101 protein-coding genes, 2 tRNA genes and 1 rRNA gene (1 of these 104 running past the window's edge) are annotated in these 115,343 nt (G+C 50.4%); 40 read left to right on the top strand and 64 right to left on the bottom strand.

Going from position 1 to position 115,343, the window contains the following annotated elements; translation table 11 throughout:
• Positions 1 to 91: 91 nt before the first annotated feature.
• From DT73_RS06625 to gmhB, 4 genes are all read right to left on the bottom strand, one after another.
• Positions 92 to 167 (bottom strand) — tRNA-Ala (locus tag DT73_RS06625).
• A 109-nt stretch (positions 168 to 276) separates the two neighbouring features.
• Positions 277 to 353 (bottom strand) — tRNA-Ile (locus tag DT73_RS06630).
• A gap of 75 nt (positions 354 to 428) precedes the next feature.
• Positions 429 to 1,970, bottom strand: a 16S ribosomal RNA gene (locus DT73_RS06635).
• Between the two features lie 374 nt (positions 1,971 to 2,344).
• Positions 2,345 to 2,905: a D-glycero-beta-D-manno-heptose 1,7-bisphosphate 7-phosphatase gene (gene gmhB / locus DT73_RS06640; RefSeq protein ID WP_036105944.1), complete on the bottom strand. Its 561-nt coding sequence runs from the start codon at positions 2,903 to 2,905 to the stop codon at positions 2,345 to 2,347.
• Between the two features lie 185 nt (positions 2,906 to 3,090).
• Between gmhB and metN the strand changes: the two genes are divergently transcribed.
• From metN to proS, 6 genes are all read left to right on the top strand, one after another.
• A complete protein-coding gene (gene metN / locus DT73_RS06645; RefSeq protein ID WP_036105947.1) occupies positions 3,091 to 4,122 on the top strand; it encodes a methionine ABC transporter ATP-binding protein MetN in 1,032 nt (343 codons plus the stop codon).
• A complete protein-coding gene (locus DT73_RS06650; protein ID WP_036105950.1) occupies positions 4,115 to 4,768 on the top strand; it encodes a methionine ABC transporter permease MetI in 654 nt (217 codons plus the stop codon). Before metN ends, DT73_RS06650 begins: the two co-directional genes overlap by 8 nt.
• A gap of 40 nt (positions 4,769 to 4,808) precedes the next feature.
• A complete protein-coding gene (locus tag DT73_RS06655; RefSeq protein ID WP_036105953.1) occupies positions 4,809 to 5,624 on the top strand; it encodes a MetQ/NlpA family lipoprotein in 816 nt (271 codons plus the stop codon).
• Positions 5,625 to 5,750: 126 nt separating this feature from the next.
• The gene (gene rcsF / locus DT73_RS06660) at positions 5,751 to 6,161 is read left to right on the top strand and encodes an Rcs stress response system protein RcsF (protein ID WP_036105956.1); all 411 of its coding nucleotides are present in this window, start codon (positions 5,751 to 5,753) and stop codon (positions 6,159 to 6,161) included.
• Between the two features lie 6 nt (positions 6,162 to 6,167).
• Complete coding sequence (gene tsaA, locus DT73_RS06665) at positions 6,168 to 6,875, top strand: tRNA (N6-threonylcarbamoyladenosine(37)-N6)-methyltransferase TrmO (protein ID WP_036105959.1); 708 nt, start codon at positions 6,168 to 6,170, stop codon at positions 6,873 to 6,875.
• 105 nt (positions 6,876 to 6,980) lie between these two features.
• On the top strand, positions 6,981 to 8,699 hold the full coding sequence (gene proS / locus DT73_RS06670) for a proline--tRNA ligase (protein ID WP_036105962.1): 1,719 nt from the start codon (positions 6,981 to 6,983) through the stop codon (positions 8,697 to 8,699).
• Between the two features lie 83 nt (positions 8,700 to 8,782).
• Here the strand turns inward: proS and nlpE are convergent, their stop codons facing one another.
• The 3 genes from nlpE to DT73_RS06685 form a co-directional block, all read right to left on the bottom strand.
• Entirely contained in the window at positions 8,783 to 9,484 is a 702-nt protein-coding gene (nlpE, locus tag DT73_RS06675; protein ID WP_036105965.1) for an envelope stress response activation lipoprotein NlpE, read from the bottom strand.
• A gap of 154 nt (positions 9,485 to 9,638) precedes the next feature.
• On the bottom strand, positions 9,639 to 10,061 hold the full coding sequence (gene arfB / locus DT73_RS06680) for an alternative ribosome rescue aminoacyl-tRNA hydrolase ArfB (protein ID WP_036105968.1): 423 nt from the start codon (positions 10,059 to 10,061) through the stop codon (positions 9,639 to 9,641).
• 7 nt (positions 10,062 to 10,068) lie between these two features.
• Positions 10,069 to 10,602, bottom strand: coding sequence for a YaeQ family protein (locus DT73_RS06685; protein WP_036105972.1), 534 nt, complete (start codon positions 10,600 to 10,602; stop codon positions 10,069 to 10,071).
• Between the two features lie 212 nt (positions 10,603 to 10,814).
• On the opposite strand from DT73_RS06685, the gene DT73_RS06690 reads away from it, so the two are divergent.
• Positions 10,815 to 11,015: a YaeP family protein gene (locus DT73_RS06690; RefSeq protein ID WP_036105974.1), complete on the top strand. Its 201-nt coding sequence runs from the start codon at positions 10,815 to 10,817 to the stop codon at positions 11,013 to 11,015.
• Positions 11,002 to 11,262, top strand: a complete 261-nt coding sequence (gene rof / locus DT73_RS06695; protein ID WP_036105976.1) for a Rho-binding antiterminator — start codon at positions 11,002 to 11,004, stop codon at positions 11,260 to 11,262. The genes DT73_RS06690 and rof overlap by 14 nt, the downstream gene beginning before the upstream one ends.
• Positions 11,263 to 11,290: 28 nt before the next feature.
• On the opposite strand, the gene tilS is transcribed toward rof, so the two are convergent.
• From tilS to rpsB, 20 genes are all read right to left on the bottom strand, one after another.
• Positions 11,291 to 12,601 carry a tRNA lysidine(34) synthetase TilS gene (gene tilS / locus DT73_RS06700; protein WP_051691306.1) on the bottom strand — a complete coding sequence of 437 codons (1,311 nt, stop codon included), beginning with the start codon at positions 12,599 to 12,601 and terminating at the stop codon, positions 11,291 to 11,293.
• 29 nt (positions 12,602 to 12,630) lie between these two features.
• Positions 12,631 to 13,020, bottom strand: a complete 390-nt coding sequence (locus DT73_RS06705) for a VOC family protein (RefSeq protein ID WP_036105978.1) — start codon at positions 13,018 to 13,020, stop codon at positions 12,631 to 12,633.
• A gap of 38 nt (positions 13,021 to 13,058) precedes the next feature.
• Complete coding sequence (locus tag DT73_RS06710; RefSeq protein ID WP_036105981.1) at positions 13,059 to 15,194, bottom strand: lysine decarboxylase LdcC; 2,136 nt, start codon at positions 15,192 to 15,194, stop codon at positions 13,059 to 13,061.
• Between the two features lie 100 nt (positions 15,195 to 15,294).
• Entirely contained in the window at positions 15,295 to 16,254 is a 960-nt protein-coding gene (gene accA, locus DT73_RS06715; protein WP_036105984.1) for an acetyl-CoA carboxylase carboxyl transferase subunit alpha, read from the bottom strand.
• A gap of 12 nt (positions 16,255 to 16,266) precedes the next feature.
• Positions 16,267 to 19,749, bottom strand: coding sequence for a DNA polymerase III subunit alpha (gene dnaE, locus DT73_RS06720; RefSeq protein WP_036105986.1), 3,483 nt, complete (start codon positions 19,747 to 19,749; stop codon positions 16,267 to 16,269).
• Between the two features lie 40 nt (positions 19,750 to 19,789).
• Positions 19,790 to 20,383, bottom strand: a complete 594-nt coding sequence (gene rnhB / locus DT73_RS06725) for a ribonuclease HII (RefSeq protein WP_036105989.1) — start codon at positions 20,381 to 20,383, stop codon at positions 19,790 to 19,792.
• Positions 20,380 to 21,528, bottom strand: coding sequence for a lipid-A-disaccharide synthase (lpxB, locus tag DT73_RS06730; protein WP_036105992.1), 1,149 nt, complete (start codon positions 21,526 to 21,528; stop codon positions 20,380 to 20,382). The genes rnhB and lpxB overlap by 4 nt, the downstream gene beginning before the upstream one ends.
• Positions 21,529 to 22,317: an acyl-ACP--UDP-N-acetylglucosamine O-acyltransferase gene (gene lpxA, locus DT73_RS06735; protein ID WP_036105995.1), complete on the bottom strand. Its 789-nt coding sequence runs from the start codon at positions 22,315 to 22,317 to the stop codon at positions 21,529 to 21,531.
• A 3-nt stretch (positions 22,318 to 22,320) separates the two neighbouring features.
• Positions 22,321 to 22,776: a 3-hydroxyacyl-ACP dehydratase FabZ gene (gene fabZ, locus DT73_RS06740; protein ID WP_036105996.1), complete on the bottom strand. Its 456-nt coding sequence runs from the start codon at positions 22,774 to 22,776 to the stop codon at positions 22,321 to 22,323.
• 113 nt (positions 22,777 to 22,889) lie between these two features.
• Entirely contained in the window at positions 22,890 to 23,915 is a 1,026-nt protein-coding gene (lpxD, locus tag DT73_RS06745) for a UDP-3-O-(3-hydroxymyristoyl)glucosamine N-acyltransferase (RefSeq protein ID WP_036105998.1), read from the bottom strand.
• A 5-nt stretch (positions 23,916 to 23,920) separates the two neighbouring features.
• The gene (gene skp, locus DT73_RS06750) at positions 23,921 to 24,415 is read right to left on the bottom strand and encodes a molecular chaperone Skp (RefSeq protein WP_036106000.1); all 495 of its coding nucleotides are present in this window, start codon (positions 24,413 to 24,415) and stop codon (positions 23,921 to 23,923) included.
• Positions 24,416 to 24,534: 119 nt separating this feature from the next.
• On the bottom strand, positions 24,535 to 26,940 hold the full coding sequence (gene bamA, locus DT73_RS06755; protein WP_036106002.1) for an outer membrane protein assembly factor BamA: 2,406 nt from the start codon (positions 26,938 to 26,940) through the stop codon (positions 24,535 to 24,537).
• Positions 26,941 to 26,973: 33 nt separating this feature from the next.
• Positions 26,974 to 28,332, bottom strand: a complete 1,359-nt coding sequence (gene rseP, locus DT73_RS06760) for a sigma E protease regulator RseP (protein ID WP_036106005.1) — start codon at positions 28,330 to 28,332, stop codon at positions 26,974 to 26,976.
• A gap of 11 nt (positions 28,333 to 28,343) precedes the next feature.
• The gene (gene cdsA, locus DT73_RS06765; RefSeq protein WP_036106009.1) at positions 28,344 to 29,201 is read right to left on the bottom strand and encodes a phosphatidate cytidylyltransferase; all 858 of its coding nucleotides are present in this window, start codon (positions 29,199 to 29,201) and stop codon (positions 28,344 to 28,346) included.
• Between the two features lie 12 nt (positions 29,202 to 29,213).
• Positions 29,214 to 29,972 (bottom strand): (2E,6E)-farnesyl-diphosphate-specific ditrans,polycis-undecaprenyl-diphosphate synthase, encoded by a 759-nt coding sequence (gene ispU / locus DT73_RS06770; protein ID WP_036106013.1) that lies wholly within the window; start codon positions 29,970 to 29,972, stop codon positions 29,214 to 29,216.
• 183 nt (positions 29,973 to 30,155) lie between these two features.
• Entirely contained in the window at positions 30,156 to 31,361 is a 1,206-nt protein-coding gene (gene ispC, locus DT73_RS06775; RefSeq protein ID WP_036106856.1) for a 1-deoxy-D-xylulose-5-phosphate reductoisomerase, read from the bottom strand.
• Positions 31,362 to 31,614: 253 nt separating this feature from the next.
• Positions 31,615 to 32,172 carry a ribosome recycling factor gene (gene frr, locus DT73_RS06780; RefSeq protein WP_036106016.1) on the bottom strand — a complete coding sequence of 186 codons (558 nt, stop codon included), beginning with the start codon at positions 32,170 to 32,172 and terminating at the stop codon, positions 31,615 to 31,617.
• 171 nt (positions 32,173 to 32,343) lie between these two features.
• The gene (gene pyrH, locus DT73_RS06785; protein ID WP_036106019.1) at positions 32,344 to 33,069 is read right to left on the bottom strand and encodes a UMP kinase; all 726 of its coding nucleotides are present in this window, start codon (positions 33,067 to 33,069) and stop codon (positions 32,344 to 32,346) included.
• Between the two features lie 257 nt (positions 33,070 to 33,326).
• Positions 33,327 to 34,178 carry a translation elongation factor Ts gene (gene tsf / locus DT73_RS06790; protein ID WP_036106021.1) on the bottom strand — a complete coding sequence of 284 codons (852 nt, stop codon included), beginning with the start codon at positions 34,176 to 34,178 and terminating at the stop codon, positions 33,327 to 33,329.
• A 254-nt stretch (positions 34,179 to 34,432) separates the two neighbouring features.
• On the bottom strand, positions 34,433 to 35,158 hold the full coding sequence (gene rpsB / locus DT73_RS06795; protein WP_036106023.1) for a 30S ribosomal protein S2: 726 nt from the start codon (positions 35,156 to 35,158) through the stop codon (positions 34,433 to 34,435).
• A gap of 310 nt (positions 35,159 to 35,468) precedes the next feature.
• On the opposite strand from rpsB, the gene map reads away from it, so the two are divergent.
• The 4 genes from map (at position 35,469) to DT73_RS06815 (ending at position 40,385) form a co-directional block, all read left to right on the top strand.
• Entirely contained in the window at positions 35,469 to 36,263 is a 795-nt protein-coding gene (map, locus tag DT73_RS06800; protein ID WP_036106027.1) for a type I methionyl aminopeptidase, read from the top strand.
• Between the two features lie 75 nt (positions 36,264 to 36,338).
• Positions 36,339 to 39,014, top strand: a complete 2,676-nt coding sequence (glnD, locus tag DT73_RS06805) for a bifunctional uridylyltransferase/uridylyl-removing protein GlnD (protein ID WP_036106858.1) — start codon at positions 36,339 to 36,341, stop codon at positions 39,012 to 39,014.
• Between the two features lie 49 nt (positions 39,015 to 39,063).
• Positions 39,064 to 39,888, top strand: coding sequence for a 2,3,4,5-tetrahydropyridine-2,6-dicarboxylate N-succinyltransferase (gene dapD, locus DT73_RS06810; RefSeq protein WP_036106030.1), 825 nt, complete (start codon positions 39,064 to 39,066; stop codon positions 39,886 to 39,888).
• Between the two features lie 110 nt (positions 39,889 to 39,998).
• Entirely contained in the window at positions 39,999 to 40,385 is a 387-nt protein-coding gene (locus DT73_RS06815) for a DUF3461 family protein (protein ID WP_036106032.1), read from the top strand.
• A 28-nt stretch (positions 40,386 to 40,413) separates the two neighbouring features.
• On the opposite strand, the gene DT73_RS06820 is transcribed toward DT73_RS06815, so the two are convergent.
• From DT73_RS06820 to dgt, 3 genes are all read right to left on the bottom strand, one after another.
• Positions 40,414 to 41,574: a CdaR family transcriptional regulator gene (locus DT73_RS06820; RefSeq protein WP_036106035.1), complete on the bottom strand. Its 1,161-nt coding sequence runs from the start codon at positions 41,572 to 41,574 to the stop codon at positions 40,414 to 40,416.
• 163 nt (positions 41,575 to 41,737) lie between these two features.
• Positions 41,738 to 43,177, bottom strand: coding sequence for a serine endoprotease DegP (gene degP, locus DT73_RS06825; RefSeq protein ID WP_036106038.1), 1,440 nt, complete (start codon positions 43,175 to 43,177; stop codon positions 41,738 to 41,740).
• A 141-nt stretch (positions 43,178 to 43,318) separates the two neighbouring features.
• The gene (gene dgt / locus DT73_RS06830) at positions 43,319 to 44,830 is read right to left on the bottom strand and encodes a dGTPase (protein WP_036106040.1); all 1,512 of its coding nucleotides are present in this window, start codon (positions 44,828 to 44,830) and stop codon (positions 43,319 to 43,321) included.
• Between the two features lie 97 nt (positions 44,831 to 44,927).
• On the opposite strand from dgt, the gene mtnN reads away from it, so the two are divergent.
• The 3 genes from mtnN to DT73_RS06845 all read left to right on the top strand — a co-directional run bounded on the left by mtnN (position 44,928) and on the right by DT73_RS06845 (position 47,122).
• A complete protein-coding gene (mtnN, locus tag DT73_RS06835; protein WP_036106044.1) occupies positions 44,928 to 45,626 on the top strand; it encodes a 5'-methylthioadenosine/S-adenosylhomocysteine nucleosidase in 699 nt (232 codons plus the stop codon).
• Positions 45,613 to 46,437 (top strand): vitamin B12 ABC transporter substrate-binding protein BtuF, encoded by an 825-nt coding sequence (gene btuF / locus DT73_RS06840; RefSeq protein ID WP_036106046.1) that lies wholly within the window; start codon positions 45,613 to 45,615, stop codon positions 46,435 to 46,437. The genes mtnN and btuF overlap by 14 nt, the downstream gene beginning before the upstream one ends.
• Positions 46,438 to 46,498: 61 nt before the next feature.
• Positions 46,499 to 47,122 carry a TRIC cation channel family protein gene (locus DT73_RS06845; protein ID WP_036106049.1) on the top strand — a complete coding sequence of 208 codons (624 nt, stop codon included), beginning with the start codon at positions 46,499 to 46,501 and terminating at the stop codon, positions 47,120 to 47,122.
• Between the two features lie 81 nt (positions 47,123 to 47,203).
• On the opposite strand, the gene erpA is transcribed toward DT73_RS06845, so the two are convergent.
• Positions 47,204 to 47,548 (bottom strand): iron-sulfur cluster insertion protein ErpA, encoded by a 345-nt coding sequence (erpA, locus tag DT73_RS06850; RefSeq protein WP_036106861.1) that lies wholly within the window; start codon positions 47,546 to 47,548, stop codon positions 47,204 to 47,206.
• Between the two features lie 135 nt (positions 47,549 to 47,683).
• Positions 47,684 to 49,105 (bottom strand): H(+)/Cl(-) exchange transporter ClcA, encoded by a 1,422-nt coding sequence (clcA, locus tag DT73_RS06855; RefSeq protein ID WP_036106052.1) that lies wholly within the window; start codon positions 49,103 to 49,105, stop codon positions 47,684 to 47,686.
• Between the two features lie 177 nt (positions 49,106 to 49,282).
• Here clcA and hemL point away from each other — a divergent pair, with 177 nt between their 5' ends.
• The gene (hemL, locus tag DT73_RS06860; protein ID WP_036106054.1) at positions 49,283 to 50,566 is read left to right on the top strand and encodes a glutamate-1-semialdehyde 2,1-aminomutase; all 1,284 of its coding nucleotides are present in this window, start codon (positions 49,283 to 49,285) and stop codon (positions 50,564 to 50,566) included.
• 72 nt (positions 50,567 to 50,638) lie between these two features.
• On the opposite strand, the gene fhuB is transcribed toward hemL, so the two are convergent.
• From fhuB to hrpB, 5 genes are all read right to left on the bottom strand, one after another.
• Positions 50,639 to 52,618, bottom strand: a complete 1,980-nt coding sequence (gene fhuB, locus DT73_RS06865; RefSeq protein WP_051691292.1) for a Fe(3+)-hydroxamate ABC transporter permease FhuB — start codon at positions 52,616 to 52,618, stop codon at positions 50,639 to 50,641.
• Positions 52,618 to 53,511 (bottom strand): Fe(3+)-hydroxamate ABC transporter substrate-binding protein FhuD, encoded by an 894-nt coding sequence (fhuD, locus tag DT73_RS06870; RefSeq protein WP_036106057.1) that lies wholly within the window; start codon positions 53,509 to 53,511, stop codon positions 52,618 to 52,620. Before fhuD ends, fhuB begins: the two co-directional genes overlap by 1 nt.
• Positions 53,511 to 54,311 (bottom strand): Fe3+-hydroxamate ABC transporter ATP-binding protein FhuC, encoded by an 801-nt coding sequence (gene fhuC / locus DT73_RS06875; protein ID WP_036106866.1) that lies wholly within the window; start codon positions 54,309 to 54,311, stop codon positions 53,511 to 53,513. The genes fhuD and fhuC overlap by 1 nt, the downstream gene beginning before the upstream one ends.
• A gap of 319 nt (positions 54,312 to 54,630) precedes the next feature.
• Positions 54,631 to 57,183 carry a bifunctional glycosyl transferase/transpeptidase gene (gene mrcB, locus DT73_RS06880; protein ID WP_036106060.1) on the bottom strand — a complete coding sequence of 851 codons (2,553 nt, stop codon included), beginning with the start codon at positions 57,181 to 57,183 and terminating at the stop codon, positions 54,631 to 54,633.
• 100 nt (positions 57,184 to 57,283) lie between these two features.
• The gene (gene hrpB / locus DT73_RS06885) at positions 57,284 to 59,731 is read right to left on the bottom strand and encodes an ATP-dependent helicase HrpB (RefSeq protein WP_036106063.1); all 2,448 of its coding nucleotides are present in this window, start codon (positions 59,729 to 59,731) and stop codon (positions 57,284 to 57,286) included.
• A gap of 96 nt (positions 59,732 to 59,827) precedes the next feature.
• Here hrpB and thpR point away from each other — a divergent pair, with 96 nt between their 5' ends.
• The 9 genes from thpR to panD all read left to right on the top strand — a co-directional run bounded on the left by thpR (position 59,828) and on the right by panD (position 66,870).
• Positions 59,828 to 60,367 (top strand): RNA 2',3'-cyclic phosphodiesterase, encoded by a 540-nt coding sequence (gene thpR, locus DT73_RS06890; RefSeq protein ID WP_036106064.1) that lies wholly within the window; start codon positions 59,828 to 59,830, stop codon positions 60,365 to 60,367.
• Positions 60,367 to 61,071, top strand: coding sequence for a DNA/RNA nuclease SfsA (sfsA, locus tag DT73_RS06895; RefSeq protein ID WP_036106067.1), 705 nt, complete (start codon positions 60,367 to 60,369; stop codon positions 61,069 to 61,071). Before thpR ends, sfsA begins: the two co-directional genes overlap by 1 nt.
• A 178-nt stretch (positions 61,072 to 61,249) precedes the next feature.
• The gene (gene dksA / locus DT73_RS06900) at positions 61,250 to 61,705 is read left to right on the top strand and encodes an RNA polymerase-binding protein DksA (protein ID WP_036106071.1); all 456 of its coding nucleotides are present in this window, start codon (positions 61,250 to 61,252) and stop codon (positions 61,703 to 61,705) included.
• A gap of 67 nt (positions 61,706 to 61,772) precedes the next feature.
• Positions 61,773 to 62,669 carry a tRNA glutamyl-Q(34) synthetase GluQRS gene (gluQRS, locus tag DT73_RS06905; protein ID WP_036106074.1) on the top strand — a complete coding sequence of 299 codons (897 nt, stop codon included), beginning with the start codon at positions 61,773 to 61,775 and terminating at the stop codon, positions 62,667 to 62,669.
• Between the two features lie 50 nt (positions 62,670 to 62,719).
• Entirely contained in the window at positions 62,720 to 64,117 is a 1,398-nt protein-coding gene (gene pcnB, locus DT73_RS06910; protein WP_072006910.1) for a polynucleotide adenylyltransferase PcnB, read from the top strand.
• Positions 64,114 to 64,593, top strand: a complete 480-nt coding sequence (folK, locus tag DT73_RS06915; protein WP_036106079.1) for a 2-amino-4-hydroxy-6-hydroxymethyldihydropteridine diphosphokinase — start codon at positions 64,114 to 64,116, stop codon at positions 64,591 to 64,593. The genes pcnB and folK overlap by 4 nt, the downstream gene beginning before the upstream one ends.
• Positions 64,594 to 64,744: 151 nt before the next feature.
• On the top strand, positions 64,745 to 65,539 hold the full coding sequence (gene panB, locus DT73_RS06920) for a 3-methyl-2-oxobutanoate hydroxymethyltransferase (protein ID WP_036106081.1): 795 nt from the start codon (positions 64,745 to 64,747) through the stop codon (positions 65,537 to 65,539).
• 12 nt (positions 65,540 to 65,551) lie between these two features.
• Positions 65,552 to 66,406, top strand: a complete 855-nt coding sequence (panC, locus tag DT73_RS06925; protein ID WP_036106084.1) for a pantoate--beta-alanine ligase — start codon at positions 65,552 to 65,554, stop codon at positions 66,404 to 66,406.
• Positions 66,407 to 66,489: 83 nt separating this feature from the next.
• The gene (gene panD, locus DT73_RS06930) at positions 66,490 to 66,870 is read left to right on the top strand and encodes an aspartate 1-decarboxylase (RefSeq protein ID WP_036106088.1); all 381 of its coding nucleotides are present in this window, start codon (positions 66,490 to 66,492) and stop codon (positions 66,868 to 66,870) included.
• A gap of 59 nt (positions 66,871 to 66,929) precedes the next feature.
• Here the strand turns inward: panD and DT73_RS06935 are convergent, their stop codons facing one another.
• From DT73_RS06935 to DT73_RS06945, 3 genes are all read right to left on the bottom strand, one after another.
• Entirely contained in the window at positions 66,930 to 67,370 is a 441-nt protein-coding gene (locus tag DT73_RS06935; protein ID WP_036106868.1) for a PTS sugar transporter subunit IIA, read from the bottom strand.
• A 119-nt stretch (positions 67,371 to 67,489) separates the two neighbouring features.
• Positions 67,490 to 68,260, bottom strand: coding sequence for an ABC transporter permease (locus tag DT73_RS06940; RefSeq protein ID WP_036106091.1), 771 nt, complete (start codon positions 68,258 to 68,260; stop codon positions 67,490 to 67,492).
• Positions 68,257 to 69,183 carry an ABC transporter ATP-binding protein gene (locus tag DT73_RS06945; RefSeq protein WP_036106094.1) on the bottom strand — a complete coding sequence of 309 codons (927 nt, stop codon included), beginning with the start codon at positions 69,181 to 69,183 and terminating at the stop codon, positions 68,257 to 68,259. Before DT73_RS06945 ends, DT73_RS06940 begins: the two co-directional genes overlap by 4 nt.
• 106 nt (positions 69,184 to 69,289) lie before the next feature.
• Here DT73_RS06945 and can point away from each other — a divergent pair, with 106 nt between their 5' ends.
• Entirely contained in the window at positions 69,290 to 69,952 is a 663-nt protein-coding gene (can, locus tag DT73_RS06950) for a carbonate dehydratase (protein ID WP_036106097.1), read from the top strand.
• An 84-nt stretch (positions 69,953 to 70,036) separates the two neighbouring features.
• Here can and hpt read toward each other — a convergent pair whose 3' ends face one another.
• Complete coding sequence (gene hpt, locus DT73_RS06955) at positions 70,037 to 70,573, bottom strand: hypoxanthine phosphoribosyltransferase (RefSeq protein WP_036106100.1); 537 nt, start codon at positions 70,571 to 70,573, stop codon at positions 70,037 to 70,039.
• A gap of 215 nt (positions 70,574 to 70,788) precedes the next feature.
• On the opposite strand from hpt, the gene DT73_RS06960 reads away from it, so the two are divergent.
• Positions 70,789 to 73,152, top strand: coding sequence for a glucose/quinate/shikimate family membrane-bound PQQ-dependent dehydrogenase (locus DT73_RS06960; protein WP_036106871.1), 2,364 nt, complete (start codon positions 70,789 to 70,791; stop codon positions 73,150 to 73,152).
• A gap of 121 nt (positions 73,153 to 73,273) precedes the next feature.
• Here the strand turns inward: DT73_RS06960 and cueO are convergent, their stop codons facing one another.
• Complete coding sequence (gene cueO, locus DT73_RS06965) at positions 73,274 to 74,887, bottom strand: multicopper oxidase CueO (RefSeq protein ID WP_036106102.1); 1,614 nt, start codon at positions 74,885 to 74,887, stop codon at positions 73,274 to 73,276.
• Positions 74,888 to 75,035: 148 nt separating this feature from the next.
• On the opposite strand from cueO, the gene DT73_RS06970 reads away from it, so the two are divergent.
• The 3 genes from DT73_RS06970 to speD all read left to right on the top strand — a co-directional run bounded on the left by DT73_RS06970 (position 75,036) and on the right by speD (position 77,166).
• Entirely contained in the window at positions 75,036 to 75,383 is a 348-nt protein-coding gene (locus DT73_RS06970) for a YacC family pilotin-like protein (RefSeq protein WP_036106874.1), read from the top strand.
• 107 nt (positions 75,384 to 75,490) lie between these two features.
• The gene (gene speE, locus DT73_RS06975; protein ID WP_036106105.1) at positions 75,491 to 76,357 is read left to right on the top strand and encodes a polyamine aminopropyltransferase; all 867 of its coding nucleotides are present in this window, start codon (positions 75,491 to 75,493) and stop codon (positions 76,355 to 76,357) included.
• 14 nt (positions 76,358 to 76,371) lie between these two features.
• Positions 76,372 to 77,166, top strand: a complete 795-nt coding sequence (gene speD / locus DT73_RS06980; protein ID WP_036106107.1) for an adenosylmethionine decarboxylase — start codon at positions 76,372 to 76,374, stop codon at positions 77,164 to 77,166.
• A 63-nt stretch (positions 77,167 to 77,229) separates the two neighbouring features.
• On the opposite strand, the gene yacL is transcribed toward speD, so the two are convergent.
• The 6 genes from yacL to pdhR form a co-directional block, all read right to left on the bottom strand.
• Positions 77,230 to 77,592, bottom strand: coding sequence for a protein YacL (gene yacL, locus DT73_RS06985; RefSeq protein WP_036106110.1), 363 nt, complete (start codon positions 77,590 to 77,592; stop codon positions 77,230 to 77,232).
• 160 nt (positions 77,593 to 77,752) lie between these two features.
• Positions 77,753 to 80,350 (bottom strand): bifunctional aconitate hydratase 2/2-methylisocitrate dehydratase, encoded by a 2,598-nt coding sequence (gene acnB / locus DT73_RS06990; protein WP_152552496.1) that lies wholly within the window; start codon positions 80,348 to 80,350, stop codon positions 77,753 to 77,755.
• A gap of 268 nt (positions 80,351 to 80,618) precedes the next feature.
• Complete coding sequence (lpdA, locus tag DT73_RS06995; RefSeq protein WP_036106878.1) at positions 80,619 to 82,046, bottom strand: dihydrolipoyl dehydrogenase; 1,428 nt, start codon at positions 82,044 to 82,046, stop codon at positions 80,619 to 80,621.
• Positions 82,047 to 82,245: 199 nt separating this feature from the next.
• Entirely contained in the window at positions 82,246 to 84,132 is a 1,887-nt protein-coding gene (aceF, locus tag DT73_RS07000) for a pyruvate dehydrogenase complex dihydrolipoyllysine-residue acetyltransferase (protein WP_036106115.1), read from the bottom strand.
• Between the two features lie 14 nt (positions 84,133 to 84,146).
• Entirely contained in the window at positions 84,147 to 86,810 is a 2,664-nt protein-coding gene (gene aceE, locus DT73_RS07005; protein ID WP_036106119.1) for a pyruvate dehydrogenase (acetyl-transferring), homodimeric type, read from the bottom strand.
• A gap of 160 nt (positions 86,811 to 86,970) precedes the next feature.
• The gene (pdhR, locus tag DT73_RS07010) at positions 86,971 to 87,735 is read right to left on the bottom strand and encodes a pyruvate dehydrogenase complex transcriptional repressor PdhR (RefSeq protein ID WP_036106121.1); all 765 of its coding nucleotides are present in this window, start codon (positions 87,733 to 87,735) and stop codon (positions 86,971 to 86,973) included.
• A gap of 542 nt (positions 87,736 to 88,277) precedes the next feature.
• On the opposite strand from pdhR, the gene aroP reads away from it, so the two are divergent.
• From aroP to DT73_RS07025, 3 genes are all read left to right on the top strand, one after another.
• Positions 88,278 to 89,648, top strand: a complete 1,371-nt coding sequence (aroP, locus tag DT73_RS07015) for an aromatic amino acid transporter AroP (protein ID WP_036106124.1) — start codon at positions 88,278 to 88,280, stop codon at positions 89,646 to 89,648.
• A gap of 168 nt (positions 89,649 to 89,816) precedes the next feature.
• Positions 89,817 to 91,265, top strand: a complete 1,449-nt coding sequence (locus tag DT73_RS07020; RefSeq protein ID WP_051691293.1) for a glycoside-pentoside-hexuronide (GPH):cation symporter — start codon at positions 89,817 to 89,819, stop codon at positions 91,263 to 91,265.
• Positions 91,266 to 91,295: 30 nt separating this feature from the next.
• The gene (locus DT73_RS07025) at positions 91,296 to 92,243 is read left to right on the top strand and encodes a family 43 glycosylhydrolase (RefSeq protein ID WP_036106128.1); all 948 of its coding nucleotides are present in this window, start codon (positions 91,296 to 91,298) and stop codon (positions 92,241 to 92,243) included.
• Between the two features lie 33 nt (positions 92,244 to 92,276).
• On the opposite strand, the gene ampE is transcribed toward DT73_RS07025, so the two are convergent.
• Entirely contained in the window at positions 92,277 to 93,131 is an 855-nt protein-coding gene (gene ampE, locus DT73_RS07030; protein ID WP_036106130.1) for a beta-lactamase regulator AmpE, read from the bottom strand.
• Positions 93,128 to 93,688 carry a 1,6-anhydro-N-acetylmuramyl-L-alanine amidase AmpD gene (gene ampD / locus DT73_RS07035; protein WP_036106133.1) on the bottom strand — a complete coding sequence of 187 codons (561 nt, stop codon included), beginning with the start codon at positions 93,686 to 93,688 and terminating at the stop codon, positions 93,128 to 93,130. Before ampD ends, ampE begins: the two co-directional genes overlap by 4 nt.
• Positions 93,689 to 93,769: 81 nt before the next feature.
• Here ampD and nadC point away from each other — a divergent pair, with 81 nt between their 5' ends.
• The 4 genes from nadC (at position 93,770) to hofC (ending at position 97,887) form a co-directional block, all read left to right on the top strand.
• On the top strand, positions 93,770 to 94,660 hold the full coding sequence (nadC, locus tag DT73_RS07040) for a carboxylating nicotinate-nucleotide diphosphorylase (protein WP_036106135.1): 891 nt from the start codon (positions 93,770 to 93,772) through the stop codon (positions 94,658 to 94,660).
• 192 nt (positions 94,661 to 94,852) lie between these two features.
• Positions 94,853 to 95,290 (top strand): prepilin peptidase-dependent pilin, encoded by a 438-nt coding sequence (gene ppdD / locus DT73_RS07045; protein WP_036106138.1) that lies wholly within the window; start codon positions 94,853 to 94,855, stop codon positions 95,288 to 95,290.
• Positions 95,291 to 95,306: 16 nt separating this feature from the next.
• On the top strand, positions 95,307 to 96,692 hold the full coding sequence (gspE, locus tag DT73_RS07050; protein WP_036106142.1) for a type II secretion system protein GspE: 1,386 nt from the start codon (positions 95,307 to 95,309) through the stop codon (positions 96,690 to 96,692).
• Complete coding sequence (gene hofC, locus DT73_RS07055; RefSeq protein ID WP_036106144.1) at positions 96,682 to 97,887, top strand: protein transport protein HofC; 1,206 nt, start codon at positions 96,682 to 96,684, stop codon at positions 97,885 to 97,887. Before gspE ends, hofC begins: the two co-directional genes overlap by 11 nt.
• Before the next feature lie 66 nt (positions 97,888 to 97,953).
• Here hofC and DT73_RS07060 read toward each other — a convergent pair whose 3' ends face one another.
• The gene (locus DT73_RS07060) at positions 97,954 to 98,997 is read right to left on the bottom strand and encodes a GMP reductase (protein ID WP_036106146.1); all 1,044 of its coding nucleotides are present in this window, start codon (positions 98,995 to 98,997) and stop codon (positions 97,954 to 97,956) included.
• A gap of 399 nt (positions 98,998 to 99,396) precedes the next feature.
• Between DT73_RS07060 and coaE the strand changes: the two genes are divergently transcribed.
• From coaE to yacG, 3 genes are read left to right on the top strand one after another with little or no spacing between them, the layout of a single operon-like run.
• The gene (coaE, locus tag DT73_RS07065; protein WP_036106148.1) at positions 99,397 to 100,011 is read left to right on the top strand and encodes a dephospho-CoA kinase; all 615 of its coding nucleotides are present in this window, start codon (positions 99,397 to 99,399) and stop codon (positions 100,009 to 100,011) included.
• 6 nt (positions 100,012 to 100,017) lie between these two features.
• Positions 100,018 to 100,761 carry a cell division protein ZapD gene (gene zapD, locus DT73_RS07070; RefSeq protein ID WP_036106153.1) on the top strand — a complete coding sequence of 248 codons (744 nt, stop codon included), beginning with the start codon at positions 100,018 to 100,020 and terminating at the stop codon, positions 100,759 to 100,761.
• Positions 100,762 to 100,770: 9 nt separating this feature from the next.
• Positions 100,771 to 100,965: a DNA gyrase inhibitor YacG gene (gene yacG, locus DT73_RS07075; protein WP_036106156.1), complete on the top strand. Its 195-nt coding sequence runs from the start codon at positions 100,771 to 100,773 to the stop codon at positions 100,963 to 100,965.
• Here the strand turns inward: yacG and mutT are convergent.
• The 13 genes from mutT to mraY all read right to left on the bottom strand — a co-directional run.
• Entirely contained in the window at positions 100,962 to 101,354 is a 393-nt protein-coding gene (gene mutT / locus DT73_RS07080; RefSeq protein ID WP_036106159.1) for an 8-oxo-dGTP diphosphatase MutT, read from the bottom strand. The genes yacG and mutT overlap by 4 nt on opposite strands.
• 116 nt (positions 101,355 to 101,470) lie before the next feature.
• The gene (gene secA, locus DT73_RS07085; protein WP_036106162.1) at positions 101,471 to 104,176 is read right to left on the bottom strand and encodes a preprotein translocase subunit SecA; all 2,706 of its coding nucleotides are present in this window, start codon (positions 104,174 to 104,176) and stop codon (positions 101,471 to 101,473) included.
• Between the two features lie 60 nt (positions 104,177 to 104,236).
• Entirely contained in the window at positions 104,237 to 104,746 is a 510-nt protein-coding gene (gene secM, locus DT73_RS07090; RefSeq protein WP_036106164.1) for a secA translation cis-regulator SecM, read from the bottom strand.
• 275 nt (positions 104,747 to 105,021) lie between these two features.
• Positions 105,022 to 105,939: a UDP-3-O-acyl-N-acetylglucosamine deacetylase gene (gene lpxC, locus DT73_RS07095; RefSeq protein WP_036106166.1), complete on the bottom strand. Its 918-nt coding sequence runs from the start codon at positions 105,937 to 105,939 to the stop codon at positions 105,022 to 105,024.
• Positions 105,940 to 106,039: 100 nt separating this feature from the next.
• The gene (ftsZ, locus tag DT73_RS07100) at positions 106,040 to 107,185 is read right to left on the bottom strand and encodes a cell division protein FtsZ (protein WP_036106169.1); all 1,146 of its coding nucleotides are present in this window, start codon (positions 107,183 to 107,185) and stop codon (positions 106,040 to 106,042) included.
• A gap of 62 nt (positions 107,186 to 107,247) precedes the next feature.
• Entirely contained in the window at positions 107,248 to 108,504 is a 1,257-nt protein-coding gene (gene ftsA, locus DT73_RS07105) for a cell division protein FtsA (RefSeq protein WP_036106173.1), read from the bottom strand.
• Positions 108,501 to 109,337 carry a cell division protein FtsQ gene (ftsQ, locus tag DT73_RS07110; protein ID WP_036106177.1) on the bottom strand — a complete coding sequence of 279 codons (837 nt, stop codon included), beginning with the start codon at positions 109,335 to 109,337 and terminating at the stop codon, positions 108,501 to 108,503. The genes ftsA and ftsQ overlap by 4 nt, the downstream gene beginning before the upstream one ends.
• Positions 109,338 to 109,450: 113 nt before the next feature.
• Positions 109,451 to 110,926: a UDP-N-acetylmuramate--L-alanine ligase gene (gene murC / locus DT73_RS07115; protein WP_036106181.1), complete on the bottom strand. Its 1,476-nt coding sequence runs from the start codon at positions 110,924 to 110,926 to the stop codon at positions 109,451 to 109,453.
• Between the two features lie 66 nt (positions 110,927 to 110,992).
• Positions 110,993 to 112,060: an undecaprenyldiphospho-muramoylpentapeptide beta-N-acetylglucosaminyltransferase gene (gene murG, locus DT73_RS07120; protein ID WP_036106184.1), complete on the bottom strand. Its 1,068-nt coding sequence runs from the start codon at positions 112,058 to 112,060 to the stop codon at positions 110,993 to 110,995.
• Positions 112,057 to 113,250, bottom strand: a complete 1,194-nt coding sequence (ftsW, locus tag DT73_RS07125) for a cell division protein FtsW (RefSeq protein WP_369792587.1) — start codon at positions 113,248 to 113,250, stop codon at positions 112,057 to 112,059. Before ftsW ends, murG begins: the two co-directional genes overlap by 4 nt.
• Positions 113,168 to 113,377, bottom strand: coding sequence for a hypothetical protein (locus tag DT73_RS27050; RefSeq protein WP_369792579.1), 210 nt, complete (start codon positions 113,375 to 113,377; stop codon positions 113,168 to 113,170). Before DT73_RS27050 ends, ftsW begins: the two co-directional genes overlap by 83 nt.
• Positions 113,301 to 114,617, bottom strand: coding sequence for a UDP-N-acetylmuramoyl-L-alanine--D-glutamate ligase (gene murD / locus DT73_RS07130; protein WP_036106191.1), 1,317 nt, complete (start codon positions 114,615 to 114,617; stop codon positions 113,301 to 113,303). Before murD ends, DT73_RS27050 begins: the two co-directional genes overlap by 77 nt.
• Before the next feature lie 2 nt (positions 114,618 to 114,619).
• A protein-coding gene (mraY, locus tag DT73_RS07135; protein WP_036106193.1) for a phospho-N-acetylmuramoyl-pentapeptide-transferase crosses the window boundary here: on the bottom strand, positions 114,620 to 115,343 show its 3' portion. Its footprint extends 359 nt past the window's final position; only the last 724 of its 1,083 coding nucleotides appear in the window; its start codon lies beyond the right edge, outside the window; its stop codon occupies positions 114,620 to 114,622.

The following is a 115,343-nucleotide window of genomic DNA, read 5'->3' on the forward strand; positions in this document are numbered from 1 at the left end:
CAATTTTCAGCTTGTTCCGGATTTTTAAAGAGCATAATACTTCACAGCATACTGATTCAGTACACTCTGAACTATTGTTAACGGACAGGGATGGTGGAGCTATGCGGGATCGAACCGCAGACCTCCTGCGTGCAAAGCAGGCGCTCTCCCAGCTGAGCTATAGCCCCATCGTTTGGCAACTTTCTGATACCGATAATTCGCTTTCAGACAAGACGCGAAAAGGCGACGCATAGTAAACTATGCGAGCGTTTTTGCAACGCAGTATGAAAGGGAATTTGGTAGGCCTGAGTGGACTTGAACCACCGACCTCACCCTTATCAGGGGTGCGCTCTAACCACCTGAGCTACAAGCCTGCAGAAGTTTTACTGCCCGTTTTTCTTTTCATCAGACAATCTGTGTGAGCACTGCAAAAGACCGTATCTTTAAGGTAAGGAGGTGATCCAACCGCAGGTTCCCCTACGGTTACCTTGTTACGACTTCACCCCAGTCATGAATCACAAAGTGGTAAGCGCCCTCCCGAAGGTTAAGCTACCTACTTCTTTTGCAACCCACTCCCATGGTGTGACGGGCGGTGTGTACAAGGCCCGGGAACGTATTCACCGCGGCATTCTGATCCGCGATTACTAGCGATTCCGACTTCATGGAGTCGAGTTGCAGACTCCAATCCGGACTACGACGCACTTTATGAGGTCCGCTTACTCTCGCAAGTTCGCTTCTCTTTGTATGCGCCATTGTAGCACGTGTGTAGCCCTGGTCGTAAGGGCCATGATGACTTGACGTCATCCCCACCTTCCTCCAGTTTATCACTGGCAGTCTCCTTTGAGTTCCCGGCCTAACCGCTGGCAACAAAGGATAAGGGTTGCGCTCGTTGCGGGACTTAACCCAACATTTCACAACACGAGCTGACGACAGCCATGCAGCACCTGTCTCAGAGTTCCCGAAGGCACTCCCGCATCTCTGCAGGATTCTCTGGATGTCAAGACCAGGTAAGGTTCTTCGCGTTGCATCGAATTAAACCACATGCTCCACCGCTTGTGCGGGCCCCCGTCAATTCATTTGAGTTTTAACCTTGCGGCCGTACTCCCCAGGCGGTCGACTTAACGCGTTAGCTCCGGAAGCCACGCCTCAAGGGCACAGCCTCCAAGTCGACATCGTTTACGGCGTGGACTACCAGGGTATCTAATCCTGTTTGCTCCCCACGCTTTCGCACCTGAGCGTCAGTCTTCGTCCAGGAGGCCGCCTTCGCCACCGGTATTCCTCCAGATCTCTACGCATTTCACCGCTACACCTGGAATTCTACCTCCCTCTACGAGACTCTAGCCTGCCAGTTTCGAATGCAGTTCCCAGGTTGAGCCCGGGGATTTCACATCCGACTTGACAGACCGCCTGCGTGCGCTTTACGCCCAGTAATTCCGATTAACGCTTGCACCCTCCGTATTACCGCGGCTGCTGGCACGGAGTTAGCCGGTGCTTCTTCTGTCAGTAACGTCAATTGATGAACGTATTAAGTTCACCACCTTCCTCCTGACTGAAAGTACTTTACAACCCGAAGGCCTTCTTCATACACGCGGCATGGCTGCATCAGGCTTGCGCCCATTGTGCAATATTCCCCACTGCTGCCTCCCGTAGGAGTCTGGACCGTGTCTCAGTTCCAGTGTGGCTGGTCATCCTCTCAGACCAGCTAGGGATCGTCGCCTTGGTGAGCCGTTACCTCACCAACTAGCTAATCCCATCTGGGCACATCCGATGGCAAGAGGCCCGAAGGTCCCCCTCTTTGGTCTTGCGACGTTATGCGGTATTAGCTACCGTTTCCAGTAGTTATCCCCCTCCATCAGGCAGTTTCCCAGACATTACTCACCCGTCCGCCGCTCGTCAGCAAAGAAGCAAGCTTCTTCCTGTTACCGCTCGACTTGCATGTGTTAGGCCTGCCGCCAGCGTTCAATCTGAGCCATGATCAAACTCTTCAATTTAAAGTTTGATGCTCAAAGAATTAAACTGTTTATTCGTAATGAATTAACTGTTAGTCACTCTTTAAGACTTGATAATTTTTAGCGTCTTTCGACGTTAAGATATCAGTGCTTATGAGTGCCCACACAGATTGTCTGATAAATTGTTAAAGAGCAGTGCGACCCGGCATTCTGCCTGCTGTCGCGAGGTGGCGTATATTACGCTTTCCTCTTTCAGAGTCAACCCAATTTTTCAGGATTTTTTCTCTTTATCTTCCCGGCTTACTGCACTCAGTGAAGCGTGCCGCCGTGTCGATGGAGGCGCATTATAGGGCCATGTTTTGGGATGGCAAGCGGAAAACACAAAAAAAATTCCAACCGCTCACCTTTTAGTCATTTCAGCGTTTTTTAATCAGTTTTGGTAAGTCTGCAAGGCTGTCTGCCACCATATCAGCCATAGCCTGCGCCTCAGGCGTAACAGGCTTACCAGTACGCACCAGCACTTTTGTTCCAACACCAGCCGCCTGTGCAGCCTGCATATCTTCAGCTTTATCACCTACCATATAAGATGCAGCCATATCTATATGCAGATAATCACGAGCAGAAATCAGCATACCGGGTTGTGGTTTGCGGCAATCACATTGCTGGCGGTATTCATCTACAGTGCCTTCCGGGTGGTGCGGGCAATAATAGATGCCATCCAGGTCAACACCTCTGTCTGCCAGCGACCAGTCCATCCATTCAGTAAGTTGTTCAAACTGTGCTTCGCTGAATATGCCCCGGGCAATACCAGACTGGTTAGTTACCAAAACAAGGGCGAACCCCATTGCTTTTAACTCACGTAGTGCCTCAATCACACCATCAATGAATTCAAATTTATCGATTTCATGGACATAGCCGTGATCGACATTAATCGTGCCATCACGATCCAGAAAGATTGCGGGTACAGTTTGGGCCACCTGAAGACTCCTGACGAAATAAAGTGGCGCTATTATCGCACGTTTCCTTCGCGACAACATTTGCCTGATGACTTAGATTGATTTAGACGTCTGGATGCCTTAACATCCATATCCATCGATGCCCGAGGGTGTATCGGGCAGAATAAAATGCCACGGCTTACTTTTATAAGATAACAATTACACTAATGATTAAACTGTCTAACATCACCAAAGAGTTCCAGCAGGGGAACCGCACGATACAGGCACTGAAAGATGTGTCTCTGCACGTTCCTGCCGGGCAAATTTACGGCGTCATCGGCGCATCCGGTGCGGGTAAGAGTACCTTAATACGGTGCGTGAACCTGCTTGAGCGCCCAACACAAGGTAGCGTTCTGGTTGATGGCCAGGATTTGACTGCGCTGTCTGCCACACAACTGACCAAAGCCCGCCGCCAGATTGGCATGATCTTCCAGCACTTTAACCTGCTTTCCTCCCGTACTGTTTTCGGGAATATCGCGCTGCCACTTGAACTTGATGGCCTGTCTCGCGATGCGATTAACACTCGTGTGACAGAATTGCTGGAGCTTGTAGGGCTCAGCGAGAAGAAAGATGTCTACCCTGCCAATTTATCTGGTGGGCAAAAACAGCGTGTTGCTATTGCCAGGGCTCTGGCCAGTAACCCTAAAGTTCTGCTGTGCGATGAAGCAACCAGTGCGCTAGACCCGGCAACAACACGCGCTATTCTGGAACTGCTGAAAGATATCAACCGCCGCCTGGGCCTGACCATTTTACTCATCACCCACGAAATGGACGTGGTGAAGCGTATTTGTGATTGCGTAGCGGTTATTAGTAATGGTGAGCTGATTGAGCAAGACACCGTCAGTGAAGTGTTCTCTCACCCTAAAACACCGCTGGCACAACAATTTATCCAGTCTACGTTGCACCTGGATATTCCGGATGACTACGTGCAGCGCCTGTCGCCCACCAGCAATGGCGATACTGTCCCACTGCTGAGGCTTGAGTTTACTGGCCAGTCTGTAGATGCACCGCTTTTATCTGAAACAGCTCGTCGTTTTAATGTGAACAACAACATTATTAGTGCGCAAATGGATTATGCCGGTGGAGTTAAGTTCGGCATTATGCTGACCGAAATGCATGGAGAAAGTGCCGATACCGCTGCAGCCATCGCTTATTTACAACAACATCATGTGAAAATTGAGGTACTGGGTTATGTCTGAAGCAATGATGTGGTTGATGGTTCGCGGTGTCTGGGAAACCCTTGCGATGACATTCGTCTCAGGCTTTTTTGGCTTTGTGCTCGGGCTCCCTGTCGGCGTACTGCTTTATATTACACGCCCAGGACAAATCCTTGAGAACGGGAAACTCTATCGCTCGATCTCTGCACTGGTGAATATTTTCCGCTCCATTCCTTTTATTATTTTACTGGTGTGGATGATTCCATTTACGCGCCTGATTGTTGGCACATCAATTGGCCTTCAGGCTGCTATTGTTCCACTGACTGTTGGCGCCGCACCATTTATTGCCCGTATGGTTGAAAACGCCTTGTTGGAAATTCCGTCAGGGTTAATTGAAGCTTCACGAGCAATGGGTGCAACGCCGCTGCAAATTATTCGTAAAGTTTTACTCCCTGAAGCACTGGCAGGACTGGTTAATGCCGCTACTATCACTCTGATAACCCTGGTCGGTTATTCCGCAATGGGCGGCGCTGTAGGTGCTGGCGGTCTTGGGCAGATTGGTTATCAGTACGGCTATATCGGTTATGATGCTACTGTTATGAATACCGTACTGGTACTGCTGGTACTGCTGGTATACCTGATTCAATTCTGTGGCGATCGTATCGTCCGGGCTGTGACTCACAAGTAATTACATAATCAACACGACTGTATATAAGTAAGGAAAGGATATGTCTTTTAAATTCAGAACCTTTGCAGCAATTGGCGCATTAATCGGTTCTTTAGCTCTGGTGGGTTGTGGTCAGGAAGAAAAAGATCCTAATCACATTAAAGTCGGTGTTATCGTCGGGGCTGAACAACAAGTTGCCGAAGTTGCACAGAAAGTCGCTAAAGAAAAATATGGTCTGGATGTTGAGCTGGTTACCTTCAACGATTACGTGCTGCCTAATGAAGCATTGAGCAAAGGCGACATCGACGTCAATGCGTTCCAGCATAAACCGTATCTTGATCAGCAGATTAAAGACCGTGGTTATAAACTGGTTCCAGTCGGTAACACCTTTGTTTACCCGATTGCCGGTTACTCTAAAAAAATCAAATCCCTCAGTGAACTGCAGGATGGCGCTCAAGTCGCCGTACCGAACGACCCGACTAACCTGGGCCGCTCCTTGCTGTTACTGCAAAAAGTGGGTCTGATTAAACTCAAAGATGGTGTTGGCCTGTTGCCGACCGTACTGGATATCACCGAAAACCCGAAAAACCTGAAGATTGTCGAACTGGAAGCGCCGCAATTGCCACGTTCTTTGGATGATGCGCAAATCGCTCTTGCTGTTATCAATACCACTTATGCCAGCCAGATTGGTTTAACACCGGAAAAAGACGGTATCTTTGTTGAAGATAAAGATTCTCCGTACGTGAACCTGATTGTGGCTCGTGAAGATAATAAAGATGCTGAGAACGTGAAAAAATTCGTTAAAGCATATGAATCAGATGAAGTTGCTGAAGCTGCGAACAAGATTTTTAACGGCGGCGCGGTGAAAGGTTGGTAAGACTTTCTCAGGCAACAAACAAATAATTACAGGACGGGCGCAAGCCCGTCTTGTTATTTGTGCCATAGCTTGCTTCAATAACAGCCGTTTTAACTATTCCGTTTTCACTTTTACCGAGGAATTATTATGCGTGCTTTACCGGTCTGTTTAATTGCGCTTGCGAGTCTTCTCAGCGGCTGCTCATTGTTAAATAGATCCCCTGTAGAACCTGTTGAAAGCACCGTAACGCCGCCGAAAACAGAACATACTCAACCCAAAGTGAGCCACGCGGCACCTGTTCAGATTTACACAGACGCAACGGCACTGGTGGGTAAACCCTTCCGCGATTTAGGCGAAGTCTCTGGGGAATCCTGCCAGTCAAGTAGCCAGGATTCTCCGCCCAATATCCCAACAGCACGCAAGCGTATGCAAATTAATGCTTCGAAAATGAAAGCCAACGCGGTTTTGCTGCATAGCTGCGAAGTTACCAGCGGTACTCCCGGGTGTTACCGCCAGGCCGTATGCCAGGGTTCAGCGTTACAGGTTTCTGAGAAATAACGCCAGATGAGCGTTTTCGAGCTTAACCAGATAGGGGTTATTCACTCCCCATATAAGGAAAAATTTGCTGTTCCGCGGCAACCCGGTTTGGTAAATGCCATGGGAGGGGAATTACACCTTCTCCCCCCTTATAATCAGGCAGAGGCTGTTCGCGGCCTGGAAAACTTTAGCCATTTATGGGTGATATTCGTTTTTCACCAAACAATGGAAAACGGCTGGCGTCCCACAGTGCGTCCTCCCCGGCTGGGGGGGAATACGCGTATGGGCGTTTTCGCCACACGCTCAACTTTCAGGCCAAATCCGGTAGGGCAGTCTCTGGTGGCTCTTAAACGTGTGGAATGCCAGGGTCAGAAAGTGATTTTGCACCTCGGCGGGCTGGATCTGGTTGATGGAACCCCCGTTATTGATATCAAACCCTATCTGCCTTTTGCTGAATCCATACCGGATGCCCGTGCTGGTTATGCGCAGACGGAGCCAGCGGCTGCTCTTGCCATAACCTTTACCACCCAGGTCAGGGAGCAGTTGCACCACCTGGCATCACACTCCCCTGACTTAGAACGTTTTATTGTTGAGGTTCTGTCCCAGGATCCCCGCCCTGCTTACCGAAAATCGGAGGCGCCAGGCAAAACCTATGCAGTATTGCTGGCAGGCTTCAACGTTCGCTGGCGAATAACCGGGGCTGGCGCTGAAGTCTTCGCGCTGGAGCCGCGCTAATTTCACTGTTCACCCTTTTGACATCTGGCCCACACTGGTAAACTAAACCACTTTTTATATCAGGCATTGTGCCTGAAACCTTTGTTCAACTGGAACCGTAACAACATGCGTACTAGCCAATACTTGCTCTCCACTCTTAAGGAGACACCCGCCGACGCCGAAGTCATCAGCCATCAGTTGATGCTCCGTGCTGGTATGATTCGTAAGCTGGCCTCCGGTTTGTACACCTGGTTGCCCACCGGTTTACGCGTTCTGAAGAAAGTCGAAAACATCGTGCGCGAAGAGATGAATAATGCCGGTGCTATCGAGGTGTCTATGCCCGTTGTCCAGCCCGCTGACCTCTGGCTGGAAAGTGGCCGTTGGGAACAATATGGCCCGGAATTACTGCGTTTTGTTGACCGTGGTGAGCGCCCGTTTGTATTAGGCCCAACGCATGAAGAAGTGATTACCGACCTGGTTCGTAACGAGTTGAGCTCCTACAAACAATTACCGCTCAACTTCTTCCAGATCCAAACCAAATTCCGTGATGAAGTGCGCCCCCGTTTTGGTGTCATGCGTTCACGCGAATTTATCATGAAAGATGCTTATTCGTTCCACACCACTCAGGAATCATTGCAAGAAACTTACGACACCATGTACCAGGCGTACAGCAAGATTTTCTCCCGTATGGGGCTGGATTTCCGTGCTGTTCAGGCTGACACCGGCTCAATTGGCGGCAGTGCTTCTCATGAGTTTCAGGTCCTGGCACAAAGCGGTGAAGACGATATTGTTTTCTCTACCGAGTCTGATTTTGCCGCTAACATTGAGCTGGCAGAAGCCGTAGCTCCGGCCACAGAACGTGCTGCGCCTTCTCAGGCTATGAGCACCGTTGATACTCCGAATGCGAAAACTATTGCAGAGCTGGTAGAGCAGTTTAATTTACCTGTAGAAAAAACCGTCAAAACACTGCTGGTAAAAGCCACTGAAGACAGCGAACACCCACTGGTTGCTCTGCTGGTGCGTGGTGACCATGAGCTGAATGAAGTTAAAGCCGAGAAGTTACCGCTGGTTGCCAGCCCACTGACTTTTGCAACAGAAGAAGAAATTCGTGCAATTGTTAAAGCAGGCCCGGGTTCCCTTGGCCCGGTGAACATGCCAATACCGGTAGTTGTTGACCGTAGCGTGGCAGCAATGAGTGATTTTGCCGCTGGTGCGAACATTGATGGTAAACACTTCTTCGGTATCAACTGGGAGCGTGATGTCGCGCTGCCTGCTGTTGCCGATATCCGTAATGTCGTTGAAGGTGATCCAAGCCCGGATGGCCAGGGTACTTTGCTTATCAAACGTGGTATTGAAGTGGGGCATATCTTCCAGTTAGGTACCAAATATTCAGCTGCGCTGAAAGCCTCTGTCCAGGGTGAAGATGGCCGTAACCAGACGCTGACAATGGGTTGCTACGGTATTGGTGTAACACGTGTAGTGGCAGCTGCAATTGAACAGAATAACGATGAGCGCGGTATTGTCTGGCCTGAAGCCATTGCACCTTTCCAGGTTGCAATTCTGCCAATGAACATGCACAAATCTTTCCGGGTTCAGGAAGTTGCTGAACGCCTGTATAACGAATTGCGCGCTCAGGGTATTGAAGTGCTTCTGGATGACCGTAAAGAACGCCCGGGCGTTATGTTTGCCGATATGGAATTGATTGGGATTCCGCATACGGTTGTTATCGGCGACCGTAACCTGGACAGCGACGATATCGAATACAAATATCGCCGTGAAGGTGAGAAGAAAATGATTAAAGTTGGCGAAGTTCTCGATTACCTCGTCAGCCAGATCAAAGGCTAAAACCTGATTACTGACTAAAAAGCCCTGTTGAGAAATCGCAGGGCTTTTCTTTTATTACGTATATTACGTATTACATCTAACTGTCACTGTTGAGCTGTTGTACTACAGCCCGTATTGGGTTTAAAAATCCCCTCAGAATCTGCCACCAGCGCAATATGCATTACACCGGTATCGGGGTTAGGCTCCCGTGTAAAATGTGCATCCAACACCACTAAAACTGGCTCCATATCAGGCTTGCGATTTGCCCTGTAACCTCTTTCCAGCGCGATATTGCTGACGACAGAAAACCGCTTACCCGTCGCACAATCGGTAAACGTAGCGGTATCAGCCATATATTTATACAAACCCCGCATTGGCATCGGTTGCACGGGAAGCGCCTGCTGAGCCGGTTTTAATGTATAGTTCAACGAGGAATGAATGGAATCGCCTTGTTTATCCAGCATCACCAGTGAATCGCCCTGAGGATGGAAGTACCATTTTTCACCATCAGTAGCTGTTAATATCAGTTTATTCGCCGTTCTTGCCCAGGTTCCCCAGGAAGCCGTCACAGCCCCGTCGCCGCGCCCCTGATATTCTTGCTGCATAATCCATGAACCATCCTTTTCCAGAAACAGGCTGGTTTCAATCCCACCGCAATCCGCACATGGCAAAACACCCTTGTAGCTCTGTTGCATGGGTTTGAACTCTGCCGGTACGACAGCAACGCCCTCAGCACGGTTATTACAGCCTGACAGCGCCAGCATACTGCCCAGCACAACAGATACCGCTATAATAATTTTTCTCACTTTCTCATTCCTTATCCAGTAACTTTTCGGCTTGCGCCTGGCATTAAACTTGCCTCAAAAGCAGGATTTTTTGTTTTTTATTATCGTTATACCTGAACAACGATATGGTGACTGCCTGAAAATTCTCAATATTTTAGAAAAAACCGCCAGTTTCTCACTCAAAAAAGCGGCGCACCTTGCTGCGCAAGGTTTTCACAATACTGTGTTTATTCTTGTTATCCAGCCGGCGTTCAACACTTTTCCGTGTTGGTTTCGTACTTTTTCGGTTCTTTTCTTCCCGGGTCAACTCACGAATCAATGTGACAAGACGCGAGATTGCAGCATCTTTGTTCATCTGCTGGCTACGATATGATTGCGATTTAATAATGATTACGCCATCTTCCGTAATTAAGTGATGCGTGGCAGCCAGTAAACGCGCCTTGTAGTGCTCAGGTAGTGACGATTGCTGAATATTGAAGCGCAAATGAATTGCCGTGGATGTTTTATTAACATGCTGCCCGCCCGCTCCCTGAGCACGAATCGCTGTTATATCCAGCTCTTCATCTTGTAAAACAACACTATTTGATAGTCTAATCATCCGTGATTCACCATTGATGAGGCTGTATTTCCAGATTATTGTTGCCATCAGACAACCAGATAACACCTTCCTGAAGCGTTGCCTGGAGTGACATCGTACGGGATATCAACGCAGTAAGTTGCGCCAGTTGTTGATCGTCCAGATACCATACTGTTAAATCAGCATAACCACTGATTACGCCTTGCATCTGCTCATACCACACTTGTGCTGCCCGGGAATTATAAGCAAACAAAACCACTTTATCTGAAAGACTATTGGCTTTTTTGAGGCGCTTCTCTTCTGGGAGTCCTAAATCTACCCAAAGTTCAATTCCACCGAAGTCATTGCGTAACCAGAGTTCAGGCTCATCATCTGCACATAAACCACGGGTAAATTGCAAAGATTCGCTGGCATACATTATCCAGGCCAGCAGACGAAGCATCATCCTTTCCTGGGTTTCCGATGGGTGCTGAGCCAGAGTAAGGTTTTGTTCCAGATAGACGTGTCTGTCCAGGTCTGCCACATTCACTGTAGCCTTATAAACCGTTGCTTTTAATGCCATACATCCCCCACAAATACACTTGACGCGCATTGTAACGAAAAGCATTAATTTGCGCAGGTAAACGAATGAATTTATGCGTGACTTTACATAAGCCCGCGGTAATATCAATTAGATGAGTATGCTATAGTCACCTTGCGAAACAGCATTTATCTTCGTAGGCTTAACTGGCATCCCATGTATAAGTCTGTAGCCAAAAGCTGACTGGAGGGTATGTGGAAAAATATTGTGATTTGATTCGCAGACGTTACTCAGAAATTGCCAGTGGCGACCTGGGCTATGTGCCTGATGCGCTGGGTTGTGTATTGAAAACGTTGAACAACATTGCCTCAGACGAAACGCTTTCTGATTCTGTCAGGGAACCTGCAGCTTACGCTGCCGCTAACTTACTGGTGAGCGATTATGTCAATGAATGATGCGTACCAACCGATCAATTGCGATGACTACGACAACCTGGAGCTGGCCTGCCAGCATCACCTGACGCTGACCGTAGAATTAAAAACGGGTGATGTAATAAAAGCAAAGGCACAGGATCTGATTTCGCGTAAAAACGTTGAATACCTGGTGCTGGATGATGGAGGAAGCAGCCAGGAGCTGCGCCTTGATAAAATTGCCAGTTTCAGCCACCCGGAAATTGGCACTGTAGTGGTCAGTGACTCATAATTTCTCAGGGCAGCAACGCTGCCCTGATTTATTCAGGCAGCCAGCCAAAGTACCACTGGTCAGGCCCGGGCTCACCCTGCTGAGTAATAAAATACCCTGCCGCCGCAATAAGTTGCTCGTTATAAAACAATAACGGAACAGCCTTTCGCTCCCACGGAGCAACCCCCAGTTCCTGCCATATTTTCTTCAGTTCCCGCCCTTTATCCCGCCCGACAATATGCAATAACCCGGAAGCCGCAAAACGAATGGACACGGTTTCATCTGCTTTTGCTGGCCGCACCATCAGGCCATTACCCGGAGTCTCGCGGCAATATACTTGCCCTCCTCCGGCAGGTAGTTGCAAAGGCTCCTGCGGATTATCCCAGAGAATGCAGGCATCTCGTGGAATTCTGGCAGGCTTGACCAGGTATAACGCCCCCTGAAAACGCCGAACTTCCCATGGTGTTATATGAAGGCAAGGCATGGCATCCTCACGGCTCATAGCCACTTCATCCCACAACCGCTTTAATTGCTCCCGTGAAGGCATTTTTGCGCCAAGATACGCCAGCCAGCGCCGTAAAATTGCAGCACGCCGCACTTCGCTCATGGTGCTCAGAGGTGCAATTTGTAATGAACCTCCAGGCTGTACCAGTGCTTCAAGCTCTTCAGCAAGCAGTTCATCCAGCAGTTGTTCCTGTTCTGCACACAACTGTGCACTTCTGGCTACAGCCTGCGGGAAATGGGGCCAGCGCTGTTTCAGTTCAGGCAAGATAGCCAGGCGCAAAAAATTCCGGTCATACCTGGTATCGGTGTTACTGTCATCGTCAATCCAGTGGAGCTTCGCAGCCTGTGCATAATGCTCCAGCTCAGTACGTGAAAGTGATAATAACGGGCGCAGTAGTGTATGGCCGGAAAACTGCATTTCTCGCGGCATGGCAGAAAGACCGGCAGGCCCGCTACCTCGCTTCAATGCCAGTAAGAAAGTCTCGCTTTGGTCGTCAAGGTGCTGAGCAGTCAGTAATGCTTCGCCAGGAGTAAGAACTGTTTCAATCGCCTGATACCGCGCTTCCCGCGCCGCTGCTTCGACCCCTTTACCACCAGGGGATACAATCACATGGCAGGCAATGAACTCAACACCCCACACCTGGCATAATTGCCTGCAATGTGCCAGCCAGGCATCAGCGTGAGCGCTTAAGCCATGGTGCACATGTACCGCCCGAACAGATAACGCCGGGTTTTCAGCACGCAGTGCAACCAGTTGGTGGAGCAGCACTGTCGAATCCAGCCCGCCACTGAAACCGACCAGGAAGTGGCGGTGAGCGCCAAGGTCAGACAAGGAAAATAAAGGGCCAGGTAACATGGCCGTCATACTGTCATTCGCCACAGTAATTAACTCTGATAAAGTTCGAGGGGTAACCCATCCGGGTCACTGAAAAAAGTGAACCGTTTCCCGGTGAACTCATCTGTTCTCACTGGTTCGCAGGTTACCCCTTTGTTCTGCAGCACACTCACGGCCGCCTGAATATCATCTACAGCAAACGCCAGGTGGCGCAAACCACAGGCTTCAGGCCTTGAAGGCCGGGCAGGTGGAAAAGGGAATGAGAAAAGCTCAATAACATACTGCCCGTTCAAACCGAGGTCGGCCTTCCATGAGTCCCGCGCTTCACGGTAGACCTCCGCAAGCAGAGTAAAACCCAGAATGTCGCAATAAAATTGCTTACTTGCCGCATAGTCGGAAGCAATTATCGCAATATGATGAATGCGTTTAATAGCCAGCATAATGTCATTATCCCTTTCTTTCAGCGTGAAAATGCCTGTTACTCTTTTAACACCCGCACACGGTAGACGCCGTCTTCTCCAGTCCTCGTCCCATGAATATCCGTTTCAAAGCCCGGGTAATGTTTACCTATGGAACAAAGCATTAGCAGAAAGTCCAGCACTCCCCTGCTTTCGTCAGTAATACGTTCCCCAGGCATAACAACGGGAACGCCAGGAGGATAAGGTAAGATCATATTTGCCGAAACTCGACCGGCAAGTTTCTCAATTTCCACCGTTTCTACATTACCGCGTAACTGTTGCTGGTACATTTGATGGGGTGTCAGCGCCATCTCGGGCAGAACATCAAACGCACTTAACATCAGGCGTGGCAGCTCATGCTGTTGGATAAGTCCATGGATCCCTTGCGCCAGTGTCTGAATCCGCATATTACGATAAAAATCAGGCGCCTGGGCATACAAGTCTGGCAGCATGTTACGCACCCGCAGATTCAGGTCATAAGCACGCTTGAACTCCATCAGGCCACGCAACAAACTCATCGCCCGGGTTTTATCAATACCAATACTGAACAGAAACAACAGATTATACGGACCCGTTTTTTCCACCACCACACCGCGTTCATCAAGAAACTTGGCAACCAGTGCAGCAGGGATCCCTTCGCTCGCCATAGTCCCTTGTTGATCCATACCCGGCGTGAGGATCGTGACCTTCACGGGATCAAGGTACATATGAGCATGGCAGGCATCGCGAAAACCGTGCCAGCTATCCCCGGGCTCTATGGGCCAGCAGTCTGCTTCATCGATATCTTCTGGCTGCCAGATATCAAAAAACCACCCATCCGCTTCTTCTCGCAGGCGCTTAATCTCTTTGCGAAAATGCAGGGCCCGTTCAACAGAGCGATTGATCAACCGCCGACCGGGATTGCCCCGCAACATGGCCGCAGCGGTTTCAATGGAAGCCACCAGGGGGTAACTGGGCGATGTGGAAGTATGCATCATGTATGCTTCGTTAAAGGTTTCTTCATCATAGTCACCTTTAATATGAATCAGCGATGCCTGAGAAAGTGCGGCCAACATTTTGTGTGTGGACTGCGTTTCAAAAAAGACCTTGCCCGGAACCCGCTCCCCACTCATTCCACTTTTTCCACTATAAATTGGGTGGAACTGGGTATAGGGCACCCAGGCTGAATCAAAATGAATAGACGGAACATCCAGTGTTTGCTTGATCCAGTTGGTGTTGTACAACAAGCCATCATAAGTTGAGTTGGTTATCACAGCATGAACAGGCCAGCTCGCACCAGGCGTTAGCTCCACTTTGCCCTGAATACTCTCATGTGAAAATTGTGACTGCGGAATACCACCCAGGATTCCCAGAGCATTGCGTGTCGGCTTTAACCAGAGTGGCACGATATCGCTCATCATCAGCAAATGCGTCAGGGATTTATGGCAGTTACGGTCAACCAGCACTGTGCTGCCAGCAGGTGCTGCATACATGCCAACAATTTTGTTCGAAGTGGATGTCCCGTTTGTGACCATATAGCTCTGCTCGGCACCAAAGGTGCGGGCAATATACTCTTCCGCCTCTAAATGCGGCCCGGAATGGTCTAATAAAGAGCCCAGTTCAGTAACAGAGATGGAGACATCAGCCTTTAAGGTATTCTCACCAAAGAAATCGTAAAACAGGCACCCAACAGGGCTCTTTTGATAAGCTGTTCCCCCCATATGGCCCGGGGTACAAAATGTGTATTTCCCTTCTTTGACATAAGTAAACAGCGCTTTGGTAAAAGGGGGAGTAATGGCATCAAGATATTCATCAGTGTACTGAACAATACGCTGAGCAATATCATGTGCCACTCCAAGGGTGTATTCAAAAAAGCACAATGCCATGCGCATTTCATTGGTACTGACATCTAACGTGGAATGCGTATTGATGAACGCATACAGAGGCAAATGTTCGTTCAGTTGGTTGATTTCCGGGCACAACTCCAGGCCGTAGTCATCCCAGTCAAACACCACACCACAAATGCGTGGATTATGCTCAAGCAATTTCAGTAGGTCAGCACTGCTTCCTGGGAAGATAAGTTGAAAATTGTGCTGGCGCAGGGCATCGGCCAGTTCACGCAATGGGCCTTCTTTATAAAACACACCATGCGTTTCCATGATAGCGATAATATTCACAGTTACCTCTTTGCTTATTCCTTTGTGTAAGCATAACCAGGCTGCCTGATTCCTGAAACGAAAAAGGGCCGCTAAGCGGCCCTTTAAGACAAACGGTTAATTAAGCGTAACCGTAGGTCATCAAACGCTGATAACGACGGTCGAGTAACTCATCTTTGCTTAACACGTCTAAATCAGCAAGATCAGCAATCAGTTGCGCTTTCAGTGATTCCGCCATGGTTTCAGGGTTACGGTGAGCCCCGCCCAAAGGTTCGGCAACCACACTGTCTATCAGTTTCAGTTCTTTAAGACGTGGTGCGGTAATCCCCATCGCCTCTGCAGCCAGTGGGGCTTTATCCGCACTTTTCCACAGAATCGAGGCACAACCTTCCGGTGAAATCACAGAATAGGTGCTGTATTGCAACATGTTGACTTTATCGCCAACACCAATTGCCAGTGCGCCGCCTGAACCACCTTCACCAATGACTGTGCAGATAACAGGCACTTTCAGGCGAGACATTTCGCGCAGGTTACGGGCAATCGCTTCAGACTGCCCACGCTCTTCTGCCCCCACACCAGGATAAGCACCGGGTGTGTCAATGAAGGTAATAATGGGCATATTGAAGCGCTCAGCCATTTCCATCAGGCGCAATGCTTTGCGGTAACCTTCAGGTGCCGGCATACCAAAGTTACGGCGGATCTTCTCTTTGGTTTCACGGCCTTTCTGGTGACCAATAATCATCACCGGGCGGCCATCTAAACGCGCAATACCACCGACAATCGCTTTGTCGTCAGCATAAGCACGGTCACCGGCCAGCTCATCAAACTCATCGAACGCCAGGCGAACATAATCCAGAGTATAAGGACGCAGAGGATGACGGGCGAGCTGTGCAATTTGCCAGGCCCCCAAATCAGCGAAGATTTTACGCGTCAGTTCCACGCTTTTTTCGCGCAAACGGTGAACTTCTTCGTCGATATTTATATCCAGTTTTTCATCCTGACGGCCTACGCTGGTCAAGGAATCGATTTTCGCTTCCAGCTCTGCAATAGGCTGTTCAAAATCAAGGAAATTCAGACTCATAATATTCCTGTTTTAGTCAAACTCCAGTTCCACCTGCTCCGAGCCAATAAGGCCACGTAAATCGTTAAGTAAACGATCACTCGGAGATACACGCCACGTTGCCCCAAAGCGTAACCGCGCACGTGCGTCCGCCCTCTGATAATAGAGATGTACCGGAATGGTCCCCGAACGGTGGGGTTCCAGTGACTGGCGGAGACGGTTTAAAAGCTGGTCATCAATTTGCCTGTCCGTCAGCGAGATAGCAAGCCCACGTGCATATTTTTCCCGGGCTTCGTCAATATCTATGACTTCGCGGGCGGTCATTTTAAGCCCCCCGCTGAAGTCATCAAAGCTGACCTGTCCGCTGACGATCAAAATACGGTCTTTTTCCAGCAATTGCTGGTATTTGTCCAGAGCATCGGTAAATAACATCACTTCCAGGCGACCAGAACGGTCATCCAGAGTACAAATACCAATACGGTTGCCTCGCTTGGTGACCATAACCCGCGCAGCAAGCACCAAACCTGCAGCAGTGGTAACTTTACCACGCTCGGTCGGGTGCATATCTTTCAGGCGCATCCCTCCAACATACCGCTCAATTTCTTTCAGATACTGATTAATTGGGTGCCCGGTAAGGTATAGCCCAAGGGTTTCACGCTCGCCATCCAGAACAACCTGTTCAGGCCAGGGTGTTACACTGGCATAAGACTGCTCCACCTGCTCAGGCTCTTCCGCCAGTACACCAAACATATCTGCCTGGCCAATGGCTTCAGCTTTGGCATGCTGGTCTGCAGCTTTAAGAGCATCGGCGAGAGAGTTCATCAGCGCAGCCCGGTGTGGGCCCAGCCGGTCGAACGCCCCCGACATAATCAGTTTCTCCAGCACTCGCCGGTTTAACTTCTTAGTATCGGTACGGGCGCACAAGTCGAACAACTCGCGGAAATAGCCCCCTTCATTGCGCGCTTCAATAATGGCTTCAATCGGGCCTTCACCCACACCCTTGATAGCGCCAATGCCATACACAATTTCCCCGTCATTATTCACATGGAAGTGATAAAGACCAGAGTTTATATCTGGTGGCAGAATTTTGAGCCCCATCCGCCAGCATTCATCCACCAGCCCGACAATTTTATCGGTATTGTCCATATCAGCTGTCATCACTGCCGCCATAAACTCAGCGGGATAATGAGCCTTGAGCCAGAGCGTCTGATACGACACCAGTGCATAAGCCGCGGAGTGTGACTTGTTAAACCCATAACCGGCGAATTTCTCCACCAGGTCAAAGATTTTCATTGCCAGTTCGCCGTCAACGCCATTCTTTTTTGCACCGTCTTCGAAGGTACCGCGTTGTTTGGCCATTTCTTCTGGTTTTTTCTTACCCATGGCACGCCGCAGCATATCTGCGCCGCCCAGGGTATACCCAGAGAGAACCTGCGCTATCTGCATCACCTGTTCCTGATACAGGATGATGCCATAAGTCGGTTCAAGAACTGGCTTCAGGCTTTCATGTTGCCACTGAACATCAGGATAGGATATTTCTTCCCTGCCGTGTTTACGGTCAATGAAGTTATCCACCATGCCGGACTGCAGCGGCCCGGGCCGGAACAGTGCCACCAGGGCTATCATGTCTTCGAAGCAGTCAGGCTGCAGGCGCTTAATCAGATCTTTCATACCACGGGATTCCAACTGGAATACCGCAGTTGTTTCTGAGCGCTGCAGCATATCGAAACTTTTTTTATCATCAAGCGGAATCGCCGCAATATCTAATGGCGGCAGGCCTTCACGCTCCCGGCGGGCGTTGATCATTTCCATCGCCCAGTTGATGATGGTCAGTGTGCGTAAGCCCAGGAAGTCGAACTTCACCAGGCCGGCATATTCAACATCGCTTTTATCAAACTGCGTAACCGGGTGACCACCCAGTTCATCACAATATAATGGTGCAAAATCGGTAATTTTGGTGGGTGAAATGACCACGCCACCCGCATGTTTCCCGGCATTACGTGTGACACCTTCCAGCTTACGTGCCATATCAATCAGCGCACGAACTTCTTCATCCGCTTCATAAATTTCTGGTAGCTGGGGTTCTGCCTCGAATGCTTTGGCGAGGGTCATCCCCGGGTCTGGTGGAACCAGTTTCGAAATACGGTCCACGAAGCCATACGGGTGCCCAAGCACACGGCCAACATCGCGAATAACCGCTTTGGCTGCCATGGTACCGAATGTGATTATCTGCGAAACCGCATCACGCCCGTACATGTCCGCAACGTGGTCAATGACCCGGTCACGCTTTTCCATACAAAAATCGACGTCGAAGTCAGGCATGGAAACACGTTCTGGGTTGAGAAAACGTTCAAACAGCAAATCCAGCGCCAGAGGGTCGAGGTCGGTAATCTTCAGTGAATATGCCACCAGTGAGCCCGCACCTGAACCACGGCCAGGGCCAACGGGAACGCCGTTATCTTTCGACCACTGGATAAACTCCATTACTATCAGGAAGTAACCCGGGAACCCCATTTGGTTGATAACCTTGAGTTCTGTTTCCAGGCGTTCATCATAAGGAGGCCGGAGTTTCTGGCGCTCTTCTTCATCCGGGAACAAGAAAGCAAGGCGCTCTTCAAGACCTTCGTGAGATTTTTTAACCAGGAAGTCCTCAGTGGACATATCACCGGTTGGGAACTGAGGCAGGAAATATTCGCCAAGGCGCACCGTGACATTGCAGCGCTTCGCAATTTCTACGCTGTTTTCCAGCGCTTCCGGAATATCGGCGAACAACTCGCACATTTCGTCTTCACTACGCATGTACTGCTGCGAAGAATAGAGGCGCGGGCGTTTGGGGTCATCGAGTGTAAAACCATCATGAATGGCGACACGAATCTCATGGGCATCAAAGTCTGATGCTTCCAGGAAACGGACATCATTGGTTGCGACAACAGGCAAACCATGCTGCTCTGCAAGCTTCACAGCTGCATGCAAATAGCTTTCTTCATCGGGGCGACCAGTGCGAATCAATTCAAGGTAGAACCGGTCCGGAAAATGCTGTTTCCAGAAAGCCAGGCTCTGCTCAACCTGAACATCATTACCGCGCAGTATCGCTTTGCCCACCTCTCCCATGCGCCCACCGGAAAGGATAATCAGCCCTTCACTCAACTCAACCAGCCACTCGCGGTCAATCCACGGGCCTGCATCACCATAACCACGCTGGTAAGCATGAGAAATAAGCAATGTCAGGTTTTGATAACCGGTATTGTTGACAGCCAGCACTGTCAGTTGCGTCATTTCATCGCCACTGATCTCACTGGTCATTTGCAGGTCAGCGCCAACAATAGGCTTCATGCCAACGCCATGCGCGCCACCATAAAATTTCACCAGACCACACAGGTTGGTGAAATCCGTAATGGCCATTGCAGGCATGTTGAGTGACGCAGCTTTTTTGACCAACGGCCCGACTTTCGCCAGGCCATCAATCATCGAGTAATCACTGTGTATCCGTAAGTGGACAAAACGTGGTTCAGCCATCTCTTTATCCGGTTAATGGTCTCAATGGGCAGGCCGTGTTTCAGGCCAGACCCAGAGCCCTTTTGACTGGGGCAAAACTGCGGCGATGATGCTCTGTCGCACCCAGGGCCGCCAATTTTTCAAGGTGATAAGCTGTCGGGTAGCCTTTATGTTGAGCAAACCCATATTCTGGATATTGTAAGTCCAGTTCGACCATTTCTTTATCGCGGGTTACTTTTGCCAGAATGGAAGCGGCACTGATTTCCGCCACCAGGCTGTCACCTTTGACGACTGCCATTGAAGGCACAGGCAATACCGGGCAACGGTTACCGTCTATCAATACATACTCAGGTGAAATGCTCAAACCGGCTACAGCACGCTGCATCGCAAGCATGGTGGCATGAAGAATATTTAGCGAGTCTATTTCTGCTGGTTCAGCACGACCGAGGCTCCAGGCAAGAGCCTTATCAACAATCTCGTCGTACAGTGACAAGCGGCGCTTTTCAGATAATTTTTTCGAATCCGCCAGTCCTGATATTGGGCGGGCGGGATCGAGGATAACAGCGGCGGTCACCACTGCCCCAACGAGTGGGCCCCGACCCACTTCATCAACCCCCGCCACTCTGTGTGTATGCGGGTAGATAAATTCACTCATTGAACTAACTCCAGTACAGCCTGTGCTGCCTGCTCATCCGCATTGCACCGGATTTGCTCATGTAATGCCCGGAAGGTGTCATGCAAATGCTTACTCTCATCGCCACCTTCCAGCATGGGAATTAATGCCTGCGCCAGTTTTTCTGGCTGGCATTCATCCTGCAGTAATTCCGGCACCAGCTCGCGCCCGGCCAGCAAATTAGGCAGCGAGACATACTGTGTTTTCACCAGGCGTTTGGCCAGCCAGAAAGTGAACGGTTTCATGCGATACCCGACAACCATTGGGCATTTTGCCAGCATGCATTCCAGTGCAGCAGTACCTGAGGCCAGTAATGCGGCATCACTGGCGACCATGGCTTCGCGTGCCTGCCCGTCCAGTAAATGGAGCGGAAAATCAGGAGCAACGCGCTGTTTAATCTCTTCAAACTCAGCGCGGCGTTTAGCATTAACCAGCGGCACGACAACTTCAAGATTAGGCCAACGCTTACGAAGTAACTGCGCTGTAGCAATAAAATCAGCACTCAGCATTGATACTTCGGCATGACGGCTTCCTGGCAATAACGCCAGGCACCGCGCTTGCGGATCCAGACCCAATGTTTTACGCGCAGCCAGCTTATCCGGGTCTAACGGCATCGCATCCGCCATTGTGTGCCCAATAAACCGGCATGGCACCGAGTAACGGTCATAAAAGGCTTTTTCAAATGGCAGAAACGCCAGAACGATATCTGTTGCCCGCCCTATTTTGAATACACGCTTTTGCCGCCATGCCCACACTGAAGGGCTGACATAATGAACGGTGCGTATTCCACGCTGTTTGAGGCGCTCTTCCAGTGTGAGATTGAAATCTGGTGCATCGATACCCACAAACACATCTGGCCTGAGTTCACTGAAACGCCGGGTCAGGTCGGCACGGACATGAAGCAGGCGCGGTAAACGCCCTAATACTTCAACGATGCCCATAACGGCCAGCTCTTCCATTTCATACCAAACTTCACAGCCTTCGGCCTGCATGCGTGGCCCTGCGACCCCAACAAAGCGGGCATCAGGGTGCCGGGCTTTTAAAGCTTTTATCAGACCTGCACCAAGAATATCGCCGGAGGTTTCCCCGGCGACCATGGCAATAGTGAGGGGACGAGCGGGTTTCATTTAACGAATTAAACCACGTGTCGAGCGTTCAAAGAACTCGGTGAATAATGCAACTTCAGGAATTTTAGCTGCCAGTTCAGTAATTTCTGGCTTCACTTCTTCCAGAGTTTTACCACTACGATACAGTAGCTTGTACGCATTGCGAATTGCCGTAATTGCTTCACGGCTGAAGCCGCGGCGTTTCAGGCCTTCAATATTCACACCAAATGGAGTTGCATGGTTCCCCTGCGCTATCACATACGGTGGTACGTCCTGAGCAACACCAGAACAACCACCGACCATGACGTGAGCGCCAATAATGCAGAATTGGTGCACAGCCGTCATCCCGCCAATAATCGCGAAATCATCAACGGAAACATGCCCGGCAAGTGTTGCATTATTTGCAAGGATACAGCGATTTCCCACAGTGCAATCATGCGCAATATGCGCATTGATCATCAACAGGTTATCGCTGCCCACCTTAGTTAATCCCCCACCCTGTGCTGTTCCACGGTGAATAGTGACACTTTCACGAATGCGATTGCGATCACCAATTTCCACACGCGTTGGTTCACCTGCGTATTTAAGGTCCTGATTCACTTCGCCAATTGAAGCAAACTGGTAAATCTCATTGTCACAGCCAATCTTCGTATGACCGTTAACAACAACATGGGATTTCAGAACCGTACCAGAACCAATTTCCACATGGGGGCCGACAATACAAAAGGGACCAATGTGAGCACCGGCACCAATAACAGCACCGTCTTCAACAATGGCAGTAGGATGAATAAAGGCGGTTTTATCAATCACGTATTATGCCTCCCGGCTCCGTGCACACATCATTGTGGCTTCGCAAACCACTTTGCCGTCAACCAGAGCCACGCCTTTAAAGCGGGTCAGTCCACGACGTGTTTTCTCGAAAGTCACTTCCATGACCATCTGGTCTCCAGGTACGACTGGGCGTTTGAAACGTGCTTCATCAATACCTGCAAAATAGTAAAGCTCACCGGGCTCCAGTTTACCAACGCTTTTAAATGCCAAAATACCCGTTGCCTGCGCCATCGCTTCCAGGATCAGCACACCTGGAAAAATCGGTTTACCGGGGAAATGTCCCTGGAAAAACGGCTCATTGACGGAAACGTTTTTCACGGCACGGAGAAAATGGCCTTCTTCAAAATCCAGCACACGGTCTACCAGCAAAAAAGGAAAACGATGCGGCAGTAACTCTAAAATCTCTTCAATGTGCAGAGTATGAGTGTCAGTAGTCAAAATACTCTTCCTGTTCAATATACTAAAAAGCAATAATAACACGGCCTGCGGCAACCTAAATAGATCGCTTGCAGGCCGATAATCGGGCAACATCCGTGTCAGCGCGGGTGACGTCAGTCTTGTTGATTAACTTTGCGCTCGATGGCTTTAAGACGTTTTGTCAGGTCATCGATATTCATCACCAACGCAGCTGTTTTGCGCCAGACTTTATTGGGTTGCAAAGGAATACCAGACGAATACACGCCAGGCTCAGTAATAGGACGCATAACCATCCCCATACCTGTTACTGTGACCTTATCGCAAATTTCCATGTGGCCGTTGATAACACTGGCACCACCAATCATACAGTAGCGACCAATTTTCAGGCTACCAGCCATTATCACACCACCCGCAACTGCGGTATTGTCGCCAATCACAACGTTATGTGCAATCTGGCACTGGTTATCAATAATGACACCCTGGCCAATCACTGTATCGTCAAGAGCGCCACGGTCTATGGTGGTACATGCACCAATCTCAACGTTATCGCCGATAATTACGCGGCCAAGCTGAGGAATTTTGATCCAGTTGCCGCGTTCATTCGCGTAACCGAAACCGTCAGAACCAATCACAGTGCCGGACTGGATAAGGCAGGACTGGCCAATCTGAATTTCATGGTAAACCGTAACATTGGCCCACAAACGTGTGCCAGCGCCAATATGGGTGTTCTTGCCCACAAAACAGCCAGCACCAATGACTACGTTATCACCCAGTTCAACGCCTGACTCAATAACCGCGTTTGCGCCAATTGCCACATTTTCGCCTAATTTCGCGGTGGCATCGACAACAGCACTTGGGGCAATATTTTTTGCAGGTTGCGGCGTTGTATCCAGAATTTGAGCCATACGCGCATAAGTCACATAAGGGTTTTTCACCACCAATGCGGCACTTTTTGCGTAAGGTAAATCATCCGGTGTCATCACAACAGCAGAAGCCAGGCATTGGGCCAGGTGCTCGCGATAACGTGGATTAACCATAAAGGTTATTTGGCCTTCCCCGGCAGATTGCATCGATGCCACACCGGTGATGACGATGTCGCCATCACCGTGTAACTCGGCATCCAATTGCTGGGCTAAATCAGCCAGTCGAATTGAAGGCATGAGACTTATTTAACCTGTTTCAGAACATCTGCAGTGATATCTTTAACGTCACTGCTGGTATAAGCAACAGTGTTGGCGTCCAGCACTACATCGTAACCTTCATCAGCAGCCACTTTTTTCACTGCGGATTCAATACGAGTAACCAGTTTGCCACGTTCTTCATTTGAACGACGGGCACGATCCTGTTCAAAAGACTGAGCTTTGCTCTGGAAGTCTTCACGTTTTGCCATAAGATCTTTTTCCAGCTTGCTACGGTCGCTGGCTTTCATGGTTGAACCATCACGTTGCAGACGTTGCATTTGGGATTGCAGGCTGTTTTCCATGCTTTGCAATTCACTGGCGCGGCCTTTGAACTCATTTTCAAGAGATTTAGAAACACCTGAGCTCTGCGCAACTTGCTGGAACAAGTTCCCCATGTTGACTACAGCGATTTTATCTGCTGCCTGAGCAGATGCAGCCATGACCAGACCCAAACCTGCTGCAACTAACCACTTTTTCACAATAAAACTCCTTACCGTCCCAAATATACCCGAAGGTACGCTTTTGCCAGCCAGTAGTCACCAAAAATGAACTGACTGGCTGAGCTTTGCACTACGAGGCCATCCCGGGCCCGAAACAATTACCAGGTTTTACCAATGTTAAACTGGAACTGCTCCGCTTTGTCTCCATCATATTTCTTAAATGGCTGCGCATAAGAAAAGACCAGTGGGCCTAATGGAGACATCCATTGTAAGGACACACCCGCAGACATACGGATATTAGTTGGATCACTATAGTCAGGGATACCTAACGCACGCATCTCTGCGGTATCTTTCCAGTGCGTATCCCAGACACTACCTGCATCAACAAACAGCGACGTACGCAGTGAGTTAGCATATTTCTCACTAACAAATGGAGTTGGCGTGATCAGCTCAAGGCTTGCCACACCCATAGCGTTACCACCCACTGCATCATTTGAGCTACAAACTGCAGCGGAGCTACAGTTATCCTGGCTCGGGCCATAATAAACTGCTTTAGGACCGATGTTGTTAGACTGGAAGCCACGCACAGTGCTTGAACCACCCGCGTAGAAGTTTTCATAGAATGGCATCTCTTTGCCACCCAACCCGTCACCATAACCCCAACGAGTACGGCCTAACAGTACCCAGGTGTGGTCATCGTTAATCGGCAGATAACTTTGTGTATCCAGCGTAACTTTGTAGAACTCGTTGTCAGAACCAGGAATAGTTACTTTACCATTCAGGTTAACGCGCGTACCTGAAGTTGGGAAGAAACCACGGTCAAGGCGGTTATATGTCCAGCCATAGTTAAAGGTGAAATCGTCCGCACTGTAGTCGTTATCAGTGGAGGTCATGTCAGCTTTCTGGCCAACAGAATCCAGATAACGCCACATCGCCACCTGAGGCTGCATATTTGACAAGTCGTTGTGCACATAGCCTAAACCCGCACGCAACGTATTGTATTCGTTGATGGGGAAGCCCAGCGTGCCGTCCAGACCATAACTTTTGTTGGTATAGTCAGACAGGTCTGCGTCATCAGCTTTGAAGTCGTTATAGAAAATACGACCACCGAGGCTGACACCGTCGACCGTGAAATACGGGTTAGTGACAGAAAGTTCAGAGTAGGTCTGGTAATCGTTCTTGGTACCGTTGATACCCACTGAATAGCCAGTACCTAACCAGTTATCCTGTTGCACACCGACCTGGAAGCTGACGCCGCTTTCTGTACCGTAACCGACACCAAAGTTGAAGCTACCGGTATTACGCTCTTTAACTTTGTACACTACGTCAACTTCGTCCGGGTTACCCGGTACACGTTGTGTATCCGTATCTACCGTTTCGAAATAGCCAAGGCGGTTCAGGCGCTCTTTACCTTGTTCAACTAAATCACTGCCCAGCCACGCACCTTCCATCTGACGCATTTCACGGCGTAACACAGAATCTTTGGTGATATCGTTGCCTTCAAAACGAACACGGCGAACATAGAAACGGTTGCCCGCATCCACATTGATATTCAGCTTAACGGTTTTATTCGCATCATCAATTTCGGGTACTGTCTGTACGCGCGGATACGCATAGCCGTATTTACCCAAGAGTTTTTTGATGTCGTCTTCCATCTTCGTCACTTTCGTGCCGTTATAGAGTTCGCCTGGCTCAATCTTAGTCAGCGCTTCGATTTCAGCGGAGTGACCTGCCAGGTTACCGCGAACGGTTACGCCCGAAAGCTTGTACTGATCGCCTTCAGTGATATTGATGGTGATATAAATGCCTTTCTTGTCTGGCGTGAGGCTGACCTGAGTTGAATCAATATTGAAACGCGCATAACCATGATCAAGGTAGAAACTGCGCAAGGTTTCCAGGTCACCAGACAGTTTTTGTTTCTGGTATTTTTGGTCAGCAACAACGTTCCACCACGGCACTTCATCGCGTAACTGGAACCGGGATACAAGGCTGTCCGTACTGTAAGCATGGTTGCCAACAATATTGATCTGCTGAATTTTGGCAGATACCCCTTCCTGGAAAACCAGTTTCAGGTCAACACGGTTACGTGGAAGTGGCGTGACTACAGCTTTCACGCTGGCACTGTATTTACCAACGCTATAGTAGAAATCTTCCAGCCCCTTTTCGATATCAGACAGTGTTGTCCGGTCCAGCGCTTCGCCGACACGCACACCTGAAGCTTCAAGGTTCTGCTTGAGCATGTCGTCTTTCACTGACTTATTACCGGCAAACGTGATGCTGGCAATCGTCGGGCGCTCTTTGACCTGAACTAACAAAGAATCGCCGTCACGCAGAACACGAACATCTTCAAAGTTACCGGTGGCGAACAGTGAACGGATTGTATTACTGATATCCTCGTCAGTGACGGTGTCCCCTGGACGCACCGGCATACTGAGAAGGGCCGCACCAACGGCGACTCGCTGCAGGCCTTCGAAATGAATATCCTTCACTACGAAACCGTCTGCGCCGTATACGGTAGCGCTGCTAAACAGCAGCGACGCTATGAGCAACTTTTTTATCGCCATCGTTATTATGCGTTCTTCCTAACCTGAGTCTCTCTATAACCGAGAGAAATCATTAAAAAGTGCAAGCCCCATTAACAGCATCAGTAGAACAGAACCAACCCGATAACTGAGGTCTTGAACTCGCTCGGAAACCGGTGCGCCTTTAAGCTTTTCAATAGCCAGAAACAGCAAGTGTCCCCCATCCAGCACAGGAAGAGGAAACAGGTTGATTATCCCAAGATTCACACTGATGAGAGCAAGAAACATCAGGTAATAGATCAACCCAAACTCTGCTGACATTCCGGCACCCTGAGCAATAGAAATGGGTCCACTCAGGTTGTTCAGCTTAACGTCACCGATTACTAATTTGCCCAACATGTCGACCGTGAGCTTCATCAATTGCCATGTTTTCCCCGTGGCTTCAATGACTGCGGCAAACGGCCCATACTGGCGCACTGTCTTATACTCATCAGGCAAAGGAATAACGTGCGGCACTACACCCGCGAAACCCTCAGCCTGTTTAGTTCTACTGTTCTCTTTCACCGCTGGTATCAGTGTAAGAGAAAGCAAATTTCCTTTGCGTTCTACATCCAGCCGCAGTGGTTTACCAGGGTTATCCCGCACCTGATTGACAAAATCTGACCACTGTTCCAATGGCTGACCATCGACTTTAACGATCCTGTCCCTTGCTTGCAAACCTGCATTGCTCGCGGCTGAATGAGGTTGGACCTCAGCAAGTACTGGTTCAACTTGTGGTGATACCGGTAAAAAACCAAGAGAAAGAACAGGATCCTGTTTGTCTGGTTCAAAGTGCCACTGGCGTAAATCCAGTGTGACATCACGCTGTTTATCTGTACCGAAAGGTGCCACACGCAGCGTCGTGCTGCTATCACCAATCTTACTGATAAGCGCGAGACGAACGGCATCCCAGTCAGGCGTTTCGATACCATCTACCGCTTTTAGTTCCGTACCGGGTGAAATTTGTGCCTGCGCTGCAATTGAATCTGGCGTAACGCCACTCACAACCGGATAGACACTGGGGATACCAATAATGAAGACCATCCAGTAGGCAAAGATGGCAAAAATGAAGTTAGCAACCGGGCCTGCCGCAATTATTGCGGCACGCTGAGCGATGGTTTTGTTATTGAAAGCCTGGTGACGCTGTTCAGGCGCAACAGGTTCAATGCGCTCATCCAGCATTTTGACATATCCCCCCAGGGGGATAAGTGCGATGACAAACTCAGTACCCTGTTTATCTGTCCGTTTCCACAATGCCTTGCCGAAACCAATAGAAAAACGGTCAACACGGACTCCACAACGCCGCGCAACCCAAAAATGGCCGAACTCGTGCACCGTAATTAAAACCCCGAGTGCAACGATAAAAGCAGCCAGATTCCAGAGTATGCTGAGCATAAAACCTTCCGTTAAATCGTCCTGAAGACTAACAACAAGAGACAGGCAAAAACAGGAACTGCGGCTGTCAAACTGTCGATACGGTCGAGAATACCGCCATGCCCGGGAATCAACGAACCACTGTCTTTGATACCCGCTTCACGTTTAAACATACTTTCTGTTAAATCACCCAACACTGATGCCAGTGCGGCGATAACAGAACAAGTTAACAGAGTAACCGGCGCAACGTCTAAATGGGCCAGTGCGCCAAATACCCACGCAATAACAGCGGATGTCAGCAAACCACCAATAAACCCTTGCCATGTTTTCCCCGGAGACACTTTCGGTGCCAGCTTATGCTTGCCAAACAGTTTGCCAAACATGTAAGCCCCTGAATCTGCACCCCACACCAGGAACATGACATACAACAACCATACAGACCCGGCATAATGGTTGTCATCATAATGCCAGGAACGCAGAACTACCATGCCCCAAAAAAACGGCACAATGGTGGCAACGCCAAAGCACAGGCGTAAGATGTGTGAACGCTGCCAGAAAGTGGCAGAAGCCGGGTAAGTTAATACCAGCAGCAGTGCGACACACCACCAGCCCAGGGCAAGCCACAGCCAACCCTCAATCAAAGGAATACGCGCATTATGGCGATATTCGGGCAACAGAAACAACATCAGGGCTAAAAGCAAGCCACATAATACCGCCAGCCAGACACGTTGAGAGCGGCTCTTAAAGCCACTCAATTGCCCCCACTCCCAGGCGGCAAGCATGCACACGACCAGCGTCACAATGGCAAACCCTGCGGGCGGCAGCCAGAATAACGCAGCAATGACGACCGGTATTAAAATAAATGCGGAAATCAGGCGATACTTCAGCAAAAGCAACCCCCATCAGGCTTTTTCGCCATCCGGTGCTGTACCGCCATAACGACGTTCCCTGCTCGCAAAGGCATTGAGTGCACCTTCAAAATCTTGTTCATCGAAATCAGGCCAAAGCACTTCGGTAAAGTAAAGTTCAGCATAGGCTATCTGCCAGAGCAAAAAATTACTGATCCGGTGTTCTCCACCTGTCCTAATCACTAAATCCACGGGTGACAACTCATTCATACAAACCTGTTGCCCCAGCATGTCTTCATCAATTTGCTCAGGGAGAACTTCGCCTGACTGAACGCGCGCAGCAAGCGCTTTCACTCCCTGAATGATATCCCAGCGCCCGCCATAGTTGGCGGCGATATTCAGCGTCAGCCCAGTATTCTGAGCAGTTAACGCCTCCGCTTTTCTGATCCGTTCCTGTAACCGCGCATTAAAACGGCTGGTATCACCAATAACCCGCAAACGGACATTGTTGCGGTGCAGGTTTTTCACCTCACTGTCCAGCGCCCAGATGAACAGTTCCATTAAAGCACTGACTTCTTGTGCCGGACGGTTCCAGTTTTCGCTACTGAACGCATACAGTGTTAATGCATCCAGGCCGTTATTCGCGGCAAACGTTACAGCCCTGCGAACCGATTTGGCACCGGCTTTATGGCCAAAGGCCCTCATTTTACCCTGACGTTTCGCCCAGCGCCCGTTACCATCCATAATGATGGCGACATGACGGGCACCATGTTCAGGCAAACTTTCGCTTAATGGTTGGTTAGCAGACAACATAACGCGTTTTATTCCCTAATCGGATTAAGCGGTTCTCAGGAATACTGATGCCTTTACGTAAAAAAGCCGTGCTCAATCACGGCTTACCCGATAAAAAAACAAACTCAGACATTTATCGGGTGGCGCAGACTATATCACCTCAGCCTGATGCTCACAAATGGCACGGAATTTAGCGCGTGAATATTACCCACGCCAGCCCCCAATATGGCTAACCTGTTTACTTGCCAGTTCACGAGCACCTGCATCGACATCCAGCACTTCATCAACTGATAATGGCTCCCTGGCATTCAGCTTATCCAGCACTGCGCTGTTAACCTGGGCAATATCCGTAAAACGAATACGATTCGCCAGAAATGCCGCTACTGCAACCTCATTGGCTGCATTCAGTGCAGTTGTCGCAGCCTGGCCTTGCTGAGAGGCATCAATTGCCAGGCGCAGACAAGGATAGCGTGAATAATCTGGCTGGCTGAAAGTCAGTTGGCTCAGACGGCAAAAATCGAGTGGTTTCACGCCAGCGTTAACACGGCCAGGCCACCCCATTGTATGGGCAATGGGTGTACGCATATCAGGTTCGCCCAGTTGTGCCAGCACGCTACCATCACGGTAACGCACCATTGAATGAATCACCGACTGAGGGTGAATCAGAACTTCCATTTGCTGTGCTGAGGCATTAAAAAGCCAGCGGGCTTCAATATACTCGAGTCCCTTGTTCATCATTGTGGCCGAATCGACTGAAATCTTACGCCCCATTGACCAGTTAGGATGATGGCAAGCCTGTTCAGGCGTCATCATTTCAAGGTCGCTCAGCGCTGTTTCACGAAAAGGCCCACCAGATCCAGTGAGAAGAATGGATGACACTCCATACTCTTCCAGTTCAGCGTATCCCAGATTTTGTTGGATTGGTTCCGGTAAACTCTGAAAAATAGCATTATGTTCGCTGTCCACAGGTAACAATTGCGCGCCATATTGCTTCACCGCATTCATGAAAAGACGCCCACAGGTGACCAGCGACTCTTTGTTGGCAAGCAAAATTTGCTTACCTGCTTTTATTGCGGCAAGGGTTGGCAGCAGGCCTGCAGCCCCAACAATAGCGGCCATCACCTGGTCAACGCCATCCAGTGCCGCCATTTCGCATGCAGCCTGCGGGCCGGACAGCACCTCTGTTTTGATGCCTGCATCCCGCAATTGCTGGCGCAAAGCACGGGCACTCTCCTCATCATTCATCACAGCGAAACGCGGGTTAAATTCCAGACATTGCTCAACCATGCGCGTGACATTTTTGCCAGCGACAAGCGCGGTAACAGAAAATTGCTGAGGATTATGGCGGATGACATCGAGGGTGCTACTACCCACTGACCCGGTGGACCCGAGAATAGTCAATTGCTTCATGCGTTGCCTGTTGTAGAACTGAGTGACCAGGCACATCGTTACCTGATTCGCTCCTGACTGCAGCACACCTGCAGTACCCTCTCTTTCAGCACACAGGCTGAACAGAGAAAATCACTGAATTGCCCTAAAACGATGCTGGCTGATACGCCAGATTGCCTGGTGGCAAAGGCAGTCAGTGCCCAGAAACTAAGCACTACTGACAAAAAAGCCGTGAGTCAGACACGGCTTTTTCTTGCAGCGCTAAGTCATTCAATCAGAACTGCATCAGTTCTGCTTCTTTATCTGCCAGCGCTGCGTCAACTTTCTTGATTGCTGCATCAGTCAGTTTCTGAACATCATCCTGAGAACGACGATCGTCATCTTCACTGATTTCTTTTTCTTTCAGCAAAGCCTTAACTTTATCGTTAGCGTCACGACGTACGTTACGCACCGCAACACGCGCCTGTTCAGCTTCGCCACGCACGACTTTGATCAAGTCTTTACGGCGTTCTTCAGTCAGTGGCGGCAGTGGCACACGAATAACACTCCCGGCGGAGTTCGGGTTCAGACCCAGGTCTGAAGCCATGATCGCTTTTTCTACTGCCGGACCCATGGTGCGGTCAAATACAGTCAGCGCCAGGGTACGGGAATCTTCTGCAACCACGTTTGCCAGTTGGCGCAATGGGGTTGGCGTACCATAGTATTCCACCATGATACCGTCCAGCAGGCTGGGAGATGCACGGCCTGTGCGGACTTTGCTGATTTGATTTTTAAATGCTTCAACGCATTTTTCCATACGCACTTCAGCATCTTTTCTGATGTCGTTAATCACGTTACGAATCCTTGAAAACTGGTTGTCAGGCAGACCACACTTCTGTTTCCTCCCACACTTACTGTGGTTGACCTAAGTATAGTCTCGTGAAATTCATGGCACCCGTATGGCTGCCTGTCGTCAAACTAACTTTTCTGGACTGAATGGTACCCTATTCCGGCCCTGGGAACATTAGTCTGTAATCAAAGTGCCTTCTTTTTCACCCATAACCACCCGACGCAGTGCGCCCGGCTTGTTCATATTGAAAACACGGATGGGTAATTTGTGATCGCGCGCAAGTGTAAATGCGGCCAGGTCCATCACTTTCAGTTCTCTGTCGAGAACGTCGTGATAAGACAATTGTTCATAAAGCGTTGCGGAAGGGTCTTTAACCGGGTCAGCAGAAAACACACCATCAACTTTCGTTGCTTTCAGTACTACATCGGCTTCAATTTCAATGCCACGCAGACATGCTGCTGAGTCAGTAGTAAAGAAAGGATTACCAGTACCCGCGGAAAAAATAACGACACGGTTATTACGCAACAAGCTGATTGCTTCTGCCCAGCTATAGTTATCACACACGCCATTAAGCGGAATAGCTGACATCAAACGTGCATTCACATAAGCACGATGCAAAGCGTCACGCATAGCCAGGCCATTCATTACTGTCGCCAGCATGCCCATATGGTCACCGACCACACGGTTCATCCCAGCCTGAGCAAGGCCGGCACCGCGGAATAAATTACCGCCGCCGATGACTACCCCGACCTGGATCCCCAGTTCAACCAATTCTTTGATCTCCTGAGCCATACGATCCAGTATGCTCGCGTCAATACCGAAGCCTTCCGCTCCTTGCAGTGCTTCCCCACTCAATTTGAGCAGAATGCGCTTGTAGACAGGTTTTGCGTTGGTAGCCATGTTTCTTTCCTGGGACAGTAAACAAATGGAATGGATAATCTGGTGACAATATTTGTCATATTTCAGGACGGCGGACATCAGAGCAGGCCGATTTTTGCAGGCCACCTCAATGTTCTGGTATTTCGCCGGACAAGTGCCATCCTGTTGTCATGCTTTCCCCTGCCGGTTGCAGGCATTATCACATTTTTTTAGGGTGGCTTAGTTCTGAAAATGACAGATACAAAAAAGGAGCCGCCCTAAGACGGCTCCTTCCGGCATTACGAGTTTTTGGACATTGCTGCAACTTCAGCAGCGAAGTCAACTTCCGCTTTTTCAATGCCTTCACCCACTTCAAAGCGGATGAAACCTGTTACGTCAGCATTGTGCTCTTTCAGCAACTGACCAACAGTTTTGCTCGGATCCATTACGAAGTTCTGACCAGTCAGAGAGATCTCACCGGTGAACTTACGCATACGGCCTTCAACCATTTTTTCAGCGATTTCACGCGGTTTGCCAGACTGCATGGCAATATCCAGCTGGATTTGGTGTTCGTGGCTTACTACGTCAGCCGGTACATCTTCCGGTTTAACGTATTCTGGTTTGCTGGCAGCGACGTGCATGGCTATGTGTTTAACCAGTTCGTCATCCGCACCAGTCGCAGCAACCATAACACCGATACGCGCACCGTGCAGGTAAGAACCCAGAACATCACCTTCGATAACAGAAACACGACGGATGTTGATGTTTTCACCAATTTTAGCAACCAGTGCAGTACGCTGTTCTTCGAACTGCGCTTTCAGAACTTCAACATCGGAAACACGGCCAGCCAGAGCTGCTGCCAGAACTTCTTCGCCGAATGCTTTAAAGCCAGCATCTTTAGCAACGAAGTCAGTTTCGCAGTTCAGTTCCAGAACGAGACCAAATTTGCCATCGATAGCAGTCAGGATAACGCCTTCAGCAGCAACACGGCCTGCTTTTTTAGCGGCTTTTGCCTGACCAGATTTACGCATGTTATCGATTGCCAGTTCGATGTCGCCATTAGCTTCGACCAGCGCTTTTTTACATTCCATCATGCCTGCGCCAGTACGTTCGCGCAGCTCTTTTACCAGAGAAGCGGTAATTTCTGCCATTTTCTAATCCTCGGTTATCTCGTGCGGGGAGATATACCCTGCATGTTGAAGCCACACCCGGCACCTGTAACAAGTGCTTTCAGATGTGTTTTACCACACCACTGTGACACCAATGCAAAAGGGTATAGCGTTCAGCTTATCTGGCTTTATAAAGCCGGACAGGCCGGACTCAAACAAAAAAGGGAGCCTGAGACAGGCCCCCTAACCAAACTATTCATACCTGGTTAATAAGGGCTCTTAAAGAGCGAACCTTATTATTCAGCTTCTACGAAGCTTTCTTCCGCCTGAGTAGCCAGATCCTGAGAACGGCCTTCACGTACGGTTGCTGCTACGGCGCCCAGGTACAGGCTGACAGCACGGATTGCATCGTCGTTACCCGGGATAACGAAATCAACACCATCCGGATCAGAGTTGGTATCAACGATAGCAAATACCGGGATACCCAGGTTGTTTGCTTCTTTGATAGCGATGTGTTCGTGATCAGCGTCGATAACAAACAGTGCGTCCGGCAGGCCGCCCATATCTTTGATACCGCCCAGGCTGTTTTCCAGCTTGTCCAGTTCACGGGTACGCATCAGCGCTTCTTTTTTGGTCAGCTTGTCGAAGGTACCGTCCTGAGACTGAGTTTCCAGGTCTTTCAGACGTTTGATGGACTGACGAACAGTTTTCCAGTTAGTCAGCATACCGCCCAACCAGCGATGGTTCACGAAGAACTGGTCGCAGCTCAGAGCAGCGTCTTTTACCGCTTCGCTTGCAGCGCGTTTTGTACCAACGAACAGAATTTTACCTTTACGGGAAGAAATTTTGTTCAGCTCAGCCAGAGCGTCGTTGAACATCGGTACAGTTTTCTCAAGGTTGATGATGTGAACTTTGTTACGCGCACCGAAGATGAACGGTTTCATTTTCGGGTTCCAGTAACGGGTTTGGTGACCGAAGTGAACACCAGCCTTGAGCATGTCGCGCATGGAAACAGTTGCCATGTTTTAAAACCTCTATATAAAGTTGGGGTTATGCCTCCACGTATCCCATATTACCGACCCCGAAGAGCACCCCGGAATATGTGCCGATACGTGTGTGTTATACACAAAGTGAGATTGAAATCTTCCGTAGTCCGTTTTTGACACGGAAGTCCGGCGCGCTTTATACCACAAATGACGCAAGGACTCCAATAGTTGTTGCCGGGTTCTTTACTTCATCATTCCCGATTTGGCACTCCTTCGCCTGCCCTGATAACATTAGCGTTACTTTCTTTAATTATTGCCGAAATCCCGGCATCTGCGGACCTGATTAATGGCTATTTCAATTAAGACCCCTGAAGATATCGAAAAAATGCGCGTTGCTGGCCGCCTGGCTGCCGACGTTCTTGAAATGATCGAATCCCATGTAAAACCTGGGGTAACCACTGGCGAGCTGGATCGTATTTGTGATGATTACATCGTAAATCATCAAAAAGCTGTCTCTGCCTGCCTGGGCTACCACGGCTACCCAAAATCTGTCTGCATTTCTGTCAATGAAGTGGTATGCCATGGCATTCCCAGTGAAGACAAGGTGTTGAAAGATGGTGATATTGTTAATATCGATGTCACCGTGATTAAAGACGAATTCCACGGCGACACATCTAAAATGTTTATCGTCGGTAAACCCACTATTCTGGGCGAGCGTCTGTGCCGTATCACCCAGGAAAGTCTGTACCTGGGCCTGCGTATGGTGAAGCCTGGTATTCGCCTGCGTACCATCGGCGCTGCAATCCAGAAGTTTGTTGAAGCCGAAGGCTACTCTGTTGTGCGTGAATACTGTGGCCACGGTATCGGGCGTGTTTTCCACGAAGAACCCCAGGTGCTGCACTATGATGCAGATGATGGCGGCGTGGTACTGAAAACCGGCATGACCTTTACTATTGAACCCATGGTAAATGCGGGTGATTACCGCATCCGGACCATGAAAGATGGCTGGACGGTAAAAACCAAAGACAGAAGCTTGTCTGCCCAATACGAGCATACTATTGTGGTTACAGATAACGGCTGCGAAATTCTTACGTTGCGTAAAGATGACACCATCCCCAACATTATTTCGCACGATGAATAAATGAAAAACCGGCTCAGGCCGATTTATCATTACTCTCAGGCCGGCATTTGCCGGCCTTTTTTATGGGCACCACATATGACCAATAGTTTTCCCGAGCAGTATATCGAGCCAAACCTCCCTCTACTCCCAGGTCAACCTGATTACCCATCTTCCTGGCCTGGTTGCCAACTAGAATGCCAGCCCATAAAAAGCGCCCTGGATACTTTTCAACAATGGTTGGGCAGTGCGTTTGATGAAGGTGTGTCTGTCGAGAAGCTGGTTGCTGCCCGTACTGAATTCATTGATCAACTTCTGGATCGCCTGTGGTCCCACTTTGGGTTCGACACTATCGCCGATACTGCCCTGGTAGCTGTTGGCGGTTACGGGCGTGGCGAACTGCACCCGTTGTCGGATATCGACTTGTTGGTACTAAGCCGTGAACGCCTGCCTGAAGACCAGTCACAAAAAATCGGTGAGCTACTGACACTGCTCTGGGATATCAAGCTGGAAGTGGGCCACAGTGTGCGCAGCCTTGAAGAGTGCCTGCTCGAAGGGCTGTCCGACCTGACTATTGCCACAAACCTGATTGAATCACGGCTGCTGACAGGCGATGTGGCGCTGTTTCTCGAACTTCAAAAACAAGTCTTTAGTGATGGATTCTGGCCCTCTGAGAAATTTTTCGCGGCTAAAATTGATGAGCAAAATGAACGCCATCAACGCTACCACGGTACCAGCTATAACCTGGAGCCCGATATCAAAAGCAGCCCGGGAGGCCTGCGAGATATCCAGACACTGCAATGGGTGGCCCGCCGCCATTTTGGCGCAACCTCCATGAATGAAATGCTCGGTTTTGGATTTCTGACCGAGGCCGAACGCGATGAACTGAATGAATGCCAGCATATCTTGTGGCGTATCCGTTTTGCACTGCATCTGGAACTGAACCGCTACGATAACCGCCTGCTGTTCGACCGCCAGCTCAGTGTTGCCCAACGCCTGAAATACCAGGGCGAAGGCAATGAGCCAGTCGAACATATGATGAAAGATTTCTACCGTGCAACCCGGCATGTCAGCGAACTCAATCAGATGCTGCTACAACTGTTTGACGAAGCAATTCTTGCGCTTGATGCGAACGAGAAGCCACGCCCACTGGATGATGATTTCCAACTGCGGGGCACGCTAATTGATTTGCGCGATGACACGCTTTTTCTGCAAGACCCCTGCGCTATTTTGCGTATGTTTTACACCATGGTGCGTAACCGGGAAATTAGCGGCATCTACTCAACGACCTTGCGCCATTTGCGCCATGCACGGCGGCATCTGAATGAGCCGTTGTGCTACAAAGCCGAGGCACGTGAACTGTTCCTGGTCATGCTGCGCCACCCCGGCGCAGTCAGCCGTGGGCTGGTGCCAATGCATCGCTACAGTGTTTTGTCCGCTTATATGCCCCAATGGTCGCATATTGTTGGGCAAATGCAGTTCGACTTATTCCATGCCTACACCGTAGATGAACACACCCTGCGAGTGTTGCAAAAACTGGAGAGTTTTTCCCACGAAGAAACCCGCCAGCGCCACCCACTGTGTGTAGAGTTATGGCCGAGACTTTCCCATCCTGAACTCATTTTGATTGCCGCACTGTTCCATGATATCGCCAAAGGCCGGGGCGGAGACCACTCTGTTCTGGGAGCGCAGGATGTCATTAAATTTGCAGAACTCCATGGCCTTAACTCCCGGGAAAGCCAGTTAATCGCCTGGCTGGTGCGCCAGCACCTGTTGATGTCAGTTACCGCGCAACGCCGTGATATTCAGGATCCTGAAGTCATTGTGCAGTTTGCTGAAGAAGTTCAGACAGAAAACCGCTTACGTTACCTGGTTTGCCTGACTGTTGCCGATATCTGTGCCACCAACGAGACGTTATGGAACAGCTGGAAACAAAGCCTGATCCGCGAACTCTACTTCGCCACTGAAAAACAACTGCGTCGGGGCATGCAAAATACCCCGGATATGCGGGAGCGCGTGCGTAATCACCAGGCCCAGGCCCTGGCGTTACTGCGCATGGAAAATATCGATGAAGAAGCATTGCATAAGATTTGGGCACGCTGCCGGGCCAGCTATTTTGTCCGTCACACCCCAAATCAACTGGCATGGCACGCCCGCCACTTGTTACAACACGATTTAAAGCAACCCATGATTTTGCTCAGCCCACAGGCGACACGTGGCGGTACCGAAATATTCATTTGGAGCCCGGACCGACCTTATCTGTTTGCCGCAGTATGTGCTGAACTTGACCGGCGCAACCTCAGTGTTCACGACGCCCAGATCTTCACAACTCGCGACGGTATGGCAATGGACAGCTTTATTGTACTGGAGCCCGATGGCAGCCCGCTGTCACCTGACAGGCACGAAGCAATTCGCCTGGGCCTGGAGCAAACCGTTAACCAGCGGACCTGGCAGCCACCACAGCCACGGCGCCAACCCGCCCGCCTGCGCCACTTTACGGTAGACACTGAAGTCAACTTTTTGCCAACGCATACCGACCGGCGCACATTCATTGAACTTATCGCGTTAGACCAGCCCGGCCTGCTGGCCATTGTCGGCCAGGTCTTCGCTGACCTCGGTATTTCATTACACGGTGCACGTATCACCACCATTGGTGAACGTGTTGAAGATTTATTTATTGTCGCCACCAGCGAGCGGCGCGCTCTGGATGCCACTCTGCAACAAGAAGTACAACAACGGTTGACAGAAGGCCTCAATCCAAACGATAAAGTGTAGTGAAGTTTTTTTCATGTCATTCACATAAAACATCAGGAAATGATTAACAATGCAGCAGCTACAGAACATTATTGAGTCCGCGTTTGAGCGCCGTGCAGATATTACGCCGGTAAATGTAGATACCGTCACCCGTGAAGCAATTAACCAGGTGATTTCACTGCTCGACAGCGGCGCGCTGCGCGTTGCGGAAAAGATTGACGGCCAGTGGGTAACGCACCAATGGCTCAAGAAAGCTGTGCTGCTTTCTTTCCGTATTAACGACAACCAGGTCATCGAGGGTGCGGAAACGCGCTTCTATGACAAAGTGCCGATGAAATTCGCCGATTACGACGAAGCGCGCTTCCAGAAAGAAGGTTTCCGTGTTGTGCCGCCGGCAGCCGTTCGCCAGGGTGCATTTATCGCCCGCAACACTGTACTGATGCCTTCTTATGTCAATATCGGTGCTTACGTTGATGAAGGTACAATGGTCGATACCTGGGCCACTGTTGGTTCTTGTGCGCAAATTGGTAAAAACGTGCATCTGTCTGGCGGTGTGGGTATCGGTGGGGTTCTGGAACCGCTGCAGGCAAACCCGACCATCATTGAAGATAACTGCTTTATTGGTGCCCGTTCTGAAGTTGTTGAAGGGGTTATCGTTGAAGAAGGCTCAGTGATTTCTATGGGCGTCTTTATTGGCCAAAGCACACGTATTTATGACCGTGAAACTGGCGAAATTCACTATGGCCGCGTACCTGCTGGCTCCGTCGTGGTTTCTGGCAACCTGCCGTCTAAAGATGGTAAATACAGCCTGTACTGTGCGGTTATCGTGAAGAAAGTCGACGCGAAAACCCGTGGTAAAGTGGGTATCAACGAATTGCTGCGTACTATCGACTAATTGCGGTGATAAAAAGGCAGGGAGAACCTGCCTTTTTTGTGTCTGGCACTGGCGAAAATACTTTTTTTCGTTAATTATCTAATAGTTATTTATTCGCTGAGGGTACCGCTATGTACGATAATCTGAAAAGCCTGGGTATTACCAATCCTGATGAAATTGATCGTTACAGCCTCCGGCAGGAAGCGAATAATGATATTTTGAAGATCTATTTTCATAAGGATAAAGGCGAATTTTTCGCGAAAAGCGTTAAATTCAAATACCCACGCCAGCGTAAAACAGTTGTGTCAGACAGTGTGTGCCAGGGTTACAAAGAGATTCAGGAAATCAGCCCAAATCTCCGTTACGTGATTGATGAGTTGGATCAAATTTGCCAGCGCGATCGCAGTGAAGTCGATCTGAAAAGAAAGATTCTTGACGACCTGCGCCACCTTGAAAGTGTGGTTGCCAACAAGATCAGCGAAATCGAAGCCGATCTGGAAAAACTCACCCGCAAATAACCTTCAGGCTGGCGTTATGCCAGCCTTTTCAGCCATGCTGTTCATCCAGCTGTAATGCAATATACAACAGCAAACGGTCGTCAAAACTACTTAAATCAAGCCCGGTCAGTTCCGCGATCCTGTTCAACCGGTACTCTAAGGTATTACGGTGAATAAACAGAGACTTGGATGTTGCCAGCGGCTGTACGTTATGGCGAAACCAGGCAGTTAACGTGCGGCGTAACAACCCGTTATTATCCATTGCTCTGAGTTTCTCCAGCGGACGGGCAAGCTCGTTCGCCTGCCAGCCACCACGCAGGCTGTCGAGTAAAACAGGCAGCATCAGATCCTGGTAAAAATAACTACGGCTGTCAGGCATACGTTGTTTACCCACCATCATGGTGGTGCGCGCCGTTCGGTAAGAGCGGGCAATGCTGCCTTCTCCGGTAAAGTAGTTTCCCAGTGCGACGCGAAAACGTAGTTGGCCGTTTTCTTTCATTCGTGACAGCAGAACGTCTACCCGGCGCCGGTGATCATCGGCATCCCAGCGCCCGTACTGATTCAGTGCAGGTTTCAGTACCACCATTTCACTCAGGGAGACAATTGCCACCAGGTTATTTCGCTCAGGTGTGGTTAATGCTGTTTGCAGTTGCTGGAGTTCATCCATGGCAGAATCCACCCCTAACTGCCCACTGTCTACTTCAACCACTGCCACCACTCGGGGCATCGCCAGGTCAATTCCCAGCCGCTGAGCCCACTCACTTAATGCCGGTGTAATGGTTTCTGCCTGAACCAGATTCATCACCAGTTCTTCACGCAAACGGCTGTCTTGCGCCAGTAAGTGCATCAGGCGAGACTGCTCCAGCATCATTTCTGCCGTCATGCATACCAGCTCACCGTATTTACGCAAGTTCTCTGGTTCGCCTGTGAGCCCAATAACCCCGACTATTTCGCCTTCAAGGCGCAGGGGCAAGTTGATCCCTTCCCGGACACCATGCAAATGGCGGGCGACAGCATTGTCAATATCGACAACGCGTCCCTGAGACAGTACCAGTAACGCCCCTTCGTGCAATTCCCCAATACGCTCCTGGTCGCCACTGCCGATTATCCGCCCGCGCGCATCCATTACATTGATATTGGTATCAATTATCTTCATGGTGCGAGCGACTATCTCTTGCGCCATTCTCGTATCAAAGTGCCAGCCTGCCATGTTTGCCGCCTCCTGTACGTCATCAGCACAGCATAATGAAGAGACTGATGCCTTGCATTGGGCAAATGACCAATTCACCAGATAATAATGCAGAGTTGTGTAAAAGCTCACAAAAAAGGCCGCATACGCGGCCTTTAACTCAGAAAAATTGCTCAGCAATGCATTACTGGAGGAGCAGATAAATGGAACTGTCACCACGTTGAATATTCAACGCCAGTACGCTCGGTTTGCTATCCAAAATTTTGCGCAGTTCAGCAATGTTGTTCACAGGTTGCTGATTTGCCCCCACAATAATGTCGCCTTTTTTCAGCCCGATACGCGCCGCCTGTGAACCTGCTTTCACGCTGTTCACCACAACGCCTTTATCTTTACCAGCTCGGTTACTCATCTCTGCACCTTCAATACCACTGAAGATACTGGAGGAATCAACCTGGTTTTGGCTGCTCTGCTGCAGTTCAACATTCACGTCAATGCGCTTGCCTTCACGCAGCAAGCCCAGTTTCATTTTGCTGCCGACAGGCATAGAACCGATTTCAGCACGCAACGCTGCAAAACTGTTAATCGGTTTATCGTTCATAGAGACAATTACGTCCCCGGCTTTAATACCTGCTTTGGCTGCAGAAGAGTTCGGCAGAACCTGGCTTACGAAAGCGCCACGCTGGGCGTCAACTTTCATCGCTTTTGCCAGTTCAGAGTTCAGTTCTGTCCCCATTATGCCCAGTTCACCGCGGCGAACCTGACCGTACTGAATCATCTGAGCTGTCAGGTTTTTCACCATATTACTCGGGATAGCAAAACCAATACCGATGTTGCCACCATCTGGTGCCAGAATAGCGGTGTTAATACCGATTAACTCACCTTTGAGGTTAACCAGCGCACCACCAGAGTTACCCCGGTTAATGGCGGCGTCGGTCTGAATAAAGTTTTCATAATTTTCAACATTCAGCCCGCTACGCCCCAGCGCAGAAACAATACCTGATGTTACTGTCTCGCCCAAACCATAAGGGTTACCGATCGCCACGGTATAATCACCAACCCGCAAATTATCGGAATCAGCAATTTTTATCGCAGTCAGGTTTTTGGGATCTTTCAGTTGGATCAGCGCAATATCAGAACGCGGGTCTTTGCCAACCACTTTTGCATCAAACCGGCGGCCATCACTCAGTTGCACTTTAATTGACGTTGCGTTTTCAACAACGTGGTTATTGGTTACCACATAGCCTTTATCCGCATCAATAATGACACCGGAACCCAGCGCCATAAATTTTTGCTGCTGGCTGCCATCATTACCGCCGCCATCACCGCTACCACCGCCCTGGCAGAAGGGTGAGTTCTGGAATGGTGAACCATCCTGGCAGAATGGTGAATTATCACCAAAGAATTGCTGGAAGTTACGCGACATACGTGGCGTATTCACTGTCGTGCTGCCTTCAACATTAATACTGACGACAGAAGGCATAATTTTTTCCAGCATAGGTGCCAGGCTGGGCATTTCTTGCGAAGTTGAAGCTGAAGAGGTTTCCGCCGCCAGCGCTGCCACCGGGTTTAATGCCAGGCCCAGGCTCAGTGCCAGGGCGCTCAATGCTAGTGTCGTTTTTTTCATATGGCTCATTCTCAAATTAAGCAGGTAATACAACGTTGCTGTGTTCGTGGTTATCAGAGTCATATTTATAGCGTTAAGTTCCACGACAGCGTTTTCACAAAAGTAAAAAAGTATTGTGCGTCTTTACAAAACTCACCGATATTATTCCACGGCCATCAGGCGACGGTATTCATCCCATGCATACAAATCTGTCATGCCACTGATATAGTCCTGAATAAGCCGACAACGGTAATAGAACTCCCAAACAGGATATTCAGGCTTTGTGTTATCCAGCTTCTCAATTGCTTCCTGATACGCCATGCAATGCTTGCTGGAAAGCTTATGATACAGCCTGCTTTCTATGGGCAACCGACGAACATTTTCCCCAGAAACTAATAAATGGAAATCAGCAAGTGGCAGCAGGAGAAGAGGCCGGTAAATATCAAGCAACCCACTGATTACTCGGTAACCTTGTAATTCGAGTTGTTCAACATCCGGGTGCGAAAAAACATGCCGCATAGCAACATGTTTGAACATACCAAGTAAACGGCTGTACTGGCTGTCATCTTCCAATAACGCATGATTAAAATGCCCGGGGTATATTTCAGGCAGATTATCAATAAATCGCCGGGCAGCATGAGGAACCAGTTTACTGAGAGTATTAACGCGCAAATACATGAAGAACACATCTTCAGCACCACTGCGTACTTTTCCCGCTCGTGATTTTTCCCATGCATCTTCCACAACCAGTGAGAAAAGATCTCCCGTTTGGTGGGTTCCCCAGGCAGTAGAAAGGTGCTGGTAAAGTTGCTCAAGGCTAAAAATCCGCTTTTCTACTGCATCTTCTAAATCGGCAACACAATAAGAAATATCATCTGCAGCTTCCATTATCCAGGTAAGAGGGAAACGACAATTTTCCTCAAGTGAAAGTTCTTTACGTAACCGTACAATATAATTCGCTTCTGAAAGATAAAAACCCGGTTTCTTCATTAAATAGTGGAAACCCTCTGGTGCCGGGCCGCTTTCCCAGGCTGGCCGGGTGTATTTTAAAATACACCCCATTTGTGCCCAGGTGAGGTTCATACGCATCAAGGTATTGACCAGACGAATACCCTGAGCATTTCCTTCAAAGTGGCACAAATCTGTTATTACATGCTGGCGCAGAGTATTCAGTGCAGTCTCCCCTTCACGCAAACACAAAACCTCTGCTGCGCGGGCTTCTTTACCCGGCGCGTCTGTATCAGCACCAGGAAGCAGGCGTTGCCGGAACCAGTCGTTAATAGCCGCTTCACCAAAGTGCCCGAATGGCGGGTTACCGACGTCATGCATCAGGCAGGCCATTTCAACAATACTTTCGAAGGGCCCGGTCAGTTCACTTAACCCGTATTGCTCCAGCAACCGGGCCTCTTTCAGGCGGCTGATAACCTCTTTAGCGATATAACGCCCTACCTGCTGTACTTCCATTGAATGGGTAAGGCGTGTGCGTACTGCAGCATTACGCTCCAGTGGAAACACCTGCGTTTTTTGCTGTAACCGGCGAATGGCCGCTGAATTAATAATTCGCCCGCGATCACTTTCAAAAATCCGCTGGATTTCATGCTCATTTTTTGTCCCCTCTGGCGAACGGAATTGACGATGCCAGTTTATTTTCTTTTGGAAATTGAACTCACTCATATCACCGCCTTAAAAGGGAAAAAATAATCCGATTAAATCCTGTTTGTCTGCCATGATAGACTATGTCTCTGAATACATCATTTAAACAGGTATGGCTATGAAAGCAGGCATCATTGGTGCAATGGAAGAAGAAGTTACGCTCCTGCGTGACAAAATCGAAAACCGCCAGACGATTGAACTGGCTGGTTGCGAAATCTATACCGGTACGTTGAACGGCACTGAAGTCGCGCTGTTAAAATCCGGGATAGGCAAAGTGTCTGCAGCCGTTGGCGCGACATTGTTACTGGAGCACTGCAAACCCGATGTCATTATTAACACCGGCTCAGCTGGTGGCCTGGCGCCGACGTTGAAAGTGGGTGATATCGTGGTTTCCGATGAGGTTCGCTACCACGATGCCGATGTGACCGCATTTGGTTATGAATATGGCCAGCTTCCAGGGTGCCCTGCCGGCTTTAAAGCCGATGAAAAACTGGTGGAAGCTGCGGAACAATGCATTACAGAGCTGTCACTTCACGCCGTACGCGGCCTGGTTGTTAGCGGTGATGCATTTATTAATGGCTCCGTTGGCCTGGCAAAAATTCGCCACAACTTCCCGAAAGCCATTGCAGTAGAAATGGAAGCAACGGCAATTGGCCATGTCTGCCATAAATTTTCCGTGCCTTTTGTTGTGGTCCGTGCCATTTCCGATGTAGCAGACCAACAGTCACACCTGAGTTTTGACGAGTTTCTGACTGTTGCGGCGAAACAGTCAACTTTACTGGTTGAGCGCCTGGTACAAAAACTTGCTCAGAGCTAATTACCTGCTGTTACCTGTATTCGCTTTATTGCTCTTCCCGGCGTGGCTTATGGCCGCGCCGCGTGTTATTACACTCTCGCCTGGCAATACCGAACTGGCTTTTGCTGCCGGGATCACCCCTGTTGCTGTCAGCGCCTGGTCTGATTACCCGCCAGCGGCAAAGTCAATTGAGCAGGTGGCCAACTGGCAGGGAATCAATCTCGAACGTATCGTTGCATTGAAGCCTGACCTGGTGGTGGCCTGGCAGGGAGCCAATGCTCAAAGGCAGGTCGACCAGTTGTCTGCGTTGAGGATTCATGTATTGTGGCTTGACCCGCAAAGTGTCTCTCAGGTTGCAGATGCCATTCGCCAACTGGCTGCGTGGAGCCCCCACCCGGAGCAGGCATCAAAGGCCGCAGACACGTTGATGTCACAGTTTGTGGCGCTTGAAAAACGCTATGCCGCCACCCCACGCAAGCGGGTGTTTTTACAATTTGGTGGCCAGCCACTGTTCACAACCGGCCAGGATTCCATTCAAAACCAGGTCCTGCAGGTATGTGGGGGCGACAATGTTTTTGCCGGCAGCGCGGTTCCCTGGCCACAGGTTAGCCGCGAGCAGGTTCTGGCCAGGAAACCTCAGGTGATTCTGGTTACCGGCAATGAGGCACAAATCCCAAAAATTGAACAATTTTGGCACAATCAACTTTCAGCGTCGGTTATTGCGGTAAATAACGACTGGTTTGAACGTGCAGGCCCACGTATTATCCTCGCCGCACAACAGATATGTGCAGGGCTGGCTGGTTTGCCCAATGTAAACAAGCCGGCACATTAACTCACCTGGCGGTACCAATCCGCCGGGAAATGTTTTTGGAAAGGCATTCAAGAGGAAGACCATGTTGGTGTACTGGCTGGATATCATCGGCACCGCTGTTTTTGCTATTTCAGGTGTTTTGTTAGCGGGCAAGCTGCGTATGGACCCTTTTGGTGTGCTGGTGCTTGGGGTGGTAACCGCTATTGGCGGTGGCACGATACGGGATATGGCCCTGAATAACGGACCCGTTTTTTGGGTAAAGGACCCAACTGACCTGGTCGTTGCGATGGTGACCTGTATGCTGACTATTTTGTTAGTTCGCCAGCCCCGCCGCTTACCTAAGTGGATCCTGCCGGTGCTCGACGCCGTTGGCCTGGCTGTTTTTGTCGGAATTGGGGTGAATAAGGCTTTTGCTGCCGATACCGGCCCGCTGGTTGCCATTTGTATGGGGGTGGTAACAGGTGTCGGTGGTGGGATTATTCGTGATGTTCTGGCCCGGGAAGTTCCGATGATCCTCAGAACGGAAATCTATGCAACAGCCTGTATTGTTGGCGGGATTGTCCATGCGACCGCCTACTACGCTTTTGGCGTACCACTTGAAATCGCCAGTATGGCAGGCATGGTAATCACGCTGGTTATTCGCCTGGCCGCAATTCGCTGGCACCTGAAGCTACCCACCTTTGCACTGGATGACAGAACGCACTGACAAACGGCCCATAGCACCGCCCGGCCAAAATGACGACGCCGTGCATTTGCACGGCGCCAGGCGAAACATCACAAAGGCTGGTCAGATACTGAAAGAAGAACCACAGCCACAGGTGCTTTTCGCATTGGGGTTATTCACCACAAAACGGGAACCTTCAAGCCCTTCGGTATAGTCTACCGCTCCACCTACCAGATACTGCAGGCTCATTGGGTCAACAACCAGTGCCACACCCTGTTTTTCGATGGTCATATCACCTTCGTTAATTTGATCATCAAAGGTGAAGCCATACTGGAATCCACTACAACCACCGCCAGTAATATATACACGCAACTTCAGATTCGGGTTCTCTTCATCCGCGATCAGACTTTTTACTTTATTAGCGGCTGCATCAGTAAACTGCAACGGCAACGCGACATCATCACTCATTTTCTGCTCCCAACGAAGAAACAACTCACGCAAGGCATGCCCACAAACAGGCCTGCCAGACAGCACAATACCCGGTGGATACACCTGCCCTGCGCCAGTACTTATTGGTGATTATCTAATACCCTGGTGAATCGTTCAAGTATTCTCCAGCGAAGCGGCCTGGGGTTGAGCGGTTTTCTGCTGCGCATCCTGTTTAGCTAATGTACGCGCCAGAATAGAAGAATACAGCGGTTTTCCGCCTAAGAATTGTGCTAATAGCGTAGCGCCGAGACAGGTGATAATCATTGGCAAAATGAGCTGATAATTATCGGTCATTTCCAGTACCAGAACGATACCAGTCAACGGCGCACGCACAGAAGCAGCAAACAGCGCCCCCATTCCTGCAATAGCAAATGTACCTGCTTCCAGATGATACCCGGGGAACCAGGCAGTACAGGCCATACCGTATGCGGTGCCAAAAAGTGTGCCCAACGCAAGCATTGGTGCAAAAATCCCGCCAGGTGCACCAGAACTAAAACACAGCAAGGTAGTAATAATGCGCGCAATAAAGATAAATAACAGTGTCCCTACCGCATAGTTCCCGGCTGCAGCAATAGGGATTAAATTAAAGCCACCACCAGCAGCTTCCGGTTCAATAAACCCTAAAACCCCGCATATACCACCCAAAATCCCACCGATCAGTACCCATTTTTTGGTCTCGCCGCCGTGCAGGCGTTGGAACATATCCTGGGTACGAAAAATAAGTGAGTTAAAAATCGGGCCGACAATCCCAAAAATCATACCGAGGATCAGATACAGCCATAACGTATTGACTGGCGCCACGCTGAGCTTGCCCACTTCTATCACCGATACTTCACCATTGAAGTAACGGAAAACAATCGTGGACATAATCACACCAATAAACACGGCCTTAATAGAAATCAGGCTGTAGCGAAATTGTGGGCGCATCTCTTCAATAATGAATAATATGCCTGCCAGTGGCGCATTAAACGCCGCAGACAGCCCGGCAGCCGCCCCGGTTGCCAGCAATGTATGGCGGGATTCCGCGCCACGAATACGAAATATATCGAGCACCATACGCCCGATATTCCCCCCCAGTTGCACGGTTGGCCCTTCACGCCCAAGCACCATACCGGCCCCAAGGGTGCCCATCCCACCAATAAACTTCACTGGAATAACTCGCCACCAGCGGACCGGGCGTAACTCCTCCAGCGCACCTTCAATTTCCGGAATGCCTGAACCACCCGCTTCCTGGGCAAAACGGCGAACCAGCCAATACCCCACCATTGCCAGTAGTGCAGAGGCAATAAATGCCAGCGGCCACACCAAAAAATGGGAATCAGCAAAGTTGAGTAGCATGCTCATTCGGTAATGTAATACCCAATTAACAGCTTTCTCAAAACCTACTCCGGCAAGACCTGCCAGGGTTCCTACAACAGCGGCCATAATAAGAACTGCCAGTGGCGTTTTGTCTCGCCTTACCAGCCGGCGAACCATGTCGCCACGCCGTAACCGAATAATCTGCTGTGCTTCAAAAGAAGGTGTTTCAGGTTTCATGAGTTATCAGTGCGATTAGTAATACAAATGAGGCAGCATTCTACCTGCCCCGCTCGGGTTAGTCCTGTCCGAAATCAATACATAATGTGTTGTTTCAATCGGGCAAAACTTTCATAACGTTTACCGAATCACTTAGAATGACCCGCACGCTTACATATACCCCTCAGGAGTCCATTGATGAGTAAGTCAGAAAACTTGTATGCCACCGCCAGAGAATTGATCCCTGGTGGCGTCAATTCCCCCGTCCGCGCATTTACAGGCGTCGGCGGCGTACCGCTATTTATCGAACGTGCTGACGGGGCCAGACTCTACGACGCCGATGGCAAAGCCTATATTGACTACGTGGGTTCCTGGGGGCCAATGGTGCTTGGCCATAATCACCCGGCTATCCGTAATGCGGTGATCGAAGCCGCTCAACGTGGATTGAGCTTTGGTGCACCAACTGAAATGGAAGTTAAGATGGCGCAACTGGTGACTGAGTTAGTGCCAACCATGGATATGGTTCGTATGGTCAACTCAGGTACGGAAGCAACTATGAGTGCTATCCGCCTTGCACGAGGGTACACCGGACGCGACAAGCTAATCAAGTTTGAAGGTTGTTATCATGGCCACGCAGACTGCCTGCTGGTGAAAGCAGGCTCAGGCGCACTCACCCTCGGGCAGCCTAATTCCCCTGGTGTGCCGGCTGATTTTGCCCGCCATACACTGACCTGCACCTATAACTCGCTGGATTCAGTACGTGCGACATTCGAACAATACCCGGAAGAGATCGCCTGCATTATTGTTGAGCCTGTCGCTGGCAATATGAACTGTGTTCCGCCTCTGCCTGAGTTTTTACCAGGCCTGCGCGCACTGTGCGATGAGTTTGGTGCATTGCTGATAATTGATGAGGTGATGACAGGTTTCCGTGTCGCACTGGCGGGCGCTCAGTCTTACTACAATGTTGAACCAGACTTAACCTGCCTGGGTAAAATCATTGGCGGCGGTATGCCGGTAGGTGCATTTGGTGGGCGGCGAGAAATCATGGAAGCACTGGCGCCAACTGGCCCGGTGTACCAGGCCGGTACCCTTTCCGGTAACCCAATTGCAATGGCGGCGGGTTATGCCTGCCTGACCGAAGTAGCGCAACCTGGTGTACATGCCACGCTGGACGCCTTAACCACACAACTGGCTGAAGGCCTCAAAGAGGCCGCAGACCAGGCTGGAATTCCTTTCGTGGTAAACCATGTGGGAGGCATGTTTGGCCTGTTCTTCACCGATGCGCCCGCTGTCACCTGCTACCAGGATGTTATGGCCTGTGATGTTGAGCGGTTTAAACGCTTCTTCCACCTGATGCTTGAAGGCGGGGTTTACCTGGCGCCGTCTGCATTTGAGGCTGGTTTTATGTCTGTGGCTCACACACCGGAAGACATTAACGCCACGATTGATGTTGCCCGTAATGTATTTGCGCAACTCGCCTGATACCAGGCTCAGGTAAACAATAAAGTAAGCGTGTAAAGGCGGCCAGGTTCACTGACCTGGCCGTCTCACAAGTCAGTGCGTTTGCTTACGCAACAAGTAAACAAAATAGGGTGCGCCGATAAAAGTGGCGAGCAACCCGGCAGGTACCTGGTATGGGAACAATAACATCCGGCCCAGCCAGTCAGCAGACATCATCAACAACCCACCTAACAGCGCTGCAATGACCAGTTGCGGGAATGTTCTGCGAAACCCCATCATACGGGTGATATGTGGGGCCATCAGCCCAACAAAACTTAGTGGCCCGATGGTCAGCGTTGCGGCGGCAGTCAGCGCGGCGGCTAACAACAGTAAACCAATGCGCACTGGTGTCAGAGCCAGCCCTACCGAACGCGACATTTCACTTCCCAGCGGGAGTACAGTCAACCAGCGCCTGCACAGTGGCGTAACAGCCAGAAGCACAACCATGATGACAGTTGCCCGGATGGCCTGCTCTGCAGAAACATTATAAGTTGAACCAGAAAGCCAGGTCAGAACCTGTGCCATACGCGGATCACCACTGGCCTGTAGCATCATCAGTAGCATAGTAAATGCGGTACTGAGCGCCATCCCGGCCAGTAGCATGCGTTGCGGAGAAAACCCGCCTTTGCCGGCCACCAACAAAATCACCACCAGTGTAGCCGCAGCCCCCAGGCACCCGGCGGGCAGCAACCAGGCAAACGCATCACCGGGAACAAAGAACAGCATTAACACTACGCCGAATGCAGCCCCGGAGCTGATACCCAGAACCTCCGGGCTTGCCATGCCATTCCCAGTGAGGCGCTGTATAATGCACCCGGCGACCGCCAGCATACACCCAGCACTCAGGGCAGATAGCACTCGCGGCCAGCGCCAGAACAGCAGCGAGTCCAGCTCATGCCCGGTGGCAAAGAACCAACCATGGCTGTCGCGCCCCAGTGATAACGCCACCCCCGCCAGTAATAACAAGATGCCTGCGCCAACCAGAGCGAACCACACCACATGCTGGCGCTCCGGGGTCACACTGTCGCCCTGAGCCAAAGACGGTGCGTTCAGTGAACGCAGGCGCGGCAGCAACCATAATAACAATGGCGCACCAATTAACGACGTAATGGTACCGGTTGAGATTTCACGCCACTCCCGGGTCAATAACACAACGACCTGGTCAGATAGCCACAGAATCAGCGCGCCAATGACCGGGGCAAGCAACAAACGGCTGGTCAGCCTGCGGGCACCCAACAGTTTTGCCAGGAGCGGAGCAAACAGCCCAATAAAGCCAATAATCCCTACCGCGTTGACCAGCATTGCACTGATGCCTATCGCCAGGATAAGCGTGGCAAAACGAGCCAGTGACAACATCAGCCCCAAATTACGGGCAACGCCATCATCCAGCCCCAACAAAGTTAATGGGCGTAGCAAGAGCACGGTCATCAGTACACCGAAAACCAGTACCGGCCATAACCGGGTAACCCCCAGCCAGTCCGTCTGATTCAGTGCGCCCGTGCTCCACAAAAACATGCTTTGTAACTGGTCATGGTGAAAAATCACCAGGAGCTGGTTCACCGCACCGCAATACAGGCTGACCACCAACCCGGCAAGAATGAGCGTAACAGGTGACAGGCGTTTGCCCCAGGCAACGCCAAAGACCAGCCCGCCCACCACGCAGGCACCAAACAGTGCGGAAAATTGCTGAGCCAGCACCCCACCAGGTAAAACCCACAAGGTGGACACCGTAATGCCCAATTGCGCCCCGGTCGCCACCCCTAATGTGGTGGGTTCAGCCAGTGGGTTGCGCAGCACCTGCTGGAATAACACCCCAACCAGCCCCAACCCGGCACCGACCATCAGCGACATCACCAGGCGAGGTAATGCGCTGTAGTGGAATAACATCTGGTTGACTGCATCAAATGAGGGCGACCAGAATGCGGCAGACCAGTCAGTAAAAGGCAATAAAGACTGTAAATTAAACACAGTCAGCCCTGTGCCACACAGCAGAATGGCAGCAAACACGCCAAGTGAAATATGCACAGTACGCATCACTTTTTCTCCCCCAGCGTTTGGCTCAGAACACGGCCAAAATGCATGGCTGAGAGTGTGGCGCCATAAAACCAGACAGCCGGAACACGATGAAAGCGGTTCTGGCGCACAAAGGGCATCGACTGCCATAAAGGCGTATTGATAATGGCCTGCTCTGTGGCATCGTCACCATGTCCGAAACACAATACGTCCGCATCGCGGATATCAGCCAGGCGTTCAATACCAACAATCGCACTGCCCCAGAAAGTCATCTCGCCATGCCAGGCATTTTCAATACCCAGTGGGTCCATCACTTGTTGGAATAAGCTGTTATTACCCAGCACTAAAGCGTGGTGGGACTCAAGCAAACTCATCAGTAATATTGGGCGTTTCCCCCGGTGCGCAAAGCCCGGTTTCAGGCCATTGATAAACTGATCGTATTCCTTGAGGTGGGTTTGCGCCGCCTGTTGCATATCGAGCAACTCAGCCATTTGCACTAAAGAGTGGCGAGCCATATCCAGAGGGCGTTTACCATCGGTGAAGGTGAAACCCTGCCCGGGAGCAATACGGGCCAGCTTCGTCGCTGCCGGGCCATAACCAGCAGACCAGACAATCAGTGACGGTTTTATACTTGCCAGTAATTCAAGGTTCGGCTCAGTACGTAACCCTAAATCAATCACCGAGTCTGGCAATGACGGCTCATTGACCCAACGGCGATAATTGGGAATATCCGCCACACCGTAAGGGGTAACACCCAGTGCAATCAACAACTCAACCGGTAGCCACTCCAGTGCGGCAACACGGTGCGGATTGATTCGTGCCGCCAGTGCATTCTGCGATTTCAACCATAACGGCGATGAAGCCATTAGCGTGAGTAACTGACGGCGGGATAAAGAAGGCGATAAAGATTTCATCAGCAAACAAAACTCACTGGCGCACCACCCGCCGGGTGAGACAAGGTTCCCATAGGAATACCGTAGATCATGGACAGCGTTTCAGGTTGCATGATGTGTTCAGGTTCCCCCTGAGCAATCATCTGCCCACCGCGCAGTGCGACTAAATAGTCGCAATACCTGGCCGCCATATTGATGTCATGCAGCACCGCAATCACGGTTAAACCACGTTGTTCACTGAGCCGGTGAATCAGTGCCAGCACTTCAACCTGGTGAGCAATATCCAGCGCAGAGGTGGGTTCATCAAGCAGCAAACACTGGCTGTTTTGCGCCACCATCATCGCTATCCATGCCCGCTGGCGTTCACCACCAGACAAGCTGTCTACCAGGCGTTGAGCAAAGGGTTTCAAGCCAACCAGGGCAATTGCGTCTTCAACATGTTGCCGGTCTTCGGCACTAAAGCGCCCTAATGCGCCATGCCAGGGGTAACGCCCAATAGCAACCAGTTCCCGAACGGTCATCCCTTCCGCTGCTGGCAGTTGTTGTGGCAAATATGCAACACGCCGCGCACAGGCTTTACTGTTCCATGTTTCCAGTGGCGCATTACCCAGTGTTATTTGCCCTTCACTCGGTGTTTGGTGGCGCCCTAACATTTTCAACAATGTTGATTTTCCAGAGCCATTGTGGCCTATCAGGCCAGTAACTTTGCCTTCAGGAAAAGCCAGACTCAGAGGGTGAAGTAATGTACGCCCGGGTACCCGAAACGTAACATTATCAAGGCGGAAAGTGATAGGAGTTGTAGTGTTCTGTGTATCCTGCATGGTGCCAACGTCGCCCTGGCGGTGTGTGAATTGAAAAAACCGGTGCAGCAGCACCCGGTAACATAATGAATTCCCGTTGAATATTACGATCCCGGCAGGTGGAAACAGGAACGTAAACGAGAATAATTATTATAATCGATGAATGATATGCGAACTGGGCGGCATGAAGCAAGCCTGAATGGCAGGTTTACGTATTGTCAGATATTTCCATCTGACCGTATTGCTTTCTTAATGTTTGGGAAGATATTGCCCCTGTTTGGCGACGGCTTCCCTCTGGTTAAGATGGGGAAACAGTACGCCATTCACAGGGGCTGTACGGTTAATTACTGCCGAACATATCTTTTATCCAGCCCGCCACACCATCACTCTTCTCTTGTTGTTGAGGCTGTTGCTGCTGCTGTTGCGGTTGTTGAGACGGCTGCCCTTGCTGCTGGCCATCTGCCGCAGGTGGTTGCTGAGACATTGGCTGAGACTGCTGGCACAACACAGACGGGTCGGTGGTCCACACCGGCAATGTACGCACACCACCACCGTTGCACTGGAACTGCCCCATATCGTCCACACTCATGTCGACAACGTCTTCCGGAGGTACCAAATCCAGTGGCATTGGCGATTCATTAGTAAGATAGCGCTGATACAGAGTCATTGCCCCACTCGAACCATAGAAACGTGTTGGCTGATTATTATCGCGGCCAAGCCAGGTAATCACGACCTCACGGCCATCAATCCCCGCAAACCAGCTATCTACCAGATTGTTCGTAGTCCCGGTTTTACCGGCCAAATGCAGTTTCGGGAACTTCACACTCAGCGCATGGCCGGTACCACGGCTAACCACCTGTTGCATGGTGTAGAGCGTCAGATAGGCAGCCTGAGCCGGCACAGCCCGTTCCGCCTGCGGGAAGCTTTGGTACAGCACGGTACCATCTTCACCAATCACTGAACGCAATACGGATAATGTCGCCCGGTTTCCGCCACTGGCAATCGTCTGGAAAGCCTGTGCAACTTCAATCGGGGTAAGGTTCAATGCACCCAGCAACATCGCGGGCACTGGCGTCAGTTGGTCTTTGGAGACACCCAGTTTTTGCCAGGTATCAACAATAGAAGACAGGCCCAGCGTCATACCCAGGTTAACCGTCGGCACGTTCATTGAACGAGTAAGCGCATCCACCAGCATCACCTGCCCACTGAAGCGCTTATCGTCGTTTTGCGGCGACCAGGTTTGGCCATTGGATAAACGCAAAGTAATAGGCGCATCAGCAATCCAGGTATTCAGGCGATACTGATTAGGCTGGCTCAGTGCTGTCAGGTATGTTGCTGGTTTTGCCAAAGAACCAATAGAGCGGCGTGCCTGCAGTGCACGGTTATACCCGGCAAACTGAGGATTAGACCCACCGACAATCGCCCGAACTTCCCCGGTAAAACGGTCAACGACAACCATCGCCGTTTCCAGATCGCTCAATTTACGTTGCTTACGCAACTGCGGGATCCCTTCGGTAACCGCTTTTTCTGCGGCGTCCTGGGAAACCGGGTCAAACGTTGTGAAGATTTTCACCCCGGAAAGGTCTTTGATTTTATCGCCAAGTTTCTGCTGCAATTCCTGTTTAACCAGTTGCATAAACGCAGGCTGTGGCGAAATCACGCCACCACGCGGCTGCACACCGAGCGGGCGCGCACTTAGCGTGTCGTAGAGATCCTGGTCAATAACTTTCTGTTCCTGCAACAAGCGCAATACGATATTACGCCGTTCCAGGGCCAGTTTTGGCCGGCTCCATGGGTTATACAATGACGCCCCTTTCACCATACCAACCAGCAACGCCTGTTGATCCAGGCTCAGTTCTTCTACCGGGCGGCCAAAGTAATACAGGCTGGCCAGCGGGAAACCGCGAATCTCATTATTGCCACTCTGCCCCAGGTAAACTTCATTCAGGTAGAGTTCGAGAATACGGTCTTTGCTGTAGCGGGCATCCATAATCAGCGCCATATAGGCTTCATTGGCCTTACGCCACAAAGAACGCTCATTGGATAAAAACAGGTTTTTGACCAACTGCTGAGTCAGAGTACTCCCACCCTGAACGGCACGACCGGCGGTGATATTCGCGATAAACGCACGGCCAATGGAGTACAGGCTTATCCCGTCGTGTTCATAGAAATGCCGGTCTTCTGTAGCAATCAGCGTGTCCACCAGCAAGTCAGGGAAACCTGAGCGTTTCACAAACAAACGTTCTTCACCATTAGGCGAAGAAAGCATGGTTATCAAACGTGGGTCGAGGCGCAACAGGCCAAAGCTGCGGCCATTGTCCATATTCTGGATGGAATCAAGGTGGTCACCATCAAACACCAGGCGCGCCCGCACCTGACCTTCTTTGCCATCCGGGAAATCAAATGGACGGCGGATCATCTCAATACTATTCGCCTGGACGGTAAACTCACCAGGACGCGTCATCCGCGTCACCTGGCGGTATTGGGTTGCTTCCAGCAAATTGATCATCTCTTTTTTGCTGGTCGGCATATCCGGTTCCAGGCTTACCATGCGGCCGTAAACGGCTGCCGGTAATTGCCAGACCTGCCCGTCAATACGGCTGCGGATTTTCTGGTCGAGGTAAACCCCATATGCAGCGACAATCACTGCAAAAATAATGAACAGTTTTACCAGTAGCCACAGCAACCAGCGCTTTTTGCCGGGTGGGCTCTTTTTCTTACCTTTCCGTTTACTCGGCATGGGCTCCTCGTCTTCGTCCTCATACTCATCGTCGTAATCGTCGTAGTCGTCATCGTAATCATCATCACGATGCCCGCGACGGCTTGCTTTCGGTTTTGAAGGACGGCCAGATTTGGGTTTACGTCCGATTGGTTCGCGGTCATTCCCCGCCATGCTTTTTCTCCAAAAAACGCCAGGCGCAGGCGTTTGATTCTCATTGCTTGCGCCAATTCTGAAACAAGAAATCTCTCAAAAAAACAGATAACCGCCTGATTCAGACTGGCGGCTGGTACTTTTTCGTCCTGCGGGTCGGTGCGGTTGTCGCGGGTGAGTCCGGCCAGAGATGTTTGGGATAACGCCCTTTCATCTCTTTTTGAACCTCCCGATACGCCCCTTGCCAGAACCCGCCCAGATCACTGGTTACCTGTAACGGGCGCATTGCCGGTGAAAGCAGCTCCAGCGTTAGCGGAACACGGTTCTGTGCAATACACGGGGTCACGGCCTCGCCATACATTTCCTGCATTCTTACCGAGAGTATGGGGGGTTTATCGCTAAAATAACGAATGGCAACCCGACTCCCGGTGGGCACAGTGTAATGAGTTGGTAGCTCACTATCCAGACGTTGGCGTAATGACCAGTCCAGTAAATTGCAAAGAGCTTTAACTAAATCCACATTCTGCAAAGCCTGCCGAGAACTAACCTGTTGAATTTCAGGCGCCAGCCAGGTGTCGATAGTTGCCAATAATGCACTATCAGCCACACAAGGCCAGTTGTACTCAGGTAACCAGTTCGCCGCACAGGCAATTCGCACCCGCATTTGTTGTGATGCTTCTGTCCAGTTCAGGGCAGACAAGCCTTTATCACGTATGCCATTCAAAATCGCCTGAGTCATATCCGCCTGAGACGGTTTGGCAAGTGGCTGGCTCTTCACCACCAGCTCACCAATTTGCCAACGGCGAATTGCACGCAATGTTCCCTGATCTTCATGCCATTCAACGCTGTCGCGCACAGCAACCAGGTGCCCCATTTCTGCCTGCACAGCGTCAATATCCAGCGGCAGTGCCAGCAGGATACGGGCATCGGGTGACTGGTTGCCCTGTAACAAGCTCACAGCGACCAGCCAGTCATAGCGGTGCAGCGCATTATCCTGGCTCAGCATGGCACCCATACCATTCGCCAGTTGATAGCGCCCACTCTGCCCCCGGCGCCGGGCAATACGGTCAGCATAAGCTAAAGCCAACAACCGGGTTGCACAGTGGCTGTTCACTTCACCCGTTGGTGCTTTTTTGTGGATACGCTGTAACAATTGCCGGGCGCGTTGGTTCCACTGAGGCATATTGCGGTACAGCAAAGCATGCAAATCACCGTCACTGTTTCTTGGCGGCTCTTCTATAATTGCGACCATTTTTGCCGCAGTCGCGCGCTCATCAGCATCCCGAGCGTTAGCCAGCATTACACCGGCACGCGGCTCAATACCAAAGGCGGCAACCTGGCGCCCCAGCTCAGTGAGGCGCCACTGCGCATCCATAACACCTAGCTGTTGTAGTAAGGCTTGCGCTGCGGCTACTGCTGCCTGTGGAGGCGTATCCAGCCAGGTAAGTGCTGTAACATCATGGCAGCCCCATTGTGCAAGCTCCAGCAACAGCCCACTCATATCGCTGTGCAGGATATCAGGTTCACTTTGTAGTGGTGCTCTGTCTGCCTGTTCTTTACTGGTCAAATGGACACAGATACCCGGCTCAAGCCGCCCGGCGCGGCCAGCGCGTTGTGTCATGGAAGCCTGACTAATACGCAGCGTTTCCAGGCGGGTTAACCCGGTACGGATATCAAACCTGGCTGCGCGCTCCTGAGCGCTGTCCACCACCAGCCGGATACCTTCAATCGTCAGGCTGGTTTCAGCAATATTGGTTGCCAGCACCACCTTTCTAAACCCATCACCAGCGGGAAGAATCGCTTTGCGCTGTTCCGCCAGCGGTAATGCGCCATACAGAGGGCACAGCACCACATCATCACTGACCAGGGATGCCAACGCCTCCTGCACACGCTGAATTTCTCCAACACCGGGTAAAAACAATAACAAAGAACCTGTTTCTTCCCGTAATAACTGGTTCACCGCACGGGCAACAGCCACATCAAAAGGAATATGGCTTGCCAAAGACTGGTAGCGGCGTTCGACGGGGAAAGCACGCCCACACGAAACCACCACCGGCGCATCAGGTAAACAGGCACTCAGGCGTTCGTCGTCCAAAGTTGCCGACATAATCAGTACCCGCAGGTCGTCACGCAAACCCGTTTGAACATCCAGCAACAATGCCAGAGCCATATCGGCCTGGAGGCTGCGCTCGTGAAACTCGTCCAGAATGACCAGCGCCACGCCACTAAGCTCAGGATCCCGCTGAATCATGCGAGTGAGGATCCCTTCGGTTACGACTTCCAGCACGGTTCGCGGGCCTACGCAGGTTTGTGCCCGCATGCGGTAACCAACAGTCTCTCCCGGCTCTTCACCCAACAACTCAGCAAGACGCTGCGCGACATTGCGCGCGGCCAGCCTGCGAGGCTCCAGCAAAATAATCCGCCCTTTAGCACGAAAATGCGCCAATAGTTGCAGCGGTAGCCACGTCGATTTACCTGCACCGGTAGGTGCATTCAGCAAAACCTGTGGTGCCGAGTTCAGCGCACAAACCAGCTCATCCACAACTTCTGCAACAGGTAATAACGACACAGAGCACTCCAGGGGTTAACATAAAAAGAGCAGCATTGTAGGCTGTAAGCTGTGATTATGCACGGCCCGTAACTTTTACTACACCAGCAGACGACTATGCCTGAAACCAAACGGCTCTTTTTTGCCATTGCCCTGCCAGCCCCCCTGCAACAGGAAATTATTGACTGGCGCGCAACGCACTTCCCGGAAACAACCGGGCGGCCAGTTGCAGCAGCAAACCTTCATCTGACGCTGGCCTTTTTAGGTGATGTTACCTCTGAGAAACAACAAGTATTGATGCAACTGGCCCGCAGAATTCGCCAGGGTGCTTTTGCTCTGACACTGGATGACGCAGGGCTGTGGGTGCGCTCACAGGTGATTTGGCTGGGGACACGCAGCCCGGCGCGCGGGTTACTGTCACTGGCTGATATGCTGCGAGCACAAGCCGCGCGTAATGGCTGCTACCAAAGCCCGCAGCCATTCCATCCGCATATCACACTGTGGCGCAACGCAGCTCGCGATGCCCGGCTTCCTGCACCTGGTTTTCGCTGGTCTTTCACTGTCAGCAGTTTTGCACTCTACGAGTCGCAATTCGCCCGGGGCCGCACACGCTATACCCCACTGGCTGAATTTCCTCTTGAGCAACCGGAGAGTTAATGGATTTTTCCCCTGTATTACATTCCGCCACCCTGGTGCGCCGTTACAAACGTTTTCTGGCTGATGTTATTACTGAGCAGGGAGAAGCCCTGACACTGCATTGCCCCAATACCGGCGCAATGACCGGGTGCGGCAGCCCGGGCGACAAAGTCTGGTATTCCACCTCGGATAACCCGAAAAGGAAGTATGCCTGCACCTGGGAACTGACAGAAACCCGCAGTGGCGCTGTTATTTGTGTTAACACACAGCGTGCCAATCAACTCACAGAAGAAGCCTTGCGGGCTGGGTGTATTCCGGCCTTAACTGGCTATGAAAATATTAAGCGTGAAGTAAAATATGGGCACGAAAACAGCCGGTGCGACTTTATGTTACAGGCATGTAAACAGGTTAACTGCTATATTGAAGTTAAGTCTGTCACGCTCTCGGACGAGGGTCAGGGCTATTTTCCTGATGCAGTGACAACCCGTGGTCAAAAGCATTTGCGTGAACTGATAGCAATTGCGGAACAGGGGGAACGCGCGGTATTACTGTTTGCGGCGTTACACACTGCCATTACGTGTGTTTCTCCCGCCAGCCACATTGATGCGCCCTATGCGCAGTTGCTCAAAAAAGCACTGCACAGCGGCGTAGAAGTTTATGCCTGGGGGGCCTCAATCAGCCCTGAAAAAATGGTACTGAACCGCCCGCTCAATGTTGTGGTCTAACAGATTGTTTCGTGTCAGTATGTTGTTGGATAAATGCTGCGCGCGTGAATACGCTTTTCCTCACAGGGTTGTCAAGAGGTGTGTTTATATAATTGCTATCCGGAAAAGCTTCTGTTATTTATAGCGACCTGATTTTCCCCCGACAGGGGATCGATAGTGCGTGTTAAGGAGAAGCAACATGCAAGAAGGGCAAAACCGTAAAACATCGTCCCTGAGTATTCTCGCCATCGCTGGGGTGGAACCATATCAAGAAAAACCGGGCGAAGAGTATATGAACGACGCCCAATTAGCGCACTTCAGGCGCATTCTTGAAGCATGGCGTAATCAGCTCAGGGATGAAGTAGACCGTACCGTAACACACATGCAGGATGAGGCAGCAAACTTCCCGGATCCGGTTGACCGTGCAGCCCAGGAAGAAGAGTTCAGCCTTGAACTGCGTAACCGTGACCGTGAACGTAAGCTGATCAAAAAAATCGAAAAAACGCTTAAGAAAGTGGAAGACGAAGATTTCGGCTACTGCGAATCCTGTGGTGTTGAAATTGGCATTCGCCGTCTGGAAGCTCGTCCTACCGCTGACTTATGCATTGACTGCAAAACACTGGCAGAAATCCGCGAAAAACAAATGGCTGGTTAATCCGCCCGCGGTAATTCTCCTTTTCTTCGGCGGGTCTTCCCGCCGAAGCAACTTCCCACGCTGAATCATGTCTGCAAACAGTTATATTGGGCGTTTCGCCCCCTCACCTTCTGGCGAGTTACATTTCGGTTCCCTGGTTGCTGCGTTAGGCAGTTATCTCCAGGCTCGTTCCTGCCAGGGTGTCTGGCTGGTTCGCATTGAAGATATCGACCCGCCTCGTGAAGTACCGGGCGCTGCCACCACTATTTTGCGCCAGCTTGAACATTATGGGTTATTCTGGGATGGCGAAGTATTGTGGCAATCGCACCGTCACCAGGCATATCAGGATGCCCTGCACTGGCTGGCAAGCCAGAACATGAGCTACTTTTGTACTTGTACCCGCGCCCAAATTCAGGCCAGTGGTGGTTTTTACCCGGGCTGGTGCCGGGATAAACACCATAGCGGCGAGCATGCTGCAATTCGGCTACGGCAAACCCATCCGGTTACTCATTTTCACGATAAATTGCGTGGTAATATTGACGCCAGCGATGCAATGGCCCGGGAAGATTTTATCATTCACCGGCGCGATGGGCTGTTCGCCTACAACCTGGCGGTTGTGGTGGATGACCATTTCCAGGGGGTAACAGAAATTGTGCGTGGTGCCGACCTGATTGAACCAACAGTGCGCCAAATAGCGTTATACCGGTCTTTTGGCTGGGCTGAGCCCGGCTATATTCATTTACCCCTTGCCTGTAACGCGCATGGCGATAAATTATCCAAGCAAAACCATGCGCCAGCACTGCCACAAGGCGACCCAAGGCCCGTTCTTACCCAGGCTCTGGCATTTCTTAACCAACCAGTTCCTGGCGGCTGGCAAGACCTGAATACTGGTGAGTTGCTGGCTTTTGCAGTAAAAAACTGGCAATTAAGTGATGTTCCGGCTACGGTCAGCGCGAATCCGGCATTCTCAAATGGTGAACACTGAGCTATGATTAGCCGCTGTTTTATCCCGACCACGATACACAGAGGTGCAACATTTTTACCCGAGTCGCTAATTTTTGCCGTAAGGTGCTAAACCGCGAGGAGTCTGAAGCTCCTGAGGTGCTTATGCAACCGAAGATGACCGTTATCCCGCGAGAACAGCATACGATCTCCCGCAAAGATATCAGTGAAAATGCCCTCAAGGTACTTTACCGGCTGAATAAAGCAGGCTATGAAGCGCTGCTGGTAGGCGGTGGTGTCCGGGATTTACTCCTCGGCGCGCGCCCAAAAGATTTCGATGTCACAACAAGTGCCACTCCGGAGCAGGTGCGCAAACTGTTCCGTAATTGTCGCCTGGTCGGGCGCCGGTTTCGCCTGGCTCATGTCATGTTCGGCCCGGAAATTATCGAAGTTGCCACCTTCCGTGGTCATCACGAACTGCATGACAGCGACAGAACCACATCTCAGCTCGGCCAGAATGGTATGTTGCTGCGCGATAACATCTTCGGGTCCATTGAAGAAGATGCCCAACGGCGTGACTTTACGATTAACAGCCTCTATTACAATGTTGCTGACTTTACTATTCGTGATTATGTCGGCGGCCTGCAAGACCTGCAGGAAGGCATTATTCGCCTGATTGGCGACCCGGAAACACGTTACCGGGAAGACCCGGTTCGCATGCTGCGTGCGGTTCGTTTTGCCGCCAAGCTGAATATGACAATCAGCCCGGAAACAGCCGAGCCGATTCCACGTCTCGCTTCTCTGCTTAATGATGTTCCCCCTGCCCGCCTGTTTGAAGAATCGCTGAAAATGCTGCAGGCAGGTTATGGCTACCGGACTTATCAGTTACTGTGCCAGTACCAACTTTTTCAACCACTGTTTCCGGGGATTGCACGCTATTTCACCGAGCAAGGTGACAGCCCGATGGAGCGGATCATCACCCGGGTACTCAAGAACACCGACTCACGTTTGCAAAATGATCTGCGCGTGAACCCGGCGTTTTTGTTTGCGGCGATATACTGGTATCCCCAACTGGAAATGTCGCAAAAAATTGCCCATGAAGGTGGTTTGACCTGGTTTGACGCTTTTTCACTGGCCATGAATGACCTGCTGGACGAAGCGTGCCGCTCACTGGCCATTCCGAAACGCATTACCACCATTATCCGTGATATCTGGCAATTACAATTACGCCTTTCACGCCGCCAGGGTAAACGTGCATGGAAATTGATGGAACATCCAAAATTCCGTGCAGCATACGATTTACTGGAAATGCGGGCTGAAGCAGAGCGTAACCCAGAATTACAGCGCCTTGCTCAATGGTGGGGGGAATTCCAGGCCGCAACGCCTCCGGCTCAAAAAGAGATGCTGAACCAGTTAGGTGATGATAGCCCTGCTCGTCGCAAGCGCCATCGCCCGCGCCGGAGAATCCCGAAACGTGAAGGCAATTCATGACACGGGTTTATATTGCTATTGGCAGTAACCTGGCATCACCACTGAACCAGGTAGAGGCAGCCATTGATGCACTGAAACAACTGCCTGAAAGCCAGGTGGTTGCTGTCTCACCTTTTTTTCGCACCCCGCCCCTTGGCCCACAGGATCAACCTGATTACCTGAATGCCGCCGTTGCGCTGGATACAACGCTCTCACCACTGGCTTTGCTGGATAACACGCAGGAAATTGAACGCCAGCAAGGCCGGGTACGTAAAGCAGAGCGCTGGGGGCCACGGACGCTGGATCTGGATATCATGCTGTATGGCAATGGCACCATTGAGAATGAGCGCCTGACCATCCCGCATTACGATATGAAGCATCGTATGTTCATGCTCTGGCCTTTGTTCCAGCTGGCTCCTGATTTATTTTTCCCCGACGGGCAAAGTTTGCGTGGCTGCCTGTCCTGCCTGAAAGATACCCCGCCAGAGCGCTGGTAGGCTTTTTTTCGAGCTGGATCATTTCAGTCAGTCAACTGCTGCTTTTCCAGTCATCCGTCAACCGAATTCAGCGCAAAATAACTAACACCCACCCCCACATTCTTCTAGAATGCCCTGTCCTATATTTTTCCTATGATGCGACGGGGTAACCATGAAACCAACCACCATGACTCACCTGCGCCAGCTAAAAGACCAGAACAAGAAATTTGCGACTATAACCGCCTACGATTTTAGTTTTGCAAAACTCTTTTTCGATGAAGGGATTCGGGTAATGCTGGTCGGTGATTCTCTGGGGATGACCGTACAAGGGCACGATTCCACTTTGCCTGTAACAGTTGCAGATATTGCCTATCACACAACCGCAGTACGCCGTGGTGCGCCAGAATGCCTGCTGCTGGCTGATTTGCCTTTTATGGCGTATGCCACGCCGGAACAAGCCTTTGAGAACGCGGCAACCGTGATGCGTGCCGGGGCCAATATGGTAAAAATCGAAGGGGGGAGCTGGCTTGCAGATACCGTGCGTATGCTCACCGAGCGCGCTGTGCCGGTTTGCGGCCACCTGGGGCTGACGCCACAGTCAGTGAATATCTTCGGTGGTTATAAAGTTCAGGGCCGTGATACCGCTGCCGCAGAAACCCTGTTTGATGACGCCAAAGCACTTGAAGCGGCAGGGGCACAAATGCTGGTGCTGGAGTGTGTTCCGGTAGCTTTAGCTGAACGGGTAACACAAGCGTTATCGATTCCGGTGATTGGCATTGGTGCAGGTAATGTCACCGATGGGCAGATTCTTGTGATGCATGATGCGTTCGGGATCACCGGGGGTCATATTCCTAAATTCGCTAAAGATTTTCTTCGTGAAGCCGGTGACATACGCGCAGCCGTTCGGGCTTACGTTCACGAAGTCGAAACGGGTATTTATCCGGGTGAAGAACATAGTTTCCAGTAACGGGAGTACGTTGTGTTAATTGTTGAATCGCTCAGCGACCTGCGCCAGCACATTCGTGAATGGCGGCAGGCAGGTAAGCGCATTGCGCTGGTTCCCACAATGGGTAATCTGCACGATGGCCATATGACACTGGTTGATGAAGCCCGTCGCCATGCCGATATTGTTGTTGTTTCTGTTTTTGTGAACCCAATGCAATTTGACCGGGTGGATGATCTGGCGCGTTACCCGCGCACGCTGCAGGAAGATTGTGAAAAACTCAATCGCCGCCGAGTGGATCTGGTCTTTGCACCCGCACCATCTGAAATCTACCCCCAGGGGATGGATACACAAACCTATGTAGAGGTTCCCGGGCTCTCCACCATGCTGGAAGGTGCCAGCCGCCCCGGTCATTTCCGCGGTGTTGCGACCATTGTCAGCAAGTTACTCAACCTGGTTCAACCTGATGTTGCCTGTTTTGGCGAGAAAGACTACCAGCAACTGGCCCTGATTCGCAAAATGGTGGCGGATATGGGCTATGGCACAGAGATTGTTGGCGTACCAATTGTACGGGCGAAAGATGGCCTGGCCCTCAGTTCTCGCAATGGTTACCTGACCAGTGAACAGCGCAAACTCGCGCCAGGGTTATACCAGGTCATGAACACTGTCGCTGAGAAACTGCGGCAGGGAGAGCGGAGCCTGGATGAAATACTGGCTCTGGCAGCCAACGAATTAAATGAAAAAGGTTTGCGTAGCGATGATTTGCAAATTCGTGATGCAGGCTCGCTTGAAGCACTGAGTGAACAAAGCAAAGCCGCCGTTATTCTGATGGCGGCCTGGCTTGGGCAGGCACGCCTGATTGATAACATGGTCGTCACACTGGCACGCTAGACAGTGTACAGAAAACGGGCAATACTGCCTTGGTTCCGGTGTGTTGAGGCACACCGTCAGTCAATGCCACAAAGGTTTAAACTATGATTCGCAAAATGCTGCAAGGCAAACTCCATCGTGTCAAAGTGACTCTGGCAGACTTACATTACGAAGGGTCCTGCGCCATCGACAAAGATTTCCTTGAGGCGGCCGGGATTCTTGAGTATGAAGCCATTGATATCTATAACGTCACCAACGGGAAACGTTTTTCAACCTACGCTATTGCTGGCGAACGCGGTTCGAAAATCATCTCAGTAAACGGTGCGGCAGCACACTGTGCAGATGTTGGCGACATACTGATTATCGCCAGCTATGTAGACGTGCCTGATGAACAGGCCCGCGACTGGCACCCGAAAGTCGCTTATTTCGATGGTGAAAATGAAATGAAGCGCCAGGCAAAAGCTGTACCGGTACAGGTCGCCTGATTGCGTATTACCAGGGTTGGTCCAGCCAGCCCTGGTTCATAAAAAAGCGCCCGCCTGCACTAACTGTGGGAACCGGGTTTGATAAGAACAAACGGTGGGTTTTTCTGCTGTTGGTGCCATAAGCTGGTTACGCTGTCGCCCCCGGCCGCCACAATTTGCTGGCGAAATTGCTCGCTGGTAAGGGTTTCTCTGGCTGGCAACATAGACTGCAACAACGCCAGAGAGATACCGCAAATAACCTCACACCCCGGGTGTTTATGGCTTAACAATGCGGCTGCACGGTAAGGTGGTGCTGCTGGCAGGTCGGTCAGAAAAATCACGCCATCGCCGCTGTCGGTATTATGCAACGCGTCACACATAGCACGGCTGAGCATATTATTACTCATTTCGGGCCAAAAATTCACCGTACAACATTGTGGCAACACACCTGCCTGCGCTTCCAGCGCATCCCGAATTTCCAGTGCCATATTATTATGGCAGGCAATTACCCAACCCAGCATCATCCATCCTCCTGAAGTACCATACCAGTGTGCCAGACGGGAATAATGATGTTGTGACGTTTATCAATAATGGCAGGTTTCCCCGGCAAAATATCACCGGGGACGAAAGAAATGAAAAACTAACTGCGCAGACCGCGCCCACGCTGAATTAAAAACCAGCATAACGCGTAAAATAACGCAATAAAGCCGACTAATACCGCTACGGTGAAGCTCAACGAAACATCAGCAATACCCAGAAAACCAAAGCGGAAACCACTTATCATGTAAACGATAGGGTTCAGATGAGATAATCCGCGCCAAAACGGCGGCAATAAAGTCAGGGAATAAAATACCCCACCCAAATACGTCAGTGGTGTCAGCACGAATGTAGGAATCAGGCTGATATCATCAAATGTTTTGGCAAAAATAGCATTCAGCAAACCAGCCAGTGAAAACAGGATAGTGGTCAGTAGCAGTGTCAGGGCAACAAATAACCATGAATGCACCTGGAAAGGGACAAAGAATAACGAAACCGCCGTTACCAACACCCCAACACACAAACCACGCGCCACACCTCCACCAATAAACCCGGCAATTACAACATGAGTCGGTACCGGTGCAACCAGTAATTCCTCAATATTACGCTGAAATTTGGCGCTAAAAAATGATGAGGCCACATTCGCGTAGGAGTTGGTGATAACCGACATCATGATCAACCCGGGCACAATAAACTGCATGTAAGTAAACCCATGCATTTCACCAATACGCGAACCAATCAGGTTACCGAAAATAATAAAATAGAGTGTCATGGTGATAACAGGTGGCACCAGTGTCTGAACCCAAATACGCATAAAGCGATGGATCTCTTTGGTCCAGATACTTTTTAACGCAACCCAGTACAGCTGCATCATTCCTGGCCTCCTTTTTTCTCATGCACCAGCGTAACGAACAGCTCTTCCAGGCGGTTTGCCTTGTTGCGCATACTTAATACCTGAACACCCTGTTTACTTAACTGGCTGAACACACTGTTTATCCCTTGTTCCCGCAAGATTTCTACTTCAAGCGTTGCAGTATCAACCAGACGATAATTGTAACCATCCAGTACAGGCAGTGGGCTTTTCGGTGCCAGATCCAGCAGGAAAGTCTCAGACTTCAGTTTAGAAAGCAGCGCCTTCATTGAGGTATTTTCAACTAACTCACCACTTTGAATAATCCCAATATTGCGGCACAACATTTCCGCTTCTTCAAGATAATGGGTTGTGAGGATAATGGTCGTCCCCTGATCGTTCAGATCCTTCAGAAAGCCCCACATAGAACGGCGCAGTTCAATATCGACCCCCGCAGTCGGTTCATCGAGGATCAGCAAACGCGGCTCATGCATCAGTGCACGGGCAATCATCAGGCGACGCTTCATCCCACCCGATAACATTCGGGCGCGCTCGTTGCGTTTTTCCCACAGATCCAATTGGTTGAGGTATTTTTCACTGCGCCTGACGGCTTCGTGGCGTTCAACCCCATAATATCCCGCCTGGTTAACCACAATTTGCTGAACAGTTTCAAAGGGATTGAAGTTAAATTCCTGCGGCACCAGGCCCAACTGACGTTTGGCATTCACAACGTCCCGGTCCAGGTCATAACCAAACACCCGCACCTGGCCTGAGGTTTTATTTACCAGGGAGCTGATAATGCCAATAGTTGTTGATTTGCCCGCACCATTAGGTCCGAGCAGCGCATAAAAGTCACCGGCTTCAACGGTTAAATCAATGCCGCGCAGCGCCTGAACACCACCCGGGTAGATTTTTTTGAGTTGTTCTAACTCAAGTGCATACGTCATAGGTTACCAATTACCTTGATTATTACACTGTCTGTGTGGTTTAACATAAAATCGAATTGCTTATTGTAGTCCAATGCGTCTATCTGTTGACAGGTCAGAAACCTCCATGAAAGATATTGAAACACTCATCAGCAATAACCGTGTCTGGTCCAGGTTATTAAAAGAAGAAGAACCTGGATTCTTTGAACAACTGGCACTGTCTCAAAAGCCACGCTTTCTATGGATAGGTTGCTCCGACAGCCGCGTTCCTGCTGAACGCCTGACCGGGTTGGAGCCCGGTGAAATCTTTGTGCATCGCAATGTGGCAAATCTGGTCATTCATACTGATTTGAACTGCCTCTCTGTTGTCCAGTATGCAGTCGATGTGCTGGAAGTCGAACACATTATTATTTGTGGCCACTATGGCTGTGGGGGTGTTCAGGCTGCTGTTGAAAACCCGGAATTGGGGTTAATAGATAACTGGTTACTGCATATTCGTGATATCTGGTTCAAACACAGCACATTACTGGGAGAACTCCCACAAGAACGCCGCATGGACACATTGTGTGAGCTGAATGTGATGGAACAGGTCTATAACCTGGGCCACTCTACCATTATGCAGTCAGCCTGGAAACGCGGCCAAAAAGTCGCCCTTCATGGCTGGGTTTACGGCATCCATGACGGTTTACTACGCGACCTGGATGTCTCTGCCACCAGCCGTTCTGTCCTTGAGCAACAATACCGTAATGGTATTTCCAACCTTAAGCTCACTCACCAGAGCCACAAATAATAGCAAAAGGGGCATGATTCGCCCCTTTTCTATTTGTGCTAAATTCTGGTAACGCCAGGTCTGAGTTATGCAACTCCGTGAAAATTACGCATCCAGCAAAGTGACTTTACCAATGTATGGCAGATGGCGGTAATTTTGCGCGTAGTCAATTCCGTAGCCCACCACGAACTCATCCGGAATAGAAAAACCGACATATTCCACATTCACGTTCACTTCGCGGCGTGACGGTTTGTCCAGCAAAGTACAGATAGCCAGTGATTTTGGCTCACGCAGGCTCAAAATTTCACGCACTTTACTGAGAGTATTACCAGAATCGATAATGTCTTCGACAATCAAAATATCTTTACCGCGGATATCTTCATCCAGGTCTTTGAGAATTTTGACATCGCGCGTACTGGACATGCCGCTGCCATAACTGGAGGCAGTCATGAAGTCGACCTCGTGCGGAACATGAACCTCACGGCACAGGTCAGCCATAAACATAAATGACCCACGCAACAACCCAACCAGCACCATTTCATTACCCCGACCACGGTAATGCTCAGTGATCTGACGCCCCAACGCTTCAACTCGCGCCTTGATTTCCGCCGCCGGAATCATCACTTCAACAGTATGTTTCATTTCTATAACCATATGATTTAAATATAAATCATTAAATGCCAGTCACTTCTCAGCCAGCATCATGAATTTGCCGGGGAAGTATAACAGCAAACAGAGTTTAACGCTCAGCCGGATCAAAAAAGCAAATTTTGTGATGCATGTCACATTTGTTAATGACTATAATTAAATGCGACTTAATTATTAAAAGAGTGGTTATATCTGTGAATAAAAAAGCTATGCAGTCACGCTGGCTTGTCATCATTACAGCCTTATTTGCATTATTAACAGGGTTGTATTTATTGATTGGCGGGATTTGGCTCGTCGCCATTGGCGGCTCCTGGTACTACCCCATCGCGGGTATCGTAATGTTACTCACGGCAACACTGGTATGGCGTGGCAAGCGCTCCGCTCTTGTGTTGTACGGAGCATTCTTACTTTGCACCATGATATGGTCTGTCTGGGAAGTTGGTTTCGATTTCTGGGCACTGACGCCGCGTTGCGATATTCTGGTGTTCTTTGGCATCTGGTTAATTTTGCCCTTTATCTGGCGTCGCCTTGCCACACCTTCGTCGCTGGCTATTCCTACCCTGGGTGTCAGCCTGGTGGTAAGCGGCATTATTCTTGGATGGGCAATTTTCAACGACCCGCAAGAAATCAATGGTACGCTGAGCAATGACACCACTTCCGCCACACAGCAAACCAGCACCGTGGCAGATGGAGACTGGCCTGCTTATGGCCGTACTCAGGAAGGGCAGCGTTACTCTCCGCTGAACCAAATTAACGACACCAACGTTCATCAGTTAAAAGAAGCCTGGAGCTTTCGAACTGGCGATCTGAAGACAGCCAGTGACCCGGTAGAAATCACTGATGAAGTCACCCCGATTAAGATTCGCGACACGCTTTATCTTTGTACTCCGCATCAACGCCTGTTTGCACTGGATGCCGCAACCGGGAAAGAAAAATGGTCGTTTGACCCACACCTGAAAACCGACCCGTCATTCCAGCATGTAACCTGTCGTGGTGTGTCTTACCATGAAGCGACCCCGGAAAACGCGCCTGCAGACGTGGTTGCTGACTGCCCCCACCGGATCCTTCTGCCGGTGAATGACGGGCGGTTGTTTGCCCTGAATGCAGACACCGGTAAGTTGTGCGAAACCTTCGCCAACAAAGGTGTGCTGAACCTGCAAACTAACATGCCGGTTACCACGCCGGGTATGTACGAACCCACTTCGCCTCCAGTTGTTACTGACAAAGTGATTGTGATTGCGGGTGCGGTAACCGACAACTTCTCAACCCGTGAGCCATCTGGCGTCATCCGTGGTTTTGACGTAAATACCGGGAAACTAGTCTGGGCATTTGACCCAGGTGCCAAAGACCCGAATGCTATTCCGGCAGATGAACATCACTTTACGCTGAATTCACCTAACTCCTGGGCGCCGGCGTCTTATGATGCCAAACTGGACCTGGTCTATTTGCCGATGGGTGTCACCACACCTGATATTTGGGGTGGTAACCGTACGCCTGAGCAGGAGCGTTATGCCAGCAGCATTGTTGCTCTGAATGCTTCTACCGGTAAGCTTGCCTGGTCATATCAAACTGTTCACCACGACCTGTGGGATATGGACATGCCTGCCCAGCCGACACTGGCTGATATCAAAGATAAAAATGGAAATACCATTCCGGCAATTTATGCCCCGGCGAAAACCGGTAATATCTTTGTGCTGGACCGCCGCACCGGTAAACCTATTGTGCCGGCACCGGAAAAACCGGTTCCTCAGGGTGCCGCTAAAGGTGACCATGTTTCCCCCACTCAGCCGTTCTCTGACCTGACTTTCCGCCCGGCCAAAAAACTGACCGGTGCGGATATGTGGGGCGCGACAATGTATGACCAGTTAGTTTGCCGCGTGATGTTCCACCGCCTGCGCTATGATGGCATTTTCACTCCGCCATCAGAGCAAGGTACGCTGGTCTTCCCGGGTAACCTTGGCATGTTTGAATGGGGTGGTATCTCCATTGATCCACAACGCCAGGTGGCAATTGCTAACCCAATGGCGCTGCCTTTCGTCTCCCGCCTGGTTCCACGTGGCCCGGGTAACCCAATGGAGCCGCCGAAAGATGCCAAAGGTTCAGGTACTGAATCCGGTATTCAGCCCCAGTACGGTGTACCTTATGGTGTAACACTGAATGCTTTCTTGTCGCCGTTTGGTCTGCCCTGTAAACAACCGGCCTGGGGTTATATTTCCGCTCTGGATCTGAAAACCAACCAGGTGGTATGGAAAAAACGTATTGGTACCGTGCGTGACAGCTCACCAGTGCCGTTACCTTTCAGGATGGGTATGCCAATGCTGGGGGCGCCAATTTCAACAGCCGGTAATGTTCTGTTTATTGGTGCAACCGCAGATAACTACCTGCGTGCTTACAACATGAGTAACGGGAAAAAACTCTGGGAGGCACGTTTGCCAGCAGGCGGCCAGGCAACACCGATGACATATGAAGTCAACGGTAAGCAGTATGTACTGATAGCCGCGGGCGGGCATGGTTCATTTGGCACCAAACTGGGTGATTATATTATTGCCTGGGCACTGCCAGACCAGAAATAACCTGCCGCATGACAGATAGCATGCAGAAATAAGCCCAATACTATTCTGCAACCAATAAAAGGGCCGGCCACTATTTAGAGGTGACCGGCCCTTTTCAATAACAACCAGTTACTCTGTTTGCTTAAGCCTCGCCAACAGTAAAGCCCAGCATCATGCCTGTATCTTCGTGTTCTAACAGGTGGCAATGTGCCATGTAAGCATGTTCAGCACTGGCGGCATAATCAAAACGCACCAGCACTTCACTGCGCCCACCTTCGACCCGCACAGTGTCCTTCCATCCCCGGCGATGCGCAGCGGGCGGCTGGCCATTTTCAGTTAATATACGGAATTGCATGCCATGAATATGGAAAGGATGCAGCATCATGTCGCCTTCCCCGGAGATAACCCAGCGTTCATAACGGCCAAGAGGTACATGAAACGCAGGGTGGTTCATATCGAAGGCTTTACCATTAATACGGTTGGCGGTATAGAGATCAAATGCCCCCTGCTCCATTGCTGAATTACTCATATGATGGGTTTCCGGCATCCCTTTCATTCCAGACATCCCCGGCATGCTGTTCATATCACTGGCATCATGCATGTTCATGCCTGCCATGCTCCCACTGCCCATTGCCTGCTGACCATATTTGTCCTTCAAAGCCTGCATCCCCTGGCTGTCCAACCGTGGGTCCATACTTAGTGTCAAAACACGCTGAGTCAGGCCTTCCAGAGCTGGTAGTGCAGGTAACGCCACCAGTGTATCGGGTAAATCCCCCGATGCCGGAATACGCAGTGGGCGAATACCAACGACCGGGCAAGGTTTATCAAAAGGAGGCAATGCCATGCCCATTTGGCTGACAGGGAGAGTCACCAAATCAAATGGGGTGCCATCACTGGTATCGACCATTATCTCAAAGCGTTCCCCCATCAATAGCGGCAATGAAGTGACTTTGACAGGTTCAGGTAATAGCCCGCCATCGCTGGCTATCACATAGAAAGGGCGATTATCGCTGGCGGCAATCGTCAACGAACGCGCATTACAGCCATTCAGCAAACGCAGCCGTAACCAGCCGCGTGGTGGCGCATGTTGCGGATATTCAGCACCGTTACACAATAATGTATCGCCAAACCAGCCAACCGCCGCAGTCATCACATCCAGTTGATAATCAATTTCCCCGGCAGGGGTAAAACGCTTGTCCTGAATGATCAGTGGTACATCATCGATCCCCCACTGTTTCGGTAGCCGCAACGCGCCCTGTGCAGCATCATCAATCAATACCAGCCCGGCCAGCCCCATCGCGACCTGTTGGCCGGTATGTTTATGGTAATGGGGATGAAACCAACAAGTAGACGCTGCCTGGTCTGGTGTAAAAGTGACTGTTCGGGTTGCACCTGGTGCGATAATGCCTTGCGGGCCGCCATCCACACTGCCGGGAATAGCCAGACCATGCCAGTGCACAGTGGTAGGTTGTGAAAGCGCATTGTGCATTTCCACAGTCACCGCAGTCCCTTTTTTCAGTGCCAGCGCCGGGCCCAAAAGATTGCCGTTATATCCCCAGGTTGTGGCCTGTTTCCCATTAAAAAGTGTTTTCCCTGCCTGAATCCGTAAGCGAATTTTACCGTGGATATCTGCCTGGAGAAGGTCTGGTACTGGTAATGCAGGGCGTTCAGAAAAGACTGGCGTTCTGGCCCAGACGGGTATTGCACTCAGTGCGCCCAAAGCAGCTGAATACTTAATAAACTCACGACGTCGCATTCTTTTCTCCATTGCAGGTGATGACATAATGACCACAGTCTAAACCCTGACCTAACAGGAAGGTCAATCCACGTTAAAAACAAGAAATCACTTCCCGAAAACTGTAAATATGCTAACGTTTTATTTCCGCAATCACGTGGTCAGCGCAATGAAGACGTTTGTTAAAATAACCCTCCTGGGAAGCTTGTTAGGTTTCTCCACCGCCAGCCAGGCGTTAAATGAAGCAGAAGCCGAAGATATGGCTGATTTGACAGCCGTTTTTGTGTATTTAAAGAATGATTGCGGTTATCAGGATTTACCCAATGACCAAATTCGCCATGCTTTGATTTTCTTTGCACAGCAAAATCAGTGGGACCTGAGTAATTACGACAGTTTTAATATGAAAAAAATGGGGGAAGAGAGTTACCGCGATTTAAGCGGTATTGCGATTCCCACCGCTAAAAAATGCAAATCGCTGGCCCGCGATTCACTGAGTTTGCTGGCCTACGTAAAATAGCCCACCTCTGGCCCCTTCGCTGAAATAATGACCGTGCATGCGCGGTCATTGTTCGTTATGATGTTGCGCCCATTTTATCCGGGTGTTAATGAAGGAGGTGCCAACCTATGGCTGATAATCGCCAGTGGCATGAAACGCTACACGATCAATTTGGTCAGTACTTTGCTGTTGATAATGTGCTGTACCATGAAAAGACAGATCACCAGGATCTGGTAATCTTCGAAAATAGCGCATTTGGGCGCGTAATGGCGCTGGATGGCGTGGTACAAACAACTGAACGCGACGAGTTCATTTACCATGAAATGATGACCCACGTACCTTTGCTGGCTCACGGCCAGGCAAAGCATGTGCTGATTATCGGTGGTGGTGATGGTGCAATGTTACGTGAAGTCTGCCGCCATAAAAATGTTGAAACCATTACGATGGTGGAAATTGATGCAGGCGTTGTGTCCTTCTGCCGCCAGTACCTGCCACACCACAATGCCGGTGCCTATGACGACCCACGCTTTAAGCTGGTTATTGACGATGGCGTGAATTTTGTTAACCAAACCACGCAAACGTTTGACGTCATCATTTCTGACTGCACTGACCCGATTGGCCCCGGTGAAAGCCTGTTTACTTCCGCATTTTACGAAGGGTGTAAACGTTGCCTCACGCCTGGCGGTGTTTTTGTTGCCCAAAATGGTGTGTGCTTCCTGCAACAGGATGAAGCTATCGGCAGCCACCGCAAACTGAGCAATTATTTTGGTGATGTCAGCTTTTACCAGGCCGCTATCCCCACCTATTACGGTGGCGTAATGACATTTGCCTGGGCGACTGATAATACGGCACTGCGCCATCTGCGTACCGAAATCATTCAGGCGCGTTTCCGCCAGGCCAGCCTGACTTGCCGTTATTACAACCCGGCAATTCACACTGCGGCGTTTGCCCTGCCCCAGTATTTACTTAATGCCCTTTCCGGCCCCGATTCCTGAGGAGGTGAGCGAAATTGAAAAAGCTGAAACTACATGGCTTTAATAATCTGACTAAAAGCCTGAGTTTTTGTATCTACGATATCTGTTATGCCAAGACACCCGCTGAGCGTGATGGCTATATTGCTTATATTGATGAGTTGTATAACGCTAACCGTTTGACGGAGATTCTGAGCGAAACCTGTTCAATTATTGGCGCTAATATTCTGAATGTTGCCCGCCAGGATTATGAACCGCAGGGTGCCAGCGTGACAATTCTGGTCAGTGAAGAACCCATTGACCCACTACACATAGATAAATCTGAACATCCAGGGCCACTACCTGAAGCCGTCGTTGCTCACCTGGATAAAAGCCACATTTGTGTGCACACTTATCCGGAAAGCCATCCTGAAGGGGATTTATGTACTTTCCGTGCAGATATTGAAGTCTCCACTTGTGGTGTTATTTCCCCCCTGAAGGCACTGAATTACCTTATCCACCAGTTAGAATCCGATATCGTCACCATTGACTACCGCGTCAGGGGCTTTACCCGGGATATTAACGGCATGAAACACTTCATCGACCATGAAATAAATTCTATTCAGAATTTTATGTCTGAAGATATGAAGTCGCTGTACGACATGGTGGATGTGAATGTTTACCAGGAGAATATCTTTCACACCAAGATGCTGTTGAAAGAATTCGATCTGAAACACTATATGTTCCATACCCGGCCAGAAGATTTAACCGCCGCAGAACGTAAAGTGATAACGGATCTGTTATGGAAAGAGATGCGCGAAATTTATTACGGGCGCAATATTCCGGCAATGTAACACTAACAGATTCAGGCCCTGCGAAATGCAGGGCTTTTAATTTCCGGGAGCGTAGTTATCTGCTTATTTTCCCGCTAAAAAGCGCTTATACGCAGCGACCACCTGTAAGAAGTCTTCTACGCCACACATCGCCAGGCTTTCTTCGTCGTAGTAACTCATCCCTTCTTCGATTTCATCGCCCGAAAAATCCAGTTGGTTGGCCCGCACCATCACTTCTTCACCATCCAGCCACAGCGTGTATTCATGCCCGGTCCGTTGCCAGTGGCGCTCACTCCCTTTTACTGTGCGCGCAGCCTGCTCGACTTCATCCAGCAGCTCCAGGTTCTCTTTCACTTCTTCGTTAAACCAGTGGCCGATTGCCTCATGCCCCATCGACATACGCACTTTTACCACGCCAGTAACATCCCGCATAAACTCATAGTCCATAATGTGTTCCTCTCTATGCGTGCCCCAACCTGCAGGCGGGCTTTGACAACGCTATTATCTCAGTCAAACACCAGAAAAAAAGCGGGGACGGTGACAACTTAAAAAAAAGAATCCCTCCCCCCGAAGGGAAAGGGATTCTACATTATGGCAGGGTTGAAAGTCAGACGGTGGTCTGGAAAATCACGCCATCTGCTTTTTCCGTATACTGAGACAGGCGGTCAAAGTTCAGGTAACGGTAGGTATCTGTCGCTGTCTTATCGACTTGCTCCATAAAGGCCTGGTATTCCTGAGGTGTCGGTAATTTACCGAGCAGAGATGCAACCGCGGCCAGTTCTGCAGAAGCCAGGTAAACATTCGCCCCGGTACCTAAACGGTTCGGGAAGTTACGGGTGGAAGTCGACACAACTGTCGCCCCGTCCGCAACACGAGCCTGGTTACCCATACACAGTGAACAGCCTGGGATTTCAATACGAGCGCCACTCTTACCGAATACGCTGTAATAACCTTCTTCCGTTAGCTGTGCGGCATCCATACGTGTTGGCGGAGCAACCCACAAACGCGTTGGCAACTGGCCTTTATGGCTGTCGAGCAACTTACCGGCAGCACGGAAGTGGCCGATGTTGGTCATACAGGAACCAATAAAGACTTCATCAATTTTGCTGCCCGCAACATCAGACAACAAACGCGCATCATCAGGATCGTTCGGCGCGCACAGAATCGGCTCTTTGATCTCATCCAGATTAATGTCGATCACAGCGGCATATTCCGCATCGACATCACCTTCCAGCAACTGCGGGTCGGCCAGCCATTTTTCCATACCCTGAATACGGCGTTCCAGAGTACGGCGGTCACCGTAACCTTCCGCGATCATCCATTTCAGCAGAACGATGTTGGAATTGAGGTATTCAGTGATCGGGTCTTTATCCAGCTTGATAGTACAGCCCGCGGCAGAACGTTCTGCCGAGGCATCCGCCAGTTCAAATGCCTGTTCAACTTTGAGTGTGGGCAGGCCTTCGATTTCCAGAATACGGCCAGAGAAGATGTTTTTCTTACCTTTCTTCTCAACCGTTAACAGACCCTGGCGAATGGCGTACAGCGGAATGGCATGAACCAGATCACGCAGAGTGATACCCGGCTGCATTTCTCCGGAGAAACGCACCAGCACCGATTCCGGCATATCCAGCGGCATAACACCTGTTGCCGCAGCGAAAGCCACCAGCCCGGAGCCTGCCGGGAACGAGATCCCAATCGGGAAACGGGTATGGGAATCCCCACCGGTACCAACGGTATCCGGCAGCAGCATGCGGTTCAGCCAGGAGTGAATAATACCGTCGCCCGGACGCAGGGACACACCGCCACGGTTCATAATAAAATCTGGCAGAGTGTGGTGGGTTTGTACGTCAACCGGTTTTGGATAAGCAGCAGTGTGGCAGAATGACTGCATCACCAGGTCAGCAGAGAAGCCCAGGCATGCCAGGTCTTTCAGCTCATCACGGGTCATCGGCCCGGTGGTATCTTGTGAACCAACAGACGTCATTTTCGGTTCGCAATACTGGCCCGGACGAATACCGGCAACCCCACAAGCACGGCCAACCATTTTTTGCGCCAGGGAGAAGCCACGGTTACTGTCGGCAACATCTTTCGCTTTGCGGAACACATCGCTGTGCTCAAGGCCAAGGGACTCACGCGCTTTAGTGGTCAGCCCACGGCCGATGATCAGCGGAATACGCCCACCAGCACGCACTTCATCCAGCAGAACGTCTGTTTTCAGCTCAAAGGTTGCCAGTACTTCACTTGAATCGTGGCGGCAAACCTCACCTTTATACGGGTAGATATCAATGACATCGCCCATATTCAGGTTTGATACGTCAACCTCAACAGGCAGTGCACCGGCATCTTCCATAGTGTTGAAGAAGATTGGCGCAATTTTGCCACCCAGCACAACCCCACCACCACGTTTGTTAGGCACACCAGGGATGTCATCACCCATAAACCACAAAACGGAGTTAGTTGCAGATTTACGCGATGAACCTGTACCTACGACATCCCCGACGTACGCCAGCGGGAAGCCTTTTTGTTGCAGCGCTTCAATCTGTTTAATCGGGCCGACGCTGCCGGGCTGGTCTGGCTCAATACCATCACGGGCGTTCTTGAGCATAGCCAGTGCATGCAACGGGATATCCGGGCGGGACCAGGCATCAGGTGCCGGAGACAGGTCATCGGTGTTGGTTTCACCTGTCACTTTAAATACAGTAACGGTGATTTTATCAGCCAGTTTCGGGCGGGACAGGAACCACTCGGCATCGGCCCAGGACTGTACAACCTGTTTGGCGAAGACGTTGCCATTTTTCGCTTTTTCTTCAACGTCGTAAAAATTATCAAACATTAACAGGGTGTGAGACAGCGCTTTAGCAGCAACGGGCGCCAGTTTGTTATCGTCCAGCGCTTCCACCAACGGATGGATGTTATACCCCCCCTGCATTGTGCCAAGGAGCTCGACGGCTTTTTCAGGAGTAATCAGTGGAGAGGTCGTTTCGCCTTTAGTAACAGCAGCAAGGAAACCTGCTTTAACGTAGGCGGCTTCATCAACACCCGGAGGGACTCGGTTGGTCAGTAAATCTAACAGAAATTCTTCTTCACCCGCAGGCGGGGTCTTCAGCAGCTCTACCAGTGCGGCCATCTGGGTTGCATCCAGCGGTTTCGGTACAACACCTTCTGCAGCACGCTCAGCTACGTGCTTACGGTATTCTTCTAGCACGACGGTTCTCCTCGCTCTCATTGTCATATCGGCACCGGACGCTCCTCTTCACTTTCCGATGAGACCTCAGAATGTAGGGTAAAGAGCCCAGTCCCGCACTGGGAGCATATCAGGATTTCGGTGGGCTGTTAATCTGTTTACAAAAAAGCAACATTAAATATTTGCTGAATCGTTAAGTACGGTAGATTGCTGTCTTGTTTACGATTTTTGGCGCAAAAAAAACGGCCACAGAGGGCCGTTTTGTCTTTGCTTTACGTCTTCACACGACTTATTTCTTTTTCTTCGCTTTCGCGTTCGGCAAGTCGGTGATGCTGCCTTCGAATACTTCAGCCGCAAGGCCAACAGATTCGTGCAGTGTTGGGTGCGCATGAATGGTCAGAGCGATATCTTCCGCATCACAACCCATTTCGATTGCCAGGCCAATTTCACCCAGTAACTCACCGCCGTTGGTGCCAACAATAGCGCCACCGATAACACGATGCGTTTCTTTATCGAAAATCAGTTTAGTCATACCGTCAGCGCAATCAGAAGCGATTGCACGGCCAGATGCCGCCCACGGGAAGGTTGCTGTTTCATAGCTAACACCCTTCTCTTTCGCTTCTTTTTCTGTCATCCCAACCCATGCAACTTCAGGTTCAGTGTAAGCAATAGACGGGATCACTTTCGGGTCGAAGTAGTGTTTCATGCCAGCGATAACTTCAGCCGCCACATGGCCTTCGTGCACGCCTTTGTGTGCCAGCATTGGTTGACCAACGATGTCACCGATAGCGTAGATGTGCGGCACATTGGTACGCATTTGTTTATCAACATGGATGAAGCCACGTTCATCAACTTCAACACCCGCCATACCGGCGTCAATCAGTTTGCCGTTTGGTACACGGCCAATCGCGACCAGAACGGCGTCATAACGCTGTGCTTCAGCAGGCGCTTTTTTGCCTTCCATAGAAACGTAGATGCCGTCTTCTTTCGCTTCGACAGCAGTCACTTTCGTTTCCAGCATCAGGTTGAATTTCTGGCTGATACGTTTGGTGAAGACTTTAACCACGTCTTTATCTGCGGCAGGAATAACCTGATCGAACATTTCGACCACGTCAATCTGTGAACCCAGCGCATGGTAAACAGTACCCATTTCCAGACCGATGATACCACCGCCCATCAGCAGCATACGTTTCGGTACAGATTTCAGCTCCAGTGCATCGGTGGAGTCCCAAATACGTGGGTCTTCATGAGGAATGAACGGCAGTTGAACTGGGCGAGAACCAGCAGCAATAATCGCGTTATCAAAATTGATAACCGTTTTGCCATTCTCACCATCCACTTCCAGCGTGTTTGCGCCAGTAAATTTACCCAGGCCAGTAACCACTTTCACTTTACGGCCTTTTGCCATACCTGCCAGGCCACCCGTCAACTGAGTGATGACTTTTTCTTTCCAGGTACGGATTTTATCGATATCAGTCTGCGGCTCGCCGAATACAATACCGTGTTCAGCCAGTGCTTTTGCTTCTTCGATAACTTTAGCAACGTGCAGGAGAGCTTTTGAAGGGATACAACCGACGTTAAGGCAAACACCACCCAGGGTGCTGTAGCGCTCAACCAGAACGGTTTCCAGACCTAAATCAGCGCAACGAAAGGCCGCAGAGTAACCTGCCGGGCCCGCCCCAAGTACCACGACCTGAGTTTTAATTTCAGTACTCATCATGACCTCTTAATTTATTTCCGGCGGTCCCTGGTCTTTACGCCCATCATCCACCGGGACGTTCTATCCGTCCGCATTCTACAAAATTGTTAACAATTTTGAAACAACAAACGGGTAACGAATCAATTTGGCTCGCATAACCTCACAACAGGTATGAGGTTACCAGAAAAAAGCCGACCGTCAGGCCGGCTTTCTCTAATTACATCACCAGGCGGCGAATGTCGCTCAGGGTGTTGTTAATGATGGTAATGAAACGCGCACCATCAGCACCGTCAATCACACGATGGTCGAAAGACAAGGAGATAGGCATCATCAGGCGCGGAACAAACTCTTTACCATTCCACACTGGCTCCATCGCTGATTTAGACACACCAAGGATAGCCACTTCCGGCGCGTTAACAATCGGAGCAAAGTGGGTAGTACCCAGGCCACCGATGCTGGAGATAGTAAAGCAGCCGCCCTGCATTTCGCCGGCAGTCAGTTTACCATCACGCGCTTTCTTGGAGATGGTGGTCAGTTCACGAGACAGCTCAGTGATGCTCTTCTTGTTCACGTCTTTGAAGACCGGAACAACCAGACCATTCGGCGTATCAACCGCTACACCAATATTGATGTATTTTTTCAGAGTCAGGCGCTGTGCATCTTCAGACAGAGAGCTGTTGAAACGCGGCATTTGCTCAAGCGCTGCAGCAACAGCTTTCATGATGAAGACCACTGGAGTAAATTTCACGTCCAGTTTACGTTTCTCTGCTTCAGCATTCTGCTGTTTACGGAATGCTTCCAGATCGGTGATATCTGTTTTGTCGAAGTGCGTAACATGCGGGATCATTACCCAGTTACGGCTCAGGTTAGCACCAGAAATTTTCTGGATACGGCCCAGTTCCACTTCTTCAACTTCACCAAACTTGCTGAAGTCCACTTTCGGCCATGGCAGCATGCCTGGCAGACCACCACCGGTAGCCGCAGCAGGAGCAGCTTCTGCACGTTTAACGGCATCTTTCACGTAAGCCTGAACGTCTTCGCGCAGGATACGGCCTTTACGGCCAGACCCTTTCACTTTCGCCAGGTTAACGCCAAATTCACGTGCCAGGCGGCGAATCAGCGGGGTTGCGTGAACGTAAGCATCGTTTTCAGCAAACTCAGATTTACCTTCCGCTTTCGCTGCAGGTGCTGCCGCTTTTTGCGCCGGAGCCGGTGCTGCCGCGGCAGGTGCCGGAGCTGCAGCCGGGGCAGCTGCTGGTGCAGCGCCTTCTACTTCGAAGACCATGATCAGTGAACCGGTAGACACTTTGTCGCCAGTGCTGATTTTGATTTCTTTGACAGTACCAGCAAACGGTGCAGGTACTTCCATTGAAGCCTTGTCACCTTCTACGGTGATCAGTGACTGTTCAGCGGCAACTTTATCGCCAACTTTCACCATCACTTCAGTGACTTCAACTTCGTCACCACCGATATCCGGAACCTGTACGTCTTTCGCACCACCAGCAACAGCTGGTGCGGCAGCAGCCGGAGCAGCCGCCTGTGCAGGAGCAGCAGCGCCAGCGGCACCTGCAACTTCGAAGACCATGATCAGTGAGCCGGTAGAAACTTTATCACCGGTGTTAACTTTGATCTCTTTAACGGTACCCGCAAATGGTGCAGGCACTTCCATTGAAGCTTTGTCACCTTCAACAGTAATCAGAGATTGCTCAGCTTCAACGGTATCACCCACTTTAACCAGCAGTTCAGTGACTTCTACTTCATCACTGCCGATATCAGGTACGTGTACTTCTTTAGCGGCAGCGGCAGCAGGCGCGGCTGCCGGAGCGGCTGCTTTTTTCTCTTCCTGCGCGGGTGCAGCTGCTGCTGCACCGTCGGCGGAATCGAAAATCATAATCAGTTTGCCGGTTTCGGTTTTATCACCCACCGCAACTTTGATTTCTTTCACCACGCCAGCCTGCGGCGAGGGAACTTCCATAGAAGCCTTATCGCCTTCTACGGTGATAAGCGACTGTTCTGCTTCTACTTTGTCGCCCACTTTGACCAGAATCTCGGTGATTTCAACTTCATCAGCCCCGATGTCCGGTACATTGATTTCGATAGCCATTATTCTTTTACCTCTTACGCCAGACGTGGGTTAACTTTTTCTGCGTCGATGTTGAATTTAGCAATTGCATCAGCAACCACTTTCTTATCGATTTCGCCACGTTTAGCCAGTTCGCCAAGTGCCGCTACAACCACATAGGAAGCATCAACTTCGAAGTGGTGGCGCAGGTTTTCACGGCTGTCAGAGCGACCAAAGCCGTCTGTACCCAGTACACGGTAGTCATCAGCCGGTACATAAGTACGAACCTGTTCAGCAAACAGTTTCATATAGTCAGTAGATGCCACTGCCGGTGCATCGTTCATTACCTGAGCAATGTACGGTACGCGCGGGGTTTCCAGCGGGTGCAGCATGTTCCAGCGTTCACAATCCTGGCCATCACGAGCCAGTTCAGTGAAGGAGGTTACGCTGTACACATCAGAACCCACACCGTAGTCGTTAGCCAGAATTTGTGCGGCTTCACGAACATGACGCAGGATAGAACCAGAGCCCAGCAACTGAACTTTACCTTTGCTACCCGCTACGGTTTCGAGTTTATAGATACCTTTACGGATACCTTCCTCGGAACCTGCCGGCATAGCTGGCATGTGGTAGTTTTCGTTCAGAGTGGTGATGTAGTAGTAAACGTTCTCTTGTTTCTCACCGTACATACGTTCCAGGCCATCATGCATGATAACCGCAACTTCGTATGCGTAAGACGGGTCGTAAGAGATACAGTTAGGAATAGTCAGAGACTGAATATGGCTGTGGCCATCTTCGTGCTGCAGACCTTCACCGTTAAGGGTGGTACGGCCTGAAGTCCCGCCAATCAGGAAGCCACGAGCCTGCTGATCGCCAGCAGCCCAGCACAGGTCGCCAATACGCTGGAACCCGAACATGGAGTAGTAGATGTAGAACGGAATCATCGGCAGGTTGTTGGTGCTGTAAGAGGTCGCAGCAGCCAGCCAGGATGCGCCGGCACCCAGTTCGTTGATCCCTTCCTGCAGAATCTGGCCTTTTTCGTCTTCTTTGTAGTATGCAACCTGCTCACGGTCCTGCGGGGTGTACTGCTGGCCGTTCGGGCTGTAAATACCAATCTGACGGAACAAACCTTCCATACCAAAGGTACGCGCTTCATCGGCGATAATCGGCACCAGGCGATCTTTGATAGATTTGTTTTTCAGCATCACGTTCAGTGCACGCACAAACGCGATAGTGGTGGAGATTTCTTTGTTCTGCTCTTCCAGCAGTGGGCCAAAATCTTCCAGCGTCGGCAGTTCCAGTTTTTCAGTGAACTTAGGCTGACGAGTCGGCAGGTAGCCGTTCAGTTTTTCACGCTGCGCATGCAGGTATTTCGCTTCTTCGGAATCCGGAGCAAAAGTCACATACGGCAGTTTTTCGATATCTTCATCAGCAACAGGCACATTGAAACGGTCACGCACATAGCGTACGCCGTCCATGTTCATTTTCTTAACCTGGTGGGCGATGTTTTTACCTTCGGCAGCGTCACCCATACCATAACCTTTAATGGTGTGAGCAAGAATAACAGTCGGCTGGCCTTTGGTTTCCTGCGCTTTTTTCAGTGCAGCATAGACTTTCTTCGGATCGTGACCACCACGGTTCAGTGCCCAAATCTGGTCATCAGTCCAGTCAGCAACCAGAGCAGCAGTTTCCGGGTATTTACCGAAGAAGTGTTCGCGAACGTAAGCACCATCTTTAGATTTAAAGGTCTGGTAGTCACCATCAACGGTTTCATTCATCAGTTGGATCAGTTTACCGCTGGTGTCTTTACGCAGCAGTTCATCCCAACGACCACCCCAAATCACTTTAACCACGTTCCAGCCAGCACCACCAAAGATGCCTTCCAGTTCGTTAATGATTTTGCCGTTACCCGTTACCGGGCCGTCAAGACGCTGCAGGTTACAGTTGATGACGAAAACCAGGTTATCCAGTTTTTCACGAGTCGCAATAGTGATGGCGCCTTTGGATTCAGGTTCATCCATTTCGCCATCGCCAAGGAATGCGTACACAGTCTGTGCAGCGGTATCTTTCAGGCCACGGTGTTCCAGGTATTTCAGGAACTTAGCCTGATAAATGGCACCGATTGGGCCCAGACCCATAGAAACAGTCGGGAACTGCCAGAATTCTGGCATCAGTTTCGGGTGTGGGTAAGAAGACAGACCATTACCATGAACTTCCTGACGGAAGTTATTCATCTGGTCTTCAGTCAGGCGGCCTTCAAGGAAAGCACGGGCATAAACGCCTGGGGAGATGTGGCCCTGGAAGTACACCAGATCACCGCCATCTTTTTCATTGCGCGCACGGAAGAAGTGGTTAAAGCACACTTCATAAAACGTGGCAGAAGACTGGTAAGACGCCATGTGACCGCCCAGCTCCAGGTCTTTTTTAGACGCATGCAGCACAGTCATGATGGCGTTCCAGCGAATCGCAGAACGAATACGACGTTCCAGGTCCAGATTACCCGGGTATTCAGGTTCATCTTCAACGGCAATAGTATTGACGTAGCTGCCAGCACCAGCGCCAGCGGCAACTTTAACACCGCCTTTACGGGCTTCGCTCAGTAACTGATCAACCAGGAACTGCGCACGTTCAACACCTTCTTCACGGATGACCGATTCGATCGCCTGTAGCCAGTCGCGAGTTTCGATCGGATCCACGTCATTTTGCAAACGTTCTGACATGGGGTATTCCTTATCTTTTAATCGTTGATTGTCTGGAACCTGTCCCATTGCATTCTCAGCCTGGGGTAAAAACACAATAAGACAGGTTCTGCGTTTAGTTGCCGCGCTCTATGATTGGGCGCTTTTGCGTTTTATTCCGGCAAAAAGACCTGAAAAAACGCTAGTCCTTTCGTTGCTGTAAGCGGCGCAATGAACGTTCTCTTCTACTTTGCTCACGGCTGCGGTCCAGCAATATTTCCTCAATAAACGCCAGATGCCGGTGCGATGCTTCACGGGCCTGTTCCGGCTTACGTGCCATGATCGCTTCGAAAATACTGGCGCGATGACTACTCACGAGGGGATGCATATCTCTTCGTGTGTAGAGCAATTCAAAATTCTGTCGAACATTCTGGGCAAGCATAGGCTCCATACAGCGCAGCAAGTGGAGCAGTACCACATTATGTGCTGCTTCTGTGACCGCAATCTGATACTGAAGCACGGCTTCCGATTCAGCATCCAGGTCACCCGCCTGTTTGGCGCTTTCAATGCTCTCGTGGCATTCACGAATACGCGCGAGATCTTCATCCGTGCCTCGCAGCGCAGCGTAATAAGCGGCGACACCTTCCAGTGCATGGCGCGTTTCGAGAAGATCAAACTGAGATTCGGGATGGTCTGACAGCAAAGCAGCAAGAGGGTCACTAAAGCTTTTCCAGAGGTTATTCTGGATAAAAGTGCCGCCACCCTGACGACGTAACAACAGCCCTTTCGCTTCAAGGCGCTGGATAGCTTCACGTAATGAAGGGCGTGAAACATCAAATTGACGCGCTAATTCACGCTCCGGCGGCAATTTTTCCCCCGGGCGCAGTGTCCCTTCAAGGATGAGGTACTCCAGTTGCTGCTCGATTACATCGGATAGCTTAGGTTGGCGGATTTTGCTGTAGGCCATTCGTTATTTTCTCTGCCTTTCGCCCGGAGTCAATTGGTAAGACCAATTTCATATTCGTGACGCTAAAGTAACAAAGTATTCACCTTATGTCCATATTGGTTTTGATTGAAATCATTAAACACCACACATTTTAACAACATTACAGAAATAGCGTTTCAGACATGTAACTTTGCACAAATCATAATGTTACCTGGCTCGATGCACATTTAACCAATTTGAAACCAATTATTTCTCAAATTGAACCGATTCAACACAGGATTTAATGAATAAAAATCCATTAATTTTGAATACAAAATCAAAATGAGAATTATCCATGGAAAAATACAGCTAACAGAAATGGTGAGATTTTGCTCAGTCCGGGAAGAGGAATGAAGAAACCAGGTGCAACTCGCTGCTCTTAACACTATTCTTTGCGCTTCGGTAGTAGACGAATAAAAAAACGCGCTTTGTTACCGTAAAAAAAACACTACAGCATATGGAATGTATCAATTACATACGGTGCTATTTAAACCAACAATATCACCACACACGAGGTTTGTAAGATGGAAGGTCAACAACAAGGCGACTCGCTAAAGCGCGGCCTTAAAAACCGCCATATACAGCTAATCGCGCTGGGCGGCGCTATCGGTACCGGTTTGTTTCTGGGGAGCGCATCGGTTATACAGTCTGCCGGCCCGGGGATAATTTTGGGCTATGCTATTGCCGGCTTCATTGCTTTTCTGATCATGCGCCAGTTAGGTGAAATGGTTGTTGAAGAGCCTGTTGCGGGCTCATTCAGCCACTTTGCCTACAAATACTGGGGCAGTTTCGCGGGCTTTGCTTCTGGCTGGAACTACTGGGTGCTGTACGTGCTGGTTGCCATGGCTGAGCTGACAGCTGTCGGTAAGTATATTCAGTTCTGGTACCCAGAAATTCCAACCTGGGTTTCTGCTGCAGCCTTCTTTGTCATTATCAACGCCATTAACCTGACCAACGTAAAAGTGTTTGGTGAACTGGAGTTCTGGTTTGCCATCATCAAAGTGTTCGCGGTTGTGGCAATGATAATTTTTGGCGGCTGGTTGCTGTTCAGTGGTAAAGGCGGCCCTCAGGCCACAATACATAACCTGTGGGATCAAGGTGGTTTCCTGCCCCATGGCATGACTGGCCTGGTCATGATGATGGCGATTATTATGTTCTCCTTCGGTGGGCTGGAATTAGTGGGTATTACCGCAGCAGAAGCGGATAACCCGGAGCAGAGCATCCCGAAAGCAACCAACCAGGTTATCTGGCGTATTCTGATTTTCTATATTGGCTCACTGGCAGTTCTGCTCTCTCTGTTGCCCTGGACGCGCGTTACAGCAGATACCAGCCCGTTTGTGCTCATTTTCCACGAACTGGGTGATACTTTCGTAGCCAATGCCTTAAATATCGTGGTGCTGACCGCCGCGCTGTCTGTATATAACAGTTGTGTGTACTGTAACAGCCGTATGTTGTTCGGCCTGGCTCAGCAAGGTAACGCACCGAAAGCACTCCTTACCGTGGATAAACGTGGCGTGCCAGTAAACACCATCATCGTTTCTGCAGTGGTAACAGCACTCTGTGTACTGATTAACTACCTGGCTCCTGAGTCAGCTTTCGGTATGCTTATGGCTCTGGTGGTTTCTGCTCTGGTTATCAACTGGGCAATGATTAGCCTGGCGCACATGAAATTCCGCCGTACCAAACAACAGCAGGGTGTCACCACACGCTTCCCGGCGCTGCTCTACCCATTGGGCAACTGGGTCTGCCTGCTGTTCATGGCCGCCGTGCTGGTTATCATGTTGATCACCCCGGGTATGGCAATTTCTGTTTACCTTATCCCTGTCTGGGTTGCTGTCCTTGGTGTGGGCTATATGTGTAAGCAGAAAAGCCGCAACACCGTGAAAACCAATTAATTGTACCTTCCCTCTGCACCCGTATTTTGCGGGTGCAGAGTATTGTTATCTCCTTCACACTTCCCACCCAATGACATGATTGTCCATTTCTGCGGCTGATTCCTGCTGCGAAAAATTTCACTTTAGCACCAATAATTCTGTCCATATCTTCTGAATGGAGTGAGGCAGATGCAAAGCAACAAGCTAACAGTTAAGGAAAAGATAGGCTACGGGATGGGGGATGCCGGTTGTAATATCATCGGCGGTGCCATCATGCTGTTTTTAAACTTTTTTTATACCGACATTTTCGGCCTTGCTCCCGCTTTGGTGGGCACACTACTCCTTTCTGTGCGTGTAGTTGATGCAGTAACTGACCCTATCATGGGCGCTATTGCTGACCGTACAAAAAGCCGCTGGGGGCGTTTTCGTCCATGGTTGCTATGGATTTCACTGCCTTACGTACTCTTCAGCGTACTCATGTTCACCACGCCAGAGTGGAGCTATAACAGCAAGGTTATCTATGCGTTTATCACCTATTTCCTGATGTCGCTGACCTATACCGCTATTAATATCCCTTATTGCTCGCTGGGTGGTGTCATCACTAATGATCCCCATGAGCGGGTTTCCTGCCAGTCTTACCGCTTTGTTATGGTCGGAATAGCCACGTTGATTTTATCCCTGTCACTTCTGCCTTTGGCAGAATGGTACGGTGGTGCAGATAAAGCGAAAGGCTACCAGATGGCGATGGGCACCCTGGCTATCATCGCGCTGTTTATGTTCCTGTATTGTTTCTCAACTGTGCGTGAACGTATTCGCCCAGCCGTCCCCACAAACGACGACCTGAAATCTGACTTGCGTGATGTGTGGAAGAACGACCAGTGGGTGCGTATTTTGTTGCTGACTTTGTGCAATGTCTGCCCCGGTTTTATTCGCATGGCAGCCACCATGTATTACGTCACCTGGGTCATGCAACAAAGCACCGGTTTTGCCACCATGTTTATCAGCCTTGGTGTTATCGGCATGATGATTGGCAGCACACTCGCCAAGGTATTGACTGATAAATGGTGTAAGCTGAAAGTCTTCTTCTGGACAAACATTGTACTGGCAATCTTCTCCAGCGGGTTCTATTTCCTCGATCCCCATGCCACCGTGCTTATCATCGTCATGTACTTCCTGCTTAATATCCTGCACCAAATCCCATCACCGCTGCACTGGTCACTGATGGCAGACGTCGACGATTATGGCGAGTGGAAAACAGGTAAACGCATTACCGGGATTAGCTTCTCTGGCAACCTGTTCTTCCTGAAGTTAGGCCTGGCAATCGCTGGTTCCATGTGTGGTTTCTTGCTGTCCTGGTATGGCTATGACGCATCCCTGAAGCAGCAGTCCGCCAGTGCCATCAACGGCATAATTTTACTGTTCACTGTGATTCCTGGTGTGGGTTATTTAATTACTGCCGGGGTGGTGCGTCTGCTCAAAGTTGACCGTGAAACCATGAAACAGATTCAGATTGACCTGGAAAAACGCCGTAAAAACTACCAGGAACTGGTTGACTACCAGGAAGGTAAGCAAGGCAGCGAAGCTCCTGCGCAACCCGTTGGCAAAACCGCCGACCAACATATTGAAAAGCCAGTTTGAGTGCCAAACGAAACGATAAGGAAAGACGTTATGTTGCAATGGCCTAACCCATTAATTGAACAACGTGCAGACCCTTTTATTTTGCATGAAGGTTCAGAGTACTATTTTATTGCTTCCGTTCCTGAATATGACAGGCTGGAGATTCGCCGGGCTTCGTCTATTGCAGAACTGGCCCAGGCCGAGGGCGTGGTTGTCTGGCGGAAACCCGATACCGGCCCGATGAGTGAGCTGATTTGGGCACCTGAACTCCACCGCATAGAGGGTAAGTGGTATATCTATTATGCTGCAGCACATACCAAGGCACTGCGTGACAACATGTTCCAGCACCGCATGTATGTGCTCGAATGCGCAGATAGTTGCCCGTTAACCGGTAACTGGGTTGAAAAAGGCCAGTTAACCACGCAGTTCGATACCTTCTGCCTTGATGCCACAACCTTTTCACACCAGGGCAAGCAGTGGTACCTGTGGGCGCAAAAAGCACCAGATATCCCAGGTAATTCCAATTTATATTTAAGTGAAATGGCAAACCCGTGGACTCTGAAAGGGGAAGCCGTCATGTTAAGCAAGCCTGAGTTTGACTGGGAGTGCCGGGGTTTTCTGGTGAATGAAGGGCCGGCGGTCATTTTCCATGGCGAACGTATTTTTATTACCTATTCAGCCAGCGCCACCGATGAAAACTACTGCATGGGTTTGTTGTGGGCCAATAAAGATGCCAATATTCTGGACCCGAAAAACTGGCATAAATCCCCTCGTCCGGTGTTTACCACCAATGAAGCCAACCGCCAGTTTGGCCCCGGGCATAACAGTTTCACCACCACACCAGACGGCCAGGATGTGCTGGTTTACCATGCACGCAACTACACTGAAATAGAAGGCGACCCGCTTTATGACCCCGGCCGCCACACCCGGGTTAAATTGATTGAGTGGGGCCCCGATGGTATGCCTGATTTCGGCATACCACCCGCAGACCACCCGTAGCAGTAAAAAGTAGCAATCAAAAAAACGGCGTACTTAAACCAGTGCGCCGTAAATCGTTAATAAAGCCACCACCACTACCACCACCAGCGCAGTCTTCTTCGCCATTGATACAGCAGCTTTCGGGGTTCTGACTTTGTCAGAGTGAGGTTCCCGCGCCAGGGAAAATTGTGCCAGTTGTGTCAATACCTGGTATTGAGAAGTTCCCCGGTCACCGAGTGATGCGAACCATGCCGGTAGCGCTTTTTCACCATGCCCCAATAACGCATAAGCCAGCCCAACTAACCTGACCGGCACCCAATCCAGAACGTGCAAAATGGCATCAATACCCGCATGTAACCGCTGATGAGGAGTGTGGTGGCGGGCAAGCCATGTCTGCCAGGCTCTGAGAACTGCATACCCGACTAAGGTTACCGGCCCAAAGCTCCCCCCCACAACAAACCAGAAAAGAGGTGCCAGGTAGTAACGATAATTAATCCACAGCAAGGCATTTTGTAACTCACGTAAAAATTCACGATCATCACAACCAGGCGGGACACCATGGATCATCGTTAACTCAGCCACCATTTCATCACAGGCACGTGAATCCCCGCGGCTGGCCGCTTTGAGGTAAGCATGATAGTGCAGGCGAACCTTGCCAGCCCCGATACACAAAACGCCAATCAGGATCCAGAACACCAATAGCGGGACATTGAACAAAATCCCTTTTAATAAATACAGACACGCAGCAATAATCGCCATCGCGATAACAGACAGCATTAGCGTGTAACCCATCGAGAAATAACGGGTTCGGCGGAAGATAACCTCCAGGCGGCTTTCCAATTGCCAGTGCTCCCCAAACTTAAATAAACGTTCTGAAATTAACACCAACAATAAGGTAAATAGCGTCATACCCTCTCCTTACCAGAAACTGAAACCAGTGCGCGAAAGCGCGGCCAGTCAAAAACAGTGCCAGGGTCAGTTTTTCTGGAAGGTGCAATATCACAATGCCCTGCCATATTTCTGGCAATATCCGGCCAGGATGCCGCCAAAACTCGTGTTATCTCAGCAAGGCGCAGATATTGTGCATCGGTATATGGCAGGACATCGGTGCCTTCCAGTTCAATCCCGATAGAAAAATCATTACATTTTTCCCGCCCCTGCCAGGAAGAAACACCAGCATGCCAGGCTCTTTTATTAAAAGGGACGTACTGAACCACTTCACCATCACGGCGAATCAGGCAATGTGCTGACACACGTAATTGTGCAATGCCTTCAAAATAAGGGTGGGCTTTGGCATCCAGCGTACCGGCAAACAGAGCATCAATCCACGGGCCCCCAAATTCACCGGGTGGTAAACTGATGTTATGTACGACCAGCAATGAAGGCGATTCACCTTCCGGGCGATCATCACAATGCGGTGAAGGCGCATGCCTTGCTTCGCTTAACCAGCCATCCTGAAGCTTCATTATGGTTCTCCTTGCTGTGGTACTAAAGGTCGCTTCAGAGTAGCATGTTTCCAATTTATATCAGCCATTTCGGAGTTAATAATGCCACCACGCCGTTATAACCCAGACCACCGACGTGAAGCACTGTTGGAGCGGATTAATACCGATATTCCCGGTACAGTTTCTGTTGCGCTAAAAGAAGACCTTGGCGGTAACATTGATGCCAATAACGATATTACTGCGCAATTACTCCCGCCGGAAAGCACATCTCATGCTGTTGTTATCACCCGCGAAGAAGGTATTTTTTGTGGCAAACGCTGGGTTGAAGAAGTGTTCATCCAGCTTGGCGGCAACGTACAGGTTACATGGCATGTCGATGATGGTGATGAAATCACGGCAAACCAGCCATTATTCGAGCTGACGGGTTCCTCGCGTATACTGCTCACAGGTGAACGTACCGCACTGAACTTTGTACAGACGCTCTCTGGTGTTGCCAGTGAAGTTCACCGTTATGTTACACAACTGGCTGGTACGAACACCCAATTACTGGATACACGCAAGACTGTTCCTGGCCTGCGTACCGCACTAAAATATGCAGTTCTCTGTGGCGGCGGAAGCAACCACCGCCTGGGGTTATCCGATGCCTTCCTGATCAAGGAAAACCATATTATTGCCGCCGGCTCTGTTCGCCAGGCAATCGAAAAAGCGAGCTGGATCCATCCTGATGTTCCTATTGAAGTCGAAGTTGAAAACCTTGAAGAACTGCAGGATGCCCTACATGCTGGCGCAGATATCATCATGCTGGACAACTTTGATACCGATATGATGCGCAAAGCTGTTGGGATAACCCAGGGCAATGCCCAGTTGGAAGTGTCTGGCAACGTGACTCTGGATACGCTGCGCGCCTGCGCTGAAACTGGTGTGGATTTTATTTCAGTAGGTGCCCTGACTAAACATATCCGCGCACTGGATCTCTCTATGCGTTTCCGCTAAACGCTTAGAGCGCTTTTTCTCCGTTACGGGCAGCCAGCCTGCCCGTATTTTCAGGCATCCTCGCATTTATTCCGCTTTTTTTGCAGTGTGCATATTCACTCAGGAACAGAAACTCCAGAATAAAAAACAACCTGTCGAAGCATATGGCGCAACCTGCCATAGTCGAGCTCCGTTACACCAAAGGAGACAACCATGCACAGGCAACGTGGCTTCACCCTGATTGAATTAATGGTAGTAGTAGGCATCATCGCTATTCTTAGCGCAACCGCTATTCCCGCATATCAAAACTACTTACGTAAAGCGGCATTAACCGACGTTCTACAAAATGTATTGCCCTACCGCAGCGCTGTCGAACTCTGCGCTATTGAACGCGGTGGCATCACACCCTGCCATGCTGACAGCAACGGAATTCCAGCCCCACGAACCTCAAGGTATATCGCCAGCTTGTCAGTTACAGCAGGGAGCATTCAGCTTAACGGGCAGGACAGCCTCAACGGTCTCTCATTAACACTGCTTCCACAATGGGATGACAACCAGGGTATCACTGGCTGGCGAAAAACCTGTTCGGCGCCTGGTAATACAGGCCTTGAGCAGGCATGCAATGACATATTCCGCTTTGCTGACGAGTAAACTGGAGAACGAATAAATGAGTGATGAGAAACTCTTTGCCTTGTGTGCCCGCCATCACGCACTGCTTCTGCGCCATGACCCGGAGATTGTCATTGCAGTTGCAAATAGCGCCCCTGATGAACTACTCAGCTCACTGCGCTTCCTGTCCCACAAAAAAGTAGTGGTTGAGCACTGGTCACCGGCACAAATAGAACGGCACCGGGCGCAGCACCACGCAACAGAACCTTACCAGCCCACGTCAGGCTCAGCCAACAACACCGTTGTCCATATCGAACAGACATTGCAGCAGGCGTTAAACCAGCGGGCCTCGGATATTCATTTTGAGCCCGATACGCCGCTGTTCCGTGTGCGTTTCCGTATTGATGGCGTATTACACACACAGTACCAGGGGAATGCAGACGCCTACCCCGCGCTTGTCGCCCGGTTGAAAGTACTCAGCGATATGGATATCGCAGAGAAACGTCTTCCCCAGGACGGGCAATTCACACTTCCGGACCTCCCCGGGAATATTTCGTTTCGCCTGGCGACACTCCCCTGCAGGGCTGGAGAAAAAATCGTCTTACGGGTTTTACATAAGCAGGATGAACAACTCTCACTTGATGCACTTGGCCTTGCCCCCCGGCAACTGGATGAATTTAAAAATGCACTCAACGCGCCGCAAGGGCTGATTCTGGTGACAGGCCCGACCGGGAGTGGGAAAACTGTCTCCTTGTATAGCGGCCTGAATGCCCTTAATCAACCAGGTATTAATATCAGCAGTGTTGAAGACCCAATAGAAATTCCACTAAGCGGGCTTAACCAGGCGCAAGTAAATCTGAAGGCGGGTTTAACATTTCAGCGAGTGTTGCGGGCTCTACTGCGCCAGGATCCTGATGTCATTATGGTAGGTGAGATCCGTGACAACGAAACTGCTGAAATTGCTATTAAGGCCGCACAAACCGGGCATTTGGTGTTATCCACGCTACACACCAACTCCACGACCGATACACTTGTTCGCCTGGAACAAATGGGCATTGCCCGCTGGATGATTGCTTCAGCACTCAAACTGGTTATTGCGCAACGGCTGGTCAGAAAATTGTGCCCACATTGCCGTAAACAACATACCAAACCACTGGTTCTGCCCCGAACAGTGAGCCGGTTACCTTTACCAGACTGGATACCGGTTGGTTGTGAGCAGTGCTACAGCGGGTTCTATGGGCGGGTGGCACTGTTTGAAGTTCTGGCTATCACACCCGAGGTTCATGATGCTTTATTACGCGGAGATACAGCCACACAAATTGCTGAACTCGCAAAGCAACAAGGTTGCATAGCACTTTTCGAACATGGCTGCCAGGCAGTCAGCCGCGGGGAAACGACAGTGAATGAGCTGTACCGAGTGTTGGGGTTACCTCATGGCAGCTAAGTTATCGCTTTGGCGCTGGTCTGCACTTGATATAAAAGGCAACCCGCAATCCGGCATCAGTTTTGCCGTTGGGAAAATAGAGATAATGACCCTGCTTTGTAGCCAGGCATTATTTCCGGTACGCATTCAACGGGCACGGGCGTATGAAAGTAAACCCCGCCATATGGATCACCGAATCCATTTTTTACAACAGCTGTCGGCATTGCTGAAAGCGGGTATCAGCCTGCCAGATGCACTGGTGTTACTCGGTCAGCAACATGCTTCCCCGCTTTGGCAGGCGGTAATGCAACAAATCACATTACGGCTCAACGAAGGTGAACCTTTTTCGTCCATTATTCAAAGCTGGCCTGAGCTCTTCCCTCCCTTGTTCGTCGCTCTGAGCCGCACAGGTGAAATGACAGGGAAGCTGGATTTATGCTTTACGCACCTGTCTGAGCAACAAGAACAACAGCGCACCTTGCAGCGTACTGTGTCGAAAGCACTACGCTACCCATTACTGACTCTGTGTATGGCACTGGCCGTTACACTGGGCATGCTACTGTTTGTTCTGCCAACTTTCGCGGATATCTACCAGGCATTTAATACTCCACTTCCAGCAGTGACACGTATTTTGATGTCTGTATCTGCCTGGCTTAGCCAACATCTGTACATTCTGGCGTTTACCGGCCTTACGGCGGTTATCCTTGTGGTGTGGCCTGCCAGAAAAGCATGGCACAGATTTACCCAATACCTGTTACAACGCGCCCCAGTAATGAATCGGCTGTACGGGTCACTGATGCGCAGCCAGATTTTTATGATGCTCGCCCTGACACAACAATCAGGCGTAAATATTCTGCAGGGGTTACAGCTTGTTAAAGAGACTCTCCCCGACACCAGCCACTGGCGGCAGGTTATAGGGCAACTTCTGGAAGATGTTACTCAGGGTATAACTCTGGGTGAAGCTATGCGCCAGCATGGCTGTTTTACACCACTCTGCTATCAGTTAGTGACAACCGGGGAACAATCTGGTGCGTTGGATACTATGCTGGAAAAACTTGCCGACTGGCACAGAGAAAATACGCAACTACAGGCCAGCCAGTTAACTCAACTAATGGAACCGTTGTTAATGGTAATTACCGGGCTGATAACTGGTTTGCTTGTGCTGGCAATGTATTTGCCTATTTTTGGGCTGGGGGAAGCAATGGGAGCAGGTTAATTACTGTGGGTTAATAAAGAGCAACAGGGTAAGACACTCTTACCCTGTTAGTACTGTGGCAAACTATTACAGGCTGTTAAACACCCGGTTTTCTTGCTCCTGCACACGAATAAATGTCGTGCGTTTAGTCAACTCTTTCAGGCGGGAAGCTCCCACATAGGTACAGGCTGAACGCAGCCCACCCAGGATATCCCGTGCAGTATTTTCAACCGACCCACGCAAGGGAAGCTTCACGGTTTTGCCCTCTGCAGCCCGGTATTCAGCCACACCACCGACATGGCGGTTCATAGCAGAAGCAGAACTCATGCCATAGAACAGCATAAATTTCTCACCATTTTCTTCAACTACAGTGCCACCACTCTCTTCATGGCCTGCCAGCATACCGCCAAGCATGACAAAATCAGCACCACCGCCAAATGCTTTGGCCACGTCACCTGGCACAGTACAACCACCATCACTGACAATTTGCCCACCAAGGCCATGAGCGGCATCTGCACACTCGATGACAGCAGACAACTGTGGGTAACCGACCCCGGTTTTTACCCGAGTGGTACAAACAGATCCGGGCCCAATGCCGACTTTCACGATATCGGCACCTGACAGGATCAGTTCTTCGCACATTTCGCCCGTTACCACATTCCCGGCACAAATAACTTTATCAGGCCATGCTTCACGCGCTTTTGCCACAAACTGAACGAAATGCTCGGAGTAACCATTAGCCACATCGATACACACAAAAGCCAGAGACGGGCTCAACGCCAGAATCTGTTTGGTTTTTTCAAAATCGGCAGCGGATGTCCCCGTAGATACCATGACATGGCGCAGCACAGTTGCCGGAGATTGCTCAACAAACTGGCGCCAGTCTTCAACGGAATAATGCTTGTGGACGGCGGTCAAAATATCAAACGCCGCCAGAGCACTTGCCATGCTGAAGGTTCCCACTGTATCCATATTTGCTGCAATAACAGGAACGCCAGCCCAGTTCACACCAGAATGTTTAAAAGTATACTGGCGTTCAAGCTCTACATCAGAGCGGCTCTTCAGTGTGGAACGTTTTGGGCGGATGAGAACGTCTTTAAAACCTAACTTGATATCTTCTTCAATACGCATTTGCGATTATCCTGGTCGTGGCGATGTAATAAAGGGTAAGAGGCGATACAACTGCCGACTCCAGTGACGTTATCTTACGCACTAATAAAGGCAGCGCAAGACTGCGAAAAGCGACTTTTTTACGCTACAATCCTATAAATTTAGCGTAAGTATGGTGTTAAGGAATAACCTGTATTAAAAGCTTATTTATTACCATGTATTGCTCGTTTTTTTCGAAAACATGAATCAGCCAGCCCAGGCTAAGCAGAGCTGGAGGTAAATATTTCGAAGTACTGTTTGCCCTGCTGTGTAAAAAAACACAGCTAATGGCGGCATGTTGAGCTCTGGCATGGTTTCACAAGGGGAAAGGCATTTTTCTTTTGTTATAAGCACACTCATCACATCGGGGTTTCGTTGTTTATGGTCTTCACTGTTGCGCTTACCGGAGGGATTGGCAGTGGCAAAAGTACTGTTGCCGCGTTATTTGCCAACCATGGTGTATCGCTTGTTGATGCAGACATTATCGCCAGAGAAGTTGTGGCGCCGGGCCAACCAGCCCTGCAAAAAATTGCCGGGCATTTTGGCGAACAGGTTATCAACCACGAAGGCGCACTCAACCGCACAGCTCTGCGCGAACTTATTTTTACTGATCCCAAAGAAAAGCAGTGGCTTAATGCCTTATTACACCCATTAATTCACCAACGGACGCAGCAAGCTATTGCTCAGGCGTCTTCGCCTTATGTTTTGTGGGTCGTACCTTTGCTGGTTGAAAACCAACTTCAGCAGCAGGCTGACCGCGTATTGGTTGTTGATGTCAGCACTGAAACACAGCTTCAGAGAACCATGGCACGAGATAATGTCAGCCGTGAACTTGCGCAACACATTATCTCAGCACAGGTAAGCCGGGAGGCGCGTCTTGCTGCCGCAGATGACATTATTAATAATGATGGTTTACCACAAACATTAACTCGCGATGTGGCCCGCCTGCACCAACGATACATGGCGCTGGCTATGCAGTCCGTCAGACAGGAATGAGGAAGAATGAGCTCGCAAATACTTTTTGAACATCCCCTGAGCGAGAAAATGCGCACCTGGTTGCGTATAGAGTTTTTGCTACAACAACTTTCTTCTCAGCTCCCTTTGAATGATTACCCCTCCGCTCTTTATTTCTTAAGAAATATTAGTGACCTGCTGGATATTTTTGAACGCGGTGATATTCGTACTGAATTACTAAAAGAACTGGAACGCCAGCAGCGTAAACTTCAGGCATGGGTAGAAGTTCCTGGTGTGGATATGCAGCGAATCACATCACTAAAAGAGCAGTTAAAGAATACAGGCTCACGTCTGATGGCAGGCTCGCGTTTAGGGCAAACATTGCGTGAAGATAAACTGATAAGCCTGGTTCGCCAGCGCTTAAGCATTCCTGGCGGGTGCTGTAGCTTTGATTTGCCAACACTGCATGTCTGGCTGAAATCCAGCGAAAGTACACGCAGTAATCAGGTAAGCCACTGGCTCAGCAGCCTGGAGCCATTGCGCGAAACGCTTGTCTTGATCCTTGACCTGATTCGCCATTCTTCGCCCTTTCGTAAACAAACCAGTCTCAATGGGTTTTATCAGGACAATGGTGATGATGCTGATTTGTTGCGCCTGGAGATGAATCTTGAGGATGCTATCTATCCGCAAGTGTCCGGGCATAAAAGCCGTTTTGCTATTCGTTTCCTGCCTCTGGATAGTGAACATGGGGTAATACCAGAGCGGATTGATTTCAATTTGGCTTGCTGCTAAGGAAGTAAGATGTCTGAAACAACAGAAGTGAACTGCCCAACCTGTGGCAAAACCGTCATCTGGGGTGAACAAAGCCCATGGCGGCCATTTTGTTCAAAGCGCTGCCAGTTGATTGATTTAGGTGAATGGGCCGCAGAAGAGAAACGTATCCCCAGCCAAAACACCTTATCTGACAGCGATGACTGGAGTGAAAAGCAGGACTAAGCCGTTTGCTTCAGCTTCGCGATAACAGGCGCATTGGCGGGCGGAAATTGTTCCGGCTCCAGCGCCTGTTGGTCCACCCAACGAGAAGGTTGCCCTTCTTTCCCCCAGGGTTCACCATCCCACTGTTCTACAAGGAAAAACCACAGGCTGACGTGCCTGTCCGGAAACTGGTGTTCCTGTTTTTCAAATAATGAGAAACTTGTGGGCGTAATTCCAACTTCTTCCATTAACTCCCGTTCCAGTGCCTGTTCGGGGGTTTCGCCTTGCTCAATTTTCCCACCAGGAAACTCCCACATGTTCGCCATATGCGAGTCAGCACTTCGTTGCGCCAGAAAAATCTCTGCGTTCTGATTACGAATGATCCCAACCGCTATCTCAAATCGTTTCATCGGGAAGCTCCTGAAAAAGAGGCGCAGTTGCCTGTGCCCCGGATACGACCGGGCCAGAGGTTTCCCCCTGGCCCGATTAATTAACGTTAAAATCTTACCAACAACATGTACCTGGCTTAGCTCAGGCGCCCATGGCACTGCTTATATTTTTTGCCTGAGCCGCAAGGGCAAGGATCATTACGACCCACTTTACGATCACCGGTCTGTTCAGCCAGAGACTGTGCAGCCTGGAGATCATCACTTTGATGGCTCAGTTGCTGCATTTGCGCCAGGCGCTCAGCCTCTTCACGGCGTTGCTGTTCCATGGCTTCAACTTCTTCCGGTAAACGCACCTGAACTTTGCTCAGCGTACTGATTACTTCGTACTTCAGTGACTCCAGCATAGCCGCGAACATAGAGAAAGATTCACGTTTATACTCTTGCTTAGGATCTTTTTGCGCATAGCCGCGCAAGTGAATCCCCTGACGCAGGTAATCCATGGCAGCAAGGTGCTCTTTCCACAGGCTGTCCAGCGTCTGCAGCATCACACCTTTTTCGAAATTGCGCATCATCTCGGTGCCAACAATTTCTTCTTTACGCTGATAGACTTCAACAGCCATCTGCAGAATACGTTCACGCAATGTTTCTTCGTGCAGTTCAGGCTCTTTGTCCAGCCATTCAGAAATCGGCAGTTCGAGGTCGAAATCACTTTTCAGACGCTCTTCCAAACCAGGGATATCCCACATCTCTTCCAGAGACTGAGGCGGAATATGGGCATCAATCGTGGTTTTAAATACATCTTCACGAATGCTGTTGATTGTCTCGCTGACATCACTGGCATCCAGCAATTCGTTACGCTGAGTATAAATTGCACGCCGCTGGTCATTCGCCACATCATCATATTCCAGCAATTGCTTACGAATATCAAAGTTGCGGCTTTCAACTTTACGCTGCGCATTGGCGATAGCTTTGGTAACCCAGGGGTGCTCAATGGCTTCGCCTGGTTTCATCCCCAGTTTACGCATCATGTTAGACACGCGGTCTGATGCGAAAATACGCATCAGGGCATCTTCCATTGACAGATAGAAACGTGATGAACCCGGGTCGCCCTGACGGCCTGAACGGCCACGCAACTGGTTATCGATACGGCGCGATTCATGGCGTTCAGTACCGATAATATGCAGACCACCGGATGCCAGTACAGCATCGTGACGTTGCTGCCAGTTACTCTTGATTTCAGCAATTTGTTCTTCAGTTGGCGCTTCAAGCTCGGCCAACTCAGCCTGCCAGCTACCACCCAACATAATATCAGTACCACGGCCAGCCATGTTGGTGGCGATAGTAACAGAGCCAGGGTAACCGGCCTGAGCAACAATGTCTGCTTCACGCGCATGGAACTTCGCATTCAGTACATTGTGTTTGATGCCTGCTTTCGTCAGTTCCTGAGCAACCAGTTCAGATTTCTCAATGGAGATAGTACCAACCAGAACAGGCTGGCCATTTGCAGTACGATCACGAATATCTTCAATGATCGCGCCAATTTTCTCTGCTTCGGTCATGTAGACCAGGTCAGCCATGTCTTTACGAACCATAGGCCGGTTGGTTGGCACAACAACCGTGTCCAGTTTATAGATTGAACTGAACTCAAAAGCTTCGGTATCTGCCGTCCCCGTCATACCCGCGAGTTTTTCATACAGACGGAAGTAGTTCTGGAAGGTTATTGACGCCAGGGTCTGGTTTTCATTCTGAATATCAACCCCTTCTTTTGCTTCCACTGCCTGGTGAAGGCCATCAGACCAACGACGCCCTTGCATGGTACGGCCAGTATGTTCATCAACAATGATGACTTCGCCGTCTTTTACAATGTAATCAACATCGCGGGTAAACAGGGCATGTGCGCGCAGCGCCGCCGTTACGTGGTGCATCAGCATAATATTGGCCGGTGAATACAAAGATTCACCTTCATCCATAATGCCTTCCTGTACCAGTAATTCTTCTATCAGCACCAGACCACGTTCAGTCAGGTTAACCTGGCGTGCTTTTTCATCTACGGAGAAGTGACCTTCACCCTGGAAGGTATCGGAATCTTCTTTTTCCTGGCGGACCAGATGAGGAATGATGGTGTTCACACGGCGGTACATTTCTGAGCTGTCTTCCGCCGGGCCAGAAATGATCAATGGAGTACGTGCTTCATCGATAAGGATGGAGTCAACTTCATCCACCAGCGCATAATGCAGTTTACGTTGAACACGCTCTTCCGGGCTGAATGCCATGTTGTCACGCAGGTAATCGAACCCGTACTCATTGTTGGTGCCGTAAGTAATATCTGCAGCATAAGCTTCACGCTTCGCTGGCGCTGGCATACCTGGCAGGTTGATACCCACGCTCAGGCCCAGGAATTCAAACAGCGGGCGGTTATTCTCAGCATCACGCTGGGCGAGGTAATCGTTCACCGTTACTACATGCACACCTTTACCGCTCAGGGCATTCAGGTAAGCCGGTAATGTTGCTGTCAGTGTTTTACCTTCACCAGTACGCATTTCCGCAATGCAGCGCTCATTGAGCACCATACCACCGAGCAACTGGACATCGAAGTGGCGCATACCAAATACGCGTTTACTGGCTTCACGTACTACCGCGAACGCTTCAGGCAGGATACTTTCCAGTGCGTCGCCTTTCTCCAGGCGTGCACGGAACTCGCCTGTTTTGCCTTTGAGTTCATCATCTGACAATTTTTCAATTGCCGGTTCCATAGCGTTAATTTGCGTAACAAGTTTACGCATACGACGCAATGTACGGTCGTTACGGCTTCCGAATACTTTAGTTAATAGTTTGACTAACATAATAAATTCCCAAACGCTTCGCTGAGCGATAAAACAAAATGATAAGAGTAGTGGTGTTTATCAGCAGCGAGCCTGCGGGCCTGCACGAATCCCCTGAGCGGTACCCAGCCAGTTCGTGAAGGTAAAGGAGAGTGAAGGTGCCATTGCAGGCCAGGGTTCCTGGCGTACAACTGACGGTGGTTTGCTTTCCTGAGTAAGCAGCGCACTAAGTGTATCAAGCAATGCAATGTGCTGTTTTTCCAGTGGCGAGTCATCGGACACCGAAGCCCCGGCCATCACCTGAGGCGCCATCACAAAAGTCAGGTGGCGGATAACAGTACGAATTGCATGTTGGTGCCAGTAGTCGACGCTAAAAGTTGACTGGCGGCGGTTGCTTTCCTGCAATTGCGCCAACGAAAGTGCGGGATTAAAACGATTATAGTTCGCAGTGGTTTCTGCTGGTGTGGTAGCACCCGCGCTGCTGCTCGCTAAAACAGGTAGCCCAAAACTGGCCGCGACCATCCCTAACAGGAGATGGGGCCAGAAATATCGTCTACCTAATTGTCGCCAACGCGCAAATATACCAGACACTCTATTTCACCAAAGGAATTGAATCATTTTGGCTATTCAAACTGACAAGCCACATTTTAGCGACCAAATAGTATCACCAAACGCGCCGTTCATCAGCTTAATCCCTGCGATGAACCCCGAAAAAACGCGTAACAAATGAGCGAACAAACCGATTAAATGAAAAAACAGGAGCAAAAAAGAGGAAATAGCTGTTGTGCAGCAGAAATAAAAAACGACTGGGTCACCAGGCCGGAGAGAGTGCCTGATTAACCAGTCGTTTTAAACGTATCTCGCCCTTATGCCAGGACTGTCGACGGTGCCTTGAAAGCCAGTGGCAGTTCAGCTTCGTCCTCGAAGGTCACGTATTCCCACGCTTCCTGTTTAGCAAGCACAGCCTGCAACAGTTTGTTATTCAACGCATGGCCGGATTTATACGCAGTAAACGCACCGATAATATTGTGACCACACATAAACAGGTCACCAATGGCATCCAGCATTTTGTGACGCACAAACTCGTCTTCAAAACGCAGGCCATCTTCATTCAGCACACGGTAGTCGTCCACGACGATAGCACAATCAAAGCTACCACCAAGGCACAAACCACGTGACTGAAGATATTCGATGTCACGCATAAAACCAAAAGTACGCGCCCGGCTGATTTGTCGCATAAACGCATCTGCCGAGAAGTTCATGCTGTAACGCTGAGTGCTGGCATCAATCGCCGGGTGATTAAAGTCAATGGTGAAATCCAGAGTAAAGCCATTATGCGGCCTGAACTCTGCCCATTTATCACCATCTTCAACCCGGACGACATCTTTAATGCGCACGAATTTCTTCGCAACATTCAGTTCGTCAACCCCTGCGTCCATCAACAGATAAACAAAGGGAGCAGCACTGCCATCCATAATTGGGATTTCCGGTGCATCCACTTCAACAATAATGTTGTCGATGCCTAAACCAGCCAAAGCTGCATTCAGGTGCTCCACAGTTGATATCCGCACGTCATGCTCATTTACCAGGCACGTACAGAGCATGGTATCACGCACAGATTTGGCATCAGCCGGGAAATCTACCGGTGGATTCAAGTCGGTACGACGATAGATGACCCCGGTGTTAGCCGGTGCAGGGCGTAGCGTCAGCGTGACTTTCTTGCCGGTATGTAAACCGACACCCGTCGCCTGAACAATACGTTTTAATGTCCTTTGTTTGATCATCGCATTATCTCGCCTGTTACTGATCCAACCGAAAGTGTACATCACTATCGGCAGGCCATAGTAGCACAAAGAGCTGAGATACCCAAATTCCGGCTAATTCTTAGTCTGCCTGCTTACGCAGGAAGGCTGGAATATCCAGATAATCAGGTTCTTTATTGCTCTGGGAAGCCGTATCGTTCACGACTTTCGCCACATTTTTCTGTTCTGGCTGCAACTGAGTCATACCGCTCTGGTAACCCATAACCGGCTGCTGCTGTTGCTTGTTGGTTACCAACGTGATTTCAGGACGTTTGTCCATACCAATCCCGGTGGCAACAACAGTCACACGCAGCTCGTCGTTCATTTCTGGATCCAGAGAAGTACCGATAACCACTGTAGCATTATCAGACGCGAAAGCACGGATAGTATTACCCACAGTTTCGAACTCATCCAGACGCAGGTCGAAGCCAGCGGTGATGTTGACCAGCACGCCACGAGCGCCAGACAGATCGATATCTTCCAGCAGTGGGCTGGAGATAGCCATTTCAGCAGCTTCTTCAGCACGGTCTTCGCCGGTTGCCACACCTGAGCCCATCATGGCATAACCCATTTCGGACATCACCGTGCGTACGTCAGCAAAGTCAACGTTCATCAGGCCTGGACGAGTAATCAGTTCTGCGATCCCCTGTACTGCGCCTTTCAGAACATCGTTCGCTGCACCGAATGCATCCAGCAAAGAGATGCCACGGCCAAGCACCTTCAGCAGTTTGTCGTTCGGAATCGTAATCAATGAATCGACATGCTTGGACAGTTCAGTGATACCCTGCTCCGCGAATGCCATGCGCTTTTTGCCTTCAAAATTAAAAGGCTTGGTCACCACAGCAACGGTCAGAATACCTAAATCTTTTGCAACTTCAGCAACAACTGGCGCTGCACCGGTTCCGGTACCACCGCCCATACCAGCTGCGATAAAGACCATATCAGCACCTTCCAGTGCAGAACGCAACGCTTCACGGTCTTCTTCCGCTGCATTACGGCCTACTTCCGGGTTTGCACCAGCACCCAGACCTTTAGTGATGCCACTACCGATCTGAATTGTCTGGCCAACGGCTGTTTTACGCAGTGCCTGTGCATCAGTATTGACGGCAAAAAATTCAACGCCTTCAATACGTTCGCGCACCATGTGTTCTACGGCATTACCACCGCCACCACCGACGCCGATGACTTTAATCACCGCGTCATTGGTCAGTTCCATAGGTTCAAACATAGTTTCTCTCCGTTTTGTGCCTGTCGCCTGAGACTACTTATTGTCATAGTCTCTTAATAAAATTAAAACTCTTTTCTCAGCCAGCTATTAATTCGTTTAAACCACGAAGTGACTGATGTGTGCTTTTCCACTTCAGCTTCACCGGTTAAATGCGATTCCTTGCCGTAATGTAATAACCCAACTGCGGTTGAATAATACGGCTCCTGAGCATAATCGGTAAGACCTGTGATATTTAAAGGCTGACCAATGCGCACCTGAGTATGGAATACTCGTTGGGCACACGCGGCCAAACCCTCCATTTGGGCTGCGCCACCTGTCAGCACAATCCCTGCAGCCAGGTGGTGTTTGACACCTTGCTGGCGTAACTGTTCCTGCAGTTGCAGGATCTCTTCATTCACCAAATTCAACAATTCGGTGTAGCGAGGTTCGATAACCTCTGCCAAAGTCTGGCGCTGAAGGCTGCGCGGCGGCCTGCCTCCCACGCTGGGTACTTCAACACTTTCATCTTTGCCCACCAGTGACCCCAGTGCACAACCGTGACGCACTTTAATAGCTTCTGCATCGCTGGGCGGTGTACCAAAAGCGTAAGCGATATCACTGGTGACCACATTCCCTGCGTAGGGAATGACTTTGGTGTGGCGCAACGCGCCGCCAGTGTATACTGCCATATCCATTGTACCACCGCCGATATCGACGACACAGACGCCCAACTCGCGCTCATCTTCTGTCAGTACAGCGTAGCTTGAGGCCAGCCCGGCGAAAATCAGTTGGTCAACCTTCAGGCCACAACGCTCCACGGCTTTCACGATATTTTTCGCCATATCGTTGTGGCAGGTAATCAAATGCACCTTGGCCTGCATACGCACACCCGATAAACCAACCGGGTTTTTAATCCCTTCCTGGTAATCAATGGCATATTCTTGTGGAATAACGTGCAGTACACGATGTTCATCTCTTACGCGAACAGATTTCGCCGTATGCACCACATTTTCCACATCTTCCTGGGTTACTTCTTCTTCTGAAATTGGCACCATGCCGATTTCGTTCTGGCAACTAATGTGTTTACCTGACAGCGCCAGGTAGACAGAAGATATTTGGCAGTCTGCCATTAACTCTGCCTGATCAATGGCGCGCTGTACGCACTTAACCACAGATTCAAGATCGTTAACCCCGCCTTTATCCATACCCCGGGACGGACAACTTCCCACACCGATAATGTTAATCACTCCGTCGGGCAGAACTTCCCCTACTAAAGCGGCAACTTTTGCAGTGCCAATCTCCAGTCCAACCACCAGTTTTCTGTCCGTCGACTTAATCATTGTTGTTTTGCCTGTGCCTGATTCTGTTGTTGATTAGTTCCTTCAGCGGGAGCAGGGGCCGGAGCCCAACCCACCGCGGCACCTGAGTCATAGCGCAGGTCAACATAACTGATAAGCTTGTTGTCCGTCTGCGCCTGCTTTAAAAGAACTGGGTAAAGTTCGATAAAGCGGTTCAGGCGTTTCATCGTATCGCCACGGCCGAGGTTGAGTTTAATCCCGTCATTCAGGGTTAAAACCCACGACCGTCTGGCCGTCATGGCTGCATCCTTCAACGTAAACCTGGATTTCGCCAGCACATCACTCATTGCCCGGTATCCTTCAAGGACTTCAACCTCGCTTCCTTCCGGACCAGACAGACCCGGCAATACTTGTTTTGCCGACCTGTCAGCAGGTGCACTGAATGAATTCCCTTGTGCATCAATCATGTGCTGGTCATTCCAGCGTGCAATCGGCACATATTCAACCAGATGAATCTTCAATTCATCAGGCCACTGTTTTCTGACACTGGCCTGTTTTATCCAGGGAAGCCGTTCTATTTGCTGCTGGATAATGTCCACATCCTGCGTCATAAACGTTCCTGGCGCGCCCAAAGCCAATATTGACTGGCGAATATCATCATTACGTGTGTAATGGCGCTCACCCGTCACAACAAGACGAGACAGAGGCAAGCGCTGAGCATCTTCCATCCAGCGCACAACCATCCAGCCGCCGATAAAGATTGTCAGTAGTACCGCCATCAGAAAGATAATGCCCGCAAGACGCGAGCCATTACTGCGCCCGGAAAAGGCTTTTTCTTCCTGTTGAGTACGTGTATTCAACGCCGCCTGGGACATATCACTCCGCCAGTTCCAGTGTATTTACAACAAACTGCCCAAAAGCTTTGGGACCAGGCTGGAACACAACAGGTAACTGACCTGCGTTGCCACCCTGTAAAAATGCTAATTTCTCAACCATGGCTGTCTTCCTCCTGTAACTGAGGAACCAGACGTGTCTCTGCCAAAGTACGCGCTATCTTGCCAATATTGCCCGCCCCCTGAACCAGCACTAAATCATTCCCCGACAGAATCGGCGCCAACATTTGGGCTACCTGTGCATGATCGGAAACCAGAATCGGGTCAACCTTGCCACGCCCGCGAATCGTACGACACAGAGAACGGCTGTCTGCGCCCGGGATCGGTGCTTCTCCAGCCGGGTACACATCCAGCATAATTAGCGCATCAACCTGCGATAACACGTTGGCAAAGTCGTCGTACAAATCTCGGGTACGCGTGTAACGGTGAGGCTGGAACACCATTACCAGGTGTTTGTCCGGCCACCCTGCACGCGCAGCCTTGATAGTTGCGTCAACTTCAGTCGGGTGGTGACCGTAGTCATCAACCAACAACGCTTTGCCCTCTTTGCCATTAATGGCATCAAGCGGAAACTCGCCAAGGAAATCGAAACGACGCCCGGTACCGGCAAAACTTTCAAGCGCGCGTAAAATTGCGCTGTCATCAATGCCTTCTTCGGTTGCTACTGCCACTGCAGCAGCTGCATTCAGGGCGTTATGCCGGCCTGGGGCATTCAACATAACATGCAGTACGGGTTTATCCTGGCGCAGGATGTCAAAGTGCCCTTGTGCGCCTGACTGCAGGTAGTTTTCAATGCGAACATCCGCATCTTCACTAAAACCGTAAGTGGTCAGTTGACGCCCAACCCGTGGCAACAACTCTTTGATAACCGGGTCATCCACACACATCACCGCTCTGCCATAAAACGGCAGGTTGTGAAGAAAATTAATAAATGTCTGCTTCAGGTTCTCAAAGTCGCCATGGTAAGTATCCATATGGTCGGCTTCGATATTGGTTACCACAGCTACCATTGGCTGCAAATGCAGGAAAGAGGCATCGCTTTCGTCTGCTTCTGCAATCAGGTAACGGCTGTGCCCTAAACGCGCATGAGTACCTGCCGCTTTGACCAGGCCACCATTCACGAATGTCGGGTCAAGACCTGCTTCTGCATAAATACTCGCCACCATCGCCGTGGTGGTAGTTTTCCCATGCGTACCGGCAATAGCAATGCCATGACGAAAGCGCATCAATTCCGCCAGCATTTCAGCTCGGCGAATAACCGGAATACGTGCTTCATGAGCAGCAATAATTTCCGGGTTATCCGCCCGAATGGCAGTGGATACCACAACCACACTGGCATCGCGGACGTTTTCAGGCCGATGATTAAAGTAAATCGTCGCGCCCAGCGCTGACAGTTGCTGCGTAACCGGGTTTGGCGCTAAATCAGAACCGCTGATTTGATAACCTTCATTCGCCAGCACTTCGGCAATCCCTCCCATGCCGGCACCGCCGATGCCAACAAAGTGAATGTGCCGCACGCGGCGCATTTCAGGAACGATTGAACGCAGTTTTGCCAGTTCTTGTGTATTCATTCTTTAAACCTGAGGCTCTTTGCCTTCACATCAAAAACATGCGGTTGCCTGTCGCAACCCGACACATCAGGCTCTGGCCTGATGCACAATCTCATTTGCCACACGTTGTGTTGCATCAGGAATCGCTGCTTCCCGGGCTAATTTCGCCATCGAGAGCAGAACCTGACGATCCCAACCACTCAGAATATCGGCCACGGCCTGAGCCGTGAATTGCGGTTGCTCCAAAATGCGTGCAGCCCCGGCTTTTTCCAGTGGTGCAGCGTTCCAGTATTGCTGGCGGTCTTTATGCTGAAAAGGCACAAAAATAGCGGGTAAACCCGCAGCAGCAATTTCACTAACTGTCAGAGCTCCGGAGCGGCAGACCACAACATCTGCCCAGGCGTATGCCTGAGCCATATCGTCAATAAACTCAGTAACTTTATGCCTGACAGGCGTTGCCGTTGCATAAGCCTGCGAAACCGCTTCTCCGGCACCTTTCCCACACTGGTGCCAAATGGTGATGTGTTCCCCTAATTGCGCGGCAACTCCGGGCATTGTTTGGTTGAGCACCCGGGCGCCCTGAGAACCACCCACCACTAATACCCGAACTGGCCCGGTACGCCCGGACAGCCTGTCTTGCGGTAATGGCAGTGCCAGCACATCCTCACGGACAGGGTTACCCACAACATCTGCCTTAGGGAAAGCCCCCGGGAATGCCTGCATTACTTTACTGGCAATGCGCGACAACCATTTATTGGTTAACCCGGCAATGCCATTTTGCTCATGCAAAACCACAGGAATACCCAACGACCATGCAGCCAGGCCGCCAGGGCCGGACACATAACCCCCCATGCCTAATACCACATCCGGGCGATAATTTTTCATAATGGCCCGGGCCTGACGCCAGGCGTTAAATATCCGCCATGGTGCCAGTAACATGGCTTTCAGCCCTTTACCGCGAATCCCTGAAATACGAATAAAATCAATTTCGATACCACGCGCCGGAACCAAATCTGCTTCCATGCGGTCTGCGGTACCCAGCCAGCGAACCTGCCAGCCCTGAGCCATCAAATAGTGAGCAACAGCAAGCCCGGGGAAAACGTGCCCGCCAGTCCCGCCAGCCATCACCATTAATCGCTTAGGTCCACTACTCATCGTGCACCTCGTGTAAACGCCTGTGCTTTTTCCAGGCGTGTTTCATAATCAATTCGCAGCAATAATATGATTGCTGTAGACATAATCAGCAGGCTGGAACCACCATAGCTGATAAGCGGCAGTGTCAGCCCTTTCGTTGGCAGCATACCGGCAGCAGCCCCAACGTTTACCAGTGCCTGGAAGCTAAACCAGATACCGATAGAACATGCCAGAAAACCCGAGAAACGCTGGTCAATTTCCAAAGCACGCTTGCCAATCGACATGGCGCGAAAAGCGACGAAGAATACCATCAAAAGCGCCAGTACCACACCGATATATCCCAGCTCTTCACCGATAATCGAGAAGATGAAATCGGTATGTGCTTCGGGCAAATATTCGAGTTTTTGTACTGAATTCCCGAGCCCTTGCCCCCAAAGCTCACCGCGCCCGAAGGCCATCAGTGATTGCGTTAACTGGTAGCCGCTGCCAAAGGGATCCTGCCAGGGGTTCCAGAATGAGGTCACACGCCGGATACGATAAGGCTCGGCCAAAATCAGTAACACCACGGCGGAAATCCCCATGCCGATGATGGCAATAAATTGCCAAAGCTTGGCACCCGCCAGGAACAGCATCGCAAGAGTCGTTACAAACAATACAACCACGGTACCAAGGTCAGGCTGAGCCAGTAATAACACCGCCATCACCAGGATAACGCCCATGGGCTTCAGGAAGCCGCGCAAATTGTTACGAACTTCATCCACCTTACGCACCAGGTAGTTGGAGAGATAACAAAACAGCGATAACTTCGAAAATTCCGCTGGCTGAATACGCAGTGGCCCCAGAGAAATCCAGCGTGATGCCCCGTTTACTGAGCTACCTACCACCAACACAACCAGCAACATAACAATTGAAGCCAGCAGCATAGGCGCACTGTATTTTTGCCAGAACGTCATAGGCAAACGCAGGGTAACCAGCGCAAGGATAAAAGCCAGCACCAGATACACCCCATCACGCTTAGAGAACAAAAAGGGATCGCCCGCCAAACGTTGCCCTACGGGCATTGACGCTGAAGTCACCATGACAAAGCCAATTGCCGCCAGCCCCAGAGTCAGCCAGAACAATGTACGGTCATACAACACCATGCTGTTGGCATCTTTCTCCCGGGACCCCATCACCCAGCCTTTCAGCGCGGTAAATAACCACCCCAGGATAAAAAACCCGGGTAGCCGCGGCATACGAAGACGAGGGAGAGATAAACGCATCAGCCCAACTCCTTCGCCAGTTGCGCGAAGATCTCGCCACGCTGTTCAAAGTTTTTAAACTGATCCAGGCTGGCACAGGCGGGGGATAACAACACCATATCTCCCGGCTTAACTTGCGCAGCTATCAGCCGCATTGCTTCTTCCATCGTTTCGGTTTGTTCCGCCACATCAGGGCGGAGTTCAGCCAGTTGAGCACCATCCCTGCCAAAGCAATAGAGACGAATGCTGTCCCCCTGAAGGAAAGGACGCAAAGGCGAGAAGTCTGCCGATTTACCATCGCCCCCCAGCAGCAGATGCAACGCCCCTTCACAATGCAAACCGTTGAGCGCGGCTTCAGTACTGCCAACATTGGTGGCTTTGGAGTCATTAATCCAACGCACACCTTTACTTTCCAGCACCAACTCAAAGCGATGAGCCAGGCCGGTAAACGTGGTCAGCGCTTTCAGGCTGCTGGCACGAGGTAAGCCCACTGCATCTGCCAGCGCCAGTGCCGCCAGCGCATTGGTATAGTTATGCCGCCCAACCAGTTTCATCTCTTTCACATTGAGCACTTTCTCACCTTTAACCCGCAGCCAGGTTTCACCCTGCTGGCGGTTCAGGTGGTAATCGCCGACATCCACACCAAAACTGACACACCGTTCATCAGCGCCACGCACTGGCATCGTCAATGCGTCATCGGCATTCACCACGCAGACATGAGCGTTTTCATAAATACGTAACTTGGCAGCACGGTATTGCTGAAGACCGAAAGGATAACGATCCATATGATCTTCAGTGACATTGAGAATAGTGGCCGCGGCAGCATTAAGGCTGTAAGTGGTTTCAAGCTGGAAACTGGAAAGCTCAAGCACATACAACTCATGAGGTGAATCCAACAGCATCAGAGCTGGCAGGCCGATATTACCGCCCACACCAACCGAGATGCCTGCAGCTTTCGCCATTTCGCCAACAAGTGTTGTCACCGTGCTTTTACCATTAGACCCGGTAACAGCAACAACAGGAGCCTGCACTTCACGGCAAAAGAGTTCTATATCGCCGATGATTTCCACCCCGGCGTCTGCGGCAGCGCTCAGGGCGGGTGTAGCCAGGGCAATACCAGGGCTGGCGATTATCAAATCTGCTGCAAGAAGCCAGTCTTCATTCAGACTACCTACATAGCGTTCAATATTTTCCGGAAGCTTATCTAACCCGGGAGGTGTCGCTCGCGTATCCATTACACGCGGCGTTACCCCCCGCGCAAGGAAGAAATTAACGCAGGAAAGTCCGGTTAAACCCAGGCCGATGATAACAACGTTTTTGCCCTGGTAATCTGCCATGATTAACGCACCTTAAGCGTAGCCAGCCCAATCAGGACCAGCATCAGCGAGATAATCCAGAAGCGCACAATAACGCGCGGTTCTGGCCAGCCTTTTAATTCATAGTGATGGTGGATAGGCGCCATACGGAAAATGCGCTGACCGCGTAGTTTAAACGACCCAACCTGTAAGATGACCGACAGCGTCTCCACCACAAACACACCACCCATAATCACCAGCAAGAACTCCTGGCGCAGCAATACGGCAATCACGCCAAGTGCTCCACCCAGTGCCAGAGAACCCACGTCGCCCATAAAAACCTGAGCCGGATAGGTGTTAAACCACAAGAAGCCCAAACCGGCCCCAACAATTGCAGTACACACGATAACCAGCTCACCAGCGTGGCGCAGGTAAGGAATATGCAGGTAGTTAGCGAAATTCATGTTACCCGTAGCCCAGGCCACTAACGCAAAACCTGCAGCAACAAACACGGTGGGCATAATGGCCAGGCCATCCAGACCATCGGTCAGGTTAACGGCGTTACCCGTACCGACAATCACAAAATACGCCAGCACTACGTAGAACAGACCAAGCTGTGGCATGATGTCTTTAAAGAAAGGCACCACCAGTTGAGTGGCTGGAGTACCATGGCCTGCCGCGTATAACCCGAAAGCAACGCCCAGAGAAATCACCGACATCCAGAAATATTTCCAGCGCGCAACCAGCCCTTTGGTATCTTTGCGTACG

The organism is Mangrovibacter sp. MFB070 (assembly GCF_000705335.1).
GTDB classification, from domain to species: Bacteria; Pseudomonadota; Gammaproteobacteria; order Enterobacterales; family Enterobacteriaceae; genus Mangrovibacter; species Mangrovibacter plantisponsor.

Excerpts from the sequence above, each read along its gene's own strand:
- rof (WP_036105976.1), top strand. The coding sequence starts at position 11,002 with ATGTCAATGAATGATGCGTACCAACCGATCAATTGCGATGACTACGAC.
- DT73_RS06945 (WP_036106094.1), bottom strand. The coding sequence starts at position 69,183 with ATGACGTATGCACTTGAGTTAGAACAACTCAAAAAAATCTACCCGGGT.
- map (WP_036106027.1), top strand. The coding sequence starts at position 35,469 with ATGGCTATTTCAATTAAGACCCCTGAAGATATCGAAAAAATGCGCGTT.
- DT73_RS06845 (WP_036106049.1), top strand. The coding sequence starts at position 46,499 with ATGTTGGTGTACTGGCTGGATATCATCGGCACCGCTGTTTTTGCTATT.
- yacL (WP_036106110.1), bottom strand. The coding sequence starts at position 77,592 with ATGGACTATGAGTTTATGCGGGATGTTACTGGCGTGGTAAAAGTGCGT.
- rpsB (WP_036106023.1), bottom strand. The coding sequence starts at position 35,158 with ATGGCAACTGTTTCCATGCGCGACATGCTCAAGGCTGGTGTTCACTTC.
- mutT (WP_036106159.1), bottom strand. The coding sequence starts at position 101,354 with ATGAAACGATTTGAGATAGCGGTTGGGATCATTCGTAATCAGAACGCA.
- DT73_RS06815 (WP_036106032.1), top strand. The coding sequence starts at position 39,999 with ATGTACGATAATCTGAAAAGCCTGGGTATTACCAATCCTGATGAAATT.
- panD (WP_036106088.1), top strand. The coding sequence starts at position 66,490 with ATGATTCGCAAAATGCTGCAAGGCAAACTCCATCGTGTCAAAGTGACT.
- DT73_RS06705 (WP_036105978.1), bottom strand. The coding sequence starts at position 13,020 with ATGCTGGCTATTAAACGCATTCATCATATTGCGATAATTGCTTCCGAC.
- hpt (WP_036106100.1), bottom strand. The coding sequence starts at position 70,573 with ATGAAACATACTGTTGAAGTGATGATTCCGGCGGCGGAAATCAAGGCG.
- glnD (WP_036106858.1), top strand. The coding sequence starts at position 36,339 with ATGACCAATAGTTTTCCCGAGCAGTATATCGAGCCAAACCTCCCTCTA.
- DT73_RS06685 (WP_036105972.1), bottom strand. The coding sequence starts at position 10,602 with ATGGCATTAAAAGCAACGGTTTATAAGGCTACAGTGAATGTGGCAGAC.
- nadC (WP_036106135.1), top strand. The coding sequence starts at position 93,770 with ATGCCACCACGCCGTTATAACCCAGACCACCGACGTGAAGCACTGTTG.
- zapD (WP_036106153.1), top strand. The coding sequence starts at position 100,018 with ATGAGCTCGCAAATACTTTTTGAACATCCCCTGAGCGAGAAAATGCGC.
- ftsZ (WP_036106169.1), bottom strand. The coding sequence starts at position 107,185 with ATGTTTGAACCTATGGAACTGACCAATGACGCGGTGATTAAAGTCATC.
- ftsQ (WP_036106177.1), bottom strand. The coding sequence starts at position 109,337 with ATGTCCCAGGCGGCGTTGAATACACGTACTCAACAGGAAGAAAAAGCC.
- degP (WP_036106038.1), bottom strand. The coding sequence starts at position 43,177 with ATGAAAAAAACGACACTAGCATTGAGCGCCCTGGCACTGAGCCTGGGC.
- fhuC (WP_036106866.1), bottom strand. The coding sequence starts at position 54,311 with ATGCAGGATACACAGAACACTACAACTCCTATCACTTTCCGCCTTGAT.
- sfsA (WP_036106067.1), top strand. The coding sequence starts at position 60,367 with ATGGATTTTTCCCCTGTATTACATTCCGCCACCCTGGTGCGCCGTTAC.
- clcA (WP_036106052.1), bottom strand. The coding sequence starts at position 49,105 with ATGAAACCTGAAACACCTTCTTTTGAAGCACAGCAGATTATTCGGTTA.
- thpR (WP_036106064.1), top strand. The coding sequence starts at position 59,828 with ATGCCTGAAACCAAACGGCTCTTTTTTGCCATTGCCCTGCCAGCCCCC.
- mtnN (WP_036106044.1), top strand. The coding sequence starts at position 44,928 with ATGAAAGCAGGCATCATTGGTGCAATGGAAGAAGAAGTTACGCTCCTG.
- DT73_RS07025 (WP_036106128.1), top strand. The coding sequence starts at position 91,296 with ATGTTGCAATGGCCTAACCCATTAATTGAACAACGTGCAGACCCTTTT.
- pyrH (WP_036106019.1), bottom strand. The coding sequence starts at position 33,069 with ATGGCTACCAACGCAAAACCTGTCTACAAGCGCATTCTGCTCAAATTG.
- panB (WP_036106081.1), top strand. The coding sequence starts at position 64,745 with ATGAAACCAACCACCATGACTCACCTGCGCCAGCTAAAAGACCAGAAC.
- dgt (WP_036106040.1), bottom strand. The coding sequence starts at position 44,830 with ATGAGTGAGTTCAATTTCCAAAAGAAAATAAACTGGCATCGTCAATTC.
- coaE (WP_036106148.1), top strand. The coding sequence starts at position 99,397 with ATGGTCTTCACTGTTGCGCTTACCGGAGGGATTGGCAGTGGCAAAAGT.
- lpxC (WP_036106166.1), bottom strand. The coding sequence starts at position 105,939 with ATGATCAAACAAAGGACATTAAAACGTATTGTTCAGGCGACGGGTGTC.
- DT73_RS07060 (WP_036106146.1), bottom strand. The coding sequence starts at position 98,997 with ATGCGTATTGAAGAAGATATCAAGTTAGGTTTTAAAGACGTTCTCATC.
- rcsF (WP_036105956.1), top strand. The coding sequence starts at position 5,751 with ATGCGTGCTTTACCGGTCTGTTTAATTGCGCTTGCGAGTCTTCTCAGC.
- can (WP_036106097.1), top strand. The coding sequence starts at position 69,290 with ATGAAAGATATTGAAACACTCATCAGCAATAACCGTGTCTGGTCCAGG.
- murG (WP_036106184.1), bottom strand. The coding sequence starts at position 112,060 with ATGAGTAGTGGACCTAAGCGATTAATGGTGATGGCTGGCGGGACTGGC.
- DT73_RS06940 (WP_036106091.1), bottom strand. The coding sequence starts at position 68,260 with ATGATGCAGCTGTACTGGGTTGCGTTAAAAAGTATCTGGACCAAAGAG.
- hofC (WP_036106144.1), top strand. The coding sequence starts at position 96,682 with ATGGCAGCTAAGTTATCGCTTTGGCGCTGGTCTGCACTTGATATAAAA.
- pdhR (WP_036106121.1), bottom strand. The coding sequence starts at position 87,735 with ATGGCCTACAGCAAAATCCGCCAACCTAAGCTATCCGATGTAATCGAG.
- cueO (WP_036106102.1), bottom strand. The coding sequence starts at position 74,887 with ATGCGACGTCGTGAGTTTATTAAGTATTCAGCTGCTTTGGGCGCACTG.
- aroP (WP_036106124.1), top strand. The coding sequence starts at position 88,278 with ATGGAAGGTCAACAACAAGGCGACTCGCTAAAGCGCGGCCTTAAAAAC.
- rseP (WP_036106005.1), bottom strand. The coding sequence starts at position 28,332 with ATGCTCAGCATACTCTGGAATCTGGCTGCTTTTATCGTTGCACTCGGG.
- bamA (WP_036106002.1), bottom strand. The coding sequence starts at position 26,940 with ATGGCGATAAAAAAGTTGCTCATAGCGTCGCTGCTGTTTAGCAGCGCT.
- dksA (WP_036106071.1), top strand. The coding sequence starts at position 61,250 with ATGCAAGAAGGGCAAAACCGTAAAACATCGTCCCTGAGTATTCTCGCC.
- metN (WP_036105947.1), top strand. The coding sequence starts at position 3,091 with ATGATTAAACTGTCTAACATCACCAAAGAGTTCCAGCAGGGGAACCGC.
- ftsA (WP_036106173.1), bottom strand. The coding sequence starts at position 108,504 with ATGATTAAGTCGACGGACAGAAAACTGGTGGTTGGACTGGAGATTGGC.
- ampE (WP_036106130.1), bottom strand. The coding sequence starts at position 93,131 with ATGACGCTATTTACCTTATTGTTGGTGTTAATTTCAGAACGTTTATTT.
- ispC (WP_036106856.1), bottom strand. The coding sequence starts at position 31,361 with ATGAAGCAATTGACTATTCTCGGGTCCACCGGGTCAGTGGGTAGTAGC.
- yacG (WP_036106156.1), top strand. The coding sequence starts at position 100,771 with ATGTCTGAAACAACAGAAGTGAACTGCCCAACCTGTGGCAAAACCGTC.
- folK (WP_036106079.1), top strand. The coding sequence starts at position 64,114 with ATGACACGGGTTTATATTGCTATTGGCAGTAACCTGGCATCACCACTG.
- arfB (WP_036105968.1), bottom strand. The coding sequence starts at position 10,061 with ATGATTAGACTATCAAATAGTGTTGTTTTACAAGATGAAGAGCTGGAT.
- mrcB (WP_036106060.1), bottom strand. The coding sequence starts at position 57,183 with ATGGCGGGGAATGACCGCGAACCAATCGGACGTAAACCCAAATCTGGC.
- lpxB (WP_036105992.1), bottom strand. The coding sequence starts at position 21,528 with ATGAAACCCGCTCGTCCCCTCACTATTGCCATGGTCGCCGGGGAAACC.
- gspE (WP_036106142.1), top strand. The coding sequence starts at position 95,307 with ATGAGTGATGAGAAACTCTTTGCCTTGTGTGCCCGCCATCACGCACTG.
- DT73_RS06960 (WP_036106871.1), top strand. The coding sequence starts at position 70,789 with ATGCAGTCACGCTGGCTTGTCATCATTACAGCCTTATTTGCATTATTA.
- murD (WP_036106191.1), bottom strand. The coding sequence starts at position 114,617 with ATGGCAGATTACCAGGGCAAAAACGTTGTTATCATCGGCCTGGGTTTA.
- DT73_RS06935 (WP_036106868.1), bottom strand. The coding sequence starts at position 67,370 with ATGCTGGGTTGGGTAATTGCCTGCCATAATAATATGGCACTGGAAATT.
- DT73_RS06970 (WP_036106874.1), top strand. The coding sequence starts at position 75,036 with ATGAAGACGTTTGTTAAAATAACCCTCCTGGGAAGCTTGTTAGGTTTC.
- hemL (WP_036106054.1), top strand. The coding sequence starts at position 49,283 with ATGAGTAAGTCAGAAAACTTGTATGCCACCGCCAGAGAATTGATCCCT.
- DT73_RS06655 (WP_036105953.1), top strand. The coding sequence starts at position 4,809 with ATGTCTTTTAAATTCAGAACCTTTGCAGCAATTGGCGCATTAATCGGT.
- DT73_RS07020 (WP_051691293.1), top strand. The coding sequence starts at position 89,817 with ATGCAAAGCAACAAGCTAACAGTTAAGGAAAAGATAGGCTACGGGATG.
- ppdD (WP_036106138.1), top strand. The coding sequence starts at position 94,853 with ATGCACAGGCAACGTGGCTTCACCCTGATTGAATTAATGGTAGTAGTA.
- speE (WP_036106105.1), top strand. The coding sequence starts at position 75,491 with ATGGCTGATAATCGCCAGTGGCATGAAACGCTACACGATCAATTTGGT.
- ampD (WP_036106133.1), bottom strand. The coding sequence starts at position 93,688 with ATGAAGCTTCAGGATGGCTGGTTAAGCGAAGCAAGGCATGCGCCTTCA.
- fhuD (WP_036106057.1), bottom strand. The coding sequence starts at position 53,511 with ATGAAATCTTTATCGCCTTCTTTATCCCGCCGTCAGTTACTCACGCTA.
- dnaE (WP_036105986.1), bottom strand. The coding sequence starts at position 19,749 with ATGGCTGAACCACGTTTTGTCCACTTACGGATACACAGTGATTACTCG.
- DT73_RS06650 (WP_036105950.1), top strand. The coding sequence starts at position 4,115 with ATGTCTGAAGCAATGATGTGGTTGATGGTTCGCGGTGTCTGGGAAACC.
- secA (WP_036106162.1), bottom strand. The coding sequence starts at position 104,176 with ATGTTAGTCAAACTATTAACTAAAGTATTCGGAAGCCGTAACGACCGT.
- tsf (WP_036106021.1), bottom strand. The coding sequence starts at position 34,178 with ATGGCAGAAATTACCGCTTCTCTGGTAAAAGAGCTGCGCGAACGTACT.
- murC (WP_036106181.1), bottom strand. The coding sequence starts at position 110,926 with ATGAATACACAAGAACTGGCAAAACTGCGTTCAATCGTTCCTGAAATG.
- proS (WP_036105962.1), top strand. The coding sequence starts at position 6,981 with ATGCGTACTAGCCAATACTTGCTCTCCACTCTTAAGGAGACACCCGCC.
- fhuB (WP_051691292.1), bottom strand. The coding sequence starts at position 52,618 with ATGCGTACTGTGCATATTTCACTTGGCGTGTTTGCTGCCATTCTGCTG.
- erpA (WP_036106861.1), bottom strand. The coding sequence starts at position 47,548 with ATGAGTGATGATGTCGCGTTGCCGTTGCAGTTTACTGATGCAGCCGCT.
- tsaA (WP_036105959.1), top strand. The coding sequence starts at position 6,168 with ATGAGCGTTTTCGAGCTTAACCAGATAGGGGTTATTCACTCCCCATAT.
- ispU (WP_036106013.1), bottom strand. The coding sequence starts at position 29,972 with ATGTTGTCTGCTAACCAACCATTAAGCGAAAGTTTGCCTGAACATGGT.
- lpxD (WP_036105998.1), bottom strand. The coding sequence starts at position 23,915 with ATGCCTTCAATTCGACTGGCTGATTTAGCCCAGCAATTGGATGCCGAG.
- rnhB (WP_036105989.1), bottom strand. The coding sequence starts at position 20,383 with ATGAGTGAATTTATCTACCCGCATACACACAGAGTGGCGGGGGTTGAT.
- gluQRS (WP_036106074.1), top strand. The coding sequence starts at position 61,773 with ATGTCTGCAAACAGTTATATTGGGCGTTTCGCCCCCTCACCTTCTGGC.
- aceF (WP_036106115.1), bottom strand. The coding sequence starts at position 84,132 with ATGGCTATCGAAATCAATGTACCGGACATCGGGGCTGATGAAGTTGAA.
- aceE (WP_036106119.1), bottom strand. The coding sequence starts at position 86,810 with ATGTCAGAACGTTTGCAAAATGACGTGGATCCGATCGAAACTCGCGAC.
- dapD (WP_036106030.1), top strand. The coding sequence starts at position 39,064 with ATGCAGCAGCTACAGAACATTATTGAGTCCGCGTTTGAGCGCCGTGCA.
- accA (WP_036105984.1), bottom strand. The coding sequence starts at position 16,254 with ATGAGTCTGAATTTCCTTGATTTTGAACAGCCTATTGCAGAGCTGGAA.
- tilS (WP_051691306.1), bottom strand. The coding sequence starts at position 12,601 with ATGTTACCTGGCCCTTTATTTTCCTTGTCTGACCTTGGCGCTCACCGC.
- lpdA (WP_036106878.1), bottom strand. The coding sequence starts at position 82,046 with ATGAGTACTGAAATTAAAACTCAGGTCGTGGTACTTGGGGCGGGCCCG.
- DT73_RS06820 (WP_036106035.1), bottom strand. The coding sequence starts at position 41,574 with ATGGCAGGCTGGCACTTTGATACGAGAATGGCGCAAGAGATAGTCGCT.